Origin of the sequence: Citrobacter sp. Ca225 (assembly GCF_030337175.1) — a bacterium.
GTDB lineage: Bacteria > Pseudomonadota > Gammaproteobacteria > Enterobacterales > Enterobacteriaceae > Citrobacter_A > Citrobacter_A amalonaticus.
In genome coordinates, this window is the sequence record NZ_JAOWCD010000061.1 from 173,014 (window position 1) to 288,356 (window position 115,343).

Here is a 115,343-nt window from a genome sequence, read left to right on the forward strand (position 1 = left end):
CGTTGGGCATTCGCAAAGGTGATAAGGTCGCCCTGCATCTGGATAACTGCCCGGAGTTTTTCTTTTGCTGGTTCGGGCTGGCGAAAATTGGCGCGGTCATGGTGCCGATCAATGCCCGTCTGCTGCGTGAAGAAAGCGCGTGGATCCTGCAAAACAGTGACGTTCAGTTGCTGGTAACCAGCGCCGCTTTTTATCCGATGTATCGGCAGATCCAACAGGCAAAGACGACGCCGCTTAGCCATATCTGCCTGATTGGTGAGGCGTTGCCGATCGCTGATGGCGTAAGCCATTTCACGACGCTGAAGGATCAGCAGCCGACGACATTGCGCTATACCCCACCGTTGTCCACGGACGACATGGCCGAGATCCTGTTTACCTCCGGCACCACTTCCCGCCCTAAAGGCGTGGTGATCACCCATTACAACCTGCGTTTTGCCGGCTACTATTCGTCGTGGCAATGCGCCCTGCGCGAAGACGATGTTTACCTGACGGTCATGCCTGCGTTTCATATCGACTGTCAGTGCACTGCCGCTATGGCCGCCTTCTCGGCGGGCGCAACCTTTGTGCTGATAGAGAAATACAGCGCCCGCGCTTTCTGGGGACAAGTGCGTAAATACCGCGCGACCGTCACGGAATGCATCCCGATGATGATCAGAACGCTGATGGTTCAACCCGTATCACCGCTGGACAGAGAGCACTGTTTACGGGAAGTGATGTATTACCTCAACCTGTCAGTGCAGGAAAAAGATGCATTTGTTGAACGCTTCGGTGTGCGTCTGCTGACCTCTTACGGCATGACGGAAACCATTGTCGGCATCATCGGCGATCGCCCCGGTGATAAGCGACGCTGGCCCTCTATTGGACGTCCCGGCTTTTGTTACGAAGCAGAAATTCGCGATGAGCAAAACCGTGCGCTGCCCGCCGGTGAAATTGGGGAAATCTGTATTAAGGGCGTGCCGGGTAAAACGATTTTCAAAGAGTACTACGGCAGGCCGGATGCCACCGCCAAAGCGCTCGAGCCGAACGGCTGGCTGCATACCGGTGATTCCGGCTATCGCGACGAAGACGGTTTTTTCTATTTTGTCGATCGCCGCTGCAACATGATTAAACGAGGGGGAGAAAACGTCTCCTGCGTGGAGCTGGAAAATATTATTTCGGCACACCCCAAAATTCAGGACATCGTCGTTATTGGAATTAACGATTCAATTCGTGACGAAGCGATAAAAGCCTTTGTAGTTCTCAACGAGGGTGAAACGCTCAGTGAAGAAGAGTTTTTCAGCTTCTGCGAAAAAAATATGGCGAAATTTAAAGTCCCTTCAATTATGGAGATTAGAACCGACCTGCCGCGAAATTGTTCAGGAAAAATAATCAAAAAAAACCTGAAATAACCCTACAGGCAGGAATAACCCCTGCCAGACATCCTATTTTTGGAGATGAACCATGAGTGAATCTTTACATTTAACCCGCAACGGATCGATTCTGGAAATTATATTGGATCGACCAAAAGCAAATGCGATCGATGCCAAAACCAGTTTCCAGATGGGTGAGGTTTTTCTTAATTTTCGCGACGATCCCGAACTGCGCGTGGCGATTGTCACCGGCGCAGGCGAGAAGTTTTTTTCCGCCGGTTGGGATTTAAAAGCCGCGGCGGAAGGTGAAGCACCAGACGCCGATTTTGGCCCTGGTGGATTCGCTGGCCTGACTGAAATCTTCAATCTCGACAAACCGGTGATCGCTGCCGTCAATGGCTATGCATTCGGCGGTGGCTTTGAACTGGCGCTGGCCGCAGACTTTATTGTCTGTGCCGATAACGCCAGCTTTGCCCTCCCTGAAGCCAAACTCGGCATCGTACCGGACAGCGGCGGCGTCCTGCGTCTGCCGAAAATACTGCCCCCGGCCATCGTCAATGAAATGATCATGACCGGCAGACGCATGGATGCAGATGAAGCGCAGCGCTGGGGGATCGTCAATCGCGTGGTCAGCCAGCAGGAACTGATGGACAGCGCGCGTGAACTGGCACAACAGCTGGTGAACAGCGCACCACTGGCCATCGCCGCGCTGAAAGAGATTTACCGCACAACCAGTGAAATGCCGGTGGAAGAGGCTTATCGTTTCATCCGTAGCGGCGTGCTGAAACACTATCCGTCCGTACTGCACTCCGAAGATGCGCTCGAAGGGCCGCAGGCGTTTGCTGAAAAACGCGATCCGGTCTGGAAAGGACGCTAATGCCTTATGGTGCTGCGCTTATCCGGCAAAAAACAATTGAGGAATGCCGATGAGTTTTTACGCCTTTGAAGGCTTAATTCCCGTGGTTCATCCCGAGGCGTATGTGCATCCCAGCGCAGTACTGATTGGCGATGTCATCGTAGGGGCTGGCGTATACGTCGGTCCACTCGCCTCACTGCGCGGGGACTATGGCCGCTTAATCCTTGAAGCGGGCTCCAACCTTCAGGATGGCTGCATCATGCATGGCTACTGCGATACGGACACGGTGGTACGCGAGAATGGACACATCGGACACGGTGCTATCCTGCACGGTTGCGTGATAGGCCGGGACGCACTGGTCGGCATGAACAGCGTGATCATGGACGGTGCGGTGATCGGCGACGAAAGCATTGTCGCCGCCATGAGTTTCGTCAAAGCCGGATTTACTGGCGCCGCACGACAGTTGCTGGTCGGCACGCCAGCCCGCGTTATGCGTGAGGTCAGCGAACAGGAACTGCACTGGAAGCGGCTGAATACGAAGGAATATCAGGATCTCGCCGTACGCTGTCGGGCATCGCTACGGGAAACGTCGCCATTAACGGCGGTTGAAGCAAACCGGCCGCGCCTGAAGGGCACAACGGAGGTGAAGCCTAAATCGGCCATGTAATCATGCCGGATGGCGGCGCAAGGCACCATCCGGCAAAACCGAACTTATCGACGCATACTTTTTGACAACATCATCTGCCATTTTTGCTCGCGGTTTAGTTCTGATGGCGGCACCGCCGACATCCGCGGCGATTTGCTGACCATCTTCACCTGCGCGCTATGCCCAAGGCGGGCATACAGCTGTGGATCAATATGCGTCACTCTGACCAGGCGCTGACACTGACATCCACGACCTTCCAGTTGATTAGGGATAGTCTTAGTCTCGCAATTAATCTCCCCGACCTCAGCGAGAATATAAGAGACGGTATTGATCGCTTTGCAGTGATCCATATTAAAGTGCTTCGCGATCTCTTTCGCACTTACCCAACGCTTTTCTGCCATCACCCAATCGGCAATTAACAGATAAAGCGGCTTTTCAACATATTTTTCACACATAAGCACACCATTTCACAAATTAAAAATCTTGTTATGCCCTGTCCGTAAAAATACAAAACAAGACCCTATTTAAATTGTGGGATTCAATGATAGTAAGCAACTTAGCGGCGCATTAGTGTGAGCCAAATCTTGCTTGTTACAATGAAATTTGTCCTGTTGCGCAATATATCTCCAGGAATGAACTGAGTGCATAAAAAAACGGCTCCGTTTCCGGAGCCGTTTTTAAAACCGGGGCAAATGATGCCGCCGCTTATTTTTTAATTTGCGCGTGCATTTCCTGAACAGAGATGACTTTCTCTGTTGCATCGGCATTCAGCGCCATCGCGGTGGCAAAGCCGCCGTTCAGCGTGGTGTCGTAGTGCACTTTGTACTGTAGTGCGCTACGGCGAATCACCCTGGAGTCTTCAATGGCGCGACGCCCTGCGGTGGTGTTGATGATGTAGGTGTATTCGCCATTCTTGATACGGTCCTGAATGTGCGGACGACCTTCATGCACCTTGTTCACCAGACGTGGGTTGATACCGGCTTCACCCAGCACAATCGCGGTACCGTGGGTGGCGTCCAGTTCAAAGCCCTGCTTCAGCAGTTTCGCCGCCAGGTCAACCACGCGCTCTTTGTCGCCCTCACGTACGGAGAGCAGCGCACGGCCCTGTTTTTTCATGGTAGAACTGCTGCCCAGTTGCGCCTTGGCGAACGCTTCCGCAAAGGTACGCCCCACGCCCATCACTTCCCCGGTGGAGCGCATTTCTGGCCCTAACAGCGGGTCGACGCCCGGGAATTTGTTGAACGGCAGCACCACTTCTTTCACCGAGTAGTACGGCGGGATAATTTCTTTGGTCACGCCCTGTTCGGTCAGCGATTTACCGGCCATCACACGCGCCGCCACTTTCGCCAGCGGTACGCCGGTCGCTTTAGAGACGAACGGTACGGTACGCGCCGCACGTGGATTCACTTCAATCAGGTAGACTTCGTTATCTTTCACCGCAAACTGGACGTTCATCAGACCGCGAACCTGCAGTTCGAAGGCCAGTTTCTGTACCTGCTGGCGCATCACATCCTGAATTTCCTGGCTCAGCGTGTAGGCCGGCAGAGAACAGGCAGAGTCACCCGAGTGGACGCCCGCTTGTTCGATGTGTTCCATGATGCCGCCAATCAGCACCATTTCGCCGTCGCAGATGGCGTCAACGTCCACTTCAACCGCGTCATCCAGGAAGCGGTCGAGCAGAACCGGCGCGTCGTTGGAAACGCTAACGGCGGTCTGGAAGTAGCGGCGCAGGTCAGCTTCGTCGTAGACGATTTCCATCGCCCGGCCGCCCAGCACGTAGGACGGACGCACCACCAGCGGATAGCCAATCTCTTTCGCTTTTTCGACAGCCTGTTCGATGGCCGTCACGGTGGCGTTGGCCGGTTGTTTCAGCTTCAGACGGTCCACCGCATGCTGGAAACGCTCACGGTCTTCTGCGCGGTCAATTGCGTCCGGGCTGGTACCAATAACCGGTACGCCTGCTGCTTCCAGCGCACGCGCCAGTTTCAGCGGAGTCTGGCCGCCGTACTGCACGATCACGCCCTTCGGCTTCTCAATGCGCACGATTTCCAGCACATCTTCCAGCGTGACCGGCTCAAAGTAGAGGCGGTCGGAAGTGTCATAGTCAGTAGAGACCGTTTCCGGGTTACAGTTGACCATGATGGTTTCGTAACCGTCTTCACGCAGCGCCAGAGAGGCATGTACGCAGCAGTAGTCAAATTCGATCCCCTGGCCGATACGGTTTGGACCGCCGCCAAGCACCATGATTTTGTCGCGGTCAACGGACGGGTTCGCCTCGCACTCATCTTCATACGTGGAGTACATGTAGGCGGTATCGGTGGCGAATTCTGCCGCGCAGGTGTCCACACGCTTGTAGACCGGGTGCAGATTGTACTGGTCGCGCAGTTTGCGAACTTCCGCTTCACGGACACCGGCCAGTTTAGCCAGACGCGCATCGGCGAAGCCTTTGCGTTTCAGCTGGCGCAGGAAGTCAGGGGTCAGGCCGTTAATGCCCAGCTCTGCCACTTTCTCTTCCAGACGCACCAGCTCTTCAATTTGAACCAGGAACCAGCGGTCAATGTTGGTCAGGTTGAACACACCGTCAACGGAGAGGCCCGCACGGAAGGCATCAGCGATATACCAGATACGCTCAGCGCCCGCGTCTTTCAGTTCGCGGCGGATTTTCGTCAGCGCTTCCAGGTCATCCAGGCTCACTTTCGGGTCAAAGCCGGTGGCGCCCACTTCCAGACCGCGCAGCGCTTTTTGCAGAGATTCCTGCTGGCTGCGGCCAATCGCCATCACTTCGCCGACCGATTTCATCTGGGTCGTCAGACGGTCGTTAGCACCAACGAATTTTTCGAAGTTAAAGCGTGGGATTTTAGTGACCACGTAGTCGATGGACGGTTCGAACGATGCCGGGGTACGACCGCCAGTGATGTCATTCATCAGCTCATCAAGGGTGTAACCCACCGCCAGTTTCGCCGCCACTTTCGCAATCGGGAAGCCGGTGGCTTTTGACGCCAGCGCGGAGGAACGGGATACGCGCGGGTTCATTTCGATCACAATCAGGCGACCGTTTTTCGGGTTCACCGCGAACTGCACGTTTGAACCGCCGGTTTCTACGCCGATTTCACGCAGTACCGCCATCGAGGCGTTACGCATGATTTGATATTCTTTGTCGGTCAGCGTCTGGGCCGGAGCCACAGTGATGGAGTCACCGGTGTGAATGCCCATGGCGTCGAAGTTCTCAATAGAGCAGACGATGATGCAGTTGTCGTTTTTATCACGCACCACTTCCATCTCGTACTCTTTCCAGCCAATCAGCGATTCATCAATCAGCAGCTCGTTGGTTGGGGAGAGATCCAGACCGCGAGTACAAATTTCTTCAAACTCTTCGCGGTTGTAGGCGATACCGCCGCCAGTGCCGCCCATGGTAAAGGACGGGCGGATGATGCACGGATAGCCGACGTCAGCCGCTACCGCCAGCGCCTCTTCCATCGTATGGGCAATGCCCGAACGCGCGGTGTCGAGACCGATTTTCTTCATCGCGATATCGAAGCGACGACGGTCTTCGGCTTTATCAATCGCATCGGCGGTCGCACCAATCATGGTCACACCGAATTCGGCCAGCACGCCCTGGCGCTCCAGTTCCAGCGCACAGTTCAGCGCCGTCTGACCGCCCATGGTCGGCAGCACCGCGTCCGGGCGCTCTTTCTCAATAATCTTGCGCACGACTTCCCAGTGAATCGGCTCGATGTAGGTCGCATCGGCCATTTCCGGGTCGGTCATGATGGTCGCGGGGTTGGAGTTCACCAGAATGACGCGGTACCCCTCTTCACGCAGCGCTTTACACGCCTGCGCGCCGGAGTAGTCAAACTCACACGCCTGACCGATAACAATCGGACCCGCGCCCAGAATCAGGATACTTTTTATGTCTGTACGTTTTGGCATGGCTCTCTTAACTCCTGATTATTTCGCGGACTGACGGTAAAGCTCAATTAACTCGATAAAGTGGTCGAACAATGGCGCGGCATCGTGAGGACCCGGGCTCGCTTCCGGGTGGCCCTGGAAGCTGAATGCCGGTTTGTCGGTGCGATGAATCCCTTGCAGGGTGCCATCGAACAGCGACTTGTGGGTCACACGCAGATTGGCCGGCATGGACGCTTCATCCACCGCAAAGCCGTGGTTCTGGGCCGTAATCATCACCGTATTGTTGTCGATATCTTTGACCGGATGGTTACCACCGTGGTGACCGAATTTCATCTTCACGGTTTTTGCCCCACTCGCCAGCGCCAGCAGCTGATGGCCTAAGCAAATGCCAAACACCGGAATATCGGTCTCGAGGAATTTCTGAATTGCGTCGATAGCGTAATCGCATGGCGCCGGGTCACCAGGGCCGTTCGACAGGAAGATCCCGTCCGGATTCATCTTCAGCACATCTTCTGCCGACGTTTTTGCCGGGACAACCGTCAGGCGGCAGCCTCTGTCCACCAGCATGCGCAGAATGTTGCGCTTGGCGCCAAAGTCATAGGCGACAACATGGAACGGCAGTTCGTCTTCTTTCTTTGCTTCCGGCAGGTCGCCCGCCAGCGTCCAGCTCCCCTGGGTCCAGCTGTAAGATTCCGTGGTGGTCACTTCTTTGGCAAGATCCATGCCGTTCAGGCCCGGGAAGGCTTTCGCTTTTTCCAGCGCCAGCGCCGCATCCGGGTTATCGCCCGCGATAATGCAACCGTTTTGCGCCCCTTTCTCGCGCAGCAGACGCGTCAGCTTACGGGTATCGATATCGGCAATCGCCACAATGTTATGGCGTTTCAGGTAAGAAGAGAGGTCTTCGGTATTGCGGAAGTTGCTCGCAATCAGCGGCAGGTCACGAATGACAAGGCCTTGCGCATGGACCTGGGAGGATTCTTCATCGGCGGCATTGGTGCCGACATTACCGATATGGGGATAAGTAAGAGTAACGATTTGGCGGGAATAGGAAGGATCAGTGAGGATTTCTTGATAACCGGTCATTGAAGTATTGAAAACGACTTCCCCAACCGCCGAACCTGTTGCCCCTATGGCCCGACCGTGAAACTGGGTTCCGTCTTCCAGAACCAATAGCGCTGACTTAATCAAAACACCCTCCAGAGAATATTCACTCACTTTATTTGCATATTAATGCATTCGCATAGCATGAATCAATGCAAATTTGCTTACCCGTGGATTTCTGGCAAACGGCGGCATTCTGGAGATAAGGCAGGCAAAAGTCAACTTAAAGGCGGTATTTTTTATATTCTTTTGCGACCCAGGATGAAATCAACGGATTTAACAGGCAAAAAGATCAGCTAACCCTGGCAGGAAAACGCTTGCGTGAACAATTATGCGTAGAAAATAGTCTCAGGCTTCGAAAAAGTGGACCACTTGGTCAAAATTTACATTCAGGCAACGTAAAAAAGAGAGAAAAGATAGATTTTTACGCCATTTATAATGAAAGCAATCTGTAACAGGTAAAATAAAAGGGCAATAAAAATATTGCCCATGTAATCAATGCATTGAGATTACAATAACCACATCACGAAAGGTAATAATTAACTATAAATTGTTGAGATCAAGGACATCTCGCATATCAAAAAGACCATTTTTCTTTGCACTAACCCAAAGTGCCGATCTCACCGCACCATTGGCAAAAGTCATACGGCTGGACGCTTTGTGGGTGATTTCGACACGTTCGCCGATATCGGCAAACATGGCGGTATGTTCGCCCACAATGTCCCCGGCGCGGACGGTGGCAAAGCCAATTGTTCCCGGCACGCGTTCGCCGGTGTAGCCTTCGCGACTGTAGACGGCGCATTCTTTTAGATCTTTATCCAGCGCATGGGCAATCGCCTCCCCCATCGCCAGCGCGGTGCCTGATGGCGCGTCAACTTTATGGCGGTGGTGAGCTTCAATGATTTCAATGTCGGTATAGTCGCCCATCACCTTCGCCGCCTTTTCCAGCAGCTTAAGCATCACGTTGACACCGACGCTAAAGTTCGCCGCGAAGACAATGCCAATGTCCTGCGCGGCATCGCGAATCGCCTGTTTTCCCGCATCGTCAAAACCGGTGGTGCCAATGACCATCCCTTTGCCATGCTGACGACAAAACGCCAGATGATTCAGCGTGCCTTCCGGACGGGTAAAATCGATGAACACATCGAAATCATCTTTTACTGCCTCAAGGCGACTTTGCACGGTAACGCCGGTTTTCCCGACACCCGCCAGTTCTCCGGCATCGCTGCCCAGCAGTGACGATCCCTCGCGCTCAAGCGCCGCACCAAGCGCAACGCCATCCATCTGCAGCGCTGCCTGAATTAACTGGCGGCCCATACGGCCACCCGCGCCCGCTATCGCGACACGGACCTGTGCATCATGCATAGTTATTCTCTTACGTTAAAATGATGTAAATCGTTTTCAGATTAACCAGCACGTCGTCATGCCGCTAGCCAAAAACGTCGATAATTAGAATTTAATGATAAACAGCGAGAGATATCAGTAAAAGACATGACGATCAGCGAAAACCACATGATTCTCTGACCACCAGTGCCGGAGGCAGAATAATGCGTTTCGCCGGCTCATCGTTCCCCTGAATACGACTGTAAAGTAACTCTCCCGCCTTACGACCAATCTCTTTTGCCGCGACCGACACGGTGGTCAGCGCAGGCTGAACCAACGCCGCTTCGGTAATATCATCGAACCCGACTAATGCAAAGTCGCGCCCGGGTTCACGCCCCATTTTACGTAGCGCCTGCATTACCCCCAACGCCACAATATCCTGATAACACACCGCGGCAGTAATTTGTGGATGTTGCATCAGCAGAGACTCCGCCACTTTCGCGCCATCAATCTGGCTGGCCTGAGTGGCAACGATCCACTGCGGATTCGGTGAAATGCCATATTCCAGTAGTGTGCTGGTAAATCCGCCAATGCGCTGCGCCCGGCTCCCTGAATTCGGGCTGCCGCCGATGAAGGCGATATTTTTGTGCCCCAGTTTAACTAAATGGGTCGTTGCCATTTGCGTCCCGAGAAAATTATCGGTGCCGACAAAATCAAAGTCCGGATCGCTAAGCGGGCGAACCACCATGATAGCGGGAATATTACGCCGTTTAAGCGCTTCAAAGAACGAGGCCGGTGTTTCCCGCGCCGCGCAGAGCACCATACCGCAGGCGTTATTGCGCATCAGAGAATCAACAAACTTTTGCTGGCGCTCGCCGGACTCTTCGCTGTTCGCCAGAAACAACAGCAGATCGTGCCGCTCCATTTCATGACTGAGCCCCGCCGTCATCTCGCCATAAAATGGGTTAGTAATATCATGCAACAAGAGCCCGACCTGATTGCTGCTGCGATTACGCAAATTCGCTGCGGTCTGGTTATAGACATAGCCAGAATCATCCAGCGCTTTAAGTACGCGTTCACGCGTTGCCTGTGAAATACGCCCCCGATTACGCAGTACCATCGACACGGTCGCCGTGGAGACGCCAGCGCGTTCCGCAACCTGCGCCAGGGTAATGGTTGTCATGACTTCTCCTGTTTCTCGCAAAGGTTAATCGAATAACCTCATTAATGTGCCAGTACGTGTGATTTTCATCACGCTGATGGGCTTTTTACCGCCCTGGTTTCTGATTATGGCGGGTTAATCGCGTTAACCACCCTATGAAAATAAGGTTAATCGATTAATCTTTAATTAGCCAACACGGAGAGAGAAAATGCGTACAACCTATAATAAATTCCCTGAGGTTTATGTTCAGGGCTATGACGACGAGGCCTGGCAAGGCTGGGCGTCGGTCCATTCGGTACTTCGCAGCCGGGTTTCTGAATCGCCTAAAACCGTACTGATTATCGATTGTTATCCGGGCGTGCGACTGGATGAGCTGGAGCAACACCTCTTCGCCGCGCTAAACGCCACCGTAGTGATTAATGTTGAATCCGCGCGACGGGATGAGCAGGCGCTGCATGAGTTGTTGGCGCGTAATCTGACCGATGACCGCGTCTTTGGCGTTCTCTCCTGTCACCATCTTGATGAGTTTTTTGATCCCGACAAGCTCAACCGGATGCGTCAACAGATTGAAGCCATCCCCGAAGGTCTCGTGGTGGTATATGGGCCAGGCGCGGCGCTGGCGCATCCCGGCGATGTGTTGGTGTATGCCGATCTGCCGCGCTGGGAAATTCAACAGCGTATGCGTCATGACGGTCTCGGTAACTGGGGCGCAAAAAACCAGAATGAAGATATTCTTCGTCGCTATAAACGCGCCTTTTTTATTGAATGGCGAGTCTTTGACCGGCACAAAACGCCGCTGCTCAAACGCGCTGATTATTTGCTGGATACGACGGTCGCAGGCGCGCCCGCAATGGTCAGCGGCGAAGCGCTACGCGCCGGGTTGCAACAAACCACCACGCAACCGTTTCGCGTCGCCCCCTTCTTTGACCCTGGCGTCTGGGGCGGGCAGTGGATGAAACAACAATTCGATCTCGATCCCTCAGCGCCCAACTACGCGTGGTGTTTTGATTGCGTGCCCGAGGAAAACAGCCTGTTACTGCGTTTTGGTCATGTGCGGATCGAGATCCCCTCTCAGGACCTGGTGCTGACGTATCCCCGCGCCCTGCTTGGCGAGAAAGTTCATGCTCGTTTTGGCGCGGAATTTCCGATTCGTTTTGACTTTCTCGATACCATTGGCGGTCAGAACCTGAGCTTCCAGGTTCATCCGGTTACTGAATACATCCAACAGCAATTTGGTATGCACTATACCCAGGATGAGAGTTACTACATCCTTGAAGCAGAGCCAGATGCGGTGGTCTACCTGGGCACAAAAACCGGGATCGTACCAGGCGAGATGCTGGACGATTTACGCGCGGCGGGACGAGGCGAGAAAGCCTTTGATGACGAGCGGTTTGTCAATCAATTCCCTGCCCGTAAGCACGATCATTTTCTCATCCCTGCCGGAACCGTCCATTGCTCAGGCGCCGGGACAATGGTCCTGGAGATCAGTGCCACGCCGTATATTTTCACCTTCAAACTGTGGGACTGGGGGCGTCTGGGTCTGGACGGATTGCCGCGTCCTGTCCATCTTGACCACGGTCAACAAGTCATTGACTGGCAGCGCGATACACAATGGGTTCAAGACAATCTGATCAACCGCATTGAGCCCATCGCTGAAGGGGACGGCTGGCGGGAAGAAAGAACCGGGATGCACGAACGTGAGTTTATCGAAACCCGCCGTCACTGGTTTACTGCCCCAGTGACACACCATACTCAGGGTGGTGTGAACGTTCTGAACCTGGTCGAAGGTGCGCAAGCCGTGGTCGATAGTCCGAGCGGCGCATTTGCCCCCTTCATCGTTCACTATGCAGAGACCTTTATCATCCCGGCAGCCGTTGGGGAATACCGAATTTCACCTTCAGGCGACAGCGTTGACCAGCCACTGGCGACGATCAAAGCCTGGGTAAGAGGATAATCCGATGATCCACATTATTGTTGCCAGTCACGGTCCTCTGGCGGAAGCGCTTCTTACCAGCGGACGCATGGTTTACGGCGAATTACCGCATGTTTACGCCGTGACACTAAGCGAACAGGCCGGTATCGAAGGGTTTAAAACGCGCTTTGGCGAAGTGCTGGCACAGGCGGGACAACACGCTGACGGAGTACTGGTGCTCTGCGACATGCAAAGTGGCACGCCGTGGAACGTCGCCTGCCAGCATGCTTTTTCACCACAAACGTTGCCTCCCATCGCCGTTGTGGCAGGAGTGAATCTGCCGATGCTGCTGTTAAGCGAGGAAGTGCTTCCATTCACGGATGTCCATGCCGCAGCCGATACCCTGCTGGCGTTAACTGCCCCCACGTTGACGAAGGCTGCCCCGGTTTTTTCCGTGCAGTCAGATGATTTTTAAAGGAAACCGCTATGAGTATTTCTTTTGTCCGTATCGATGACCGCGTTATTCATGGGCAGCTCGTCACACGTTGGGCCAAAGAGCTGCCCTGCGATGGCATTGTCGCCATTGACGATGCCGTCGCGGCCGATCCCCTGCTCTCCTCGGTGATGAAAGGCGCCGTGCAGGACACCAAAGTCTGGTTGTTTGATACCGCCACCGCGATTGAGAAACTGCCCAAAGTCATCGCCAGTGAGAAACGTTATTTCGTGATTGGCAAATCGCCGGTCACGCTGATGCGCATCGAAGAAGCGGGTATCAGTCTGCACAACGCCAACGGCAAAATTAACGTCGGTCCAATGAGTGCGCGCGCCGACACCACGACAATTGGCCCTAATCAATCAGTCAATGCACAGGAGATCGCCGCCTTTGACTGGCTGACGCAGCGCGGGCATCAGGTTGAATTCCGGCTGGTGCCGGATGCCAGTTGTTACAGCTGGCAGGATGCGCGCCAGAAGCTGAAATAAGGAGCGGACGATGATTATCGAAGCGATGTTGATTGGCATTCTGTGTTATCTCGGCGCCCTCAGCAGCCCCTGGCTGTTGGGACTGACGGGCGGCTGGTATTTAATCACTCGACCGCTGATTTCCGGCACGTTGGTCGGGATTATTCTCGGTGACATGAAAACCGGGATCATGATTGGCGTTGCGGTTCAGGCAGTATATATCGCGATGGTCACGCCCGGCGGCTCAATGCCTGCCGATCTCAACTTTGTGGCTTATCCGGCCATTGCATTGGGGATCCTCTCAGGCAAAGGCCCGGAGGTCGCGGTCGCCTTAGCCGCTACCATCGGGATTGCCGGGACCATCTTATTTAATGCGATGATGGTACTGAACTCTTTCTGGAACCATCGTGCCGATGCGGCACTGGATCGGGGCGATGAGCGGGGAATTTACCTGAACAGCGCCATCTGGCCTCAGGTGACAAACTTTGTCCTGCGTTTTGTGCCCACCTTTATTGCGGTTTACTTTGGCGCACAGTACATCAGCGGTTTTATGGACAGCCTGCCGAAGATGGTGTTGTCGACAATGAACGTACTGGGCGGCATTCTGCCCGCCGTCGGGATTGCAATTCTGCTCAAGCAGATCATCAAAAATTACACCATGTTGATCTACTTCCTCGTCGGTTTCGTCTGCATCGTCTTTTTAAAACTCAACATGGTCGCGCTGGTGATCGTCGGTTCACTGTTGGCGCTGATCCACTATAACTACAAGCCGGAACCGCCGCAGGCTGCAAACGCGACGTCGGTTACCCGCGATGATGAGGATGAATTCTGATGGAAGAACGTACGCTGACCCGTAAAGATCTTCGCCGCTGCTGGCGGGCCTGGATGATGCATAACTTATCGTCGATGAGTTTTGAACGTCTGGAATCTTTTGGATTTTGTCTGAGCATGTTGCCGGTGGCGAAAAAGCTCTATCCCGATGCCGCACAACGAACCGAAATGTTGCGTCGACACGCCTCGTTCTACAATACCGAACCCCAGATTGGCGCCATTGTGAATGGAATGGCGCTGGGGCTGGAAGAGAAAAAAGCGAACGGGGAGCCGATCGACGGAGAGACGATCAACACCCTTAAGGTGGGTTTAATGGGTCCCATTGCCGGGATCGGTGATTCCATGATCCCTGGGATGTTGATCCCCATCCTGCTCAGTATCGGCATGGCGCTGGCGGCAGGCGGCAATATCCTCGGTCCCTTGTTTTATACCGTTGCCTGGCTTGCGATCATCATTCCCGGCTCATGGTTCTTGTTTCTGAAAGGCTACAAAATGGGCTCCGGCTCGGTAGAAATACTGGTGAGCAGCAAGTCCACTCGTCTGCGCGAAGCCTTATCGCTGTTAGGCGTTTTCGTTATGGGGGGCGTCGCAGCCAGCTACGTGAAGCTTGGAACCGGGATGGAGTTTATTACCAAAGATGGTGTGAATATCCATGTTCAGCAGATGCTGGATGGCATTTTCCCGCAATTGCTGCCGCTGGTCGTCGTTCTCGGTACCTGGTATCTGATGGCAAAACGCGGTGTCTCACCGGTAAAAGCGATGGTTTTACTGCTGATACTGGCCGCGCTTGGCGTCGCAACAGGTCTGTTTGCAGGTTAATCGCGAAAAGACGGAACTACCGGGGCAATGCCCCGGTTTTTCATGGATGGAAGTTCTGCCACAGCCCTGCGCATTTATCCGGGCGAGAGATAAACTGAAAGCGCCCCGGGTCGGATATAAATTGCTGATAGATTGGCGCTGAAGTCAGTGAAAACTCCGTATACTGACGAGGCGTGACGGCCTGCAATCGCCCGGCAATATAGCGCGGGTTGTGCTGCCAGATGACGTGGTCACCCTGTAATAACGGATACCACGCCAGCCCTTTATGCGCCCGCACAGCCTCATATTCAAAACCATATTCCCGATCGCACCACGCGCCAAAGGTTAACGGCTCATTCGGATCGGCGGATATCGTCGCATGTCCCCAACCGGGCGGCACCAGCACTTTTTCACCGGGTCCTGCGATCACCGCAAAGCAGCGACCAGGATCGTCCCCAACATATTCCTGCATGTAGATGATCGCTTTCCCCTGCCAGATCTCATACAACTCTGGCGGAGACCACCCGCTGTGCTGACTCACACGATGCACATGTCCCTGACTACGAATCGGTTCTTCACCCAACCGACCCGCGGCATAGGTCACCACACCGAACAACAGCATGCGTTTTTTTAGCTCCTCGCGATCCTGCAGACGCGCCACGTCCATCGCGATAGCGTATACCTCTTCCGGTCCCTCACACTGCGGATCACGCAGCGAAGCACGAATCTGATCGAGTCGGCGAATTTCCGGCATAGGCCCGGTCACGTCATCCCCATAACTGAACCCAAGCGGATGACGATGCACGGTCATATCCAGACCATAAAGAGAGGCAGAGTCAACCATTCTGCACCTCCCTTACTTGAATCTGCTGATTTTCCTCAAAGACCCTGAGGGTGAACCCCTTCGCCAGCGCCGCATAATCATGTCCGGCGATAGCAGGCCAGACAGCAAGCGCGGAGAGCACCTCATTTCCGGTGTTGATTAAGCGGTGTGCGGTAAAACCTGGGATGATATGAATGGATCCGGCGAAAACGTTTTCCAGTCGCGCCTGCCCGTGCTCATTTTGCAGCAGCAAAAGTCCCTTTCCGCGCAGGCCAAAATAGACTTCGCCCTGTTCACGGCGCGCATGGAAATGCCCGCGGGTCATAAAGTATTCACCGCCGACATGTCCGGGATAAAGATGCGTCACGCCCGTATAGAGTTCGCCTTCCGCCGAAGAGGTCGCCAGCATCTCAACGTCATACACCACGTGTTCGCCCGCCAACTGTTGCCGGGCAGGCTCATCGGCAAAAACCTCAATGAGATCCTGAATGCGGGTTGATTTACGTAACAGCGGCCCTTTTGCCAACGCGCCACTCGCCCATTCCACCTGCGGTGGCTGGATAAAAGTAAGATTCATATGTGTCTCCGGCCCGAGGAGAACAACAGAATCAGATTAGCAGATTAATCGATTAACCTACCAGTTCCGTCCACAGAGTGCGGTGCGCATCACACTCCTTACGGTGCCAGTGCCAGAACTTCTGCCACCCACTGCTGGAACCCTGCAACATTAATTTCCAGAGCGACCTGCACGTTTGCTGGTCTGTTCATCCGCCCTTCAATATCCACCACGGTCGTCCCGGCGGTATAATCCCCCCGGGTTTCAACCGCGACAAAGCACGGCTTGACGGTAAACAGATCCGGACGCACCAGCCAGGCAATCGCGCAGAGATCGTGCATTCGCACGCCGGTGCGCATTGTCCCGCTGCGATAGTGGCTGAACAAGGCATGTAACATCTTTCCAGTGCGATTGAGGGTGGGCAGCGAGGCCAGATAATCCGGCGTCAACATCGCCTGGTTTGTGACATCCAGCCCACACATCACAATCTCAATGCCACTTTCGAATACGCGCGCTGCGGCTTCCGGATCGACGGCGATATTGAATTCAGCGTTAGGGGTGAAATTTCCCCGTCCGGCAGAACCGCCCATGATCACCAGACGGCGGATGTTGAAGGTGCACTCCGGATAGTGCATCAGCAGCAGCGCAATATTCGTCAGCGGACCAATCGCCACCAGCGTGATCGGCTCCGGGGCGCTGATCAGCGCGTCACGAAGGGCGATAAACGCCGGTTTCGCCAGCGGTTGTCGGTCATGCTCGACAAAATCATAGCCTTCCATGCCGGATTCGCCGTGAACATAGGCGGCATCGCGTAGCGGACGTAACAGCGGCGTGGCGGCCCCCTGGGCGAGGGGAATGTCGGCATTCCAGAAATGCAGCAGTTGCAGGGCGTTGCGGGTGGTCTTTTCCACGGAAACATTACCGGCGACCGTGGTCATCAATTGCAGATCGAGCTGAGGGGCAAACAGCGCAGCAGCAATCGCCGCAGCATCATCAATGCCCGGATCGGTGTCGAGAATAATGGGCAGACGCATGATTCCTCCATAAAAAAATACCGGGTATCAGACCCGGCATCTTCGCACAGATTAGCGTGAACTAAATCATTCTACTTCACGAACATCCACACGCAGCTCTTTTGGCACTTCGAAGACAATATTCTCTTCGCGGCCTTCCAGCGGAACCGCTTCGCCGCCGCCGAGTTCCTGCAGGCGGGCAATCACGTTTTGCACCAGAATATCCGGCGCTGACGCGCCTGCAGTCACGCCCACGCATTTCGCCTCTTTCACCCAGGCTTCCTGGATATCGGTCGCATCGTCAATCAGAAATGCCGCTTTCCCCATCCGCTGCGCTAGTTCAGCCAGACGGTTGGAGTTCGATGAGTTTTTTGAGCCCACCACCAGCACAACATCCGCCTGCTCCGCCAGCGCGCGCACCGCTTCCTGACGGTTGGTAGTGGCGTAGCAAATGTCATCTTTACGCGGTCCGACGATTTTCGGGAAGCGCTGACGCAGTGCGTCAATCACGTCTGAGGTATCGTCCACGGAGAGCGTGGTCTGGGTCATAAAGGAGAGCTTTCCTTCGTTTTTCACCTTGAGCGAAAAAACATCTTCCGGCGATTCCACCAGGTACATGCCCCCTGCCGGGTTACTGTACTGCCCCATTGTGCCTTCCACTTCAGGGTGTCCGGCGTGACCAATCAGGATCGACTCTTCGCCACGACGACTGGCGCGCGCCACTTCCATATGCACTTTGGTTACCAGCGGACAGGTCGCATCAAAGACAGTGAGGTCACGGCCTTTCGCTTCGTTGCGCACCGCCTGAGAGACGCCGTGCGCGGAGAAGATCAGGATCGCGCCGTCTGGCACTTCGCTGATCTGCTCGATGAAAATCGCCCCGCGTTCGCGCAGGCTGTCGACCACGTAGCGGTTATGTACCACTTCATGACGAACGTAAATCGGCGCGCCGTAGATGGCCAGCGCGTTTTCAACAATGCTGATAGCGCGGTCTACACCAGCGCAAAAACCGCGCGGGTTGGCCAACAGGATCTGCATGTTACGCCTCCAGTGCCGGATCGACTTCCAGCACTTCAATATCAAAATGAACGGTATGCCCGGCCAGCGGATGGTTAAAATCAACGGTGATGGAGTCACCGTTGATTTCGCGGATCACACCAGGCATCTCACTGCCGTCCATTGCGGTAAAGAGCATAATAGCCCCGATTTCAGGTTCGCCGGCGTCCATAAATTCGCGGCGCGAGAAATACTGAATCAGGTCAGGCGTCGTGATGCCAAACGCGGCATCCGGCTCCAGGGAAAAAGTGGTTTTATCGCCGTCTTTCAGTCCGAGAAGATGTTGCTCCAGTCCTTCAGACAGAGAGCCATCCCCCAGGCGAAAAAGCGCGGGCTTGCCGTTATTACGGGTTGACTCTGCGGTGGAGCCATCATCGAGTTTTAAGGTGAAGTGCACCAGCACCGCACTGTTACTCTGTACTGATTTAGACATGCAGGTTGCTCACTTGTTGTGACTCACCAGTTAGCCCGATGGCGCTTGCACTTATCGGGCCTACAAGGATCGCGCTATTTTATAGGCCGGATAAGGCGATTACGCCACCATCCGGCACTGTATTACGCCTGCTTTTTCGGCAGGAATCCTTCCAGGACAATCATTGCGGCGCCGATACAGATCGCACTATCGGCGAGGTTAAACGTAGCAAAATGCCAGTCCCCAACGTAGAAATCGATCATATCGACCACGAAACCATGCCACAGGCGATCGAACAGGTTCCCCAGCGCGCCGCCAATGATTAGCGCATACGCGATGTTATTCAGCTTTTGCGTCGCGCTGGAGCGATACATCATCACCGCCAGAATGACACAGATACCGATCGCGATACCGGCAAAGAACCAGCGCTGCCAGCCGCCGCTATCGGCGAGGAAGCTAAATGCCGCACCATAGTTACGCGCATAATGCAGATTAAGCGACGGGAACAGCGGCACCGTATCCCCCAGAGCAAAATTCTGGAGGATCAGGTACTTGCTGCCCAAATCGATAATCAGCACGACTACCACCAGCCACAGCCAGCGTAGCCCTGTTGAACAAAGAGGCTTACTCATCAGGCAAACTTACGTTTTTCGCCATCACCGGCGATGTTGCTGACACAGCGTCCGCAAATTTCTGCGTGTTCCGCTACCTTGCCGACATCCGTCGTGTAATGCCAGCAACGCGGGCACTTATCACCTTCGGCTTTACTCAGGGCGATTTTCAGCCCTTTGAGCAGTTCGCTCTGCTGCGCATCTGCAGGAGCCCCGGCATAGTCAGCGACTTTCGCCCCGGAGGTCAACAGGACAAATCGTAATTCATCGCCCAGTGCGGTCAGCTTCGCAGCCAGTTCAGGTTCGGCGTACAGGGTGACTGCCGCTTCCAGAGAACCGCCCACTTTCTTATCCGCACGCGCCTGTTCGATCACTTTGTTCACTTCGCCACGCACTTTCAGCAGCTCGTCCCAGAAGCTATCGTTCATCGCTTCGCTGTCCGCCAGACCAAACAAGCCTTCGTACCACTCACCGGTGAAGACATACTGCTCACGAGAACCCGGCAGGTAGCCCCAGATTTCATCTGCGGTGAAGGACATGATCGGCGCCATCCAGCGTACCAGCGCTTCCGCGATATGGTACAGCGCGGTCTGACAGCTGCGACGCGCCCGGCTTTCCGCTTTCGCGGTGTACTGACGGTCTTTGATGATGTCGAGATAGAACGACCCCATTTCGACGGAGCAGAAACGCATCAGGCGCTGTACCACTTCGTGGAAATCGTAGGCTTCGTACGCTTTCAGAATATCTTCCTGCGCCGCTTTCGCGCAGCCCACCGCCCATCTGTCCAGTACCACCATCTCTTCCGGTTTCACCATGTCTTTAGCCGGATCAAACCCGTTCAGGTTCGCCAGCAGGAAGCGCGCGGTGTTACGGATACGGCGATAGCTGTCGGCAGCACGTTTGAGGATCTCATCCGATACCGCCATTTCACCAGTGTAGTCGGTTGATGCCACCCACAGACGCAGAATGTCAGCACCCAGTTTGTTCATCACATCCTGCGGCGAAACGGTGTTACCGATAGACTTGGACATCTTGCGGCCCTGACCATCGACGGTAAAACCGTGCGTCAGTACCTGGCGATACGGCGCTTTGCCTTTCATCGCCGTGGAGATCATCAGAGACGACATGAACCAGCCACGATGCTGGTCGGAGCCTTCCAGATACATATCCGCAGCATGACCGGCGAACTCCGGGCGGACATCCACGACGGAGGAGTGCGTTGAACCAGAGTCAAACCAGACGTCCAGGGTATCCGGCACTTTCACGTACTGATCGGCTTCGTCACCCAGAATGTCTTTCGGGTCGAGATCCCACCAGGCCTGAATACCGTCAACTTCAACGCGTTTTGCCACTTCTTCCATCAGTTCGATGGCGCGCGGGTGCAGCTCTTCAGTGTCCTTGTGAACGAACAGAGACATCGGCACGCCCCAGGTACGCTGACGAGAAATACACCAGTCAGGACGGTTCGCTACCATCGATTCGATACGCGCCTGACCCCAGTCCGGGATCCACTGCACGCCTTTGATCTCTTTCAGAGACTGCTCGCGCAGACCTTTCTGATCCATGCTGATGAACCACTGCGGGGTTGCACGGAAGATGATAGGTGATTTGTGACGCCAGCAGCACGGATAGCTGTGCTGCATTTTCTCAACGTGCAGCAGCGCGCCTTTTTCGGTCAGCAGCGCAACCACAATATCGTTCGCTTTAAAGACGTTCACACCGTCCAGCGTCGGATAAGTACCCGGCAGATAAGCGCCGTCCGGACCTACCGGGTTAGCAACTTCCAGACCGTATTTCTGGCCGATGACATAGTCATCCGGACCATGGCCTGGCGCGGTATGTACCGCGCCAGTACCGGCATCCAGCGTCACGTGATCGCCGAGGATCGCCGGAACGTCGAAACCCATAAACGGATGGGTAAAGCGCAGCAGTTCAAGCTCCGCCCCTTTTACGGTGGCGAGAACGGTATAATCTGTCGCGCCAATGCGCTGCATCACGCTTTCAACCAGATCTTTTGCCAGGATCACCGCCTGACCGTCGATTTGTACCAGCGCGTAGTCAAAGTCCGGCGCCACGGAAATCGCGCGGTTTGCCGGCAGCGTCCACGGTGTGGTGGTCCAGATGACCAACGAGATTGGCCCGTTGACATTCGCCACGCCAAATTTTGCCTTCACCGCGTCCTGATCCGCAGCAACAAAGGCCACGTCGATCGACGGAGAGGTTTTGTCGTAGTATTCCACTTCCGCTTCTGCCAGCGCAGAACGGCAGTCTACGCACCAGTGCACCGGTTTCGCGCCTTTATGCAGATGACCATTACCGATGATTTTGCCCAGCGCGCGGATGATGTTGGCTTCCGTTTTGAAGTCCATCGTCAGATACGGATGCGACCAGTCGCCGAGCACGCCCAGACGGATAAAGTCTTTACGTTGCCCATCAACCTGAGTTGCAGCGTACTCACGGCACTTCGCACGGAACTCCGCCGCGGTGAATTTTTCGCCCGGCTTGCCGAATTCCTGCTCCACTTTCAATTCGATCGGCAGACCGTGACAGTCCCAACCCGGAACGTAAGGCGAGTCATATCCCGCGAGTCCTTTGGACTTCACGATAATGTCTTTCAGAATCTTGTTAACCGAGTGACCAATATGAATGCTGCCATTCGCATAAGGAGGGCCATCATGCAGAATGAAGGTTTTTTTGCCTTTTTTGGCCGCACGAATGATGCCGTACAGGTCATCATCAGTCCAACGCGCCAGCATTCCCGGTTCACGCTTGGCGAGATCGCCGCGCATCGGGAACCCTGTTTCCGGCAAATTCAGGGTTGATTTATAGTCACTCATCAGATTCTCGGTTCCGTATTGATTACCCAGGCCTTTAAGCCGGTTTTGATAGCCCAAAAAAATCACGGGCAGTTAATTCATCTCGCGCAATCTGCGCTTTGAGTTCATCCAGCGAAGCAAATCGCTGTTCATTGCGTATTTTTTTACGCAGCACTACATCTATATGGCGACCATAGAGGTCCATTGCAACATCCAGCAGATGCACTTCCAGTTGCTGGCGCACGCCCGAAACCGTCGGACGGGTCCCGATGTTCGCCACGCCGGGCAATGGCTTCTCGCCAAGCCCCATCACTTCTACCGCATAGACCCCTTTTACCGGGGAAACCTGACGACGCAGCGGTAAGTTTGCCGTCGGGAAACCAATGGTGCGCCCGAGTTCATCACCGTGTACAACACGGCCTGAAATGGTAAATGGATGGCCCAGCAGGCTTTCGGCGAGGGCCAGGTTGTCCTGTGCCAGCGCCTGACGCACGGCGGTACTGCTGATACGCACGCCGCCTTCGCAGAAGGTTTGGGTGCTGGTAATATCGAAACCATATTCCACACCCGCCTTCTGTAATAACAAGAAATCGCCTTCGCGACCAGCGCCAAAGCGGAAATCATCCCCCACCGCGAGAAATTGCACCCCAAGACGATTCACCAGCAGTTCGCTGATAAAGGTCTGTGCCGTCAGGGCGGCGAAACGGCGGTCAAAGCGCACGCACAGCACGTAATCGACGCCGCATTGCGCGAGATAACGCAATTTTTCACGCAGGCGGGTCAGCCGCGCAGGGGCTTTGTCTGTCGCAAACAGTTCGAGCGGCTGCGGCTCAAAAATCATCACCATCACCGGTAAGCCACGCCTGCGCCCTTCTTCCTGCAAACCTTGCAGCAGCGCACGATGACCACGATGCACGCCGTCGAAATTACCAATAGTCAGCACACACCCGTGTGGGGCCTGACTGAGATTATGTATGCCGCGTATCAGCTTCATGTCTGGCTCAAAACAGTGAAAATCGCCAAAGTATACCTTGTACGGCGGTCAAGGTTAACCGGCGATTGATGTGGCGAAACAGAAAGCAGATGGATTTCATTACCCTGAGGCAAATACCGACCACAAACTGACAAAGCAATTCAATTTTTATCGCTGAAAAGCTGTATTCACAGACCGCAAGCTGGTAGAATCCTGCGCCATCACTACGTAACGAGTGCCGCTAGATTAACGGCGCTTATTTGCACAAATCCATTGACAAAAGAAGGCTAAAAGGGCATATTCCTCGGCCTTTGAATTGTCCATATAGAACACATTTGGGAGTTGGACCTTGGCTAATATCAAATCAGCTAAGAAGCGCGCCGTTCAGTCTGAAAAGGCTCGTAAGCACAACGCAAGCCGTCGCTCTATGATGCGTACTTTCATCAAGAAAGTATACGCAGCTATCGAAGCTGGCGACAAAGCTACTGCACTGAAAGCATTTAACGAAATGCAACCAATCGTGGACCGTCAGGCTGCTAAAGGTCTGATCCACAAAAACAAAGCTGCACGTCATAAAGCTAACCTGACTGCACAGATCAACAAACTGGCTTAATCGCCTGTTGATTGTTGCTTTGTGAAAAAACCCGCGCAAGCGGGTTTTTTTATGTCTGGACTATTTGTTCTGGGGCGTAAATAACGCCGAATAGTTCGTATTACAAATACGCTGTACTGCCGGATGCTGAATCATCCTCTCGGCAAAGATGGCATGGTATTCCTCCATCACATTCTCCACGCGACCAATTTCGACCACCGAATCGTCTGCGTAAAAGTCATGCGCATAGAGCGTCGGGGCCACGAAAATCGCGTTGTGCGTTGCGCCAAAGGCTTTCATCAATGCGGCGTCATCGAACTCTCCCAGAATCTCGACCTTCAGCCCCTGGGAATTAATCCAGTTCAGCAACTTGCGTCCTAACATCGAACGCCGGCCGGGGATCAGCAAACGTCGCTCTTCCAGACAGGCCGGGAAGGATTTTTCCGGTAACGGCTGGGTACACCAGAAGCTCACGCTACACTCGCCAATCTTCACCGAAAACAGCCCTTCCTGTTGCGTCGAGTCAATCGGGCAATCCGAGATAATCATATCCAGCTTATGCTGGCTGAGCTGTTCCAGCAGCATTTCGTGGGTTGATTCAAAACAGCGCAGGTGGATCTGTTCCCCTTCAACGACGGCGGCATCCAGTACGTTGCTGACCAGTCGCTTCGACAGCGCATCCGCCACCCCCACATCAAATAACAGATTGGACTCTTTGCGGTAGTTCACGATATCCAGCATCTCCTGGCTGAGAGTAAACATTTTATCCGCATAGCGAAAAACCAGCTCGCCGAGCTCGCTGGGCTCCAGACCGCGCCCCTTACGCTTGAAGAGTTTGCCCTGCAGGCGTTCCTCAAGCGCTTTAATCTGTCCGGTGATAGTTTGCGGCGTTAAATAAAGCGCTTCCGCCGCACCGACCACGGACCCCTCCTTATAGACGTGCCAAAAGTAATAGAGATGGTTGTAATTAATGTGGGACATACACTCTCTCTGATAAATATCACAAAGGGGGAGCCGAACGAGGCTCCCCTGCTAACTCGCCCAATCAGACTGACGGGCGTAAACGTGCGCGCAGCAAGCTGTAGCCAATCACCGCTGACAGCAAGGAGCCAATCAGGATCCCCAGCTTCGCCCAGTTAATCAGCTCCGGATCCACGCTGCCAAAGGCCAGGCTGGCGATAAAGATCGACATCGTAAAACCAATGCCGCACAGGATGCCGACCGCCATGATTTGCGGGAATGAGGTTCCTTCCGGCAGTTGCGCCAGCTTCAGACGCAGCGCCAACCAACAGAACAGGCTGATCCCCAGCGGCTTACCTACCAGCAGGCCCGCAATAATGCCGAGCGGCAGAATGGACGTCAGTCCGTCCATCGTCACGCCCTGCAATGAAACGCCCGCATTGGCAAAAGCAAACAGCGGCAGGATCAGATACGCCACCCACGGATGCAGAACATGTTCCAGACGCTTTGCCGGGGAACGCCCGTGTTTCTCTTTCAATGGAATGAAAAAGCCGACGATCACCCCTGCCAGCGTCGCATGGACGCCGGATTTCAGCACCGCGGTCCACAGTATTGCGCCAATGAGGATGTACACCCCCGTGCGCCGGACGCCGCACAGATTCAGAATCGCCAGCAATGCTATGGCAAACGCCGCAACGCCCAGCGAAACCATCGACAGATCGTTGGTATAAAACAGAGCAATAATGACTATCGCGCCGAGATCGTCGATGATCGCCAGCGCCATCAGGAAAATTTTCAGCGCCAACGGCACCCGACTGCCGAGCAGCGCCAGAACGCCCAGCGCAAACGCAATATCCGTGGCGGCCGGGATCGCCCAGCCTTCGCGAGTGATCGGATCGGCATAGTTGAAGGCCAGGTACAGCAGCGCCGGGACAATCATTCCGCCGATGGCAGCAATCACCGGGAAAGCCGCCTGACGCAGACTCGCCAGTGAGCCCTGCATCAGCTCACGCTTAACCTCAAGGCCAATCAACAGGAAAAACACCGCCATCAGGGCGTCATTGATCCATAACAGCATGTTTTTATTGATCTCGAGCGCACCAACGCGCAGTTGGACAGGCGTCTCGAGAAAGGCGTGGTACCATCCACTGGTTACACCCATGTTGGCCATCAGCATGGCCAGTGCGGCGGCGATGATAAGAATGATGCCCCCAGAGGCATCACTGCTGAAGAAACGATGCAGATGTTTCACTTTTTATTCTCTCTATAAGGTGAATACTTCGTAATTACTATCATACTCCTCACAACTCATCGTTAAAATTAGATTATATATGGTTAAACGATCGATTTTTTCGAGTGAATTGTGTCATGAAGTATGACGGAATCAGCGATCGTACTGTTCGTTGCACAGACGATTGAAGGTGTAGCGGAGGTAGTCCAGCGTGGCGGTGACATTGGCTGGGGACATACGATTAAGCTGCGGTAGAAACGGATGATTATTGATGTATTGAATGAACGCCGTTGCGCCAGCAAGCGTGGCATAGCGCAACATGCTCGTTTTTTTAGTACCGGTGAGATTACATATCGCCAGTGCATAATCCCGGGTAGAAAAGGTGCGCCAGACATTGTTACGAATACCGCCACTCTGAAACATTCGGTACGGAATGTCGTTTTGCCGCGCTGAACACCCTCTTTCTCTCACAAAGGAAATATGGCAACGGCCTTGCTGAACATGCTGCAAATTCGCCATCAGGCATCCACCAAAGATAAAACATTCCTGTTCTATGTAATGTTGAACGTTGAGGGAACGTTCATCCGTCAACGCTTTCACTAACTCAAAATGTCGGTAAGCAGGCAGAACCGGTTTGACCAACATCCCTGGATCGTTTTTATGCAGCGACGCGGGGCCATAGTCCACATCGAATAAGATATTGCGGCGCATGATGATCAGCTCTTTACGCTGGACGAGATGCGTTAATGTGCCGGGTGCTAGGCGCTCTTCATAATAAGATGTGTACCGGTATTCGTCTTCTACAGGCAGCGTTGAATAATTCGTGGTGACGGCAATCACCCTGCCACTGTTCTCCTCTGCCGTGACCAGAACATACAAACAGCCGTCGCCGCCGTTAAACTTTACCCGAAAAGCACGGGTACTCATGATTAAATCCAATTTTTGGAAAATATACGCACGTTCCACCTGATTCGACTGGCGGGATAATTTTTGTAATAGCCGGTTCAGGCCCGTGCTATCGAGCGTTAACGAGGTACGAATATCTGCCAGCGAGTGTCCTTCTTGAATAAGCCTGGCGAGCGCTTCCTGGCGAGGATCGGTTTTATCCCCAACGGGAGAAATAAAAGTTTTATGGCACTGGAGACAATAGAGCCGCGGCGCTCCCTGTGCGGAAAAGCCATATTTCTTTAATGTGGCCCCTCCACAGCCCGGGCAAACTTTAATCAGACCTGACCATAGCTGATTAGCCGATTGGCGAAAAAGGTTCAGTGAACGTTCAGAAATCAGAGGGAACAAAAATCCACACGCACGACACAGGACATATTTCCCCTGCACCGAATAGTCAGGGCTATTCAACACGCCGAGGTTTTTACAGCCTGACGTTTTGCATGCATCGACATTAATACGTGAAAACATATTCACTCCCTGCGAATATCGCCTTCAAGCGAATAACGATTTTATCTCTGAAGGTGAAATACCGTTTTCATAGAGCGCTTTCATTGATTTCATTGCGGGTGCGGTGTGGGCAAAAAAGGCCTGGTAGCCCGCGCACAGGTAGTTTTGTGCAAAAGAACCGAAGTCGGTCGGCAAAAAGCGGTGCTTAGGACAGCCGCCGTGACAGGCAAACTGCCACGGACAGGAATGGCACTCCTGCGCCATGGTTCGACGCTTCTCATCGCCAAACCGCATATTTTGCTCACTGTTATTCATCGCACGCAGTGTCGTGTTCTTAATATTTCCCAACGCGTACTGCGGATAAACAAAGTGATCGCAGTTATAGACATCACCGTTCATTTCCATTGCAAAAGCACTGCCACACGTTGGAGAAAATACGCATACCTGCGGCGGCAACCCACACCAGGCCGCCAGCGTCTGCTCAAATAACTGTATACCGATATCGCCAATATCCTGACGGAGCCAGATATCAAAAATGGCATTAAGAAACTGGCCAAATGCCAGGGATTCAACAGACCATGGCATCACTTCGGCTTGCTTATCCGCAGGCGTCGCCAGCATCGAATTATTACTGGCAGACCTTCGTTCGACCAGTGGAATAAACTGCATATAGCGACTCCCGATACTTTTCAGAAACTGATAGACCAGGAGTGGATGGTGCATATTCGTGCCGTTCACCACCGTGAGCGTATTAAATTCAACATCATGGCGCACCAGACATTGAAGCGCCCGGACAACGTTAGCATGCGTCGATTTGCCGGCACGCGTCACCCGCCATTCATCATGCAATGCAGCATCACCATCAATAGAGATGCCGACCAGAAAATCCTGTTGCCTGAAAAAACGCGCCCATGCATCGTCGATCAAAATGCCGTTCGTCTGAAAGGTATTAATGATTGTTTTTCCGGCCGCATAACGCTGCTGGAGTTCAACGGCCCGCCGATAAAACGCAATCCCCATCAGCGTAGGCTCTCCTCCCTGCCACGCAAAAATAACGTCATCCACATCCTGTGCGGCGATATGCTGTTTGACGAATAATTCAAGCATCTCATCTGACATTCTGTAATGACTTTTTCTATCGGGATAGAGCTTCTCTTTCTCCAGATAAAAACAGTATTTACAGTCCAGATTGCAGACCGATCCTGTTGGTTTCACCATGACCTGACAGCTTTTTCTTTGCATCACCCTTCAGCCCTATTAATAAAAGGACCTGATTCAGCACGATGTACTGAATCAGGCGGGCAGCGCCCTAAGTGGCATACTTACTGTTCTTATTATTCGTCCATTAACTCCAGGTAACCGGTGTCGGTTTATCACCGCGAGCCTTCATTAAAGAATCATTATCAATGTTCTGTTTATATTTCAGGAATTCGCCATACATTCTTTTTTCGATTTCAGGCTGTTTACCCAACTGATTAAGCGTCTCGGAACGATCCTTTTTCAGGTTATAGAGATACTTGGGTTTATTTTCACGATCGATGATCATTTTCCAGTCGCCATCCCGAATCGCCCATTCATCGGTCGGATCATCCTGTAAAGGCATATCAATACCAAAGATCATCGGTTTTTCGCGTTTTAAGGTTTTATGCGCCAGTACGGGAGCCAGGGATTGCCCGTCATAAGTACGATCGGTTGGCAGTTTAAAATTCATCATGCTTGCCAGCGTCGGCAGCCAGTCAAGACCGTAAGCCGGTGTATCCGTGACCATTCCCTGTGGAAGATGATTGCCATACTTAATGATTGCCGGAACACGAATCCCACCTTCCCACAGGTTATCTTTACGGCCACGTAACCCATCCGTCTCACCCGCGAGATTCAGTTCATATATTTTACGCGCCTCACGCGTCACCGGGCCGTTATCGCTGGTAAAAATCACAATGGTGTTCTCTTCTTCACCCATTGCTTTTATCTTATCCAGCACTTTACCGACCTGGGCATCCAGGTAACTGATGTTCGCGTAATATTCTCCCGTGCCGCGCCAGGGTTTATCCGCCCAGTCACCGTAGAACTGCTCCGGATGCTGTTTCTGATAAGCGCTCATATACTGCGAATACATATCGAGGTATTTTTTCGGAGAAGCCAACGGGCTGTGGACCTCCGTAAAGGCGACATACAAGAAAAACGGATTATCATCTTTTTTGTTATCCAGCCAGTTAACCGCTTCTGAACTGACCAGTTCACCGCTGTAAGTTTCCGCTCGACCAATGGGTTTGCCATTACGCAAAAATCCGGTCGGATACACCATGCCGTTACGCGGTCGTTCTTTTGCATTATCTAACGTGGAATCTGTCACGAACCCCGCCGCATTCACCAGACTGTAGTCAAAGCCCATATCTTTTGCCTGCGGCTGATCGGTACGCTCACCTCCCGCATTGAGGTGTAATTTCCCCATCATCGCCGTGTCATAACCCTGCTGCTTTAACAGGTTGGCAATCGTCAGTTCGTTACGGCCCAGTGCGACATTTTTTCCTTCCGGGATCCAGGAGCGGATCCCGGTGCGAAATGGCATTCGTCCGGTTAATAACCCGGCCCGAGAAGGAGAACACAACGGAGCGGGCGCATAGTAGTCGGTGAATTTCACCCCGTCCTGCGCCAGTTTGTCGATATTAGGAGTTTTTACGATTTGATGTCCATAAGTGGCCAAATCACCATAGCCCAGATCATCAGCCATAATAATGACCAGATTAGGCCGTTTATCCAACGCCGCCTGCACGGTTTGCAATGTGCTTCCGGCACATAACGCCAGACCAATCATACTGGCAACGATTGTTCTTTTCATTTCAACTCCTTTGCCTTTTATTAAAATTCATATCCGACCATATAAATCATCTGGTCACCGAAACCGTCGTAACCTAATTTATTTTCGAAATAACGCCAGGTGACCGTCGCCTTCCAGCAGGGATAGAATTTCCATGCCAGCGTCAGACCGCCATTAATGCCATAGTCACCATATTGCTGTTCCGCGTAAGCGTTATTGCGATCGAATTCAATTTCATTCCAGTTTGAGAGAACGAATTTCTCCTCAAGAAGCGTAAAATTATAGGCCGCAGTCCATCCCAGCACATAACCGTTCCAGCCACTGGTTTGCCCGTATTTCTGCGAAACATAATCGCCAGATTGATTATGTAATCCAATATACGGTTTAAAGAACCCCCAATTACCTGTCCAGCCGAGATAGCCCAGGCCATAAAACATATCAAGGTCATCGCCCCAGGTGTTTTCCCACTGACCATAAAGTTTGCCGAAGAAGGTATAGTTGGAATCAAACAGGCGGACATGGGTCATGGCTGATACCGTATGGTTACGCCCGGCAACAGAGTGATTTAAAACATTGCTTTCATAAAATGAATAAAACTCAGCCTCTTTAAAATTGATACCGAAATCTGCTGTCGCTTTCCAGACTTCGCCACGATGAACATTGACAAACCCGCTATTCCAGTCAGCATAACCCGCATTAATTGAACCGAACGCATTTTTATATTCCAGCGCCTGCGCGGAGTGGCTAAAAAGAGAAGGCGCAGCCAGCACCAGACTGGTTAATAATACGTTTTTTATCCGAGGCATTTAATCTATTCCTCATAGCTATATTTTATTCCGCAGTAAAACCCCTTTACCACGGCGACAAATACTAACTGAACAGAATCGAAGAAGAGTGATGTAAATCTCACATCAGAAGATGTTAAAGCCTGCCAAAAACAAGGTGTCAAAAAATGTTGTTTTAGAGATGCTAAGTCCATCACTTTTAATAAAGACTCATCTATTATTTTATTCTGGTGCCGTATACCTGTTTATTCAGCTTGTTATAAAAATCACATTCATTTTTATAAACAAACAGTGGGGTCCAGATAATAAAAAACCGGTATCCCCTCACAGGGAATACCGGTTTTTACTCAATGAGAACGTCGTTAGCCAGTGATTAGCGGGTCAAATCGTCAAAGAACTTTTTCACACCGTCAAAGAAACTCTTGGAGCGCGGGCTGTTATTTTCGCCGGTTGGGCCGCCAAAGCTTTCCTGCAGGTCTTTCAGCAGTTGTTTCTGCTTCTCGTTCAGACCGACCGGTGTTTCGACCACGACGCGGCACAACAAATCGCCCTGCGCGCCACCACGGACTGACTTCACGCCTTTGCCACGCATGCGGAACAGTTTTCCGGTCTGCGTTTCGCTGGGCACTTTCAGCTTCACGCGGCCATCCAGCGTCGGAACTTCAATCTCACCGCCAAGTGCAGCCATCGCAAAGTTAATCGGCACTTCACAGTACAGGTTGTTACCTTCACGTTCGAAGATCGGGTGCTGTTTCACCTGAACCTGAACGTACAGGTCCCCTGCCGGTGCGCCGTGCTCGCCAGCTTCACCTTCGCCTGAAAGACGAATGCGGTCGCCGGTATCCACGCCTGCCGGGATTTTAACCGACAGCGTTTTGCTCTTCTCGACGCGACCATGGCCGTGGCACTTGTTGCACGGATCTTTGATCAGCGTACCGCGTCCCTGACAGTGCGGACAGGTTTGCTGAACCGCGAAGAACCCCTGGCGCATCTGCACCTGACCGGAACCATGACAGGTCGGACAGGTCTGCGGCTGAGTCCCCGCTTTCGCGCCACTGCCGTGGCAAACATCACACTCTTCCAGCGTCGGAATGCGGATCTCTTTGGTCACGCCACGTACGGCTTCTTCCAGGGTGAGATCCATGTTGTAACGTAAATCGGCCCCACGCGCAGCACGTTGACGACCCCGACCACCGCCAAAGATATCGCCAAAAACGTCACCAAAGATATCGCTGAAGTCAGCGCCGCCGCCAAAACCGCCGCCGCCACCCATACCGCCTTGCTCAAACGCAGCATGTCCGTACTGGTCGTAAGCGGCGCGTTTTTGCGAGTCGGTCAGGACTTCATACGCTTCTTTGATCTCTTTAAACTTGGCTTCGGCCTCTTTATCACCCTGATTACGGTCCGGGTGAAATTTCATGGCCAGGCGCTTGTAGGCCTTTTTGATTTCACGCTCTTCCGCTGATTTGGAAACGCCTAAAATCTCGTAATAGTCTTGCTTAGCCATCTCTTTTTATCTGCCCTTAACATGCGTGCACGGGCGGAGAGGAAACCTCTTCGCCCGTGCCAGTAATTACCCGTTCAAAGGGCGATTATTTTTTGTCTTTCACTTCTTCAAACTCAGCGTCGACAACATCATCATCTTTCGCGTTGTTTGTGGAAGCGTCAGCGGAACCTGCCTGCTGCTGTGCGTGCTGCTGTTGAGCGATTTCCATCAGTTTCTGGGAAACCTGCGCCAGCTCCTGCATCTTCGCTTCGATAGCCGCTTTGTCTTCACCTTTCAGCGCCGTTTCCAGTGCGCTCAGTGCAGACTCGATAGCGGTTTTGTCGTCAGCTGGCAGTTGTTCGCCGGCTTCCTCAACCTGCTTGCGAGTGCTGTGCAACAGATGGTCACCCTGGTTGCGGGTCTGAACCAGCTCTTCGAACTTACGGTCAGACTCGGCGTTCGCTTCCGCTTCACGAACCATTTTCTGAATTTCTTCTTCATTCAGGCCAGAAGACGCCTTGATGGTGATCTTCTGCTCTTTACCGCTGTTTTTGTCTTTCGCGGAAACGTGCAGGATACCGTCAGCATCGATATCAAAGGTCACTTCGATCTGCGGCATGCCGCGCGGTGCCGGGTTGATCCCATCCAGGTTGAACTGACCCAGAGATTTGTTATCAGACGCACGTTTACGTTCACCCTGCAGCACATGGATGGTTACCGCAGACTGGTTGTCTTCCGCAGTAGAGAACACCTGGCTGTGCTTGGTCGGGATAGTGGTGTTTTTGGAGATCAGCGCCGTCATCACACCACCCATGGTTTCGATACCCAGAGACAGCGGGGTAACGTCCAGCAGCAGTACGTCTTTCACATCACCGGTCAATACACCACCCTGAACGGCAGCACCGATCGCCACGGCTTCGTCCGGGTTCACGTCTTTACGCGGTTCTTTACCAAAGAACTCAGCTACTTTCTTCTGCACCATTGGCATACGCGTCTGACCACCCACGAGGATAACGTCGTTGATATCAGATACGGACAGGCCAGCGTCCTGCAGAGCGACTTTCAGCGGCTCGATGGAACGGTTCACCAGATCTTCGACCAGGCTTTCCAGTTTCGCGCGAGTCACTTTGATATTCATGTGTTTCGGACCGGTGGCATCTGCAGTGATGTACGGCAGGTTCACGTCGGTCTGCTGCGCAGAAGAAAGCTCGATTTTCGCTTTTTCTGCCGCTTCTTTCAGGCGCTGCATGGCCAGCGGATCGTTACGCAGGTCAATGCCCTGATCTTTCTTAAATTCTTCAACCAGATAGTTGATCATACGGCTGTCGAAGTCTTCACCACCCAGGTGGGTATCACCGTTGGTTGCCAGAACTTCGAAGGTTTTTTCGCCATCAACTTCGTCGATTTCGATAATAGAGATATCGAAAGTACCACCACCGAGGTCGTAAACCGCGATAGTACGGTTACCGACTTCTTTATCCAGACCGTATGCCAGCGCAGCGGCAGTCGGTTCGTTGATGATACGTTTCACTTCCAGACCTGCGATACGACCGGCGTCTTTGGTTGCCTGACGCTGAGCATCGTTAAAGTAAGCAGGTACAGTGATAACCGCTTCCGTTACCGGTTCACCCAGGTAATCTTCAGCCGTTTTCTTCATTTTCTTCAGCACTTCAGCCGAGATCTGCGGCGGTGCCATTTTCTGACCTTTCACATCCAGCCATGCGTCACCGTTGTCGGCGCCAATGATTTTGTACGGCATGATGGAAACATCACGTTGAACTTCTTCGTCCTGGAAGCGGCGGCCAATCAGGCGTTTAATCGCAAACAGGGTGTTTTGCGGGTTTGTCACTGCCTGACGTTTAGCCGGCTGACCAACCAGAGTTTCACCATCCTGGGTATAAGCAATGATAGAAGGCGTGGTGCGATCGCCCTCGGCGTTCTCCAGCACACGTGCAGTAGTGCCGTCCATAATCGCTACACAAGAGTTGGTAGTACCCAGGTCGATACCAATAATTTTACCCATCTAAACGTCTCCACTAAAAATTCGGTCAACATGTGGTTGTGAGTCTGTAATAAGGGCGAAACGTGCGGTTTCAACTACCCTGATTCGTTTTTTTTCAGACTCACCACTGCGGTTGACTACTAAGTGGGGTCGTAACCCACTTCATCAAGGGGGGAATGAAAAAAATTTTTGCTTTTGTTGAAATAAATCGCCTGGATGATGTGTGATGGCGATCACGGCAAAAATTCACTCTTTTCCCCCGATGAGATCATAGACAGCCCCTTATCTCCTGATTATTATGCCGCGCCCCGAACGGCGTCATGTTTTAGCGGGGATAACTATTTCACCATTCAATTAATGATGATCTTGAGGATTTATGGGCAACACTAAGTTGGCTAACCCGGCACCGCTGGGCCTGATGGGCTTCGGCATGACCACCATTCTGCTTAACCTGCATAACGCGGGTTTCTTCGCTCTTGACGGTATTATTCTCGCGATGGGAATTTTCTACGGCGGTATCGCGCAAATTTTTGCCGGCCTGCTGGAATACAAAAAAGGGAATACCTTCGGTTTGACCGCTTTCACCTCTTACGGCTCGTTCTGGCTGACGCTGGTCGCGATCCTGCTGATGCCGAAAATGGGTCTGACAGAAGCGCCAAATGCCCAGTTCCTTGGCGCCTACCTGGGCCTGTGGGGCGTATTCACACTGTTTATGTTCTTCGGTACGCTGACGGGCGCACGCATGCTGCAGTTCGTGTTCCTGAGCCTGACGGTTCTGTTCGCTCTGTTGGCTGTGGGTAACATCGCGGGTAACGAAGCCGTGATCCACTTTGCCGGCTGGGTTGGCTTAGTGTGTGGCGCCAGCGCCATTTACCTGGCGATGGGCGAAGTGCTGAACGAACAGTTTGGCCGTACCATTCTGCCGATTGGTGAAAAACACTGATTCATCAGTATCCCCCCGCTAAGGGGGGATCATTATTACGGCTGTTGTAGCTCAGCCTGCATTTCCGTATCGCGATAATACATGTCCTGTCGCAACCAAATTCCCAGTCCCAATCCCACCAGCGACAACGCCAGCACATACCAGCCTGGAGCCATCGGCGAGACGCTCATCAGCAATGTGACGACAATCGGCGTCAGCCCACCGAAAATGGCATAAGAAACATTGTAGGAAAATGAAATGCCGGTAAAGCGGACTTCCGCAGGAAACGCGCGCACCATCACGTATGGCACTGCGCCCACCACACCCACACATAGACCCACCAGCCCATAAAGCAGGAACAGATATTGCGGATGTGTGCCCGCCAGGTGGTAGAACAACCCGCTCGAACAAGCCAATAACAGGCTGCCAACAATAAAGGTTTTGCTGGCGCCAACGCGGTCGACAATAAAGCCCGCCAACAGGCAACCCATGCAAAGCATAATGGTCGCCACGCTGTTTGCCTGCAACGTCAGGGCTGGGGCTAGTCCGTACTGCTTTTGCAGCCAGACTGGCGACATTAAAATCACCACCACGATCCCTGCGGAGAGCAGCCAGGTCAGAAGCATGGAGATCACCACTGCCTTCTGATGTTTCACGACGACCGACTTCACCGGCAGTTCCTGCGCCAGCGTCTTACGCTGCTGCATCTCCAGAAAGATCGGCGTTTCCTGTAACCAACGGCGTAAATACATCGCCACCAGCCCAAAAATCCCACCCAACAAGAACGGAATTCGCCAGCCATAGTCATGCACGGCCTGTTGCGTTAAAAGGGTATTCACCTGAGTGGCTACTACGGAACCCAGCAGGATCCCCACCGTCAGACCCGCCGTTAGCGTTCCGCAGGCAATGCCGATACGACGTTCGGGAACGTGCTCGGCCACAAACACCCATGCACCCGGAACTTCACCGCCAATCGCCGCCCCCTGCAAAATACGCATCAGCAGCAACAATAGCGGCGCAATAATTCCCATAGAGGCGTACGTTGGCAGCAGACCAATCGCCAGCGTGGGAACCGCCATCAACAAAATGCTCAGGGTGAACATCTTTTTGCGCCCAACCAGATCGCCAAAGTGCGCCATGATGATGCCGCCTAACGGACGCGCCAGATATCCGGCAGCGAAGATGCCAAAGGTTTGAACCTGACGTAGCCATTCGGGAATATCAGCGGGGAAAAACAACTCCCCTACCACTGCAGCGAAAAAGACAAAGATAATAAAATCATAAAACTCAAGCGCGCCGCCAAGGGCGGCCAGCGTCAGCGTTTTGTAATCCTAGCGATTCAGGGGGCGTGTATGTTGTGACATAGCGAACCATAAGTCAGTGGAGCATTGTTATAAACGACACATGTAAAGTAAAACTTACTATATCGTAAACAAATCAACACGCCACTTTCACCGCCGCTTATCTTACAAAAAGACTAATTTCAGGCGTTTATTTCACGTCTTGCGCTTTTCGGGCGAAAAGATGCTACGATTTTCGGCGCGGTTTCCACATACGGCCCATCGAGAAGCTGTATACAATACGGTACACTTGCGAAGATACCCGCCACAACGACATTCCCTTCGGCATCCTTCACGCCTTCCAGAGTCTCTTTAATGGATTTCGGCTGGCCCGGTAAATTGAGGATTAACGCCTGCTTGCGAATCACCCCGACCTGGCGCGACAGGATCGCCGTCGGTACAAAGTGCAGGCTAATCTGCCGCATCTGTTCGCCAAAACCAGGCATCTGGCGATCGGCAACCGCGAGGGTCGCATCCGGCGTCACATCACGACGCGCAGGACCGGTGCCGCCGGTGGTCAGCACCAGATGGCAACTCATCTCGTCCACCAGCTCACACAGCGTTTGTTCGATGATGGCCTGCTCGTCAGGAATCAAGCGTGTCTGCACCTCAAAAGGGGTGGTCAGCGCCGTCGATAGCCACTCTTCCAGCGCCGGAATACCTTTATCCTGATAGACACCGCTGGAGGCGCGGTCAGAAATGGAAACTAAGCCAATACGTAAGGTGTTCATGATTATTCCATTTAAACAGTCTCGTTAAACAGAATGATACACTGCGAAGGGAAGGACAGACAGGGTTGAGAGGAGGTAGCGTGACCGGCGTACCGGTCACGCATCAATGATTACAGCAGGTCGCCGATCATTTTTTCCAGTTTTTCCTGGTCAACAGCAAACTTACGGATACCGTCCGCCAGCTTGTCTACCGCCATGGGATCCTGGTTGTGCTGCCACAGGAACTCAGACTCGGTGATGCGTTCCGGACGCGCTTTCACTTCGCCAGAGAAGGACAGTTTACGCTCGATAGCCCCTTCGCTTTCCGCCAGCTCTTTCAGCAGCGCCGGTGCGATGGTCAGGCGATCGCAGCCCGCCAGCTCAAGAATTTCACCGATGTTACGGAAGCTTGCGCCCATCACTACGGTCTCATAGCCGTGCTGTTTGTAGTATTCGTAGATCTCCGTTACGGAAACCACGCCCGGATCTTCCGCCGGCGCATACTCTTTCTTGTCGGTATTGGATTTATACCAGTCAAGAATACGGCCCACGAACGGAGAGATCAGGAATACGCCCGCTTCAGCACAAGCTCGCGCCTGCGCAAAGGAGAACAGCAGCGTCAGGTTACAGTTGATGCCTTCTTTTTCCAGCTGCTCAGCAGCGCGGATGCCCTGCCAGGTTGAAGCCAGTTTGATCAGAATGCGATCGTTACTGATGCCTGCGTCGTTATACAGCTTGATGATGCGTTTCGCTTTGGCGATAGAGGCATCGGTGTCATAAGACAGGCGAGCATCCACTTCCGTGGAGATACGACCCGGGACCAGTTTCAGGATCTCCAGACCGATGTTTACGGCCAGTTTGTCGGTAGCGTCAACAATCTGCTGCGCGCGGTCATTGCTCTGCTGCTTAGCCCACGTCACGGCGTCATCAATCAGCTTACGGTATTCCGGGATCTGCGCTGCGTTAAGAATGAGAGAAGGGTTGGTTGTGGCATCCTGCGGCTGATACAGCTTCATTGCCGCGATGTCTCCGGTGTCGGCCACCACGGTGGTGAACTGACGAAGGGAGGTCAATTTGTCCGTCATGATAGTGTTTCTCTTTAAACAGCTTGTTAGGGGGATGTAACCGGTCTGCCCTGATGATAACACGACGTTGTGACAGCGCAACCGCAGACAATGCGCTTATCCCCATGAGGGCATCTGCGGACAATTTCTGGTCCGGGCTTGATGTGACGCGCCATTCCGGTACACAACCTCATGTATACTACTCGGCCGCTATCAATTGTCCGGCAGCGTATATACTATTCGACAATTGGTAACGCTTACACAGGGTTGTTACAGCGTACCGGCAGCAACAAGAGGGATGTTAATGCCTGATTTTTTCACGTTCATTAATGATGTGCTCTGGGGATCGGTAATGATCTACCTGCTCTTCGGAGCAGGGTGTTGGTTTACCTGGCGCACAGGCTTCGTCCAGTTTCGCTATATCCGCCAGGTTGGCAGAAGTCTGAAAAACAGCATTAACCCGCAGCCGGGAGGATTAACCTCTTTTCAGTCACTCTGCACCGGCCTTGCCGCCCGTATCGGTAGTGGTAACCTGGCGGGTGTGGCGCTGGCCATTACCGCAGGTGGACCAGGTGCGGTGTTCTGGATGTGGATCGCCGCCATCATTGGGATGGCGACCTCATTTGCTGAATGTGCCCTCGCACAACTCTACAAAGAACGCGATCGCCACGGTCAGTTTCGCGGTGGCCCCGCCTGGTATATGGCACGTGGTTTAGGCATGCGCTGGATGGGCGTGTTATTCGCCATCTTTTTGCTGATCGCCTACGGCCTGGTGTTCAACAGTGTGCAGGCCAACTCCGTATCCCGTGCTCTCAAATTCGCGTTTGATTTCCCTCCGGTTGCCACCGGTATTGTCATGGCGATTGCCGCCCTGTTGGTTATCGTCCGCGGGATCAAAGGCGTGGCGCGGATGATGCAATGGTTTGTCCCTGTGATGGCGTTGATGTGGGTGGTCACCAGCCTGGTGGTTTGTCTGATCAACATCGACCAACTGCCGGACATCATCATTTCTATCGTCAAAAGCGCATTTGGCTGGCAAGAAGCGGCGGGCGGCGTGGCGGGGTATACGCTGAGTCAGGCGATCACCAGCGGTTTTCAACGCAGTATGTTCTCCAATGAAGCCGGAATGGGCTCAACGCCTAACGCTGCTGCCGCAGCAGCATCCTGGCCGCCGCACCCTGCGGCACAGGGGATCGTGCAGATGATCGGCATTTTTATCGATACGCTGATCGTCTGTAGCGCAACGGCAATGTTGGTTTTACTGGCCGGTAACGACGCCACCTATGCGCCGATGGAAGGGATCCAACTGGTGCAGAAAGCGATGAATACACTGGTCGGAGAGTGGGGCGCGGCATTCGTCGCAGTCATTGTGATTCTGTTTGCCTTCAGCTCTATTGTGGTTAACTACATCTATGCGGAAAACAATCTGTACTTTCTGAAGCTGGACAATAAGCGCTTCATCTGGGCTTTACGCATTACCTCCTGTTCAACCGTCGTGGTCGGCACCTTGCTTAGCTTCCCGCTGCTGTGGCAACTGGCGGATATCATCATGGCCTGCATGGCGATCACTAACCTGACGGCAATATTGTTGCTCTCTCCGGTGGTGCGTACCCTGGCCAGCGACTACTTGCGTCAGCGTAAACTCGGCGTTCGCCCGGTCTTTGATCCACTGCGTTACCCGGACATCGGACAGCAACTGGCACCAGATGCCTGGGATGACATACCGCGAGACTAATCGCAACTATCGATCAACTCAGTCGTGTTTTTTGCTACAGTCGCAGTAAATTTCCTGCAAGGACTGGATATGCTGATTCTGATTTCACCTGCAAAAACACTCGACTACCAGAGCCCGCTGGCAACAACGCGCCATACGCTACCTGAATTACTGGATCACTCGCAGCAACTGATTCATGTGGCGCGTAAACTTTCAGCCCCGCAAATCGGCAAGCTGATGAACATCAGCGACAAACTCGCCGATCTAAACGCCACCCGTTTTCATGACTGGCAGCCGGACTTCACGCCAGAAAACGCGCGTCAGGCCATTCTGGCTTTCAAAGGCGATGTCTATACCGGACTACAGGCCGAAAACTTCAGTGAAGCCGATTTCGATTTTGCCCAGCAGCATTTGCGTATGCTCTCAGGTTTATATGGCGTGCTGCGCCCGCTGGATCTGATGCAACCTTATCGTCTGGAAATGGGTATCCGTCTGGAGAACGCCAAAGGGAAGGATCTGTATCAGTTCTGGGGCGATATCATCACGGATAAGCTTAATGAAGCGCTCGCCGCACAGGGCGACCAGGTGGTGATTAACCTGGCATCGGATGAATACTTCCGCGCCGTGAAACCGAAGAAACTGAATGCCGAGCTGATTAAACCTGTCTTCCTCGACGAGAAAAACGGTAAGTTCAAAGTCATCAGTTTCTACGCCAAAAAGGCGCGCGGCCTGATGAGCCGCTACATCATTGAAAACCGCCTGACGGAGCCTGAACAGCTCACCGGCTTTAACAGCGAGGGTTACTTCTTTGATGACGCCGCGTCTGGCAACGGCGAACTGGTGTTTAAGCGTCACGAGCAGTAATGCGCATTTCGCCGGATAGCGGCTACGCCTTATCCGGCTTTCTCATCTCCACCGCCTGACAGGCCCGGTAAGCGATAGCGCCACCGGGCAGACGGTTTAGCGCGTCATCATCAGCTTACGCAGGGCGGCAAAATCCGCCGGCAGATGTTGCGAAAGCAGCGGTAGATCCGCACGTTCTGCCAGTTCTTTCGGCAGATCCAGCGTTTCATTGAGGATCGCTTCCACGCTCTCTTTAAACTTCGCCGGGTGCGCAGTGCCGAGGAACAGACCGTACTCGCCCGGATTGAGCTGATCACGCAGGGCGCGGTAGGCCACGGCGGCATGAGGCTCAGAAGTGTAGCCCTTCGCTTTCAGTTCGCGCATCGTTTCCTGTGTGGTTTCATCATCTACAGCCGCATAACCCAGCTCATTCAGACGCCAGATTTTACGGCGGAACAACTCCTCAACGCGCGGCCAGTTGTTCGGCTGACTCACATCCATCGCGTTAGACAACGTCGCCTGGGTCGCTTTTGGCGCCCACTGCCCGTCCTGCAGGAAGCGTGGCACTGTGTCGTTAACGTTGGTGGCTGCGATAAAACGCTTCACCGGCAGGCCGAGAGATTTCGCCAGCAGGCCCGCCGTCAGGTCGCCAAAGTTACCGCTTGGAACAGAAACCACCAGCTGATTCCGCGCCTCCTGCGGCAATTGGGCAACGGCTTCAAAGTAGTAGCAAATCTGTGCCAGCAGGCGGCTGATGTTGATGGAGTTCGCCGAGTTCAACCCCAGCGCCACTTTCAGTTCTTCATCATCAAACGCCTGTTTGACCAGCGCCTGGCAGGCATCAAAATCACCATCGATGGCGACAGTTTCAATGTTACCGCCCAGCGTGCAGAACAGTTTTTCCTGCAACGGACTGATTTTACCGTTCGGATAGAGGATCACCACGCGCACGTTCGGCAGACCATAAAACGCATGCGCCACGGCCGCGCCGGTATCACCAGAGGTTGCCGTCAGAATGGTCACCGGTTTATCGCCGCTGATGTGGGTTAACATCTGCGCCATAAAACGACCACCGAAATCTTTAAACGCCAGCGTCGGGCCATGGAACAGCTCCAGACAGCCGACATCCCCTTCCACCTGAGCAACCGGCGCCGGGAAAGCAAAGGCTGCGCGCACACGTTCTTCGAGGATCTCCTGCGGGATTTCATCGCCGATGAACGCCGAGAGGATCTTTGTGCTACGGCTGACGAAGTCCTGGTTCAGCATCTCATCCACTTCTGTCAGGTTGAATTCCGGCAGATCGTGCGGGAAAAACAGCCCCTGATTCTTGCCCAGCCCCTGCGTGACGGCCTGTGCAAAACTAACCTGTTCGTTGTGATCTTTAAGATTGTAGAGTTTCATCAATTATCCCAGTACTCGTGCGCCCGCCGTGTCCAGCCGGCAAATATGAACAAAGCCTTCCTGATTTTGCAGGTAGTGACTACCCAGCCAGTCCGCCACACGCTGCGCGGTCTCCGTTTTATCGCAGAGCGCAAACAACGTCGGCCCTGAACCGGAAATACCGCTGGCCAGCGCGCCAATTTCCGCGACGGCCTGACGCGCCTGAGCAAAACCAGGCAACAGACGTTCGCGATACGGTTCGGCAATCACATCCTTCATCAGTTTCGCCGCAAGCCCAGGCTGACGGGAATAGCAGGCGTGAATAAACCCGGCCAGGTGACGCCCGTGGGCAATGCAATCCTGGCGACGATACTGCGCAGGCAGGATCGCCCGCGCTTCTGCCGTGGAGACTTTAATGCCAGGATAGGCCAGTACCCACAGCCACTCATCAAAGCCTGGCACCTGCTGGCTGATAATGCCGTTTTCTTCAATCATCAACTGCATACCACCGAGAAAACATGGCGCGACGTTATCGTAGTGAATGCTGCCGGAGATACGCCCTTCCAGCTCGCCCATTATTGCCAGCAGACGCGTGTCATTGAGCGGCTTGCCACAGTACTCATTCATCGCGACCAGTGCCGCCACCACCGAGCAGGCGCTGGAACCTAATCCGGAGCCGATCGGCATATTCTTTTCCAGGGTCATCGCCACCGGAATTTGCTTACCCAGTTCCTGACAAAAACGCTCCCAGCACTGGTAAACAATATTTTCTCGCGGTTCTGGCGGTAGCTTGTCGGCAAAGCGGCCCAGATTATTCAGGCTGAAACTGTCCGCCGCCTCAACCGACACCACGTCGCCCAGCAGTGAGCCATCAACGGGCGTCACCGCCGCCCCAAGCACATCAAATCCAACGCTCATATTGGCACTGGAAGCCGGGGCATAAACTTTAACCATGTTAGACTCCTAGCTTCCATGAGAGAGTACGCAGCAGGTCAGCAAACACCCCTGCCGCCGTGACGTCGTTACCCGCGCCATAACCGCGCAGAACCAGCGGCAGCGGCTGATAGTAGTGGCTGTAGAACGCCAGCGCGTTTTCGCCGTTTTTCACTTTGTACAACGGATCGTTACCGTCCACTTCAGAAATCTTCACCCGACAGACGCCGTCTTCTTCGATGTTGCCAACATAGCGCAATACTTTGCCCTCATCACGGGCTTTTGCCACCCGAGCGGCAAAGGCATCGTCAAGCTGCGGCAGATTCGCCATAAACGCCTCAACGTCGCCTGAATCATCAAACGCTTTCGGCAGCACCGGTTCAATGACGATGTCTGACAGTTCCAGCTCGCGCCCGGTTTCACGGGCGAGGATCAGCAGCTTACGCGCCACGTCCATCCCCGAAAGATCGTCACGCGGATCGGGTTCGGTGTACCCCATTTCACGCGCGATACGAGTCGCTTCAGAGAGACTCATACCCTCGTCGAGCTTACCGAAAATAAATGACAGCGAACCGGACAGGATGCCGGAGAACTTCAGCAATTCATCGCCCGCATTCAACAGGTTTTGCAGGTTTTCGATCACCGGCAGACCGGCACCCACGTTAGTGTCATAGAGGAATTTGCGCCGTGACTTCGCGGCAGCGAAGCGCAGCTGATGGTAGTAATCCATTGACGAGGTATTCGCCTTTTTGTTCGGCGTGACCACATGGAATCCTTCACGCAGGAAGTCCGCGTATTGATCGGCCACCGCCTGACTGGATGTACAATCCACAATCACCGGGTTCAGCAGGTGATATTCCTTCACCAGACGGATTAAGCGACCAAGATTGAACGGCTCTTTCGCTTCAGCCAGTTCAGCCTGCCAGTTTTCCAGATTCAGGCCATGCACATGGGTCAACAGCGCTCTCGAGTTCGCCACGCCGCACACGCGCAGATCGATATGTTTTTTCTTCAGCCAGGTTTGCTGGCGCTTAAGCTGCTCCAGTAACGCGCCGCCTACCCCGCCAACGCCAATGACAAACACTTCAATTACCTGATCGGTATTGAACAGCATCTGATGGGTGACGCGTACGCCCGTCGTGGCATCGTCGTTATTGACCACGACCGAAATGGAACGCTCGGAAGAGCCCTGCGCGATAGCCACGATATTGATATTCGCGCGCGCCAGTGCGGCAAAGAATTTCGCCGAAATGCCCCGCAGTGTCCGCATGCCATCCCCAACGACGGAGATAATCGCCAGTCGTTCAGTGACCGCCAGCGGTTCCAGCACGCCCTCTTTCAGTTCGAGATAGAATTCATCCTGCAAGGCACGCTGCGCGCGAGCGCAGTCAGCCTGCGGCACGCAGAAGCTGATACTGTACTCAGAGGATGACTGGGTAATCAGTACCACGGAAATGCCTGCACGGGACATCACCGCAAACACGCGCGCCGCCATCCCCACCATCCCTTTCATGCCAGGACCGGAGACGTTGAACATCGCCATATTATTAAGGTTGGAAATCCCCTTCACTGGCAGATCGTCTTCATCGCGGCTGGCGCCGATCAGCGTGCCTGCCGCCTGCGGGTTACCGGTATTTTTGATGAGGCAAGGGATCTGGAACTGCGCGATAGGGGTAATGGTACGAGGGTGAAGCACTTTTGCGCCGAAATAGGAGAGCTCCATCGCTTCCTGATAAGACATCGATTTCAGCAACCTGGCGTCAGGTACCTGGCGCGGGTCACAGGTATATACACCGTCGACATCTGTCCAGATCTCGCAACAGTCGGCGCGTAAGCAGGCCGCCAGAACCGCTGCGGAGTAATCGGAGCCATTGCGCCCCAGCACCACCAGTTCACCCTTCTCATTACCGGCGGTGAACCCGGCCATCAGCACCATGTGATCGGCGGGTATACGCCCGGCGGCGATGCGGCGAGTCGATTCGGCGATATCGACGGTAGATTCGAGGTAGTGCCCCACCGCCAGCAGTTTTTCGACCGGGTCAATAACGGTAACGTGGTGGCCGCGGGCTTCCAGTAACCCCGCCATGATGGCGATCGACATCTTTTCGCCACGGCAGATGAGCGCAGCGTTAATGCTGTCCGGACACTGTCCTAGCAAGCTGATCCCATGCAGCACATGTTTGATTTGGGCAAATTCCTGCTCAACAAACACTTTCAACTGCGCCAGCGGAAAGCCCGGCTGGGCGTCGGCGAGTCCGGTCAGAAGTTCGGCAAAAATACGTTCGGCATCACTGATATTGGGTAATGCGTCCTGACCTCCGATGGTTTTTTCAATCATCGCCACCAGATGGTTGGTAATTTTAGCGGGGGCAGAAAGAACGGTCGCTACCTGCCCCTGCCTGGCATTGCTTTCCAGAATATCGGCAACCCGCAGAAAACGTTCTGCATTTGCCACTGATGTACCGCCGAACTTCAACACTCGCATGGTTGATACCTCGTTACCTTTGGTCGAAAAAAAAGCCCGCACTGTTCAGGTGCGGGCTTTTTTCTGTGTTTCCTGTACGCGTCAGCCCGCACCGTTACCTGTGGTAATGGTGATGGTTGTGGTAATGGTGGTGCTGATGCGTTTCATGGATGTTGTGTACTCTGTCATTATTTACCCTGAATAATTCGTGTTGAAGGAGGACGGCAATTGCGTGAAGCCCCTGGCGCATAGAAAACGATGTGACTAGGGTGAACAAAAGTCGCCAACGCAGATGCAACTCGAAGTATGACGGGTAATCTGTCTGTGCTGTATGTCTATATTGGTTAAAGTATATGGTGAGCTAAGTCAATAAATATTTGATTTACTCACCTGACGAAACTTGTTCATGAGCTGCTGGCGAAAGGTTTATTTTCAACCAAACCTGCAGGAAAACCCCTCTTGAAATCAGCAGTTATCACCATAAATATAACTAAAGTAAAATTATTATTTTGTGACTTTTTTTTCGATATCATGGACCAGGCGGTGCAACATTGCCGTGTCTCGCTGCCCTAAATGCCCCAGACGCTGTTGTAGCCAGTCGACCAGTTTGCTGTCATCTGCAACCTCCAGAGTGGCCAACAGGCTCATGATGCGTGAGCGTAATGCCTGTAACTGAAATTCATCAGATGAATCGACTTCTTTAGCAGGTTGTTGCATTAAATTTGTTAATTGATAGCAGTAAACCATCACCGCCTGCCCCAGATTCAATGAAGGATAATCTGCAACCATTGGCACGCCGGTCAGAACATCCGCCAGTGCCAGTTCATCGTTGGTCAGTCCGGAGTCTTCACGACCAAAAACCAGCGCGGCGTGATTCATCCAGGCCGATTTTTCTTCCAGCAGCGGAACCAGTTCCGCCGGCGTCGCGTAGTAGTGAAATTTTGCCCGACTGCGCGCCGTGGTAGCGACGGTAAAATCAACATCGACAAGCGCGTCCGCAAGCGTCGGAAAAAAAGTAATATTATCAATAATATCGCTGGAGCCATGCGCCACCCAGCGCGTGGCGGGTTCAAGATGCGCCTGACTGTCAACGATACGCAACTGAGTGAATCCCATGGTTTTCATCGCGCGAGCCGCGGCACCAATGTTTTCCGCTCTGGCGGGAGCGACGAGGATAATAGTAATGCGCATTTTTTTACTCTTTATGCCTGTCCGCGGGCAATTGTGTGAACTATGTCAAGATATTACGCGGAGCGAATTTACAAAATTTTAACCAAAATCAGTGGAAAACCGTTTCACCTTTCATAAAAGGCGCTAAACTGTTTCCTTACTTTACTAATGTTTTTTATGTTAACAGAAACAGTATATCCTTCTGTTTATCAGAGATAATTTGATTTAAAATGAATCTCATTCATAGGATTCGCCGTGTTAATTAGTTATCCTGTGCAACTAGTTGGATTATTGCAATTTTGTGATGAAAGCTAGCATTTAGATACGATGATTTCATCAAACTGTTAACGTGCTACAATTGAACTTGATATATGTCAACGAAGCGTAGTTTTATTGGGTGTCCGGTACGTCTTAGCCTGTTATGTTGCTGTTAAAATGGTTAGGATGACAGCCGTTTTTGACACTGTCGGGTCCAGAGGGAAACTACCCACGACCAAGCTAATGATGTTGTTGACGTTGATGGAAAGTGCATCAAGAACGCAATTACGTACTTTAGTCATGTTACGCCGATCATGTTAATTTGCGACATGCATCAGGCAGGTCAGGGACTTTTGTACTTCCTGTTTCGATTTAGTTGGCAATTTAGGTAGCAAACATGCAGACCCCGCACATTCTTATCGTTGAAGACGAGTTGGTAACACGCAACACGTTAAAAAGTATTTTCGAAGCGGAAGGCTATGATGTATTCGAAGCGACTGATGGCGCGGAAATGCATCAAATCCTCTCTGAATATGACATCAACCTGGTGATCATGGATATCAACTTGCCAGGCAAAAACGGTCTTCTGCTGGCGCGTGAACTGCGCGAGCAGGCTAACGTTGCGCTGATGTTCCTGACTGGCCGCGATAACGAAGTCGATAAAATCCTCGGCCTCGAAATCGGTGCAGACGATTACATCACCAAGCCGTTTAACCCGCGCGAACTGACTATCCGTGCCCGCAACCTTCTGTCTCGTACCATGAACCTGGGTACCGTCAGCGAAGAACGTCGTAGCGTTGAAAGCTACAAGTTCAACGGTTGGGAACTGGACATCAACAGCCGTTCTCTGATCGGGCCTGATGGCGAACAGTACAAACTGCCGCGCAGTGAGTTCCGTGCCATGCTTCACTTCTGCGAGAACCCAGGCAAGATCCAGTCCCGTGCTGAGCTGCTGAAGAAAATGACTGGTCGTGAGCTGAAACCCCATGACCGTACCGTTGACGTGACCATCCGCCGCATTCGTAAGCATTTCGAATCCACGCCGGATACGCCGGAAATTATCGCGACTATTCACGGTGAAGGTTACCGTTTTTGTGGCGATCTGCAGGATTAATCGGGTTACCACCGTCAAAAAAACGGCGCTCAATGCGCCGTTTTTCTTATCTGCTTTTTGCTGAATTTACTTCCACACGCGTAGCGCATCGTCCACGGGTGCGGACGGTTTCGGCGCCGTTGGTGTTGGTGTCGGTTTCGCACGCGAGAATGCATACCAGTCAAGATGCCGCGTCAGGAACATCACGCTCCCCAGCGCCAACAGCAGCACACTCGTCCCCAACAGCAGCGCGCTGTCTTCCGAGCGCAACAGTACCCACATCACACCATCCAGCGCTAACAATGCCAGAGTGAAAACCACGCTGCTACGCCAGCCCTGTAGCACTGCCTGGAGATAAACCCCGTTCATCAGCGCGCCCACCAGGCTTGCGACAATCCATGCCAGGGTGAAACCAATATGTTCTGAGAGCGCCAGCAACAGCAAATAAAACATCACCAACGACAGCCCCACCAGCAGATACTGCATCGGGTGTAATTTTTTTCCCGTCAACGTTTCGAACACAAAGAAGGCCATAAATGTCAGTGTAATCAGCAAAATGGCATATTTCGTCGCCCGATCCGTCAGTTGATACTGATCGGCAGGAGTGGCAACCGCGACGCTAAACGACGGCAGGTTATACCACCCGTCTTTTCGCGCATCCACAAACCGATCGCCCAGGTTAGTGGCAAACCAACTGCTTTGCCACTGTGCCTGAAACCCTGACTCGCTGATTTCGCGCTTGTCGGGTAGAAAATCACCGAGGAAGTTGGGATGCGGCCAGTTGCTGGTGAGCGTCATTTGGCTGCTACGTCCTACCGGAACCACCGAGAAAGCGCCGGTTCCGCTTAAATTGAGTGACATCGCCAGGTTCACATCGCGCATCGCCCATTGCGCATCCGGAAGCGGAATGTGGAGCCCTTCTCCGCGGTCTGTTAGCCCCGTCCCCGGTTCGACAGCAAGCGCCATTCCATTCACCTTCGGTGCTTTCACCACGCCAATCCCTCGCGCATCACCCACGCCAACCACGATAAACGGTTTCCCAAGGGTTATGTTGGGCCGGTTCAGTTCACTCAGTCGTGCAACATCAAACTCCGCTTTCAAGGTAACATCGGTATGCCAGACCTGCCCTTCGTAGATGCCCACTTTTCGCGGTTCGACGTTCTGGTTCCCCTCCACCATCAACGACTCCGGCAGCCAGAAGTGGATAAAACTGCGCCTGTGCTGCACTTCTTTCTCGTTTTCCAGCACGGTGTATAACTCAGTCACAGGTACGGCAATGAGCGGGCCGACCACTTTTTGCGGTCCGCTGGTACTCTGCCGAATCGCATCCTCCACCGCATCACGATAATCAGCACGTTCCACAATAATCTGCCGGACCATCATCAGGGGGATCAGCAGCAACACAATCGCGCCACCTAAGGTGACGATTTTCCAGAACAGGGGGGATTTCAACATAGCGTTCTCCTTATGCAATACCCGCAGAGTACGCACGCTATGTGGGGGGAATTTGAAATTATGTGAAGTGACGGTGAAGTGTGAGCGTGGCCTCGACGCCGCCTTCTGGGCGGTTACGTAATTCTGCACTCCCCTTCAGCAGTCGCGCCACTTCGCGAACGAACGCCAGTCCAAGACCGCTGCTTTTGAGGCCATTCTCACGCGGCAGTGAGTAAAAGCGGTCAAATATCCGCGGTAAGGCAAAATCAGGAATGCCTGTACCCGTATCGGTCACCGTCAGCGTCACCGTCTCTGCATGCGCTTGTGCGCTGAGGGTGATCGCTCCGCCTGCCGGGGTGAAATCAATGGCATTGTCCAGCAAGTTGCCCAACGCCTGTTCCAGTAGCGCCGGCTCCGCAGAGACGCTTAACGCCGAGGGGACAATCTCCAGCGATATCGCCTTCGTCGCCAGTTGAATCGCGCGCGCGTCGCTGATTTGCGCAAACAGTTCATCGACCGCAACCGGGGAGAGGGCAATATCCTGACGGTTTTCCAGTCGCGCCTGGCGCAGCAAGGTTTCAACCAGCGCCTGCATTCGCGCATTTTGGCTGAGAATATTGTCGGTAAAGCGCTTAACAATGTCCGGAGGCGGATTTTCCCGCAGAATTTCCGCCGCGCCGCGAATGGCCGCCAACGGACTCTTTAGCTCGTGGGTGAGCGCGTATACGTACTGTTCAATGTAATTCTTGCCTTCCAGCTTCAGACGCATGCTCTCCAGCGCCTGCGCCAGTTTGCGCAACTCACTGCTGCCCAGTTCAGGCAGCGGCATCGGCTGGTTTTCGGTCACGGAATCCGCATAGCGCGTCAGGCGGGCAATGGAACGGTTTATCCACCAGACCATCCCGGTGCCTATCACCAGCGCAATGCCAAGCAGAATCGCGCTGGCCCAAAGGATCCGGCGCTCGCTGCGTTTAATCACCGGTGCCATCGCGGCATTGGGTTTTCCCACGCTGAGCACGCCGATGATCTTTCCGTTGTCGACAACCGGCGCAGCAACATACATGACCGAGCTTTCCGGATCGGCGGGATCCTGCGGCGTACTGCGCGCGCCATACTGTCCACGCAGCGTTAGCCAGACATCGTTCCAGCGAGAGTAATCCTGCCCGACCGCTTTATTGACGGAATCAAACACCACTTTGCCCTGCGCATCCGTCATGTAAACATGGTACTCATTGCGGACTTTATTGATTCCGCTGATGTTGGCGCGAAAAGGACGGTTATGCAGTTGCGTAAACGCCTGCGCCAGTTGGCCATGCGCCGGGTTACCCGACAGGAGATCGTCACGCGCCAGCGCCGCCAGCAGCGTGGCAGTATCGATCAGCGTCCCTTCCGTTGCGCGCCGTACGCCAGGTTTAATCTCCTGTACAAAAATAGAAAGAACAAACCACGCGGCAACAGCGACAATCAGGAAATAGCCCAACAGCAAACGCATGCCAATGCGCATCAGAGGCTCCTCAGGCTGTAGCCCATCCCACGATGCGTGTTGATCGGCGAAAGCGTCGGGTTGATCGCGCGCAGTTTGGCGCGCAGCGTTTTGATGTGCGTATCGACCGTCCGGTCGTATGTATCCTGCGCATCGGCCCAGACGATATCCATCAGTTGCTGGCGCGAATAGACACGCCCTGGAGATAACAGCAGAGTTTTCAGCAGCAAAAATTCATAGCGCGTGAGTGACAGGGGCGTACCAAACCAGGCCACTTCAGCCGCAGGTTCATTCAGCTCAAAATGGCCGGTTTTGACAACAGGCGACGGCGTGGAAAACTTCTTCACCCGACGTAGCAGCGTGCGGACTCTGGCGCAGACTTCCCGCGGTGAAAACGGTTTGGCGACGTAATCGTCGGCACCGATTTCCAGACCCAGCAAGCGATCCACCTCATCGCTGCGCGCCGTCAGAAAGAGGATTGGTAACGCCGGATGGTACTCAAGCAATCGCCGGCACAGCTCAAAACCGCTGATATCCGGCAACCCGACATCGAGAATCGCTACATCCGGACACTGATGACGTGCTTTCTCCAGCGCGGGCAACCCGCGCTCAAAGGCTTCCACGCTAAACCCTTCCTGCTGGAGCATATAAATCAGGGTATCCGCGATACCCTGCTCATCTTCCACCAGCCAGACCGACACCTGCTGCATAATGCTTCCCTGTTATTCGCGCCACGGCATGATAGGTACCGCGCTAATGGCATTTTTCGGCGACCCATCGACCACCTTGTCGGAATAGGCCAGATAAGCCAGCGCGTTGCGTTTGGCATCATAGAAGCGCACGACCTGTAATGATTTGAAGACCAACGAAGTGCGTTTCTTAAAGACCACTTCGCCCTGCGCTTTACCGTTCTTGATTCTGTCGCTCAGTTCTACCGGTCCTACCTGCTGGCAGGAGATGGCGGCATCAGAAGTATCTTCCGCCAGCCCCAACCCGCCTTTAATGCCACCGGTTTTGGCACGGCTGACGTAGCAGGTCACGTTTTTAACATCGGGGTCGTCAAACGCCTCCACGACGATTTTATGATCCGGCCCAAAGATCTTAAACACCGTATCGACGGAACCGATCTGCTCAGCAGATGCCAGCGGCGCCAGCATAAGCAACAGAGTGGACAGAACTAAACTCTTGTATTTCATATTGTTACCATTCTTTAAAATGACGCTGCGCAATTATTCAGCATTGTAAAAGAAACTGTTTACAGATCACAGGATTACAATAATCACGTTTTATTAGATTCAAAAAAAGCATTAATGCGCAAAAAAAACACTGAATGCTAAAACAACAAAAAATGCTATTATCCAATAATCTGATGTCAGGTGTTTGTAGTTGAAAGGATGAGGATATTTTATGGATCAGGCCGGCATTATTCGCGACCTATTAATCTGGCTGGAAGGTCATCTGGATCAGCCGCTGTCGCTTGACAATGTGGCGGCAAAAGCGGGTTATTCCAAGTGGCATCTGCAGAGAATGTTTAAGGACGTGACGGGTCATGCGATTGGCGCGTATATCCGCGCACGCCGCTTATCGAAATCTGCCGTTGCGCTTCGCCTGACGGCTCGCCCGATTCTGGATATTGCCCTGCAGTACCGCTTCGACTCTCAACAAACGTTCACCCGCGCCTTTAAGAAACAGTTTTCCCAGACGCCTGCACTGTATCGTCGTTCACCGGAATGGAGCGCATTCGGTATTCGTCCGCCTCTGCGTCTGGGCGAATTTGCCATGCCTGAGCATAAATTTGTCACTCTGGAAGATATGCAACTGCTGGGTGTCACCCAGAGTTACTCCTGTTCGCTGGAGCAAATTTCCGATTTCCGCCACGAAATGCGCTATCAGTTCTGGCACGATTTCCTCGGCCACGCGCCAACCATTCCGCCTGTACTCTATGGCCTGAACGAAACGCATCCCAGCCATGAAAAAGATGACGAGCAGGAAGTGTTCTACACCACCGCGCTGCCGCAGGATCAGGCCAACGGCTACGTACAGTCGGCACAGCCGGTGCTGTTGCAGGGCGGCGAGTATGTGATGTTTACTTACGAAGGGCTGGGAACGGGCGTTCAGGAGTTCATCCTGACGGTCTATGGTACCTGCATGCCGCTCCTGAACCTGACGCGCCGCAAGGGCCAGGATATCGAGCGGTACTACCCGGCTGAAGATGCCAAAGCCGGTGACCGCCCCATTAACCTGCGCTGCGAATTCCTGATTCCGATTCGCCGTTAGCGCTGTAGCTCATCCAACGCAGGGGCGTCCAGATGCGAGATGTCCCCTGCCGTTTCGACCACCCATCCCGGCGCCAGCCACAGGCTTTCCTGATAATCTACCCGCGAAATCGAGCAGTTACGCAGGCGTAAGCGGCGTTCAGCGTAGGCAGGAAGTCCCAGAATCGTACTGACCAGACAGCCCAGCGCAATGCCATGACTGACCAACACCGGACGACTCCCCTGCGGCAAATCCAGGCACGCAGCGAGCGCGCCATGAACGCGATCGCTTAACTCCTGCATCGACTCCCCTTCGGGAATACGTCCGTCGACGGTGCCGTTGACTAACTGACGACGCCAGTTCTCTTCTTCTTCGGTCAGGGTATCAATATGACGTTTTTCCAGCACGCCCATGTGCAGCTCGCGCAGGCGAGCATCTAAGGTGATATCACAGCCACAGGCCTGGGCGATGATTTCAGCGGTGCGGCGGGTACGTCCCAAATCGCTACTAATGACGTGGGTGATGCCGAGACTTTTCGCGCGGTCACCAACCTGCATAGCTTGTTGCTCACCTTTAGCGGTCAGCGGACTGTCGGACTGGCCTTGAATGCGTCGCTCGGCGTTCCACTGCGTTTCACCGTGGCGAACAAGGTATACCTGTAACATGCTATTTTTCCGTATACTGCAAAGAGTTTTTATAAAATCGAGCTTAATTATGCACCATGTTGTCTCAGCAACCACCAATCCCGCCAAAATTCAGGCAATTCTGCAGGCATTTAACGAGATCTTCGGTGAAGGATCCTGCCATATTGAGTCTGTGGACGTCGATAGCGGCGTACCGGAACAACCCTTCGGAAGTCCTGAAACGCGTGCTGGCGCACGGAATCGGGTCGAAAACGCCCGTCGTGCGCGCCCCGATGCCGACTTCTGGGTAGCCATCGAAGCGGGTATTGATGAAGATGCGACCTTCAGTTGGGTGGTTGTCGAAAACGCCACCCAGCGTGGCGAAGCGCGTTCTGCGACGCTGCCGCTGCCTGCGGTGATCCTTGAAAAAGTGCGCGAGGGTGAAGCGCTGGGTCCGGTAATGTCACACTACACGGGTATTGATAAGATTGGCCGAAAAGAAGGGGCGATTGGCGTGTTTACCGCCGGGAAACTGACGCGCGCCAGCGTTTACCACCAGGCCGTGATTCTGGCGCTCAGCCCGTTTCATAACGCGATTTATCGTTGAGTTCGTAAGCCGGATAAGACGAAATTGTCATCCGGCGATAGTGCGGTTGCAAGCCTGATGGCGCTACGCTTATCAGGCCTACGAAATCACTTTTCAGGCGTTTTTCAACAATATGGTTTCCAGCCACTGCCGCAGTTCGACGGGCGCCGATTTCAGGCTGTTAGAGCCGCGGGTGATCGTCGCAATCCCCGCGCCCAGCTCGTTTTTAAGCTCGCGCTGGCTCATTTCGCCACGTAATAACTCTTCGATAATGCGTACACGCGTCCCCAGCGCTTCGCGCTCATCCGGGGTCAGCATCAGTTGCAACAGCGGTAAGTGCAGATCCTCTGCATAAGACTGGCGGAGCAACTCCACAAAACGAAGCCACTCCTGATTACGTTGTTCGGCCATCGCCGATGAATAAGGGGAATGCTGGGTCATGTTATGCCGCCCTGTTGTACTCATACACGAGTACAAATCATAACATAACCCACCGGATTAATAACGTCTCTGCCACTCAGAATCGCTCATCAGGGTGTCTTTCTGCCCCATGAAATAGCGATAGTAAGCGTCGTAGGCCAGCACGTTCTTCACATAGCCACGCGTTTCCGAGAAGGGAATACTCTCGACAAACGCCACGGCGTCGATCCGTCCCGCGCTGTTGCCAAGCCAGGTGCGCACGCGCCCTGGTCCGGCATTGTAAGCTGCTGACGAGAAGATCCGATTATTGCCAAACTGCTGATAGACGTACTGCAGGTAGCTGGTGCCGATATTGATATTGGTTTCCGGATCCAGTAACTGATTCTGACTGCTGTAACCCGGAATAGAGAACATCTTCACCGTGTGCGTCGCGGTGCCTGGCATAATCTGCATCAGCCCGCTGGCGCCGACCGGCGATTTCACCTTCGGATTCCAGGCGCTCTCCTGACGCGCGATCGCCATCGCATAGCTTTGCGGAATATCTTTGCCACGGGTATAGCGGGTAAAGAGATCCTGATACGCCAGCGGGAAGCGCTCCTCCAGATGATCCCAGAGTTTACCGGCGATCGTCGCCTGCACGCTCAGATCCCACCACTGATTGTTGAAGGCATAACGCGCCAGCTGCGCCTGCTCCGTCTTCGTCCGGCTGGTGACCAGGTTTGCCCACTCGCTGCGGGCGGTGTTATCCATATTCCAGTACATCAGTTCGCGAACGCGGGCCATTTCGGGTCCCTGAGTTAACACGTTATTCACATTATCGGGCGCTTTATCAATTTTCAGTACGTATTCTTCCCCCAGGCGCTGCGCCGCCGCCATCGGGTAGAAACCGCGCTGCTGCATCAGCGCATGCAGGATCTCTTTTGCTTCCGCTTCCCGTCCTCGTTCCAGCAGCAAATCGGCCTGCCAATAGCGCCATTCGTCCTTCTCTTTCGCTTCCATCGGCAGACGCGCCAGCCAGGTATTCAGGCCACGGCGATCGCCGGTCCCGAGCGCCATGCGCACCCGACGCTCCACCAGCGTGGTGGACTGCGAGCGCATAATCGCGTCGTCTCGCCATTTCGCCTGCTCGTCGGTGACGTCGTTGCCCATTAATCGCCAGGCGACGATATCGCGCAGCTCCTGGGTTTGATCCTCATTCAACTGCTGCGCCTGTACCAGTGACGGAATCATCAGACGCGCGTTTTCCGCATCCTGACGAGCGACGCTGGCAAAGGCCACAGCGGCCATCTGACGAGTGAAATCGGTCGCGCCGGTGGTGCGTGCAAAGGTCAGGACGCTGTTCGGGTTGTTCGCCAGTGAGATAATCGCTGACGCGATAGTCTGGTACTCCGCCGGCATCTGCCCGGCCAGTACCGTCACCAGTCCAGTGTTGCCCGCTTTCATCGCCAGGCGAATGCGCTCCAGGTAAGAGAGCGGATCCTGGGTGCCAGACGCGCGCCAGACGCTGAACAGTTTGTCACAGGCATTAGGTTGGCTTTTACCGGTCAACCACAGCTCTTTCGCCCCCTGCCAGGCTTCTTCCGTTTGCCCGGTATTCCACTTCGCGTAATAGTAATTGCACTGCGCCTCGGTGGTTCTCGGCTTCTCCGGGCTAAACGCTAATAATCCGCGCCAGTCTTCACGCCGCGCCAGTTCGTTAACGAAACGCGATTCCAGCGTACGCGCTGGCGGCAGGGTTGGGTTGGCACGTACAAAGTTGGTCACCGTGACGGTCGGCTGATTCATCAGATCATCGGTGATTTGCCGATATTCCAGATAGGGATACAGGGGGTAATTCTTCAGGCCCGGCATCATCTGCTCCACGACATCCATCTGTCGGTTATCCCAGGCCTGCTTAATCTGTGCGTAACGGTTACGCTGCTCGTCCAGTGAATCGGCTCGCGCTGCCTGACTTAACGTCAGCAGGCACACACCGGCGGCAATAAGACGCCAGGTAAATCGTTGGGCTTTGTCCACAAGCTCTTCCTCTAAATATGATACGTCGCTGCAGCCTCATGCCGCCTAATGATTTCATGCTAACCAGTCATTGGCATTTACGCCACGTCGCGGACACTTTTTTACTTTTACTGCGAGTGAGATCTGCTGGCTGGGATTGAGAGGGGAAAAAGGCTACACTTCGCCTTTGAATACATCTATACCCTAAATAATTCGAGTTGCAGGAAGGCGGCAAGGGAGTGAACTCCCCAGGAGCTTACATAAGTAAGTGACTGGGGTGAACGAGTGCAGCAAACGCACATGCAGCTTGAAGTATGACGGGTATATTCATCACGATAAATACAGAGGCGAGTCCAACGTGGCCCAATTCGTTTATACCATGCATCGTGTCGGCAAAGTCGTTCCGCCGAAACGTCATATTCTTAAAAACATCTCGCTGAGCTTCTTCCCTGGCGCAAAAATCGGCGTACTGGGCCTTAACGGTGCCGGTAAGTCCACCCTGCTGCGCATCATGGCGGGCATTGATACAGATATTGAAGGCGAAGCCCGCCCGCAGCCTGGCATCAAAATTGGTTACCTGCCGCAGGAACCTCAGCTTAATCCTGAACACACCGTACGCGAGTCTGTTGAAGAAGCAGTGGCGGAAGTGGTCAACGCACTGAAAGGTCTGGATGAGGTTTACGCGAAATACGCTGAGCCAGATGCCGACTTCGATAAACTGGCCGCGCAACAGGGCAAGTTCGAAGAGATCATTCAGGCGCACGACGGTCATAACCTGAACGTGCAACTGGAGCGTGCGGCCGACGCCCTGCGTCTGCCAGACTGGGACGCCAAAATCGCGACCCTCTCCGGAGGTGAACGTCGCCGTGTCGCACTGTGCCGTCTGCTGTTAGAAAAACCTGACATGCTGCTGCTTGACGAACCGACCAACCACCTGGATGCGGAATCCGTGGCCTGGCTGGAACGCTTCCTGCACGACTTCGAAGGCACCGTGGTGGCGATTACCCACGACCGTTACTTCCTCGACAACGTCGCAGGCTGGATCCTCGAACTTGACCGCGGCGAAGGTATTCCGTGGGAAGGTAACTACTCCTCCTGGCTGGAGCAGAAAGATCAGCGTCTGGCGCAGGAAGCCTCTCAGGAAGCGGCACGCCGTAAATCTATCGAGAAAGAACTGGAGTGGGTTCGTCAGGGCGCGAAAGGCCGTCAGTCTAAGGGTAAAGCCCGTCTGGCACGCTTTGAAGAGCTGAACAGCACGGAATACCAGAAACGTAACGAAACCAACGAACTGTTTATTCCACCTGGACCGCGTCTGGGTGATAAAGTCATTGAAGTCAGCCACCTGCGTAAATCCTACGGCGACCGCGTGCTGATTGACGATCTGAGCTTCTCTGTACCGAAAGGCGCCATCGTCGGCATCATCGGTCCGAACGGCGCGGGTAAATCCACCCTGTTCCGTATGATGTCCGGTCAGGAACAGCCAGACAGCGGCACCATCACGCTGGGTGAAACCGTTAAGCTGGCCTCCGTCGATCAGTTCCGTGACGCCATGGATAACAGCAAAACCGTGTGGGAAGAAGTGTCCGGTGGGCTGGATATCATGAAGATCGGCAACACCGAAATGCCAAGTCGCGCCTATGTTGGCCGCTTTAACTTCAAAGGCACCGACCAGGGCAAACGCGTCGGCGAGCTGTCCGGTGGTGAGCGCGGTCGTCTGCATCTGGCGAAGCTGCTGCAGGTTGGCGGTAACGTTCTTCTGCTCGATGAACCGACCAACGACCTGGATATCGAAACCCTGCGCGCGCTGGAAAACGCCCTGCTGGAGTTCCCGGGTTGCGCAATGGTTATCTCGCACGACCGTTGGTTCCTTGACCGTATCGCCACCCACATTCTGGACTACCAGGATGAAGGGAAAGTGGAGTTCTTCGAAGGTAACTTCACCGAATACGAAGAGTACAAGAAACGCACGCTGGGCGCTGACGCGCTGGAGCCAAAGCGTATCAAGTACAAACGTATCGCGAAGTAATCAACAAAATTGCCGGATGGTGGCGCACATGCCTCATCCGGCCTGGAAGGTTATTGCGCTTTGGCGGTTGCCGCAGATTGTTGACCCGCCGCAGGTTCCAACTGGAACACCACATCGACCTGATCATCAAACTGAATCGCCGCCTGCTCGTACGTTTCCTGCGCTGACACCGGTGCCGCGTCCGCTTTCATCATCCGCACCATCGGGCTTGGCTGATAGTTCGAGACATGGTAGCGCACGCTGTAAACCGGACCCAGTTTGCTGTTAAAACCGGCCGCCAGTTCCTGCGCCTGGTGAATTGCATCATCAATCGCCGCTTTACGCGCTTTGTCTTTATAAGCATCCGGTTGCGCCACACCCAACGAAACGGAACGAATTTCGTTCAGCCCCGCTTTCAGCGCGCCGTCCAGCAGTGGGTTGAGTTTATCTAACTGACGCAGCGTCACTTCGACAGTACGCACCGCACGATACCCTTTCAGAACGCTTTTGCCGTTCTGATAATCGTAATCCGGTTGGGTGCGCAGGTTCGCCGAGCTAATGTCTTTTTTCGCGATCTGATTTTGCTCAAGGAAAGAAAGGTATTGCGCAACGCGCTCATCAGCCTGTTTCTTCGCCGTCGCAGCGTCTTTCGCCGCAACATTAACCTCGATTGCCAGCGTGGCAATATCTGGTGCAGCGTCCACGCTTGCCGTCCCGGAAGTCACGATGTGCGGTCCGTCAGGCAATTCGCCTGCCTGCACCGACATTGCACTGAATCCCACTAATGCCGCCAGGGCCATCACTTTGAACTTCACTGTCGCTCCTCCATGTTACGTGAGTTGCCCCAAATTTCAGGGCGCATGCAGGCAAGCTTAGCGCGAAATAGTGTGTTGTCCATCAGACAACGCTTAGAGCGCTAATGGACTGGCTCTTAATTGAACAAGGCGTGAACATGCGCAACGCCTTCTTTTGCCAGTTGAAAAGCGATGAACCACATCACCAGCCCCACCAACGTATTGATAATCCGCTGCGCTTTTGCGGTACGCAGTCGCGGCGCGAGCCACGCCGCCAGCAGCGCCAGGCCGAAGAACCACAGGAAGGAGGCACTGACGGTGCCGAGCGCGAACCAGCGTTTGGGTTCGACATCCAGTTGTCCGCCCAGACTGCCAAGCACCACGAATGTATCCAGGTAGACGTGCGGATTCAGCCATGTCACCGCCAGCATGGTGGCGATGATCTTCCAGCGTCCCTGCTTCATCACTTCCGCGCTGGCCAGTTCCAGATTGCTACTCATTGCCGTCTTTAAAGCGCCAAAACCGTACCACAGCAAAAAACCCACTCCGCCCCAGGTGACCAGCGCCAACAACCACGGCGACTGCATCAGTAATGCGCTACCGCCAAAAATCCCGGCGCAAATCAGCAACAGATCGCTGATGGCGCACAGGAGCGCAATCATGATGTGATACTGGCGACGTATCCCCTGATTCATCACAAACGCATTCTGTGGGCCGAGCGGAAGTATCATGGCTGCGCCAAGCGCAAGACCTTGAAAATAATACGATATCACGGTAATCATCCTGAGTGTTGTCTCTATAGCGCAGACTATAGCGCGGGATGATTATTAGCGGAAATGGATAATATTAATCGTAGATTAAGGAAATTAATGAAGAGGGGATTTTGCCGGATGCTGCGATGCGCATCCGGCATAGCATTATTCTGCCGTGACTTCTTTCACGCGTTTGAAATTCACGTCCATCTGCGGATACGGGAAGCTGATTCCAGCGGCATCAAATTCACGCTTAATCCGCTCCAGTACGTCCCAGTACACGTTTTGCAGATCGCCGCTGTTGCTCCAGACGCGCACCACAAAGTTAATCGACGACGCGCCCAACTCATTCAGACGAACCGTCATTTCGCGATCTTTCAGAATGCGATCGTCTGATTCGATAATCCCGGTGAGGATCTGTTTCACCTTATCGATATCAGAGTCGTAAGCGACGCTAATAATAAATTCATTACGGCGTACCGGCTCACGGGAAAAGTTGATGATATTGCCGGCAATGATTTTACCGTTCGGGATGACGACAATTTTACCGTCCACGGTGCGCATGGTGGTGGAGAAAATCTGCACATTCAGCACCGTCCCGGCAACGCCGCCCAGATCCACATACTCACCCGCACGGAACGGACGGAACATGACCAGCAGAACGCCTGCGGCAAGGTTAGACAACGATCCCTGCAACGCCAGACCGACCGCTAAACCGGCGGCACCGAGCACCGCAATCACCGACGCCGTCTGTACCCCTACCCGACCCAGTGCGGCAATCAGCGTGAAGGCAATAATTCCGTAGCGCACCAGCGCGGAAAGAAAGTCTGCCACGGTAGCATCGATATGCCGCGCCACCATCAGGCGATTAACCGTATTCGACACCAGACGCGCCACGATCATCCCGACAATCACAATGGCCACTGCCGCCACGATGTTGACGGCATAGCTCAACAGCAATTCCTGGTTGCGGACCAGCCAGCTCCCCGCACCGTTGATGCTGTCGACAACATTCAAATCTTCCATTACATATTCCTTGGTCATAACAAATCAGAGCAAATGAGATCAATCTCACGAAAACACCCCGTTAAAGGTAAACAATAATGGGTGAATATGCCATTTTCGTTATGTTTCAATTCTGGATATCACGGCTATTGCCGTTCTGCAGGACGATCCACCATCCGCAAAAATCCCCCCACCAGCCCATGTTTTTGTTTAAAAATTGCGGCAATTTCGCTGACCACTTTTCCACTTCCGGCATTCTTCCAGGCGATAGAAAGCGGTGACGGCTGGCGAGGATTCACCACCGAACGAGCCACCAGTGCGCCGGATTCTACGTAAGGGCGACACAGACGTTCCGGTAAAAAACCGACGCCCAGGCCACTTAAGTGACAGGCCAGCTTGGTGCTGAGATCCGGAACCTTAATCTCCTTTTGTCCGCTCAGCAGCCAGGCCACGCGACGGGTGAGCGTGCGCGACGTATCTTCAATATTGATGGCGGGGTAGCGACGCAGCATGTCGTCCGATAACACCGTTGCCGGATGGCTGGCCAACGGGTGATTCTGCGCGACCACAAACTGCCAGCTAATGTCCCCCAGTGGCAGCAGTGAAATGTTGTTTGACAACGATTCGGAACCGGTCACGCCAATCGCCAGTTGATAGTCGTCATACAGCAGCGAATCCCACACGCCCATATAGACCTGGCGGGAGATCTGGAAACGGGTGAAGGGAAATTGTTGATGCAGCCACGTCAGTAAATCAGCGGTCGTCTGCGGCTGATAGAGCAAATTATTGATAACAATATTAACCTGACGCTCAACGCCCGCATTAATCTGCTGCAATTCATCAGGCATGGCGTCCAGCCAGTTAAGCCACTGGCGACAATGTTCGAGCAGATGCTGTCCCGCCAACGTCAGGCTGACGGAACGCGTGGTTCGTAAAAAGAGCTGCGTACCCACCTGCTCTTCCAGCGTTTTGATGCGGTAACTGATTGCCGCAGGCGTTTTATGCAGTGAGCTGGCCGCACGGGAAAAACTCTCCGTCTCAGCTACCCGAATAAATGTACGTATTGTTTCCTGATCGAGCATGCTTTCCCCTTGAGTTAGCCATCAGCAACCAGCGTTGCGCCAGCGCAATCCCTAACACCATGTCAGCGCCGGAGGTGTGCCCCACCGTGAGCAGACGACGCAGTGCGTGGCCTGCGTCACGCCCGGTTTGCAAGCTGCGCATCACCCCCAACACCGGCGTCGAAAATTCGCCCACTCTGGCACTATTAAGATAGCTACAGCTTACCGAAGTTGTCAGTTGCGCAAGTTGATCCGCCGGGGGTAAAAAAAGGTGAACCGGTATCCCGGCTGCAATAAAGACCGCCAGCATTCCCGTAAGCATATCATCACCGCTGGGCGTGAGTCCGGGACCTCGTCCAATCAGCCAGCGCCAGTCTGGCGCGATGCCATTCGCCCAACGCTCCAGCCCGGCAACGATCTGCGGGTAACACGCCACGGTATTGAGTGGCTGGTTGAGCGCACCTCCCAGACCGGTTTGCTGAACACAGGAAGACAGGTCGAGCAGTGCGATAGCAGAAGGAGTCAGTTGCAGCCTGAGCTGACGCTGAGGGCGAAGGGTCACCCCCTGCCCGGTCAGCAGATCCCCGGTTTTGCACAAGCGAGAAACCGTCGTCAGGCGGGAGAACTGTGCACGACTCAACAGCACGCCGGTCGGCCCCATGCCTTTACCGTAGCGGTATAACGTCAGTAGTTCGCCGTTAGCATGGCTGAAATTGATCGCCTGTGAGAAGCGACTGTGCAGCGTCCATTCACCCTCTGGAAGTCGATAAAGCCCGGCGCAGGCCAGGGCATTGAGAATGAACATAGGTTACTCCGAAATGCCGGATCGCGGCGCCACCTTATCCGGCCCACGAGTGACACCGATCCGTAGGCCCGGTGAGCGTTAGCGCCACCGGGCATTTCTGTTACGCCGTGATGTGATGCTCTTCCGCCAGCGCTTCCAGCGCTTTTTCAAAGCACAGCAGCGGTGCACGTACGGTCCCCGCACCAACCTGGCCGATTCCGGCTTCGCGGTGAGCGATACCGGTGTTGATCAGCGGCGTAATCCCCGTTTCCACGACACGACGGATATCCAGCCCCAGACACGCCCCTTTGAAATCCCAGGACGGGATCTGGAACAAAGGGTTGTTGGCGAGGTAGATTTCCGCCATCTCCTCGGACGTTTCCAGCGCGGCCCCCATACCGCCCGCACCGACGAAACGCGTCACACCAGGTGCAGCAATCATGGCTGCGCCACCAATGCCCAGCGTCTCGGTAATGGCGCTATCACCGATATCCGGGTTAGCGTCAGCCTGACTGTAGCCGGTAAAGAACAAGCCCTGCGGCGTATTCACTGGCGCGGTAAACCAACGGTCGCCGGTGCCGCTGACACGAATCCCGAACTCACGCCCGTTGCGCGTCATTGCGGTCACCACCGAACCGGCTTTAATCACTGCCGCCGCATCCATCACCGCTTTGCTGTAGGCCATCGCCAGGTTAAGGAAGAACTGATCGGTCACGCTCAGGAACTGCAGCACCTCAATGATTTCGGCTTTCGGATGATCAAGACCGGCGATCACAGGGGATAGCGTGCGCAACAGTAACGACGAGGCCGCGATATTACGCTGATGGAATTCGTCCCCCATCGTAATCGCCTGAGCCATCATCGCCGTCAGATCCACGCCGTTCTCCATGCGCGACAAGGCCTCCTGTAACACCGGTGCCAGCGTATCGCGCATCCAGCGCAGACGCGTCTGCACATCCTCACCGTAGGCGCCGAAACGCATGACTTTGCCGATCCCTTCGTTCAGGTTGCAACAGGACTGATTGCCATGCACCACGTCACGTACGACCAGCACTGGCATGTTTGCAGAGGTGATACCGCCCATCGGGCCGACGGCGCCAACATGGTGGCACGGGATAAATTCCACTTCGCCCTGATTCAGGAGACTGACAGCTTCCTCTTCACTGGCCGCCCACCCCTCAAACAGCGATGCGCCGATACAGGCACCGCGCATAGGCCCCGTCATCTCTTCCCAGGCAATCGGCGGGCCGGCGTGCAGCAATTTACGCCCGGAGGACAATTCAACCACCGCCTCTTTCGCAGGACGGACAGCAACCCAATGTGGGCGGGCGGCTTTGATGCGTTCAATAATGGCGTCGTTGGCCTGTGCAATTGATGAATACATATCGGTACCTCTGAATTAATGTAACTGCTTGAGTAAACTGGCGAGACGCGCATTGCCACCGGCAATCGGCGCCCACTGATAATGCACAACCGGCGTGCCGCTGCTTTGCAGATCCAGCGCGAAGCTGCGCAGTCCGGCATTGATCACCTGTACGCCATCCAGCAAGGGGTTAGGTTCAACGGATGGGCGAGAGTCCTGATGATGTGTCAGGCTGATGGCGAGCAACACGGCCTCTTCCAGGGTTTCCACCACGGCGATGCCTGCATCACGCAGAATGTCGGTTTGTCCACTGCGTCCCTGTGGGTCGGCATCGGTTCCGGTGAGGGTGGCGATGGTGACCAGCGGCGCGTTTCGCGTTGCGCGAACCTGCTCGACAGCCTCAACAACGGCGCCCGCCGGATCAGCACAGGCGCCATAGCCCAGCACCACATCCAGCAGCAGCACGCCCACGTCCGGCATCGCTGCCAGCTTTTCGATTTCAATGCTGCGAGTTGTCGGGTCAATCATCGGGTGTGGTCTGCCCAACGTGTAGCTGTCATCTCCCAGATCGACAATGCGATGGCCCTGCGCGTCGAGCATGACGCCAGCAGCGTGGCTTTCACTCACTGGCACACCCAGCCCGGCCGAAAGCAACATCGCCGCTTCAGCCGCGAGCGTCCCGCCGGCATACAGCCCATAAATGCCTTTGCCAGCCACCTCGGGTTGAATCAGGCGCTGCTGAGCCACTCGCATCAGCAACACGGCCAGTTGGGCGGCATCTGAGAGCGAATTCGCCAGCCAGACATTCCCCTCACAGCGTTGTTCCGGTTTATTCCCGAGAAAGAGCGCGACCACCGGTTTACCGACCTTTTGCATCGCATTGATAATGCGGGTTCTGACCTGCGGCGACGGCGGTTTAGAGACAAACGCGATCACCCGCGTGGCATCATCAGCAGCCAGCATCTCCAACGCCGTTAACGCACTGATGCCTCCCACTTCCGCACTCAGATCGCGTCCCCCCAAACCGATGGCATGGCTGATCCCCTGTTGGTGCAGCGCAATCTGAGAGGTGACCTCCTGAATGCCCGTTCCGGACGCCCCGATTACACCAATTCCACCGTCGGGCAACACGTTCGCGAATGCCAGTGGGCTACCGGCAATCATCGCTGTCCCGCAGTCCGGCCCCATCACAATCAGCCCTTTTTCGCGAGCCAACGTTTTCAGCTCAACTTCCTGCTCAAGCGGTACGTTATCGGAAAACATCATCACGTTTTTACCGGCCAACAGCCCCTCTTTCGCTACGGAGGCCGCATACTCCCCGGCAACCGAAACCAGCAGCAGATTAGCCTGCGGTAATTTCTGGCACGCGCTCTCCCAGCGACGCGCTTTCAGCAGTTGCTGTGAACCGCCCGAGGCGCTGGCAATTGCGCTTAACTCTTTTTCCAACTGTTCGCGGATTAATTCGAGGATCTCCGGTTGCTCGTCATGCGTTCGTACCGCCACACAAATATCGTTCGGTGTGGCCTCGACAAAATCGTCATGCCAGAAGCCCGTAGAATCCAGCATCGCTTTATTCGCTGGCGTTCCCATCATGACGGAAACCTGGTCAACTTCCGGTCGCTCACTTAATTTCCGGGAAATGATCATCAGGCTGACGGAGTCCTGAAAGCTTCCCTTTTTAATAAAAGCGTAAATCATTACCGCTACCTCTTATGTACGTTTTTCTTTCAAAAACAGCATCGCAACCAATCCAATCGCTAACAGAATGGCTGACACATAAAAACTGGATGCCAGGCTGCCCGTAATATCGCGCGCCGCGCCAGCAATAATGGGAGCAAGAATAGAAGAGCTCATGCCGATAAAATTAAATAAGCCAAACGCGGTGCTGTAATTATTTTCATCAACGCTATCGGCAACCAGCGCAACCAGCACGGGATCCAGTGCCAGTTTGCCGACGAGACCGTAAATACACAGGGCGACAATCACGCCAGTCATGTTTGGCATCCAGACAATGGACAGCATGCTGATGATCGCCACCGGGACGAGGAACATAATTAACGGTTTGCGCTTACCTAATTTGTCAGACAGGCTGGAGAATAACAGCGCGCCGGGGATTGAAATCCAGGCGACCAGCGAAGAGATAAATCCAGTTTCGCTACCGGCAATACCACGTTCATTTTGCAGATAATAGGGAAGCCAGGTCAGAATAACGAAGAAACCAAACAGGCTACAGAACACCATGATATAGGTCAGAACGAGGTTGCGGTTTTTCAGAAGATCGCTGAATTTGCCTTTTTTTACCGGCTGCCCGTCGGTATCTACAGTGCGTTTCTTTTCTTTCACAAACAGCCAGATCGCAATCCCCACCAGTACTGAAGGAACCGCCATCGCGTAGAACGGCATCCGCCATGAATGGCCCTGATCGTACACCAGCCAGCTTGAGGTCATCAGTCCCAGCGCAATACCGAAGGCCATGCCGCTATTGATGATTGCGCTGCCGAGCGAGCGATATTTTTTAGGGATTTGCTCGGAAGAAAGGCCGTACTGTGGACCGTAATAGGTCCCTTCTCCCGCGCCCGTGACAACGCGGGCAAACAGCAGCGTGTACCAACTTTTTGCCCAACCGGTAACGGCCGTGAAAACGCCAAAGAGAATAAACCCAGGCACCAGCACTTTTTTCTTACCGATTTTATCACCCAGTATTCCGGCCGGGACCTGTAATAACGCATAAGAAAAATAAAACACAGAATTAAGAATGCCTAATTGCGTTCCACTTAGGCCAAACTCTTTTTCCAGCTCGCCCATCACCGGGTTCAATACCGTCCGGTCGGCGTACATGAAAATCCACCCCAGCCAGAACAGGAAAATGGTCACCCACCAGGCCGGTATTCCTTTTTTCTTCGTGACCTCAGTCACTTCACATGATTCAGACATAAGCAATCTCCCGGTAATATTTACCGTTGAACACCTCATATTATCTGACGATTGATGAGGCTTGATATTTTAACTCTGCTCACCATATCGGGACGCGACATCATTTCGTTTGAGCAAAGTCACACAAAATCCATTGTTATAAATTCCTGGGAACTGACCGCAACATTATTAAAAAAAGTCTAACAATCATTTTTTAAATATTTTAAACAAAGTAATTAAAAACAATCCTAATTAACGCGTTATTTTTATCAGTCAATAAGCTGTCGAATAAGTCACATTATAAAAAAACCGGAACGTTATTTTGACCACGAGATATTTTGCACATTGAGGTCATAATGAAAAAGAAACTGGTCATTGCACTGGGTGGGAATGCATTATTACAGCGCGGAGAGATATTGAGTGCGGAAAACCAACAACGCAGCATTCAGGTTTTTGCGCAACGGGTAGCGACGCTGGCTCGCGATTATCAACTGGTGATTGTTCACGGAAACGGGCCTCAGGTCGGGTTGCTGGCGTTGCAGAACGCGGCCTACACGGAATCACCCGCCTGGCCGCTGGATATACTGGTGGCTGAAAGCCAGGGAATGATTGGCGCCGCCATCGCCCAGGCGCTGACGCAAAATACGGGGGGTTGCCCCGTGACCACGCTGATGACACGGGTAGAAGTAGACCCGCAGGATGAGGCGTTTGCCGCTCCGGGTAAGTACATAGGGCCCGTCTATCAACCGGATCAACAAGCTGAACTGGAACAACGCTATGGCTGGACGATGAAGGCGGATGGACAATACATTCGACGGGTCGTTCCCTCACCGATACCGCAAAACATCCTCGACGGCGAGGCCATCCAGATGCTGATGGAAGCAGGGCATACGGTGATTTGCTGTGGCGGTGGCGGCGTTCCGGTGGTGGCTCAGGGTAACGGATACGTGGGAACTGAAGCGGTGATCGACAAAGATCTGACAGCTGCGGTGTTGGCGAATACCATCAACGCCGATCATCTGCTGATCCTGACCGATGCCGATGCCGTCTATGAACACTGGGGTACTCCACAGGCGCGCGCGTTACGACATGTCACAACCGAAGAGTTGGCGCCGTTTGCGGCACCGGATGGCGCAATGGGACCAAAAGCGGCGGCGGTGATCCAGTTTGTTAAGCAAACCGGGCGTTCGGCGTTTATTGGCGCGCTGAAAGATGCACCACAGATACTCACAGGCGAGAAAGGTACCTGCGTGACGCAGTAACCCCCTGCCGTTTGTCATTGTCGGATGGCGAGATTCTCCGGCAACCACGCAAAAAAGGCTTCCCGAAGGAAGCCTTTTTACAATCAGCAGGCTACATTACAGAACGTCAATTGCGTTCAGTTCTTTGAAAGCCTGTTCCAGACGCGTGATCATGGAAGTCTGGCCAGCACGCAGCCATACGCGCGGATCGTAGTATTTCTTGTTCGGCTGATCTTCGCCTTTCGGGTTGCCCAGCTGACCCTGCAGATACGCTTCATTCGCTTTGTAGTAGTTCAGAACACCTTCCCAGGTCGCCCATTGGGTATCGGTATCGATGTTCATTTTGACTACACCGTAGCTTACGGAGTCTTTGATTTCCTGAGCGGTAGAACCGGAACCACCGTGGAAGACGAAGTTCAGGCTGTTGTGCGGCAGGTTGTGTTTCTTAGAAACATAGTCCTGAGAGTCGCGCAGGATGGTCGGGGTCAGAACCACGTTACCCGGCTTGTAAACGCCGTGTACGTTACCGAAAGAAGCCGCGATAGTGAAACGCGGGCTGATTTTGCTCAGCTCGGTGTACGCGTAATCCACGTCTTCCGGCTGGGTGTACAGGGCAGAAGCGTCCATGTGGCTGTTGTCCACACCATCTTCTTCACCACCGGTGCAACCCAGTTCGATTTCCAGGGTCATGCCCATTTTGGACATGCGCGCCAGGTATTTGGAGCAGATTTCGATATTCTCTTCCAGTGACTCTTCAGACAGGTCGATCATGTGAGAAGAGAACAGCGGTTTACCGGTCGCCGCAAAGTGTTTTTCACCTGCGTCCAGCAGACCGTCGATCCACGGCAGCAGTTTCTTCGCGCAGTGGTCAGTGTGCAGGATAACCGGAACACCGTAGTGCTCAGCCATCTGATGTACGTGGTGCGCACCAGAGATCGCGCCCAGGATTGCCGCACCCTGAGGAACGTCAGTTTTCACGCCTTTACCCGCGATGAACGCAGCGCCACCGTTGGAGAACTGTACGATAACCGGCGCTTTAACTTTTGCAGCGGTTTCCAGAACGGCGTTGATAGAGTCGGTACCGACGCAGTTAACTGCTGGCAGAGCGAAGTTGTTTTCTTTTGCTACCTGGAAAACTTTCTGTACGTCATCACCGGTGATAACGCCAGGTTTTACGAAATCAAAAATTTTAGACATGTTACGAGTCCTGTATCTTCGGCCTTGGAAAGGGGTGCGTGCCACTTAAGCGCGCTGAAAATTGGGCAGGTTTCCCTGCCCATGAGTGTCTTACTTCTTAGCGCGCTCTTCGAGCATCGCTACTGCAGGCAGAACTTTACCTTCCACGAATTCGAGGAATGCGCCGCCGCCAGTGGAGATGTAGGAGATTTTGTCAGCAATACCGAACAGGTCAATAGCCGCCAGCGTGTCACCGCCGCCTGCAATAGAGAACGCGTCGCTGTCAGCAATTGCGTTAGCTACGATTTCAGTTCCTTTACGGAAGTTCGGGAATTCAAACACGCCAACCGGGCCGTTCCACAGAATGGTTTTTGCATTCTTCAGGATTTCAGCCAGCTGCTGTGCAGAAGCGTCGCCGATATCCAGGATCTGCTCGTCTTCTTTCACGTCGTTGACGGATTTCAGCGTGGCGGCAGCGCTTTCAGAGAACTCGGTCGCGACGCGAACGTCAGTCGGAACCGGGATATCGCACGTGGTCAGCAGACGTTTGGCTTCGTCAACCAGATCTGCTTCGTACAGGGATTTGCCCACATTGTGGCCCTGAGCGGCAACGAAGGTGTTCGCGATGCCGCCGCCAACGATCAGCTGATCAGCGATTTTGGACAGGGAATCCAGAACGGTCAGTTTGGTGGAAACTTTAGAACCGCCCACGATAGCGACCATCGGACGAGCCGGCTCTTTCAGCGCTTTACCCAGCGCATCCAGTTCTGCAGCCAGCAGCGGACCGGCACATGCGACGTCAGCAAATTTGCCGATACCGTGAGTGGAAGCCTGTGCACGGTGAGCCGTACCAAATGCGTCCATCACGAACACATCACACAGCGCAGCGTATTTTTTGGACAACGCTTCGTCGTCTTTCTTCTCGCCTTTGTTGAAGCGAACGTTTTCCAGCACCACCAGCTCACCGGCAGCGACTTCAACGCCGTCGAGGTAATCTTTTACCAGGCGAACCGGGTTAGACAGTTTGTCTTTCAGGTAATTAACAACCGGCAGCAGAGAGAATTCTTCGTTGTACTCGCCTTCGGTAGGACGACCCAGGTGGGAAGTCACCATCACTTTAGCGCCTTGTTTCAGGGCCAGTTCGATGGTCGGCAGAGAAGCACGGATACGCGCATCGCTGGTCACTTTCCCTTCTTTAACTGGTACGTTCAGATCCGCACGGATAAAAACACGTTTACCAGCAAGATCCAAATCGGTCATCTTGATTACAGACATGGTGAATCCTCTCGTTGATTCTTGATAAAGTTTTGCAGACGCCCTTGCGCCCTACCTGAAACCTTTTGCAGCCATCGCTAACGTGGTGTCGAGCATTCTGTTAGCAAAGCCCCATTCATTGTCACACCAGACCAGTGTCTTAATAAGGTGCGCGCCACTGACCCGCGTTTGTGTACCATCAACAATGGCGCTATGCGGGTCGTGATTAAAATCGACGGAGACCAACGGTAATTCCGTATAGTCAACTATATCATGAAATGCACCTTGTGCCGCTTTTTGCAGCAACTGGTTGACTTCATTGGCTTTTACGGGCTTCATCACCGTAACGCTTAAGTCGATTGCCGTGACGTTTATCGTCGGTACCCGCACCGCAATCGCTTCAAAACGATCGTTAAACTGCGGGAAAATTCGGGTGATACCTGCCGCCAGTTTGGTATCGACCGGAATGATCGACTGACTCGCCGCGCGCGTCCGACGCAGGTCAGAATGGTACGCATCAATCACCTGCTGGTCGTGCATCGCGGAGTGAATGGTCGTCACCGTACCGGACTCTATGCCATAGGCATCATCCAATAATTTGATAATGGGAATAATACAATTCGTGGTACACGAAGCATTGGAGACGATGCGGTGGTCCGCGCGCAGTTGATCCTGATTGACGCCAAATACCACTGTGGCGTCGAGATCGTTGCTGCCAGGATGTGAAAAGAGCACTTTCTTCGCGCCAGCGGCGATATGCGCCTCGCCGTGTTCGCGGTTCCCGTAGACGCCCGTACAGTCCAGCACGATATCAACGCCGAGCTCGCGCCACGGAAGCGCCTCAAGCGAAGACTCATGCAGAATGCGAATCGCGTCGTCGCCAACTATGAGCTGCTCGCGCTCCTGGCGAACGTCCCATGCAAAACGTCCATGGCTGGTGTCATATTTCAACAAATGCGCCATGCCTGAAGCATCCGCCAGTTCATTGATTGCCACCACGGTGATTTCCGCCCGACGTCCGGATTCATATAAAGCACGAACCACATTACGTCCGATGCGACCGAAGCCATTAATCGCTACGCGTACGGTCATAGATCTCCTGCAAGGCTATCCCGATTCAGATGTGGCTGACAGAGTAATCCAGCGCATCGTTCAGGGGAACCTTACCTGTCGCAAACTGCGACTGATTGATTATTTGTCGAACATTTAATCGACTGAAACGCTTCAGCTAGAATAAGCGAAACGGGGAATAAAAGGAACGATTGTCCAGACGATTAAGCCAGCTATATGACCTGCATCACATTTTACCCGCTGCAAACGGGGGTAATTATTCCAGTAAGGCGTAATAATCATCACGTCTTAGCTGGAATAATTTATCATCAGGCAAGACGGTATTCCCCAGTGGCATTCATCTCCAGTAGCAGACTGGCAGGACGACTTTCGCGCAGCACTCGCTCAACATTCGGTCCGTCTGTGCGTTCGTAAAACGCCTCGGCATCGGCTGGCGATAATCCTCCAGCCAGCTTGCGCCCCACCAGTCGCGCACGCAGGGCCTCCGCTGGCGCGCGAATAAACAGGGAAAAATCGCAGAACGCCGCCAGCGCCCGCCATCTCTCGTCATCCCGCAGCAGCCAGTTCCCTTCCACAATGACAATTGGCGCGCTTACGACAATCGCGTCTTCGACCGGATCGTGCTTTTGCCGATCATATTGCGGCCAGGTCCCTTCGCCTTCTCTAATCTGTCGCAGATTCTGCGCCAGTTTTTCAACGTCAAACGTCTCTGGTGCCCCTTTGTACGCACGCAGATGGTGCGTGTCCAGCCAGTCATTGTAATGATGGAAACCATCCATCGGGAGCGTCTGGATCGCCGGCAAAGAGGGCTCCTGACGCGAAAGCCACTCCCAGAACGTGGTCAGTGTGGATTTTCCGGTCCCGGGCGGCGCACTCAGAAACACAACGGTGCGTCGTCTGGCGTTCGCGGAATGGACGTTCGCCAGGTGCTGTAATAACGGCTTATGAACGTCCTCTATCTCATCATCATGATAATGGGCTTCAACCCGCAACCCGTTAACCATCAGTCCGATTTTCACGGTGTTAATTCCTTTAAAATTGACGTTACCGCCAGCGTCATTGCCGTCTTGACCATTCCGGAAAAGCGCACCTCAGACCACGCCGCAAAGTCGGCAAATTTCATCGACTCCAGCGCGCTATATAAGGTCGTATTTCGGGTAATACTGTTGACGTTGCTGATAAAATCCCAGGTGATGTCGTCGGCAAATCCCGGGATCTCATCCCGTTCGCTGACGTACTGATAAAACTGCGAAAAATGCGTAATATCGGCATAAAGCCATTTATCCATTTTTCCCAGCGCATAAATCAGGCGCAGCGCAACGTCAATATCATCAAGCGGCCCACTCTGGGCAAGTAACGGCTTCACTGCATATTCCACAATCTCTTCATCGTTATCGACAAATAGCGACGGCAGAAAGCGCTTAATGCCCTGTAGCAAAATGGAATGTGCCGTCGTCATAAACGAAAGTAAGTTATTTTGAGCATCCAGTTGCTCCAGCACATCGTCTTCTGTCAGCGTCGTCATTTGTTTCCCGATCAATCACCATGAATGCAGAGAGTCTATTATATTACACGTTCGATCCGCGCCGCCGATCAGTAAAGTTTGCGTACGCACCCCCTTTGCAACCTGTTGGATCCCATTCACAAGATCGCCGCCGGTCACTCCGGTCGCGCTGAAGAGAACGTCATGTCCCGCTACCAGTTCATCGAGCGTATAGATCCGATTGACCTCGACGCCCATTTCCGCGCAGCGCTGGCGCTCCTGGGCAGAGATAACACGATGCTCTTCGGTGTCGCCTTTCGCTTCACAAAAATCGATCAGCTCGGCCTGCATATCCCCCCCCAACGCTTTCACCGCACAGGCGGAAATCACGCCTTCTGGCGCACCGCCAATGGTATACATCAGGTCATAAGGGTTATCCTGCAAACAGGCCAGAACACTGGCGGCCACATCACCATCAGACAGGGCAAAGACTTTCACCCCCAACTGCGTGGCTTCGGCAATGGCTGGCTGAAGTCGCGGTTTATCCAGCGTGGCCATGCGCAGTCGATCCAGCGGTTTGCCCAGCGCTTTCGCCACCTGACGCAGATTATCCGCCAGGGGCCGCGCCAGGTTAATCACCCCTTTCGCCTGCCGGTTAACAACCAGCTTTTTCATGTACATATCAGGGGCATGTAACAAGCTTCCCCGCGGCGCAAACGCCATCACCGCCAGCGCATTGCTCTGCCCCATCGCAACCATCCGGGTGCCTTCAATAGGATCGACCGCGATATCAACCTCTGGCCCGCTGCCGCTGCCAACCTCTTCGCCAATCCACAGCATCGGCGCGTGATCAATCTCGCCCTCACCAATGACGATGCGCCCGCGAATAGCGATGTCATTCAAGGCCGTGCGCATCGCACTCACTGCCAGTCCATCTATTTTGTTCTTATCGCCGCAGCCGGTTTGCGGCCAGGCAGCCAGCGCTGCCTGCTCCGTGATGCGAAACAGCGGCCATGCCAACGACTTCATGCCGCCGCCTCCCCGATATCCACGCCAAACTGCGCCAGCAGATACTTTTCTGCTTTCTCATTCCAGATTCCGTGTGTCTCCTCCACAAGACGCGCCAGTTCTCTGAATAACGGATCGGTTTTGCCTTTCTCAGCGAAATCAGCAATTGCCGTCAGCGGCATCGTCACACCGTTATAGATAAGCTTCTTGCCGCCTGGAATATCCGGCAAATTCAGAACGGTATCGGGCACTGCATCGAGACCACCAATATGGGTCACCATAAACGATGGCTGAAGCTGGCCCGTCGCGCTCAGTGCAATCGCCTCTTTCATGTCCTCAGTGGAACCGCCAGAGGTTCCGACTACGTGAGTGCTATTGTAATGCACGTTGTAGAAATTAAACGGCACCTTGAAACGGCTATCCGTCGGACCGGCAAAGAAGTTCAGACAGCCATCTTCTGCCAGAAGATCGTCAGCCATCTCCACGACGGCTGGCACGGCGGCATAGACAAAAACGTCATCGAACCCGGCGCCGCCCGTTAATTCGCGCAGTTGCGTCGCGGGGTCGGCCATACCGGACGAATTCACATAGGTGAGTGCGATTCCCTTGCGTGCGGCCAGTTCGACCGGCAGGAGTTTTTTAGCCTGCTCCAGACGCGTTTCATCAATATCCACCACCACCACGCGTGCCGGTTGGATCCCGCCGTTAATAGCATAATCAATCGCACCGATCCCCATTGGCCCTGCGCAGGCTAAAAGCGCAATATTGCCGCCGGGCTTAATCCCCATTCGGTGCTTATACACATAAGGCGTCGTATGATAATTCGCTTTATAGGCACCAATGATGCAACACATCGGTTCCGCCAGCGAGGCAGCCGCAAAATAAGAACCGTGGTATGGCAATACGCAACCCAGATTTATCGCAATTTCAGGGATAATCATATACGTGGCATTACCACCGAAATATTCGTAGCTGTATCCTGCGGAATAACCGCTGGGCAATCCCATTGCGGGTTGTAAAACAAAACGTTGCCCTTTTTTATATTTCCCGGTTAGGTTTTTACCTACTTCAACAATGATCCCGGCACATTCGTGACCGGTAATCACCGGATGATTTTCCAGATCATCAGGAACACGTTTATGTTCACTGGCTAATGTCGCAGCCTTCCAGGTGGATAAGCATACGCTGTCGGAAATCACACTGACTAACAGTTCATTATCCGTAATTTCAGGTAATTCAAACTCACGGATACGGACATCCTGTTTGCCATATATTGCAGCCACTTTCGTTTTCATATTAACTCCAGGAACCAGAAATGCTAATTCGACGTTAAGTGATTAAATAAATCGTCAAGCAGCGGGTCGCCAATATAATTTTTAATCAACACCAGAGGCTTATGACTGACTCGTTTAACGCGGCCCTCAAGACTGGCGTGCGTCACGATAATATCGGCATCGTCAGGGACATTTTCGATGGCGTAATGTTTGACATCGATAGACAACCCGGCTTTTTCCAGGCGCTTACGAAACGTCGTTGCCCCCATCGCACTGGACCCCATTCCCGCATCACACACAAAGGCGATACGTTTGACATGGCGATATGAAAAACTGCCTTCCTGCTTCATGGCTTTGACAGCTTTGGCGGAATCACTGAACGTCTCTTCACTCTCGGCCAGACCATTTCTTTCCATTTTCAGGATCAATGAGGTGATGATAAAGGTCACCACGGTTCCCGCCGTGACGCCCGCAATCGTGGCAAGGAAAGAGCCTTTTGGCGTCAATGCCAGGTAAGCGAAAATCGACCCTGGGCTCGGACCCGCAACCAGGCCACCGCCTAACAGGTTAAACACCCATGTTCCGCTCATTCCCCCGGCAATCATGCCCACCAGGGTCAGTGGCTTCATCAGCACGTACGGGAAGTAGAGTTCGTGAATGCCGCCCAGAAAATGGATAATCATGGCGCCGGGTGCAGATTTCTTCGCCATCCCTTTACCAAAGAAGGTAAACGCCAGCAGTAAACCTAAACCGGGGCCAGGGTTTGAGGCCACCATGAAAAAGATGGATTTTCCTGTCTCCGAGGCTTGCTGCATTCCCAGCGGATAATAGACCCCCTGATCGATGGCATTATTCAGAAAGAGGATTTTCGCGGGTTCATTAATTAGTGAAAGCAGCGGTAGATAACCTGCATGTACCAGTGATTCAATACACTCTTTCACAAAGTTATTGGCAATGAGGACCGCCGGGCCAATGACTTCAAACCCCAGCAGGCACAACATCATTCCGGCAATGCCTAATGAGAAGTTATTAATCACCATCTCAAAGCCTGCGGGAATACGCTGGTCCAGCAGTCGGTCAATGTATTTAATCACCAGACCACCCAGTGGCCCCATAATCATGGAACCGAGGAACATCGGGATATCTGCGCCAATAATCACGCCGATGGTACCGATCCCCCCCATCACCGCCCCGCGCTTCCCACCCACCAGATGTCCACCGGTGGAGCCAATCATAACGGGTAATAAATAGGTAATCATCGGACCGACTATTTTGGCGAAATGCTCATTGGGCATCCACCCTGTCGGAATAAATAATGCAGTAATAAAACCCCAGGCAATAAAAGCACCGATATTAGGGATGACCATTGCAGTCAAAAATCCCCCAAAAGCCTGGACCTTTGCACGAGCAGACTTGTGTTCCATGATAATATCCTGTCGAGGAGAAAATGATTATGCGCGGACGATAATATCCGCCAGCTGTTTTTCTGATTTAGCAGCAAATAATGCTGCGAGGTTTTCCTCTTCACATAATAGTTCGCTTAAAGCCTGGATAGCGCCGATATGTGAATCGGCATTTGCCGCTGATAACCCAATAAGTAATTTTACGGGTTCGTCATCGTCGGCAAATTGTACTTCCTGTTTAAGTAGCGTTAATGACATGCCTGTTTTTAGCGCGCCGCATTCCGGACGAGCATGAGGCATCGCCACACCGGGAGCCAGAATATAATAAGGACCATTGTTGATCGTCGAATCTTTTATAGCCTGGATATAATTGGCATTCACATAATGATTTGCCAGCAACGATGCCATGGAAAAATCAATAGCTTCCTGCCAGTTCTTTGCCACCGCTTTTATTGAAATAGAAGCTTCAGGAAAATAGTCAATCAACCGCATAAATTGTCCTTATTTTATTTTTAGGGTACAGCGTCTCGCTAAAAACAAAATACGCGTGCGGCAAAATGAAAGCAATCGAGGGGAAAACAGAGACAGGGAAAAGGGGGAATAATTTAAATCATTAAAAAACAACCAATTACAAATAAAAATAAAAATAGCAAGAGTAATTATGTGACTCACATTACAATTTTGGTAATACACAAAATGTCAGTTTTGTGAAGCGGATCGACAATAACCCCTTGCCTGAGTGAAAATAAATACCGTCCCAGATGATAACGGGCCGCCGAAGCGACCCGTTAGAGACTGTTGTAATGATGATTACAGCAGTGCTTTTGCTTTCGCGACAACGTTGTCGACGGTGAAGCCGAACTCTTCGAACAGCAGCTCTGCCGGAGCAGATTCACCGAAGGTGGTCATCCCGACGATCGCGCCGTTCAGACCCACGTACTTGAACCAGTAGTCAGCGATACCGGCTTCCACTGCCACGCGAGCGGTAACCGCTTTCGGCAGTACGGATTCACGGTAAGCAGCATCCTGCTTGTCGAACGCGTCAGTAGATGGCATGGAGACCACGCGCGCTTTCACGCCTTCTGCGGTCAGTTTGTCCCATGCGGCAACCGCCAGCTCAACTTCAGAACCGGTCGCGATGAAGATAAGCTCAGGCTGGCCTGCACAATCTTTCAATACGTAGCCACCGCGCGCGATGTTCGCCAGTTGCTCTTCAGTACGTTCCTGCTGTGCCAGGTTCTGACGGGAGAGGATCAGCGCGGTCGGGCCGTCCTGACGCTCAACGCCGTACTTCCACGCCACGGCGGATTCAACCTGGTCACATGGACGCCAGGTGCTCATGTTCGGCGTGACGCGCAGAGAAGCCACCTGCTCTACCGGCTGGTGAGTCGGGCCATCTTCGCCCAGACCGATGGAGTCGTGGGTGTAAACCATCACCTGACGCTGTTTCATCAGCGCAGCCATGCGTACCGCGTTACGGGCATATTCCACGAACATCAGGAAGGTGGAGGTGTACGGCAGGAAACCACCGTGCAGGGAGATACCGTTGGCAATCGCGGTCATACCGAATTCGCGTACGCCGTAATGGATATAGTTACCGGCAGCATCTTCATTGATCGCTTTAGAACCCGACCACAGCGTCAGGTTAGACGGCGCCAGGTCAGCAGAGCCGCCGAGGAATTCTGGCAGCAACGGACCAAACGCTTCGATCGCATTCTGAGACGCTTTACGGCTGGCGATTTTCGCCGGATTAGCCTGCAGCTTAGCAATAAACTCGTTCGCTTTTGCGTCGAAATCAGACGGCATTTCACCTTTCATACGACGGGTGAACTCAGCTGCTTCCTGCGGGAAGGCTTTCGCGTAGGCGGCAAATTTCTCGTTCCAGGCAGACTCTTTCGCCTGACCGGCTTCTTTCGCATCCCACTGAGCGTAGATTTCAGACGGGATTTCGAACGGCGCGTATTTCCAGCCCAACTGTTCGCGGGTCAGTGCGATTTCTGCGTCGCCCAGCGGCGCGCCGTGGGAGTCGTGGGTACCCGCTTTGTTCGGGGAACCGAAACCGATGATGGTTTTGCACATCAGCAGGGACGGTTTGTCAGTGACGGCACGTGCTTCTTCGACTGCACGTTTGATCGCGTCAGCATCGTGACCATCTACGCCGCGCACAACGTGCCAGCCATAGGCTTCAAAACGTTTAGCGGTGTCGTCAGTGAACCAGCCTTCAACGTGACCGTCGATAGAGATACCGTTGTCATCGTAGAACGCAACCAGTTTGCCCAGCTTCAGCGTACCGGCCAGAGAGCATACCTCGTGAGAGATACCTTCCATCATGCAGCCGTCGCCCATGAACGCATAGGTGTAGTGGTCAACGATGTCATGGCCCGGACGGTTAAACTGTGCAGCCAGTGTTTTTTCAGCGATAGCCATACCGACCGCGTTCGCAATACCCTGACCCAGCGGACCGGTAGTGGTTTCCACACCGGCGGTGTAACCCACTTCCGGGTGGCCCGGAGTTTTGGAATGCAGCTGACGGAAGTTCTGCAGCTCAGACATCGGCAGATCGTAACCGGTGAGGTGCAGCAGGCTGTAAATCAACATGGAGCCGTGGCCGTTAGACAGTACGAAACGGTCACGATCGGCCCAGGACGGGTTGCTCGGGTTGTGGTTCAGGAAATCACGCCACAGGACTTCGGCAATGTCAGCCATACCCATCGGGGCACCCGGATGACCGGATTTGGCTTTCTGTACTGCGTCCATGCTCAGCGCACGAATAGCATTGGCAAGCTCTTTACGTGAGGACATTTTGACTCCAGATCGGATGATGAAGGCCATACCCGCAACGACTTGACGACAGCGCGTTTTGGGCTACGCCGGAAAAAAGTGCCAACAATGTAACCCAAGCCGCGTGTCATGTACATGGAGCATCCTTTTGCCGCTTCAGAAATCTCCGGATCACACTCGCATGTTGCGCAATCTGCTCGCCCGCTTGTTGTTCTTTTCTTTATACTTAGCGAGAGCGCGGATTCATCTGTAAATCGCGCACTTTTAGAACAATCCTCATTTCGTGTGGAAGAAAAAACATGAAGATTCGCGCGTTACTGCTTGCTATGGGCATGGCGACGGTGTTGACCGGCTGCCAGAATATGAATTCCAATGGACTGCTCTCCTCAGGGGCCGAGGCTTTTCAGGCCTACAGTCTGAGCGACACGCAGGTTATCGCGTTAAGCAACCAGGCCTGTACGGAAATGGATGGTAAAGCGACTATCGCGCCAGCCGGCAGCGAGTACGCGAAGCGCCTGAACAAAATCGCCACGGCGCTCGGCGATAACATCAACGGACAAGCGGTCAACTACAAGGTCTACATGGCGAAAGACGTGAATGCCTTCGCGATGGCGAACGGCTGTATTCGTGTCTATAGCGGCCTGATGGACATGATGACGGACAACGAAGTCGAAGCAGTGATTGGCCATGAAATGGGTCACGTTGCGCTCGGACACGTGAAGAAAGGTATGCAGGTGGCGCTGGGCACTAACGCCGTTCGTGCAGCCGCAGCCTCAGCGGGTGGGATCGTCGGCAGCCTGTCGCAATCACAGCTCGGCGATCTGGGGGAAAAACTGGTGAACTCGCAGTTCTCCCAGCGTCAGGAAGCGGAAGCGGACGACTACTCGTACGATTTGTTGCGCAAACGCGGTATCAGCCCGGCGGGTCTTGCCACCAGCTTCGAAAAACTGGCGAAACTGGAAGAAGGTCGTCAAAGCTCAATGTTTGACGATCACCCGGCCTCCGCAGAACGTGCGCAACATATTCGCGATCGTATGAAAGCAGACGGGATTAAGTAACATTCAAGCGTGCCGGATGATGGCGTAAGCGCCTTATCCGGCCTACAGAACTACAGAACTACAAATTTAGTCCGGTGATCGGGCGTTATTGGCGAAGCCAGTTTGAGCCTGGACAGCGCACAGCCACCGGAGCGTACACGGAGTACGTGAGGATGGCGAGCACTGCCCGGGTTCAAAATGGCGAGTAAAATAGCCCGAAACCCGTTACTCGCCTTTCTTCGCTGCCTGAATGTACAGCATCTCCAGCGCCAGCGTTGCCGCCGCCAGGGCGGTAATTTCTGACTGATCGTAAGCCGGCGCCACTTCCACCACGTCCATCCCTACGATGTTCAGATCTTTCAGGCCGCGCACCAGCTTGATGGCGCGATCGGAAGTCAGACCGCCAATCACTGGCGTACCGGTCCCCGGCGCGAATGCCGGATCCAGGCAGTCGATATCAAAGGTCAGATAGACCGGCATATCGCCGACAATCTGTTTCACCTGAGCGATGATGTCATCAACGCCGCGATCGTTCACCTGACAGGCGTCCAGCACGGTAAAGCCGTTGTCTTTGTCGAATTCTGTACGAATGCCGATCTGCACGGAGTGATTCGGATCGATCAACCCTTCGTTCGGCGCAGTGTAGAACATGGTGCCATGGTCGAACTCACAGCCATTCGCATAGGTGTCGGTGTGGGCATCGAAATGGACCAGCGCCATTTTGCCAAAGTGTTTCGCGTGCGCGCGCAGCAGCGGCAGCGTCACAAAGTGGTCGCCGCCAAAAGAGAGCATACGCTTACCGGCAGCCAGCAGTTTCTCTGCATGCGCCTGCAGTTTTTCACTCATTTCACGCGCATCGCCAAAGGCATAAACCAGATCGCCGCAGTCCACCACGTTCAGGCGCTCACGCATATCGAAATTCCACGGGAAGCGGTTGTGTTCCCACGCCAGATTCGTTGACACCTGACGGATCGCCGCCGGGCCGTGACGCCCACCCGCGCGACCGGACGTCGCCATGTCAAACGGCACGCCAGTGATCACCCAGTCGGCATCGCTGTCATACGGCTGGAAATTCAGCGGCAGACGCAGGAAGCCAAAGGCGTTAGAAACCAGGGAGTTATCGTACTGATGACCTAAGGTGCTCATGGCAAAAACCTCATATTCGTCAATATAAAAAAACCCTCCCGCGTCGTTAGGCCCGACGAGAAAGGGTTTGATTCGTAAACACAGTAATTGAGTAAATTATCGCTGCTTAATTGCCCAGGTTCAAGTCGCCCGGGCATCAGCCATTATTCATCTTCAAGATACGTATAGCCGTACAGACCCGCTTCGAACTCTTCGAGGAACTGCTGCTGCAGCGCATCGTCCAGGCCGGTTTGTTTCACCTGATCGCGGAAGTGTGTCAGCAGCGTTTTCGGATCCAACTGCACATATTGCAGCATGTCCGCCACGGTATCCCCTTCATCCGACAGCTCAACTTCTACACTACCGTCCGGGAAGACAAACACGTCCACCGCTTCGGTATCGCCAAACAGGTTGTGCATGTTGCCGAGGATCTCCTGATATGCGCCGACCATAAAGAAACCGAGCATCGGCGGGTTATCCGGATCGTACTCTGGCATCGGCATGGTGGTCGCAATGCCATCGCCGTCGATGTAGTGATCGATAGCGCCGTCGGAATCACAAGTGATGTCCAACAGAACCGCACGACGTTCAGGTACCTGATCCAGTCCTTCCAGCGGCAGGACCGGGAACAGCTGATCGATCCCCCACGCATCCGGCATTGACTGGAACAGCGAGAAGTTGACGTACATTTTGTCCGCCATACGCTCTTGCAGTTCATCAATGATCGGACGATGCGCGCGGTTTTGCGGATCCAGCTGTTTCTGCACTTCGTGACACATGCTCAGATAAAGCTGTTCCGCCCACGCACGTTCCTGCAGGCTGAAAGTGCCGGAGGAGTATCCGATGTGGATATCGTGCAAATCCATCTGGCTGTCGTGCAGCCATTCGCGCAGCGAGCGACGGGTGCCCGGCTCGTGCATCTCCTGCCAGGTTTCCCACATGCTTTGCAGCGCGCGCGGCGCGTCGTCAGCCGGAGCAACAGGCACGGTATATTCGTTACGCTCAACGCCGATGATGTTGGACACCAGCACCGTGTGGTGCGCGGTCACCGCACGACCGGACTCGGTGATCACCGTCGGATGCGGCAGACCATTTTCTTCGCAGGCATCGCCAATCGCCCAGATAATGTTGTTGGCGTATTCGTTCAGGCCGTAGTTCACCGAGCAGTCAGACTGCGAGCGGGTTCCTTCGTAGTCAACACCCAAGCCGCCGCCCACATCGAAGCACTGAATGTTGACGCCGAGCTTATGCAGCTCAACATAGAAACGGGCAGACTCACGCACACCGGTGGCGATATCACGGATATTCGCCATCTGCGAACCAAGGTGGAAATGCAGCAGTTGCAAACTATCGAGACGCCCGGCTTCACGCAGCGTTTCCACCAGTTGCAGAACCTGCGTTGCCGCCAGGCCAAATTTGGATTTTTCGCCGCCGGAGGACTGCCATTTGCCAGACCCCTGCGAAGCCAGACGCGCACGCACGCCCAAACGCGGAATGACGTTCAGACGTTCGGCTTCATCCAGCACAATGGCGATTTCCGACATCTTCTCGATGACCAGATAGACTTTATGGCCCATCTTCTCGCCAATCAGCGCCAGGCGAATGTACTCACGGTCTTTATAGCCGTTACACACAATTACCGAACGGGTCATCCCGGCATGCGCCAGGACCGCCATCAGTTCCGCTTTGGAACCGGCTTCCAGACCCAGCGGTTCGCCAGAATGGATTAAGGATTCGATGACGCGACGATGCTGGTTAACCTTGATGGGGTAAACCAGGAAATAGTCACCGTTATAACCGTACGACTCACGCGCGCGTTTGAACGCCGCGTTAATAGAGCGCAGGCGGTGTTGCAGGATCTGCGGGAAGCAAAACAGCGCCGGCAGGCGTTGCCCTTGCGCTTCACGTGCTTTCACCAGCTTAGCGAGATCGACGCGCGCTTCGGGGACGTCAGGGTCCGGGCACACGCTAATGTGACCCAACTCATTGACGTCATAGTAGTTATTGCCCCACCAGGCAATATTGTAAGTACGCAGCATCTTGCTGGCTTCCTGGGAGCTCATTGCAACCTCCTGCATGGAGCGTAGTACACCCTGTTCGCCTGCTGACGAAGGCGAACCCAAAGACATGTCGTCAGACATAGCGAACCTCAAATTTTATTAACAAGTGTAAAACAGTTGACTACTATCGCAATCCGAAGAGGCGATAACAACCCATAAACAGTCGGATTTTCCAGCAGAAAGTGCTGGTACTCCGCCTGCGCGACCGGTTTCTTTTTCATATCATTGTAAAACACGTAACCGAACTTACGTATGACGGTTCGGCGAAACCACGAGAAAACTCTTGTTTCCACAAGAGCGCCCTTGTTCAGTCCTTAGTGCCAGTTACCGGCTCTGGAGTCCTGAGAAGCGCCGAGATGGGTATAACATCGGCAGGTATGCAAAGCAGAGATGCAAATTGTGGAGGACATACGCACACCAGAACGGTGCGACAGATTCAGCAAAATACAACGGTTCATTATCTCTTATCACCTCCATGGTCGCTCCATCAGGAACGCACCCACAAGCCAAAGCTAACGTTTTAACCCGGCTGGAAGTGGCGACACGAAGAAAACGTCGTGTGCTTTTTGTATGAGCCGCGCGCCGCGTTTTATACCGACAACAGAATGAAAAAGCAAAACATAAATGCGCAGATTGTCAGCAGTGTTTGTAAAAATTTCCCCTCATGTTTTCAACATAGTGAGAGCTGATTCAAAAAACAGTGGAAATCGGGTGAAGAAGTGACCTAAAATAGCCATCCAGATGTTAATCCATCCATACCGATTAACACTCAGACTGCCAGTGTCACTAACCTGCAGGCCTTGGTAGAATCTTCTGCTTTGGCTTTTCCGCACAACAGTTTGAGCTAACCAAATTCTCCTTAGGTGAAATAAAACATGGCAAAACACCTTTTTACGTCCGAGTCCGTATCAGAAGGGCATCCTGACAAAATCGCAGACCAAATCTCTGATGCCGTGCTCGATGCTATCCTGGAACAGGATCCGAAAGCGCGCGTCGCGTGTGAGACCTACGTGAAAACCGGCATGGTTTTAGTTGGCGGTGAAATCACCACCAGCGCATGGGTCGATATCGAAGAGATCACACGTAATACCGTGCGCGAGATTGGCTATGTGCATTCCGACATGGGCTTTGATGCCAACTCGTGTGCTGTCCTGAGCGCCATTGGTAAACAGTCTCCGGATATCAACCAGGGCGTTGACCGTGCCGATCCGCTGGAACAGGGCGCTGGCGACCAGGGCCTGATGTTTGGCTATGCCACCAACGAAACCGACGTGCTGATGCCTGCGCCGATCACCTACGCGCACCGTCTGGTGCAGCGTCAGGCTGAAGTGCGTAAAAATGGTACCCTGCCGTGGCTGCGCCCGGATGCGAAAAGCCAGGTGACCTTCCAGTACGACGACGGCAAAATTGTCGGCATCGACGCTGTGGTGCTCTCCACCCAGCATGCGGAAGAGATCGATCAGACGACGCTGAAAGAAGCGGTGATGGAAGAGATCATCAAGCCGGTTCTGCCGACCGAATGGCTGAACTCTGCCACCAAATTCTTCATCAACCCGACCGGCCGTTTTGTTATCGGCGGCCCAATGGGTGACTGCGGTCTGACCGGTCGTAAGATCATCGTTGATACCTACGGCGGCATGGCGCGTCACGGTGGCGGCGCATTCTCCGGTAAAGATCCATCGAAAGTGGACCGTTCTGCAGCTTACGCAGGACGTTATGTCGCGAAAAACATCGTTGCCGCAGGCCTGGCTGACCGTTGTGAAATTCAGGTTTCCTACGCGATCGGCGTGGCTGAACCGACTTCCATCATGGTGGAAACCTTCGGTACCGAGAAAGTGTCTGCTGAGCAGTTGACGCTGCTGGTTCGCGAGTTCTTCGATCTGCGTCCGTACGGTCTGATTCAGATGCTGGATCTGCTGCACCCGATCTACAAAGAGACCGCTGCGTACGGTCACTTTGGTCGCGAACATTTCCCGTGGGAAAAAACCGACAAAGCCGCTCTGCTGCGCGACGCTGCCGGTCTGAAGTAAGCGACCGACATCCATGACGTAAGGCCAGCCTCGCGCTGGCCTTTTTTCTTTACGCCCCGCCAGAAATTCCTCCGCACGCCATTAATTGAAACCGCTTACACCATGGGGTGAAAGTACTCGTTTCAGAATAATCACTTTGCATGTTCTGGCTTTCTCTGCTGTTACATTTTATTTCAGCTAAGTCTTAAATCTACGCAAACGTGATACACCTCAGTTTAATTAATCTATAATTTTCAACTTATTAATGTAAATGACGATAAACGGGTAGTGTAACCGATTACACTTACGTGATAACAATCACATATTTTTGCGGTGTACTCACCTACCCTAATTATCAACAAAACTGATAACCCAAACGGAGGGCATAATGCCTGACAATAAAAAACAGGGGCGTTCCAATAAGGCGATGACATTTTTTGTCTGCTTCCTTGCAGCCCTGGCAGGATTACTTTTTGGCCTGGATATCGGCGTTATTGCTGGCGCATTACCGTTTATCACCGATGAATTTCAGATCTCCGCACATACTCAGGAGTGGGTCGTCAGCTCTATGATGTTCGGTGCAGCAGTCGGTGCGGTCGGCAGCGGCTGGCTCTCTTTCAAACTCGGGCGCAAGAAAAGCCTGATGATCGGCGCGATCCTGTTTGTCGCCGGTTCGCTGTTCTCCGCGGCAGCGCCGAACGTTGAAGTGCTGATCCTGTCCCGCGTCCTGCTGGGTCTGGCCGTTGGCGTGGCGTCTTACACCGCCCCGCTGTACCTGTCTGAGATCGCGCCGGAAAAAATTCGCGGCAGCATGATCTCTATGTACCAGTTGATGATCACCATCGGGATCCTCGGCGCCTATCTGTCGGATACCGCCTTCAGCTACAGCGGCGCATGGCGCTGGATGCTGGGCGTGATTATCATCCCGGCGATTCTGTTGCTGATCGGCGTCTTCTTCCTGCCGGACAGCCCGCGCTGGTTTGCAGCAAAACGGCGCTTTGTCGATGCTGAACGCGTATTGCTACGCCTGCGTGATACCAGCGCAGAAGCCAAACGCGAGCTGGATGAAATCCGCGAAAGCCTACAGGTGAAACAGAGCGGTTGGGCGTTGTTCAAAGAGAACAGCAACTTCCGTCGCGCAGTGTTCCTCGGCGTGCTGTTGCAGGTGATGCAGCAGTTCACCGGGATGAATGTCATCATGTACTACGCGCCAAAAATCTTTGAAATGGCGGGTTACACCAACACCTCAGAGCAGATGTGGGGCACCGTGATTGTCGGTCTGACCAACGTGCTGGCCACCTTTATCGCTATCGGTCTGGTTGACCGCTGGGGTCGTAAACCGACACTGACGCTGGGATTCCTGGTGATGGCGGCCGGAATGGGGATCCTCGGAACGATGATGCATGTTGGCATCCACTCCCCGTCCGCGCAGTACTTCGCTATCGCGATGCTGCTGATGTTCATCATTGGTTTTGCGATGAGCGCCGGTCCGCTGATTTGGGTGCTGTGTTCTGAAATCCAGCCGCTGAAGGGCCGTGATTTTGGTATCACCTGCTCGACGGCAACCAACTGGATTGCCAACATGATCGTCGGCGCGACGTTCCTGACCATGCTGCAAAACCTCGGTAATGCGAATACCTTCTGGGTTTACGCTGGTCTGAATGTGCTGTTTATCCTGTTGACGCTGTGGCTGGTGCCGGAAACCAAACACGTCTCGCTGGAGCACATTGAACGTAACCTGATGAAAGGTCGTAAACTGCGCGAAATCGGCGCACACGATTAATCTGCCCTTTGCGTCCTCCCACACGGGAGGACGCCTTCCTCTTGCAGTCCCATCCCTGTCGCACTATTCTCTGCCGTTATGAAAACCGCCCGTCTCCCTATTGCTGTCCAGCAAGCCGTCATGCGTAGTCTGCGCGATAACCTCGCTCAGGCTAACCTGAAGCTCGGCTGCAGCTATCCCGAACCCACGTTGGTGTATCAACAACGTGGCACCTCTGCCGGCACCGCCTGGCTGGAAAGTTACGAAATTCGCCTAAATCCGGTGCTGCTGATGGAAAACGTCGAAGCGTTTATCAACGAAGTGGTGCCGCACGAACTGGCGCATTTACTGGTGTGGAAGCGATTTGGTCGGGTTGCGCCGCACGGTAAAGAGTGGAAGTGGATGATGGAAAGCGTGCTCGGTGTCCCCGCACGCCGCACGCATCAGTTCGAACTGCAATCGATACGCCGCAACACTTTCCCATACCGCTGCCAGTGTCAGGAGCATCAACTGACCATCCGCCGCCATAATCGCGTGGTGCGCGGCGAAGCCACCTACCGCTGCGTCCACTGCGGCGAACCCTTAGTGCCGCTTAAATAACCAGAACTATCAGGAACTTTCCTGATCTGACTGATTGCATCACACATCAACTTTCGTTACGTTGCGGGCTCGCTTTGATACGGAGTTCATGATGTACCGTCCTCTTTTTTTGGCTACCGCCTTTTTTACGGTAGCCCTTTCGGGCCAGACGTTGGCCGCTGGCATTAACAGTTTCTCACAGGCAAAGACCGCAGGCGTCAAGATTAACGCCGATGTCCCTGGCGACTTCTATTGCGGATGTAAAATCAACTGGCAGGGCAAGAAGGGGGTCGTCGATCTCAACTCCTGCGGCTACAAAGTGCGAAAGAACGAGAATCGCGCCAGCCGAATCGAATGGGAACACGTCGTTCCGGCATGGCAGTTTGGCCACCAACGCCAGTGCTGGCAGGAAGGTGGACGGAAAAACTGCGCCAAAGATCCGGTCTATCGCAAAATGGAAAGCGACATGCATAACCTGCAACCCGCCGTCGGTGAGGTGAATGGCGATCGCGGTAACTTCATGTACAGCCAGTGGAACGGCGGCGAAGGTCAATATGGGCAGTGCGCCATGAAAGTCGATTTCAAAGAAAAGATCGCCGAACCACCCGCGCGCGCGCGCGGTGCGATTGCGCGGACCTACTTTTATATGCGCGACCAGTACAACCTGACGCTATCCCGCCAGCAAACCCAGCTTTTCAATGCCTGGAACAGGCTGTATCCAGTTACCGACTGGGAGTGTGAGCGCGACGAACGGATCGCGAAGATTCAGGGAAACCATAACCCTTACGTGCAACGCGCTTGCCAGGCGCAAAAGAGCTAACCTACACTAGCGGGATATTTGATTAACCCCATACCCCGCGCGGCGAGACTGCGTGGGGGAGATGACGCGGATTTATAACTATGCGCATTCCCCGCATTTATCACCCAGAACCCATCACCGCCGGCAGCCAGATTTCCCTGTGCGAAGATGCTGCCAACCATATCGGACGCGTTTTGCGGATGGGGCCAGGTCAGGAACTGCAGCTGTTTGATGGCAGCAATCAGGTTTTCGCCGCTGAAATCACCCGCGCCAGCAAAAAAAGCGTCGACGTAAAGGTGCTACATGGCGAGATTGACGATCGTGAATCGCCGCTGCACATCCATCTTGGCCAGGTCATGTCGCGCGGCGAGAAGATGGAGTTCACCATTCAGAAATCGATCGAACTGGGTGTAAGCCTCATTACGCCACTTTTTTCTGAACGCTGCGGCGTTAAACTGGACAATGAACGTCTGAACAAGAAGCTCCAGCAGTGGCAGAAAATCGCCATTGCCGCCTGCGAACAGTGTGGTCGCAACCGGGTGCCGGAAATTCGCCCGGCGATGGATCTGGAAGCCTGGTGTGCAGAACAGGACGAGGGGTTGAAACTGAACCTCCATCCCCGCGCCAGCGACAGTATCAACACATTGCCGCTTCCGGTTGAGCGCGTTCGTTTGCTGATTGGCCCGGAAGGTGGGCTGTCAGCAGAGGAAATTGCCATGACCGCACGCTATCAGTTTACTGATATTCTGTTAGGACCTCGCGTTCTGCGTACTGAGACAACTGCGCTCACCGCCATTACCGCGCTTCAGGTGCGATTTGGCGATCTGGGCTAACGGAGAAGAATAATGATCAAGCTCGGCATCGTGATGGACCCCATCGCAAGCATCAATATCAAGAAAGATTCCAGCTTTGCTATGCTGCTGGAAGCGCAACGTCGTGGTTACGAACTTCATTATATGGAGATGGCCGATCTTTATCTGATTAACGGTGAAGCCCGCGCCCGCACGCGTACCCTGAGCGTCGAGCAGAACTATGATAAATGGTATGAGTTTACCGGCGAGCAGGATCTGCCGCTGGACGCCCTCGACGTCATTCTGATGCGTAAAGATCCGCCGTTTGATACCGAGTTCATCTACGCCACCTATATTCTGGAACGCGCGGAAGAAAAAGGGACGCTGATCGTCAACAAGCCGCAGAGCCTGCGTGACTGTAACGAAAAGCTGTTCACCGCCTGGTTCTCTGACCTGACGCCGGAAACGCTGGTCACTCGCAACAAAGCGCAACTGAAGGCGTTCTGGCAGAAGCACAGCGATATTATTCTCAAGCCGCTTGACGGCATGGGCGGCGCGTCGATCTTCCGTGTTAAAGAAGGCGATCCGAACCTCGGCGTGATTGCGGAAACCCTGACCGAACATGGTACCCGCTACTGCATGGCGCAGAACTATTTGCCAGCCATTAAAGATGGCGACAAACGCGTGCTGGTCGTTGATGGAGAACCGGTTCCGTACTGCCTGGCGCGCATTCCGCAGGGCGGCGAGACCCGTGGCAACCTGGCCGCAGGCGGTCGCGGTGAACCACGTCCGTTAACCGAGAGCGACTGGGAAATCGCGCGCCGTATCGGGCCGACGCTGAAAGCCAAAGGACTGATTTTTGTCGGTCTGGATATCATTGGCGATCGTCTGACCGAGATTAACGTCACCAGCCCGACCTGTATCCGCGAGATTGAAGCCGAATTCCCGATCTCCATCACCGGGATGCTGATGGACGCCATCGAAGCACGTTTGCAAAATAATCAGCCATGAACCAGTGCTGTAGGCCTGATAAGCGTAGCGCCATCAGGCATTAAGACACCGATGCCGGAGGGCGACACAGGCGTCTTATCCGGCCTACAGTAGTGACATCCGTGCGCTTTACCCACATACTGACCCCTGTTGCTTTTTTGAACCAGGAAACAGAACCTCTGACAATGAATTTACAGCATCACTTTCTTATTGCCATGCCTGCTCTCCAGGATCCGATTTTCCGCCGTTCAGTGGTGTACATTTGCGAACATAACGAAGATGGCGCAATGGGGATTATTGTGAATAAGCCTCTGGAAAATCTCCAGATTGAAGGGATTCTGGAAAAACTAAAAATCGCGCCAGAACCGCGCGATCCGGCGATCCGTCTGGATAAAGCAGTGATGCTTGGCGGCCCGTTAGCGGAAGATCGCGGGTTTATCCTGCACACGCCGCCGTCGCGTTTTGCCTCCAGTATCCGCATCTCGGATAACACCGTCATCACCACGTCTCGCGACGTGCTTGAAACCTTAGGCACGAATGAGCAACCTGCCGATGTGCTGGTCGCGCTCGGTTACTCCTCCTGGGAGAAAGGCCAGCTTGAACAAGAGCTGCTGGACAACGCCTGGCTGACTGCCCCTGCCGATCTCAATATCCTGTTTAAAACACCGATTGCCGATCGCTGGCGTGAAGCCGCCCGACTGATCGGTATCGACATCCTGACGATGCCCGGCGTGGCGGGGCATGCCTGATGAGTGAAACATTACTGGCCTTTGATTTTGGCACCAAAAGTATCGGCGTGGCGATTGGTCAGCGGGTAACCGGCACAGCGCGCGCCCTGCCCGCGATTAAAGCGCAGGACGGTACGCCGGACTGGAACCTGATCGAACGCCTGCTCAAAGAGTGGCAACCGGATGAGATCATCGTTGGCCTACCGCTGAATATGGACGGCACCGAGCAACCGCTCACTGCGCGCGCGCGCAAGTTCGCCAACCGCATTCACGGGCGTTTCGGCGTTACGGTCACCTTACACGATGAGCGACTCAGCACCGTCGAGGCACGCTCCGGCCTGTTTGAGCAGGGTGGCTATCGCGCGCTGAATAAAGGTAAGATCGATTCCGCCTCCGCCGTTATCATTCTCGAAAGTTACTTCGAGCAGGGCTACTGATCCCATACGTTGCTCAAAGCCGTCCTTGTGCCTGTCGCTGTTGCAGGCTCTGGGCAAAGGTCATCATCCCCATCTGCTGCCCGGTCTGAATGACATGGGGTAACTGATGGGACTTCCCTTCCCGAATCAAATTCCCCGCTGCCGGCGTGTTGATCAGCAGTTCATACAGCGCAACGCGCCCCTCCTGCTTGTCGGGTTCCAGTTTCTGCGACAGTACGGCGCGCAGACTGCCTGCCAGTTGGCTGCGCACCGGGTCTTTTTCCTGCGCCGGAAAAGAATCAATCAGTCGCTCGATCGCCTGCGCGGCACCGCGCGTATGCAGCGTCGCCAGCACCAGATGCCCCGTTTCCGCCGCCGTTAGCGCCAGACGAATGGTCTCGCTGTCGCGTAGCTCTCCCAGCAGAATCACATCCGGATCTTCACGCAGCGCCGCGCGTAATCCGGTGGCAAATGAGGCGCAGTGCAGTCCTGCTTCACGCTGCTGAATCAGGCAGCGCTGGCTGGTGTAGATATACTCGATGGGATCTTCCAGCGTCAGAATATGTCCATCGATATGCTGATTCAGCCACGTGACCATCGCCGCCAGGGTAGTTGATTTTCCGCTGCCTGTCGCCCCAGTCACCAGAATCAAACCATTCTCGCTGCGGAGCAGTTCGGGCAGCACAGAAGGCGTCCCCAGCGTTTCCAGCGTCGGGCACTGCGTCGGCAGCAGCCGTAGCGCCAGCGACGTCCCCTGCCGCTGGTGAAAGGCGCTGGCCCGCAGGCGCTGGTTATCCGCGAGCGAAACCGCGAAATCCAGTTGCCCATTTTGTCGTAACGCCGCCTGCTGCCCCTCATCCAGCCAGTCCGCCAGCTGTCCGGTAATGTCGGTTGCGGTAAAGGGTGCACGCTCCATGCGTCCCCGTTTTCGCCAGCGTGCAGGCCACGCATTGCTTAGGTGTAGATCCGAGACGTTATGCTTTACACTAAGGGCCACAATTTCTTCCATATTCATAGACAGATCCTCGGAAAATGAACGATATCGCGCATAACCTGGCACAGGTCCGGGACAAAATCTCAGCCGCCGCATCGCGTTGCGGGCGCGCTTCAGAAGAAGTTACGTTACTTGCAGTGAGTAAAACCAAACCTGCGAGCGCCATCGAAGAAGCCATCGCCGCTGGTCAGTTGGCCTTTGGTGAAAATTACGTGCAGGAAGGGGTGGAGAAAATTCGCCACTTTCGCGAGAAAGGCATTGCCGGCCTGCAATGGCACTTTATCGGCCCGTTACAATCCAACAAAAGCCGTCTGGTGGCCGAGCACTTTGACTGGTGCCATACCCTCGACCGCCTGCGCATTGCTACCCGGCTGAACGAACAGCGTCCGGCAGAACTGGGACCGCTGAACGTGCTGATTCAAATCAACATTAGCGATGAAAACAGCAAGTCCGGTATTCCACTGGAGGAACTGGACGCACTTGCCGCTGAGGTCGTCGAATTACCGAATCTTCGTCTGCGCGGTCTGATGGCGATCCCTGCCCCTGAGTCAGATTATGTAAGGCAGTTTGAAGTTGCCCGCCAAATGGCTGTAGCATTTGCCGGGCTGAAGACGCGCTATCCTGACGTCGATACCCTGTCGCTGGGTATGTCGGATGATATGGAAGCCGCCATTGCGGCGGGTAGCACGATGGTACGTATCGGCACCGCCATTTTTGGTGCACGTGATTACACAAAAAATTAAGGAAATCTGAGGAACGCCATGAATACGTTGACCTTCTTGCTCTCAACGGTAATTGAGCTGTACACCATGGTGCTGTTATTGCGCGTGTGGATGCAATGGGCTCGCTGTGACTTTTATAACCCTTTCTCCCAGTTTGTGGTGAAAGTGACGCAACCGATTATTGGGCCGCTGCGCCGCATTATTCCCCCGATGGGACCGGTCGACAGCGCATCGCTGCTGGTTGCGTTTATCCTCAGCTTTATCAAAGCGATAGTGCTATTTAAAGTGGTGACGTTCCTGCCGATCGTCTGGATCGCCGCTGTGCTGATCGTGCTCAAAACCATCGGCCTGTTGATCTTCTGGGTGCTGCTGGTGATGGCTATCATGAGCTGGGTAAGCCAGGGCCGTAGCCCGATTGAGTATGTGCTGATTCAACTGGCCGATCCGCTGCTGCGCCCTATTCGTCGCATTCTCCCGGGTATGGGCGGCATCGATTTCTCGCCAATGATTCTCGTCCTGCTGTTGTACGTGATCAACATGGGGATTGGCGAGGTTCTGCAGGCAACCGGTAATATGCTGCTGCCGGGGCTGTGGATGGCGCTATGAGTGCCGTAACCCGCTGCGATGACGGACTGGTTTTACGGCTCTATATTCAGCCGAAAGCCAGCCGCGACAGCATTGTCGGTTTACATGGCGACGAACTGAAAGTCGCCATTACCGCCCCGCCGGTGGATGGCCAGGCGAACAGTCATCTGGTGAAGTTTCTCGGTAAGCAGTTCCGCGTGGCAAAGAGCCAGGTTGTCATTGAAAAGGGCGAACTTGGCCGCCATAAACAGGTTAAAATCATTCATCCGCAACAGATCCCGCCAGAAGTCGCGGCATTAACTGATTAGGTATCCTATGCAAAAAGTAGTCCTCGCAACCGGCAATGCCGGTAAAGTGCGTGAGCTCGCGTCGCTGCTCAGCGATTTCGGGCTTGATGTGGTAGCGCAAACGGATCTCGGCGTCGATTCTGCCGAAGAGACCGGGCTAACCTTTATTGAAAACGCGATCCTGAAAGCGCGCCATGCCGCACAAATCACCGGTTTACCGGCGATTGCCGACGACTCCGGTCTGGCTGTTGACGTGCTGGGCGGCGCGCCGGGCATCTACTCCGCGCGCTATGCCGGTGAAGACGCGAGCGATCAACAGAACCTGGAAAAGCTGCTGCATACCCTGAAGGATGTGCCGGACGAACAGCGTCAGGCGCGCTTCCACTGCGTGCTGGTCTATCTGCGTCATGCTGACGATCCTACACCGCTGGTGTGTCACGGCAGTTGGCCGGGCGTGATTGCGCGTACGGCATCAGGCAACGGCGGCTTTGGCTATGACCCAATCTTCTTCGTGCCTTCGGCAGGTAAAACCGCTGCCGAACTGACGCGTGAAGAGAAAAGCGCGATTTCCCACCGTGGACAGGCGCTGAAGCTACTGCTGGAAGCCTTACGTAATGGTTAAGTTGCCGCCGCTGAGTCTTTACATTCACATCCCGTGGTGCGTGCAGAAATGCCCGTACTGCGATTTCAACTCGCATGCATTAAAAGGTGAAGTCCCGCACGATGATTACGTCCAGCATCTGCTGAGCGATCTCGACGCGGACGTCACGTATGCGCAGGGCCGCGAAGTGAAGACGATTTTCATCGGTGGCGGTACGCCGAGCCTGCTTTCCGGCCCGGCGATGCAAACGCTGCTCGATGGCGTGCGTGCGCGCCTGAATCTGTCAGCGGATGCGGAAATTACGATGGAAGCGAATCCGGGTACGGTCGAAGCCGATCGCTTTGTCGATTATCAGCATGCCGGGGTAAACCGTATTTCTATCGGCGTGCAGAGCTTTAGCGAAGCAAAACTGAAGCGTCTGGGACGCATTCACGGCCCGCAGGAGGCCTGCCGCGCGGCGAATCTCGCCAGCGGTTTAGGCCTGCGCAGCTTTAATCTCGATTTAATGCACGGCCTGCCGGACCAGTCACTGGACGACGCCCTGGATGACCTGCGCCAGGCAATTGCGCTGAATCCGCCGCATCTCTCGTGGTATCAACTGACGATTGAACCAAATACGCTGTTTGGTTCCCGCCCGCCGGTGTTACCGGACGATGATGCACTGTGGGACATCTTCGAACAGGGCCACCAGTTGTTAACCGCCGCAGGTTATCAGCAGTATGAAACCTCAGCCTATGCCAGACCGGGCTACCAGTGTCAGCACAACCTGAATTACTGGCGCTTTGGCGATTATCTCGGCATCGGCTGCGGCGCACACGGTAAAGTCACGTTCCCCGATGGCCGCATTCTGCGCACCACCAAAACGCGCCATCCGCGTGGCTATATGCAGGGACGTTATCTGGAAAGTCAGCGCGATGTGGAGCAGGTCGATAAACCGTTTGAATTTTTCATGAACCGATTCCGTCTGCTGGAAGCCGCCCCCCGCGCTGAATTTACGCAGTATACGGGACTGAGTGAAGAGGTAATTCGTCAGCAGATCGATGACGCCATAGCCCAGGGGTATCTGACCGAATCCGCTACGCACTGGCAGATCACCCGGCACGGAAAACTGTTTTTAAATTCGCTGCTTGAGCTGTTTCTCCCCGAATGATTCTGGATGCGCCGGTGGCGCATCCCTCCCATTACCGGAGAACTCCGTGGCGTCGTAATTCATCGGTCTCTTTTTTCCAGCGATCATAGCCTTCATTGATATCGTCAATCTTGATATGCAGATCCGTCTGCTGCATACGAAGTTTAGAGGCAGCTATGTTCAGCGGATACTGTCCTTTTTCATACGCGATCCAGTCAGCTAGCGCTTTTCGGCTGAGTTCTTGCGATTTCAGAAAGACCTGCCGTCTTTGCTCTTGTATATCGAAATCTCTCTTTTGCTGAATGGGCGTTTCATAACAATTGTCACTCTTTTTATGACATGCGTCTAACGCTGGCTGATACACTTCTTTTGCATATTTCTCGGCAAACGCACTGCTGTCGTTCGCTTTGACAAAGTCATCGCGCACTTTAAACATCTTGTGGAATGCCTCTTCCCGGGTCAGTTTTTTACCATCAGACGCTTTACCCCAATAGTCATCGGCCTTTTGTTGAGCAACAGCTATTTGTTTATCCAGCGTTTTTATTTGTTCTTCGAGGTGGGCGATCGACTTTTTCTGCGCGATATATGAAGCATCAATTTGGCTGAATCGGTAGTTAAAATCATCTCCGTTTACGATGAGATATTTATCGTTGGTTTTAATATCAGTAATAACCCGCCCTTCATTGCTGGCTGCCGCTTGAAAGGAATAGAAATTCACCCTCCAGCCGGAAGCAGGTGTCCCTGTACTGGTTAACATCGCGGAAAATTTAACCGGTCGATCTTTTATCCAGGTACGTTCCACAAAGTAATAATCCGCAGCCATACCGATACCGGTATAAAGATCATCACTGGAAGAGACGTCGCCCTCCGCAGACCAGGTGGCCTGATTACCAGTGGAATCAAGATTTTTTAAGGTGACAGAATTCAGTTTAAGCACGCCGTGGTACTGCTTACTAAACGCATCTTTCAAGACGCAATCGCCAGGTTGAGCGACTTCTGCCCAGCTATAACCTGAAACCAGCGTAAAAAACGCCGCACCTGCTATCCATTGTCGAAACATTTGCGGACCTCCCGTCCAGAATAATGCTAACCGCCACCATCATAATTAAAATGATCGTTAGCAGATTAATGATTCACTGGTCAGAGAGATATTTCAGAAAACTGCCCCAGCCGCTTGACTGGGGCATCAGCGATTAATACTGATTAAACATCGTCTGGATCTGTTTCGGATCTTTAGTCTGAGTCAGCGCCAGTTGCAGCAGTACGCGTGCCTTCTGTGGGTTCCGAGAACCAGAGGCAACGAAACCGTACTTCGCATCATCGATTTCAGCATCCTGCGTGGTTGAACCAGTCGGTACGCGGGAAGAACGCACTACAACAGTTCCTTTATGCGCTGCGGTTGCCAGCGTATCGAAGACCGTTTTGTACAGGTTGCCGTTACCCACACCAGCGCTCACAATCCCATCATAACCGGCATCCACCAGCGCTTTTGCCGGCAGATCGGAAGCATTCGCGTAGTTATAGACGATACCGACCTTCGGCAGTTCATTCAGCTTAGAAACGTCGAACGGCGTGGAGGTGGTGTGCTTACGCGCAGGCGTACGCTGGTAGTCGATTTTACCGTTATGAATGTAGCCCAGCGGTCCGTAGTTAACGGATTTGAAGGTCGCCACATCGGTGGTGTTGGTTTTGGTCACGTCGCGCCCGTCAAGCACGGTGTCATTCATCACGACCAGCACGCCACGGTTGGCAGAGGCTTTATCCGCCGCTGTCACTACCGCGTTATAGAGGTTGAACGGACCGTCCGCGCTCATTCCGGTAGACGGACGCATTGCGCCAACCAGCACTACCGGCTTGTTGCATTTCACGGTCAGATCGAGGAAGTAAGCGGTCTCTTCCATGGTGTCAGTACCGTGGGTAATCACGAAGCCGTCGGTGCTGTCACACTCGTTATTGATCTTTTTCGCCAGGGTTAACCAGACGTCGTCGTTCATATCCTGCGAACCGATATTGACAACCTGCTCACCCTTAACGTTAGCGATATCCTTAAGTTGAGGAACGGCTTTGACCAGATTCTCTACGCCAACTTTGCCCGCCGTATAGTTAGATTTGGTTGCGGAGTCACCGCCACCGGCAATCGTCCCGCCGGTCGCTAAAATGGTAACGTTCGGTAAGGCGAGTGCTGCACCGCTGAAACCCATTACCAGTGCTGCCAGTGCCGTTTTCCTGAAAAACTCCATGTTATTTCTCCAGTTACGTGAATTTGCCGCATTATCCCAATGCCAGAGCTGAATAATGTGATTTCATCCAATTAACCAGACAAATGTATCTATCAGATTGTTAAATTTAGAGGTGGATATCAAAACGAAGCGGAAAGGCAAAAGAAAATGGCACAGAGGCGATCTGTGCCATTGTTTTATATGAAAAGTTTATTTAAGCGTGCTGACCAGCGCCTTGCGGTTATCTTCCAGCGTCACCACGCGGCTGCAGACATCTTTACCGAACTGCTGGAAATCTTTTTCCTGATTCTTCCATTCGGTCTGGATCGCGGATTGTAATCCGCCGAGACTGCCCAGCACGCCCTGCAGTGGATTTCCACCGCCTTTCAGAACGGCTTTCGCCCCCATCTCGTTGATGCTGTCCTGCAAAATGCCGCCCATCGCCTGATTCACCAGTTGCTGACCGTCGGCACGCACCTGATCGATAGCTTTATAGTGGAAGGTCAGACCGTCGGTACGATGCTCGATAATCCGGTTCATCTGCTCTTTCAACTGGGCATCTAGTTTCGTCAGACGCCCCCGCATGTTACTGCTCTCGCCCACTTCTTTGGCGATAATTTTATCCAGCGCCACGCGCCCTTTTTCGACACGGTTTCTGGCACCTTCATCAATCCACGGCAGCGCGCTGCGCAGTTCGGCCTGGTAATCTTTCGCCTGCTCGCGCTGTGCGGCGCTCAGCGTGTACTGCTTACCGTTGTACATCACATTGCCGTCCGGCGTGATCACCAGGTTGCCGTTTTCACCCTTCACCTGCACCGTTTGCGGGCTCAGAATCACATCGTCACGCGGCGTGACGCTGCACTGGTAGTCTGCATGAGCGGTCATCGCCGTTACAGAAAGGGCTGCCGCCAGCAGCGTTTTGCGCATCATAACTTTCCCTCAAGACAAATCGGGCCAGCAAATGCTGGCCCCGTATGCGTAGTTAGTCCCACCAAACGTCGAAAAGTTCGCTGGTACGCACTTCTTCAAGTTTGTGTTCTTCCAGCCACTTACGCACAATCGACTGATGTTCTTCAGTGCATTTGCCGATTTCCTGCATGCAGATCAGACCTTCCCAGGCCAGATAACCGCTGCCGTCAAAAGCCAGTTTGTTCGGTTCAATAACGTCATTGATAAAGTCATCAACGGTTTTATCAACCTGCTCTTCAGATGTACCTTCCGGGAAACGCCATGCTACCGAAAATCCTAATTCCTGGAATTCGTCGATATGCATTTTTTTACGCAGACGACGGCTACGGTTCTTTGCCATTATTTCACCCTCTCGAACATTAAGTCCCATACGCCATGACCAAGACGATGGCCACGTTGTTCAAATTTGGTTACCGGGCGCGATGGTGGGCGCGGTACGTAATCGTGACTCTCTGACAGGTTTTTATATCCGTCAATGGAGGACATCACTTCAAGCATGTGCTCGGCATAGGCTTCCCAGTCAGTCGCCATGTGGAACACGCCGCCCAGCTTCAGTTTGCTTTTGACCAGCTCGGCAAACGGTACCTGAACGATACGGCGTTTATTATGACGTGCTTTGTGCCACGGGTCAGGGAAAAAGAGCTGAACCATCGTTAAAGAATTGTCAGGAATCATTTTATGCAGCACTTCGACTGCGTCATGGCACATCACACGCAGGTTCTCAACGCCCTCGTCATGGGCCGACGCCAGACATGCGCCCACACCAGGCGAGTGAACTTCAATACCGAGGAAATTTTGCTCCGGACGCGCTTTCGCCATTGCCACCAGTGAGGCGCCCATACCGAAGCCAATCTCCAGCGTAACCGGCGCTTCACGGCCAAACAACGTCGCGAAATCCACCGGCTCTTCGCTGAATTCAACGCCCATCACCGGCCAGTAGTTTTCCAGCGCGTGCTCCTGCCCTTTAGTCAGCCGCCCCTGGCGACGAACAAAACTACGAATCCGGCGCAGTGGACGGCCGTTTTCATCAAATTCCGGTGAGATGACGTCGTTTTTCATAAAAGTTAAGTCTGCTTGTGATTAAGGTCTGAAAACGGGCATTATCCAAAGTTAGTTGCCGGATGCAAGTAAAGGAAGCGCTCACGCTGCGGAAAGTTCCGGTTTACACCCTGTTGCCTCTGTGCTGCAATCTTGCCCCCAACAATAATGAATTCGGTGACCATGCAAGCGTCTCAATTTTCAGCCCAGGTTCTGGACTGGTACGATAAATACGGGCGAAAAACCCTGCCCTGGCAAATTGATAAGACGCCTTACAAAGTATGGCTCTCAGAAGTGATGCTGCAACAGACCCAGGTGACGACGGTCATTCCTTACTTTGAACGGTTTATGGCCCATTTCCCGACGGTGACCGATCTCGCCAACGCGCCGCTGGACGAAGTGCTTCACCTGTGGACGGGGCTCGGTTACTACGCCCGGGCTCGCAATCTGCACAAGGCGGCGCAACAGGTAGCCACGCTGCATAACGGCGTATTCCCTGAAACCTTTGAAGACGTGGCGGCGCTCCCCGGCGTCGGGCGTTCAACCGCCGGCGCCGTGCTGTCACTCTCGTTGGGTCAACCTTTTCCGATTCTTGACGGCAACGTTAAACGTGTGCTGGCGCGCTGCTATGCTGTTAGCGGCTGGCCGGGTAAAAAAGAGGTTGAGAAAAAACTCTGGGATCTTAGCGAGCACGTTACCCCGGTGAAAGGTGTGGAGCGTTTTAACCAGGCGATGATGGATTTAGGCGCGATGGTGTGTACGCGCTCAAAACCGAAATGCTCGCTGTGCCCGTTGCAGAACAGTTGTGTCGCCTGTGCGAATGACAGCTGGTCACTTTACCCTGGCAAGAAACCGAAACAGACGCTGCCTGAGCGGACAGGCTATTTTCTGCTGCTGCAACATCAGGACGAGGTCTTACTGGCACAACGCCCGCCAAGCGGATTGTGGGGTGGGTTATTCTGTTTTCCGCAGTTTACCAGTGAAGAGGAATTACGGGAATGGCTGGCGCAACGGCATGTGAACGCTGATAATTTGACCCAACTTAACGCGTTTCGCCATACCTTCAGCCATTTCCATCTGGATATTGTGCCTATGTGGCTTACTGTGTCTTCATGCGGTTCATGCATGGATGAAGGCAACGCGCTCTGGTATAACTTAGCGCAACCGCCATCTGTTGGCCTGGCGGCTCCAGTGGAGCGTTTATTACAGCAGTTACGTACCGGTGCCCCCGTTTAACGCACCGGACGATGAAGAGGATAAGTTATGAGCAGAACGATTTTTTGCACTTTCCTGCAGCGTGAAGCAGAAGGACAGGATTTCCAGCTGTACCCGGGCGAACTGGGAAAACGCATTTATAACGAGATTTCAAAAGAAGCGTGGGCGCAATGGCAGCACAAGCAGACTATGCTTATCAATGAAAAGAAACTCAATATGATGAACGTCGAGCATCGCAAGCTGCTGGAACAGGAGATGATCAACTTCCTGTTTGAAGGCAAAGACGTGCATATCGAAGGTTATACGCCGGAAGATAAAAAATAAGCACGTTGCCGGATGGCTCAACGCTGTCCGGCAACACCGCACAACGACAAACACAACACGCACTCCCGGAATGATGAAAAAATTTCTCGCGCTTGCCGTTATTGCGCCGTTGCTTATCTCCTGTTCCAGTTCGACCAAAAAAGGCGATTCTTATAATGAAGCCTGGATCAAGGATACCAACGGTTTTGACATTCTGATGGGGCAGTTTGCCCACAACATTGAAAATCTGTGGGGCTATCAAGAAGTGCTGATCGCCGGTCCAAAGGACTACGTGAAGTACACCGATCAGTACCAGACCCGCAGCCATATTAACTTTGACGACGGGACCATTACCGTTGAGACCATCGCCGGGACTGAACCTGCGGCACATTTGCGTCGCGCCATCATTAAAACCTTGCTGATGGGTGATGATCCCACCTCCGTCGACCTCTACTCTGATGTCGATGACATTCAGATCTCCAGAGAGCCGTTCCTGTACGGCCAGGTGCTCGATAACACAGGTCAGCCGATCCGCTGGGAAGGCCGGGCGACGAAATTCGCCGATTACCTGCTGCAAACGCGGATGAAAAGCCGCAGCAACGGGATCCGCATGATTTTCAGCGTGACAATTAACCTGGTGCCGAATCACCTGGATAAACGTGCGCATAAATACCTCGGCATGGTGCGCAAGGCATCCCATAAATATGGCATTGATGAGTCGCTGATTCTGGCGATTATGCAGACGGAGTCATCCTTCAACCCATACGCAGTAAGCCGTTCCGATGCGCTGGGGCTGATGCAGGTGGTTCAGCATACCGCCGGAAAAGACGTTTATCGTTCCCAGGGCCGCTCCGGTATCCCGAGTCGCAGTGAACTGTTCGATCCAGCCAGCAACATAGATACCGGCACCGCCTATCTGGCGATGCTCAACAATGTCTATCTGGGCGGCATCGATAACCCAACGTCACGACGCTATGCGGTGATCACCGCTTACAATGGCGGGGCGGGCAGCGTACTGCGCGTCTTCTCCAGTGATAAAGTGCAGGCCGCGAATATCATCAACAGCATGACGCCAGGGGATGTGTACCAGACGTTAACCACGCGTCACCCCTCTTATGAATCGCGCCGTTATCTGTATAAAGTCAATTCCGCGCAAAAAACCTATCGGCGGAACTGATGCTTCTCTTCCCCGCTCCCGGTAAAACGGCGAGCGGGCGACACAAAAACGTGACAAAAGTCACTTTTTCGCATTGCAAAAAGGTATTGTTTTGCAATTATTTGTCACAGGTAACAAAAAATCACCCATCGTCGTTGATAGAATCACATCATACAGTCACGGCATTTGTGCCAATCGAAACATTCATTCGCCTTCCTGTGTGAGGAAATTAACATGAATCTTAAGCTGCAGCTGAAAATACTCTCCTTTCTGCAGTTCTGCCTGTGGGGAAGTTGGCTGACCACCCTCGGCTCCTATATGTTTGTCACCCTCAAATTTGACGGTGCTTCTATTGGTGCTGTCTATAGCTCGCTGGGGATCGCGGCGGTTCTGATGCCGACCCTGTTGGGGATCGTGGCGGACAAATGGCTCAGTGCAAAGTGGGTTTACGCCATCTGTCACGTGGTGGGTGCAGTGACGCTGTTCATCGCCGCTGAAGTCACGACGCCGGGTGCGATGTTCTTTGTGATCCTGCTTAACTCACTGGCATATATGCCAACGCTTGGGCTTATCAACACCATTTCCTATTACCGCTTGCAGAACGCAGGCATGGACATCGTTACTGACTTCCCGCCGATTCGTATCTGGGGCACCATCGGTTTCATCGCCGCCATGTGGGCCGTGAGCTTCTCCGGTTTCGAACTGAGCCATATGCAGCTGTATATTGGCGCGGCGCTCTCTGTGATGCTGGTGCTGTTTACGTTGACCCTGCCGCACATTCCGGTGGCGAATCAGCAGAAGAATCAAAGCTGGACTTCTATGCTGGGTCTGGATGCCTTCGCGCTGTTTAAAAACAAGCGTATGGCTATCTTCTTCATCTTCTCAATGATGCTCGGCGCAGAACTGCAAATTACCAACATGTTCGGGAACACCTTCCTGCACAGCTTCGACAACAACCCGCTGTTCTCCGGAAGCTTTATCGTTGAGCACGCGTCGGTGATGATGTCGATCTCGCAGATCTCCGAAACCCTGTTCATCCTGACCATTCCGTTCTTCCTCAGCCGTTACGGGATCAAGAACGTCATGCTGATCAGTATCGTGGCGTGGATGTTGCGCTTCGGCTTGTTCGCCTACGGCGACCCGAGCCCGTTTGGTACCGTGCTGCTGGTTCTGTCGATGATTGTTTACGGCTGCGCCTTCGACTTCTTCAACATCTCCGGTTCGGTGTTCGTTGAGAAAGAAGTTCGTCCGGAAATCCGCGCCAGTGCGCAGGGCATGTTCCTGATGATGACCAACGGCTTCGGCTGTATCCTCGGCGGCGTGGTAAGCGGGAAAGTGGTAGAGCATTACACCCTGAACGGCATTACCGACTGGCAGACCGTGTGGCTGATTTTTGCCGGCTACTCACTGGTTCTGGCCTTTGCCTTCGTGGCGCTGTTTAAGTACAAGCACGTTCGCGTCCCGACCGGCACGCAGACCGTCGCACATTAATCTCTCTGCCGGATAAGACGCTTTCGCGTCTTATCCGGCCTACTCCGATACACCTGGCCGGATAAGCGCAAGCGCCATCCGGCATTCTCTTTCGATTATTTCAACACATATCCGTATAACCGTTTAATGCCATCGGCATCGGTTTCACTATAAACGCCCTGCAACTCCGGCGAGAACCCAGGCAGCATATTCACCCCCTCTTCCAGCGCCAGGAAATAACGCTGTACCGCACCGCCCCAGACTTCGCCCGGCACTACGCACAGCACGCCCGGAGGATACGGCAGCGCCCCTTCCGCCGCGATACGGCCTTCAGCATCACGAATGCGCACCAGTTCAACATCACCACGAATAAAGGCGCTGTGGGCATCCTGTGGGTTCAGCGCCACCGTCGGGAAACTCTCCTGACGGAACATCGCTTTTTGCAGATCCTTCACGTCAAAACTGACATACAGATCGTGCATCTCTTGACACAGTTCGCGCAGGGTGTAGTCGCGATAGCGCACCGGATATTTATTGAAGATAGTCGGAAGCACCTGTGCAAGCGGCGTGTCGTCTTCGATATGCTGTTCAAACTGTGCCAGCATCGCCGTTAAATGCGCCATTTTTTCCGGACTCTCGGCGGGCGTCAGCAGGAACAGAATCGAGTTGAGATCGCACTTCTCCGGCACAATACCGTTTTCACGCAGGTAATGGGCCAGAATGGTGGCCGGAATACCAAAATCAGTATAACGTCCGGTCTGCGCATCAATACCCGGCGTGGTGAGCAGCAGCTTGCACGGATCGACAAAATACTGATCGTCGGCATACCCTTCGAAGCCGTGCCATTTTGCGCCCGGCGCAAAGCTGAAGAAACGCCGCTCGCGGGCAATCACCTCGGTGGGATACGACTGCCACGCCTTACCCTCCACAACCGGCGGAATGAACGGCACAAGCAGCTTACAATGGGTCAGGATAGCCTTACGCGCCTCAATCCCCAGCGTCACGCACTCTGCCCACAGACGTCGACCACTCTCCCCTTCGTGGATTTTGGCATTGACATCCAGCGCGGCAAACAGCGGGTAGAACGGACTGGTTGAAGCGTGCAGCATGAACGCATTGTTCAGCCGCTTATGCGGACAGAAACGCGCCTGGCCACGAATGTGATTATCTTTCTTGTGGATCTGCGAGGTCTGTGAGAACCCGGCCTGCTGTTTATGCACCGACTGGGTGACGAAAATACCCGGATCGTTTTCATTCAGCTCCAGCAGCAGCGGCGAGCCGTCGGCCATCATCGGGATAAACTGCTCATAGCCGACCCAGGCAGAGTCAAACAGAATGTAGTCACAAAGATGACCGATTTTGTCGATCACCTGACGGGCATTGTAGATCGTGCCGTCGTAGGTTCCCAACTGGATGATTGCAAGCCTGAAGGGACGCGGCAACTCTGCCTTTTCTGCGGCTATGTCGCGGATCTGTTCGCGCAGATACGCTTCATCAAAGCAGTGTTCATCGATCCCGCCGATAAAACCAAACGGGTTACGAGCAGCCTCCAGATATACCGGAGTCGCCCCCGCCTGAATCAGCGCACCGTGGTGATTCGATTTGTGGTTGTTGCGATCGAACAGCACCAGATCGCCCCGCGTCAGCAGCGCATTGGTGACCACTTTATTCGCCGCTGACGTGCCGTTCAGGACAAAATAGGTTTTATCGGCGTGGAAGACTTTGGCGGCAAACTTTTGCGCATCTTTGGCTGACCCCTCGTGAATCAGCAAATCCCCCAATTTCACGTCGGCATTGCACATGTCGGCACGAAAAACATTTTCACCAAAGAAGTCATAGAAATGACGCCCGGCTGGGTGCTTTTTAAAGAATGCGCCGTGCTGATGTCCCGGACAGGCGAACGTGCTGTTTTTCATTTCCACATACTGCGTCAGCGTGTCGTAAAACGGCGGCAGAAGGTCTTCCTCATACAGGCTGGCGGCAGATTCCAGCTCCAGCCACTCCTGCGCAGTACCGCGAATAACGGCGGTCGCGCCTGCGGGTAGAGCTATGTTCTCTTCGGTGAGAATAAAGACCGGCAGATGAAAGCCCGTGCGTTTGAGTAACGCAAGAATGCCGCTACGGCTATCGGTAACGGTCATGACGACGGCAGCGACATCGGTAAAGTCGGTACTGTCCAGCGCCACAACGCCGCGATGAGTAGATAAACGAGAAACCAGTTCACTACTGGCGGCAATGTTCATTGATTTCATAAGCGCAAAAACCCGTTTCGGGAGAATAAGAGTCCCGGACAAGGCTCATTGCCCTGCCCCACGAGATGTTTAGGTCAAACTGGTCACCAGCTCCGACCGCCAGACATCAGTAAAAGCAGACCGTTTCTGATTTTACTGTTGTCTTGCAGTGAGCATACGTTGCCCTCACCGCATGGTGAGTAAAAGGGAAGGAATAACGAGAAGGGGCAGCCATCGCGCTAACCGGCGATGCGAAAGGCGATGTGAAGGTGTTGCGTTCATCCCATGCGGCCCCGAACAGACTGGAGAAAATTCGCGCAATCATGGCACCTTTAACCAGGAGGGGCAAGATTTAATTCTTATGCACACTTGTTGCGGTTAAACAACACTGTAAATGAGAACCAGGTCATAATAATGCACTTTGACAACATAATGAGCAGGAGCTTACGTGGTAATTGGACCTTTTATTAACGCCAGCGCCGTTTTGGTGGGTGGTGTTATTGGCGCCCTTCTTAGCCAACGTTTGCCGGAACGGATTCGTGTCTCCATGACCTCTATTTTCGGTCTCGCGTCACTTGGCATTGGTATCTTACTGGTGGTCAAATGCGCCAATCTTCCGGTTATGGTGCTGGCAACGCTGGTCGGCGCGCTAATTGGTGAGTTTTGTTATCTGGAAAAGGGGATCAACACCGCCGTCGCCAAAGCGCAGACACTCTTTATGCGGTCGGGTAAAAAGCAGCCCCATGAATCGTTTATCCAGAATTATGTCGCCATCATTGTCCTTTTCTGCGCCAGCGGGACGGGGATTTTTGGGGCTATGCGCGAAGGAATGACCGGTGATCCGAGCATCCTGATTGCTAAATCCTTCCTCGATTTCTTTACCGCCATGATCTTCGCCTGCTCTCTGGGTATCGCCGTGTCGGCTATCGCGGCTCCGATGCTGCTCATCCAGTTTTCACTGGCAACCTGCGCGGCGCTGATATTGCCGCTCACCACCCCCGCAATGATGGCCGATTTCAGTTCGGTCGGGGGATTATTGCTGGTCGCCACTGGTTTACGCATCTGCGGGATTAAGATGTTTGCCGTGGTCAATATGCTCCCGGCGCTGCTCCTCGCCATGCCGCTTTCCGCCGCCTGGACCGCGTATTTCGCTTGAGAATGCGTGCAATAACAGCAAAGTGGTGATAGATTGTGCAGTCTGCGTTGAATTGAAGAAATTTCGTTGACGAAACGAGGCGGATCGGTTTTAATGCGCCCCGTTGCCCGGATAGCTCAGTCGGTAGAGCAGGGGATTGAAAATCCCCGTGTCCTTGGTTCGATTCCGAGTCCGGGCACCACCTTTCCTTTTTTATGCTTCCCTATGAATTCCCATATGTATGTAATTCAATAAGTTAGCGTAAAAATCTTTCCAGATGCGTTTTGATTTATCCCTACGTATCCGGAAAATTAGGGGTCAGATTGAGGGTTCATTCAGTTCGATGAACGGAGAGACCCTCATGTTGACTGACAGCAAGATCCGCGCCGCGAAACCCCTCGCAAAATCCTATAAGCTCACTGATGCACAAGGTCTGTACCTGACGGTATCCACCAGTGGCTCTAAGCTATGGTATTTCCGCTACCGTTTTGAAGGTAAGGAAAACCGTCTGGCCTTTGGCCCCTATCCGCAGGTTACGCTGGCAGAAGCCCGCGAAAAGCGCGATGCGGCGCGTAAGCTGCTGGTATCAGGCATTTGCCCTTCCCTGCCCCGCAAGGCGGAAAAAGCCGCCGTTGACGGCACTCACACCTTTCAGTACATCGCCACTGCATGGCACACCAGTTGCCTGAAACTCTGGTCGGCTGACCACGCCGATAAAATCCTCACCTGCCTGAAGCGCTACGTCTTTCCTGATATTGGCGCAATGGACATTGCAGAGGTTGAAACCCGCCATCTGGCGCAACTGGTTAAGACTATCGATGATAAAGGCGTGCATGACGTTGCCGGGCGGGTGCGCCAGCATCTGACCAAAATCATGCGTCACGCCGTACAGCAGGGAACGATTAAATATAATCCGGCTTACGATCTGGATGGCGTCGTGACCCCGGTTGTGACCCAACATCACCCCGCCCTGCCCCTGAAACGCCTGCCGGAGTTGCTGGACAAGATTAATGGCTACAAGGGGCGGGAACTGACCCGTCTGGCGCTGGAGCTGAATCTGCACGTTTTCCTGCGCTCCAGTGAGCTGCGCCTCGCCCGCTGGGATGAGTTCAACCTGAAAGCCCATATCTGGACGGTGCCTGCACAGCGGGAAGCGGTTAAGGGCGTGAGATTTTCATCGCGTGGCGCAAAGATGAAGGATGAGCATCTGGTGCCGTTATCCGCGCAGGCTGTCGCCCTGCTGGAGCAGATAAAGGAAATTACCGGAGATTCCGTTTTCGTGTTTGCAGGTGCGCACTCGATGAACAAGCCGATGAGTGAAAACACCATCAACAAGGCGCTGCGCGTGATTGGCTATGACACTAAAACCGAAGTGTGCGGTCATGGTTTCAGAACGATGGCCTGTAGCGCGCTGAACGAGTCCGCGCTGTGGTCGAAGGATGCCATCGAACGCCAGATGAGCCACAAGGAGCGCAACGGCGTGCGGGCGGCGTATGTGCATAAGGCGGAGCATCTGGAAGCGCGTATGGAGATGATGCAGTGGTGGTCGGATTATCTGGACGTGAGCCGCGAGGGCTACGTTGCGCCGTATATTTATGCGCGGCGGCACAAGGCGGCCTGACCCAGCGACAATATAATTTGTTTATAATGAAAAAGCAGATCCTGATTGAATCCGGATCTGCTTTTTGTATCGAAAGATTTTGTCTGCACCAGTTCAGTGTCATCGTTTACCTGCACCAGTCCGCCGTCGCCTGCCTGTGTCAGGACTGCGCCAGATATTATCGGATAAGCATCAAACTGCGCCAGTGTTAAGGCCCTTTTAGCCCTTTGGCCTTTTCCGGTCTGGCGCTGTTACCCTTAACCCCCCTTTACCTTTATCTAGCCTTTTTCCTTTTGCTGGCGCAATCATCAGAAAAATACCGTAATGCTGCACCAGAAGCCTATTAATAGGCTACACCGTTCGTAAGCACCGTTATTAAGAGGAAACCGTACAAAAAATTTCTACGTAGAAATTTTTTCGGTGGATAACGATGAATAAAGGATATTTTATAATGTGATGCCTATCAAAAATCGACCGCCAAAGCATAACCAATTGATTTATCATGAACAGTCATAAATTTAATAGTTAATAATTATTGTTCCTGTCAGTATTGATAGGAAAGCGTACAAAAAATTTTGGCCCCAAAATTTTTTGTACGAAAACCGATTAATACCCCAGAGATTAATAGGAAATCACCCCAAATTATTTGGGGGCAAATAATTTTGCACGAAAACCGATGAATAACTCGATCTTTTCAAGGTAGCGGCTATCAGTCAGTATCCCTTCGCCCGTAAACCTGCGCCACATACCGCCCGCGCCCGTCGCCGTGGCCCAAATCTATCGCCGTCATCGCCAGCGCTTCTTTATCACAAAATCCCTGCGCCAGATAATGACGGATCGCATCCTGCGCCCACGCATAGCGCAACGAGTGCGGGGAATATGTGCCAGTTAATCCGAAACGTGACGCCTGACTGTGCCAGTATTTCATCGCGCTTTTCAGGTCCGGCTTATCTATCAGCCTGCCGTGGCGATCTTCTGCCACGGCCAGCGCATTATCCAGCGCTTTCCTGACAGCGACAGCATCAAGAATAATCGTCTCACGGGGTCGCCCGCCTTTGCGGTTAAGCGAGTGTCACCACGATCCAGCGCCTGCTGCCACGTTTTCAGCGACTGTACACTCTGCACCGCCTCCTGCGAACGTAATCCCATCAGCCTTGAGAGTTCCAGCGCTGCCGCCAGCCACGGATCTTTTACGCGGGCCGTCTCCAGCACGTCACGATAGTGCTCCGACGTGATAGCCAGCTTCGTACCGTTGCGGGATGCGCCAGACAGACCAAGAGAACGGTTGTTCAGCCGCTCACTCTGCGCCAGCCTGTCACGCCCCGCCTGTTTCAGAATGCAGCGCACCGCTGCCATCTCATTTTGCAGGGAACGCTTTGTAATGCCCTGCGCCAGCCGTTCACGGATATAACCTTCTATATGTCGCGCCTTAAGCTGCTCCAACCGGCGGATCTGCACATTCTGCGCCAGTACCAGACGTTCACAGAACCGCTGCGCCAGCTTAATGCGATCGTGAACGGTCTTGTGGCTACCGCCTGCCTGCTGCGCAAGCCGTTTCATTTCCTGCTCCAGTATTCCCATACATTCCCCTTTTCATGAATGCCGCAAACTCATTCCCCAAAAATCCAACACTGATACAGCTTTCCCCGGCGCACTGGCCGATAGCCCCTGTTTTTTTGTCGGGGCTGCGAACGATACCTGAGCGCCGGGGCGGCAGCCGTTGAGGTGTGGTGGGGCTTCGGTTGTGCTCTCAGAGCAGCCGCCCGCTTGCGCGGGTTATCCCCCGGATCGTCCAGATCCGCCTCCGGTATTGGTTCATGTTCTCCTTATGCGTAAAATGGCCTGAAAAGGCGGAGTCAGAATCCAGCCATAAGCTGGCGCAGTTGAGTTGTCTGGTGCAGGTCGAAAGGGCTGCGTGCGTCACTTTCCCGCTCTGCGCGGTTAAAGTGACGCACGGGTCTGGTGCAACGTCTGAAAATTTATCGTCTGGTGCAGTTTTACGGTCACACGGCAGCAAAGCCTGTCGGCAATGCAGGCCGCAGGCCGTGAAGCAAAAGGCGCTGAGGGTGTCAGCAGATACAGGTTAGCCGGGAAAATTCCGGCGCGGTACAGATTCAGACCAGCAGACTGGCGCAGTAAAGGATGTATCGTGTTAAAACTCAGGCCTCCGTCGCGATGCTCTGCGACCCGGTGTTTGCAGAGGTCTGCACCGGTAAACGGCTCAACCGTCCTGATAACAGGCGCTTCTTTCAGGTTGCGAAGCGTTGGACGCTGTCAACGACAGCATGGAGCAGGAGGGAGACTATGCCAGTACCGATGGTGCAGAAAGGAAAAACTGTTTTTGCGTTAAAAAGGATTTTTGCGAGTCTGGACTGCCGCGCTTCGCTTGTCATCTCCCGATCTTCTGACAGCAAAGCCATCAGAAGATCGGGAGAGACGATTTAGCCATTTTCAGGCTTGCGGTAGCGGGAAGGCCAGATTTGCTCTGGTGCAATATCTAACGCTTCGGCGATCAATCTCTCACCTTTGGGCCACTGCCTTATCAGCGCGTTTGCCAGCGTGGAGGACGCCAGCCCGGCCTGACGGGACAGCGCCGCCAGCGAAGTGCCCCGTTTTCTCAGCCCGGCGATAATGTCGGCGGAGTACCAGTCCTGCTGCATCATGCTGTCACCTCCTCGATAAACTTCACGCCATCGGTGGTACGTATCCAGCGCGGAGCCTTAAGTTCAGCGGCAAAGCACCAGACCAGCTCACACAATAATCCTGTCAGCGTCTGTTCCATTTTCGGCAGTAACGCCCGCCCCGTCAGAAGCTGCGCCAGCGTGAGTGAGTAGTCACAAAGTAATTCGGAACCGGGTTCAAAGCAGGTGGAGCTGGCGGGAAGGGTATCGGTGGTCAGGCTTTCTATCAAGTGGGGCGGAATGGGCTCGTTCAGCGTGGGACGCAGCAGCGCAAGACAGGCGGCAAGCCGTCCGTAAAGCGCCAGCCGTAGCGCCGGATCATCGCTTTCAATGAGGGTGTCGGCGAAGTTTTCGCAGTGGCTGGCCAGTACGGTGAAATCCGTGGCGGCGTTGAAGGGAACGGAAAGTAACGGGTGTGTTTGAGTGGGGATCGTAGCCATAGTGGCAGCCTCCTGTAACGTTTTATATTTCCGCCACCGGAGAGGTCAATCTCACGGGTGGCAGAACCGGACGGGGTTGACCTTACCGGCGTTACAGGGAACCGGCGCGTCTTGCGACGCCCCCGCCCGGCCCGCCATAGAGGTGTAGCCGTGCGCACGACATAAAAAAAGACGCGGGCGCGTCGTATGTCGCCTGTAACAGTTTTCAGGAGGTCAAGCCCGGCACCTGAATTTGCAGGTACGGATAAAAGATACCGCGATTAGCGGTTAACAGCAAGCGAGGTTATGGAAGACAGATCGCAAATAGAAAAAACTGTCTTTAAATTGTACGGCCATCTCAAAATAGATAATTATCAATAAATTAGCGTGGCATCAAATTATGCTTCTCAATTCGTTATTAACATAAACCGCCTTTGCATGTTAATAATCCCGGAGTAAATGATGTCTGTAGAAAACCGTTCGAAGCTGCTTCGTATGACCATCCGCAACATTGGATGTATAGGAAATGAAGGTATCGATATTGCGCTTGATAATATTGTTTGTCTGGTAGGAAAAAACAATGCCGGTAAGTCTACTGTTCTCAGAGCCTATGAGTTAGCCAAAGGAAGCGTGCCATTTGATCCCGCGCATGATCGACACCAACACGCTCAACCGGATCAGCCTTCTGAAGTACTTCTCGAAGTACATATTCCTCGAGGCATTGGCAACGTTGATGAAAAATGGAAACAGGAAAGAGATGGACTTCTTGTTGTAAAAAGCCGCTGGCAATGGTGCGCACCTGATTTTCAGAAAGTCCGTACTACCTGGGCTCCGAACGGAGACGATGGACAGGGCTGCTGGGCGGAGGATGGCAAAGCAGGCGGTGCCGATCCGGTATTTGGTTCCCGGCTTCCCAGACCGCTACGGATTGGTTCACTTGAAGATGCAGCGAAAACAGAAGAACTGTTACTTAAACTTGCTCTGTCACCTCTGTTCACAGAACTGGAAAAAGCCCGGAGTAATCCAAAATCCGATCTGGCAAAAGCGATTGAGAGTGTTTCCTCCAGTATGAATGCTCTCAGCGAGCAGCATCAGGAACATTTCAATGGTATTGCGGGTAAGATCTCGACGGGATTCAAAAGTATTTTTCCCCGACTGGATGTTAGCCTTAACGTGTGTGCGGCACCGCTTGTTCCAAAAGTTGACGAACTTATTAAAAATGGTTCGAGTTTAAGAATTTCGGATGGAAGAGCTGATACCGATTTGGTTCAGCAGGGAACAGGGGCTCGCAGAGCGTTATTCTGGGCAATGCTTCAGGTCCATAATGAGCTTAATCGCGATAAAGAGGTACGCGGCGACTATCGCAAACGCCTTGAAAAAGATATTACCGAGCTTTCGAAAAAAGTAGCGAAACCCACCAAAAAAGATGATCCGGAACAGCTGGCAGAGTATTTAGCACAGGCCAAAGCGTTACTGGATGCCCACGACAGTGGCGCACCAATCCCGGACAGCCCGGAAGATCCTGCCTTTCCCGGCTACCTGCTATTAATCGATGAACCAGAAAATGCTTTACACCCTATGGCTGCCCGAGCAGCTCAGCGTCATTTATACCAACTGGCAAAAAACCCGGACTGGCAGGTCATTCTGACTACCCATTCGCCTTATTTTATCAATCCGTTTGAAGACCACACCACTATTGTGCGTTTAGACCGGGAAAGAGATGATGACCAGTCCCCGGTAACGCCGAGAACCTATCGCTCAGATCTGATTGAATTTGAAGGCGATGATAAACAAAGGCTTCAAGCGTTACAGCATATCGATCCCAGCTTTTCTGAGGTCTTTTTTGGTTCACACCCTGTAC

The 115,343-nt window shown here is 53.6% G+C and carries 106 protein-coding genes, 1 tRNA gene, 2 pseudogenes and 1 other annotated feature (2 of these 110 only partly in view); of the genes and pseudogenes, 39 read left to right on the forward strand and 70 right to left on the reverse strand.

Annotation, left to right across the window (positions count from 1 at the left end; all coding sequences use genetic code 11):
• The 3 genes in view from caiC to caiE are tightly spaced (at most 52 nt apart) and all read left to right on the forward strand, a layout consistent with a single transcriptional unit that may run on beyond the window.
• On the forward strand, window positions 1-1,388 hold the 3' portion of the coding sequence (gene caiC, locus OGW13_RS07545; protein ID WP_042997984.1) for a crotonobetaine/carnitine-CoA ligase. It extends 166 nt beyond the left edge of the window; the window shows 1,388 of its 1,554 coding nt (coding positions 167-1,554); its start codon lies beyond the left edge, outside the window; its stop codon occupies window positions 1,386-1,388.
• Window positions 1,389-1,440: 52 nt separating this feature from the next.
• The gene (gene caiD / locus OGW13_RS07550) at window positions 1,441-2,226 is read left to right on the forward strand and encodes a crotonobetainyl-CoA hydratase (RefSeq protein ID WP_042997985.1); all 786 of its coding nucleotides are present in this window, start codon (window positions 1,441-1,443) and stop codon (window positions 2,224-2,226) included.
• A 49-nt stretch (window positions 2,227-2,275) separates the two neighbouring features.
• Entirely contained in the window at window positions 2,276-2,872 is a 597-nt protein-coding gene (gene caiE / locus OGW13_RS07555) for a carnitine operon protein CaiE (protein ID WP_042997986.1), read from the forward strand.
• Window positions 2,873-2,916: 44 nt separating this feature from the next.
• Here caiE and caiF read toward each other — a convergent pair whose 3' ends face one another.
• The 5 genes from caiF to OGW13_RS07580 all read right to left on the reverse strand — a co-directional run bounded on the left by caiF (window position 2,917) and on the right by OGW13_RS07580 (window position 10,367).
• Window positions 2,917-3,306: a carnitine metabolism transcriptional regulator CaiF gene (caiF, locus tag OGW13_RS07560; RefSeq protein WP_042997987.1), complete on the reverse strand. Its 390-nt coding sequence runs from the start codon at window positions 3,304-3,306 to the stop codon at window positions 2,917-2,919.
• A gap of 250 nt (window positions 3,307-3,556) precedes the next feature.
• A complete protein-coding gene (gene carB / locus OGW13_RS07565) occupies window positions 3,557-6,781 on the reverse strand; it encodes a carbamoyl-phosphate synthase large subunit (RefSeq protein WP_287115851.1) in 3,225 nt (1,074 codons plus the stop codon).
• Between the two features lie 18 nt (window positions 6,782-6,799).
• Window positions 6,800-7,948, reverse strand: a complete 1,149-nt coding sequence (gene carA / locus OGW13_RS07570; RefSeq protein ID WP_044255590.1) for a glutamine-hydrolyzing carbamoyl-phosphate synthase small subunit — start codon at window positions 7,946-7,948, stop codon at window positions 6,800-6,802.
• Window positions 7,949-8,404: 456 nt separating this feature from the next.
• On the reverse strand, window positions 8,405-9,226 hold the full coding sequence (gene dapB / locus OGW13_RS07575) for a 4-hydroxy-tetrahydrodipicolinate reductase (protein ID WP_042997990.1): 822 nt from the start codon (window positions 9,224-9,226) through the stop codon (window positions 8,405-8,407).
• A gap of 133 nt (window positions 9,227-9,359) precedes the next feature.
• A complete protein-coding gene (locus tag OGW13_RS07580; protein ID WP_156595624.1) occupies window positions 9,360-10,367 on the reverse strand; it encodes a LacI family DNA-binding transcriptional regulator in 1,008 nt (335 codons plus the stop codon).
• 187 nt (window positions 10,368-10,554) lie between these two features.
• On the opposite strand from OGW13_RS07580, the gene OGW13_RS07585 reads away from it, so the two are divergent.
• The 5 genes from OGW13_RS07585 to OGW13_RS07605 are packed head-to-tail and all read left to right on the forward strand — an operon-like array spanning window position 10,555 to window position 14,868.
• Window positions 10,555-12,300, forward strand: a complete 1,746-nt coding sequence (locus tag OGW13_RS07585; RefSeq protein WP_044255596.1) for a class I mannose-6-phosphate isomerase — start codon at window positions 10,555-10,557, stop codon at window positions 12,298-12,300.
• 4 nt (window positions 12,301-12,304) lie between these two features.
• Window positions 12,305-12,733 (forward strand): PTS sugar transporter subunit IIA, encoded by a 429-nt coding sequence (locus OGW13_RS07590; RefSeq protein ID WP_058587617.1) that lies wholly within the window; start codon window positions 12,305-12,307, stop codon window positions 12,731-12,733.
• A gap of 11 nt (window positions 12,734-12,744) precedes the next feature.
• A complete protein-coding gene (locus OGW13_RS07595; protein WP_042997994.1) occupies window positions 12,745-13,239 on the forward strand; it encodes a PTS sugar transporter subunit IIB in 495 nt (164 codons plus the stop codon).
• Window positions 13,240-13,249: 10 nt separating this feature from the next.
• A complete protein-coding gene (locus tag OGW13_RS07600) occupies window positions 13,250-14,050 on the forward strand; it encodes a PTS mannose/fructose/sorbose/N-acetylgalactosamine transporter subunit IIC (protein ID WP_042997995.1) in 801 nt (266 codons plus the stop codon).
• On the forward strand, window positions 14,050-14,868 hold the full coding sequence (locus OGW13_RS07605) for a PTS system mannose/fructose/sorbose family transporter subunit IID (protein ID WP_042997996.1): 819 nt from the start codon (window positions 14,050-14,052) through the stop codon (window positions 14,866-14,868). Before OGW13_RS07600 ends, OGW13_RS07605 begins: the two co-directional genes overlap by 1 nt.
• Window positions 14,869-14,908: 40 nt before the next feature.
• Here OGW13_RS07605 and OGW13_RS07610 read toward each other — a convergent pair whose 3' ends face one another.
• The 9 genes and pseudogenes from OGW13_RS07610 to OGW13_RS07650 form a co-directional block, all read right to left on the reverse strand.
• Window positions 14,909-15,691, reverse strand: a complete 783-nt coding sequence (locus OGW13_RS07610) for a glucose-6-phosphate isomerase family protein (protein WP_042997997.1) — start codon at window positions 15,689-15,691, stop codon at window positions 14,909-14,911.
• On the reverse strand, window positions 15,684-16,247 hold the full coding sequence (locus tag OGW13_RS07615; protein WP_042997998.1) for a glucose-6-phosphate isomerase family protein: 564 nt from the start codon (window positions 16,245-16,247) through the stop codon (window positions 15,684-15,686). The genes OGW13_RS07610 and OGW13_RS07615 overlap by 8 nt, the downstream gene beginning before the upstream one ends.
• A 98-nt stretch (window positions 16,248-16,345) precedes the next feature.
• A complete protein-coding gene (gene rihC, locus OGW13_RS07620) occupies window positions 16,346-17,260 on the reverse strand; it encodes a ribonucleoside hydrolase RihC (protein WP_042997999.1) in 915 nt (304 codons plus the stop codon).
• A gap of 66 nt (window positions 17,261-17,326) precedes the next feature.
• On the reverse strand, window positions 17,327-18,277 hold the full coding sequence (ispH, locus tag OGW13_RS07625) for a 4-hydroxy-3-methylbut-2-enyl diphosphate reductase (RefSeq protein ID WP_042998000.1): 951 nt from the start codon (window positions 18,275-18,277) through the stop codon (window positions 17,327-17,329).
• 1 nt (window position 18,278) lies between these two features.
• Window positions 18,279-18,728, reverse strand: a complete 450-nt coding sequence (fkpB, locus tag OGW13_RS07630) for an FKBP-type peptidyl-prolyl cis-trans isomerase (RefSeq protein ID WP_042998001.1) — start codon at window positions 18,726-18,728, stop codon at window positions 18,279-18,281.
• Between the two features lie 122 nt (window positions 18,729-18,850).
• A complete protein-coding gene (gene lspA / locus OGW13_RS07635; RefSeq protein ID WP_042998002.1) occupies window positions 18,851-19,339 on the reverse strand; it encodes a signal peptidase II in 489 nt (162 codons plus the stop codon).
• Entirely contained in the window at window positions 19,339-22,155 is a 2,817-nt protein-coding gene (gene ileS / locus OGW13_RS07640; protein WP_043001723.1) for an isoleucine--tRNA ligase, read from the reverse strand. Before ileS ends, lspA begins: the two co-directional genes overlap by 1 nt.
• 34 nt (window positions 22,156-22,189) lie before the next feature.
• Window positions 22,190-23,128, reverse strand: coding sequence for a bifunctional riboflavin kinase/FAD synthetase (gene ribF, locus OGW13_RS07645; protein WP_042998003.1), 939 nt, complete (start codon window positions 23,126-23,128; stop codon window positions 22,190-22,192).
• A 7-nt stretch (window positions 23,129-23,135) separates the two neighbouring features.
• Window positions 23,136-23,348, reverse strand: a pseudogene (locus OGW13_RS07650) (DUF2575 domain-containing protein); the annotation flags it as partial.
• 108 nt (window positions 23,349-23,456) lie between these two features.
• On the opposite strand from OGW13_RS07650, the gene rpsT reads away from it, so the two are divergent.
• On the forward strand, window positions 23,457-23,720 hold the full coding sequence (rpsT, locus tag OGW13_RS07655; protein ID WP_003018940.1) for a 30S ribosomal protein S20: 264 nt from the start codon (window positions 23,457-23,459) through the stop codon (window positions 23,718-23,720).
• Between the two features lie 60 nt (window positions 23,721-23,780).
• Here the strand turns inward: rpsT and nhaR are convergent, their stop codons facing one another.
• The 8 genes from nhaR to dnaK all read right to left on the reverse strand — a co-directional run bounded on the left by nhaR (window position 23,781) and on the right by dnaK (window position 34,397).
• Window positions 23,781-24,680: a transcriptional activator NhaR gene (gene nhaR / locus OGW13_RS07660; protein ID WP_042998004.1), complete on the reverse strand. Its 900-nt coding sequence runs from the start codon at window positions 24,678-24,680 to the stop codon at window positions 23,781-23,783.
• A 64-nt stretch (window positions 24,681-24,744) separates the two neighbouring features.
• Window positions 24,745-25,911: a Na+/H+ antiporter NhaA gene (gene nhaA / locus OGW13_RS07665; protein ID WP_042998005.1), complete on the reverse strand. Its 1,167-nt coding sequence runs from the start codon at window positions 25,909-25,911 to the stop codon at window positions 24,745-24,747.
• A gap of 132 nt (window positions 25,912-26,043) precedes the next feature.
• Window positions 26,044-27,306 (reverse strand): transposase-like zinc-binding domain-containing protein, encoded by a 1,263-nt coding sequence (locus OGW13_RS07670; RefSeq protein WP_054176432.1) that lies wholly within the window; start codon window positions 27,304-27,306, stop codon window positions 26,044-26,046.
• 24 nt (window positions 27,307-27,330) lie between these two features.
• Window positions 27,331-28,530, reverse strand: coding sequence for an anaerobic sulfatase maturase (locus tag OGW13_RS07675; protein WP_130097871.1), 1,200 nt, complete (start codon window positions 28,528-28,530; stop codon window positions 27,331-27,333).
• 100 nt (window positions 28,531-28,630) lie between these two features.
• Window positions 28,631-30,124, reverse strand: a complete 1,494-nt coding sequence (locus tag OGW13_RS07680; protein WP_287115852.1) for a sulfatase family protein — start codon at window positions 30,122-30,124, stop codon at window positions 28,631-28,633.
• Window positions 30,125-30,144: 20 nt separating this feature from the next.
• Complete coding sequence (locus tag OGW13_RS07685) at window positions 30,145-30,909, reverse strand: outer membrane protein OmpK (protein WP_042998008.1); 765 nt, start codon at window positions 30,907-30,909, stop codon at window positions 30,145-30,147.
• 352 nt (window positions 30,910-31,261) lie between these two features.
• Window positions 31,262-32,395 (reverse strand): molecular chaperone DnaJ, encoded by a 1,134-nt coding sequence (dnaJ, locus tag OGW13_RS07690; RefSeq protein WP_042998009.1) that lies wholly within the window; start codon window positions 32,393-32,395, stop codon window positions 31,262-31,264.
• An 85-nt stretch (window positions 32,396-32,480) separates the two neighbouring features.
• Window positions 32,481-34,397 (reverse strand): molecular chaperone DnaK, encoded by a 1,917-nt coding sequence (gene dnaK / locus OGW13_RS07695; protein WP_042998010.1) that lies wholly within the window; start codon window positions 34,395-34,397, stop codon window positions 32,481-32,483.
• 355 nt (window positions 34,398-34,752) lie between these two features.
• Here dnaK and satP point away from each other — a divergent pair, with 355 nt between their 5' ends.
• Complete coding sequence (gene satP, locus OGW13_RS07700; RefSeq protein WP_042998011.1) at window positions 34,753-35,319, forward strand: acetate uptake transporter; 567 nt, start codon at window positions 34,753-34,755, stop codon at window positions 35,317-35,319.
• Between the two features lie 35 nt (window positions 35,320-35,354).
• Here satP and OGW13_RS07705 read toward each other — a convergent pair whose 3' ends face one another.
• The 3 genes from OGW13_RS07705 to tal all read right to left on the reverse strand — a co-directional run bounded on the left by OGW13_RS07705 (window position 35,355) and on the right by tal (window position 38,433).
• The gene (locus OGW13_RS07705; RefSeq protein ID WP_287115865.1) at window positions 35,355-36,617 is read right to left on the reverse strand and encodes an MFS transporter; all 1,263 of its coding nucleotides are present in this window, start codon (window positions 36,615-36,617) and stop codon (window positions 35,355-35,357) included.
• 164 nt (window positions 36,618-36,781) lie between these two features.
• The gene (gene mog / locus OGW13_RS07710; RefSeq protein ID WP_099433614.1) at window positions 36,782-37,369 is read right to left on the reverse strand and encodes a molybdopterin adenylyltransferase; all 588 of its coding nucleotides are present in this window, start codon (window positions 37,367-37,369) and stop codon (window positions 36,782-36,784) included.
• Between the two features lie 110 nt (window positions 37,370-37,479).
• Window positions 37,480-38,433: a transaldolase gene (gene tal / locus OGW13_RS07715; protein WP_042998014.1), complete on the reverse strand. Its 954-nt coding sequence runs from the start codon at window positions 38,431-38,433 to the stop codon at window positions 37,480-37,482.
• Between the two features lie 283 nt (window positions 38,434-38,716).
• Here tal and OGW13_RS07720 point away from each other — a divergent pair, with 283 nt between their 5' ends.
• Entirely contained in the window at window positions 38,717-40,147 is a 1,431-nt protein-coding gene (locus tag OGW13_RS07720) for an alanine/glycine:cation symporter family protein (protein ID WP_042998015.1), read from the forward strand.
• 69 nt (window positions 40,148-40,216) lie between these two features.
• Window positions 40,217-40,990, forward strand: a complete 774-nt coding sequence (yaaA, locus tag OGW13_RS07725) for a peroxide stress protein YaaA (protein WP_042998016.1) — start codon at window positions 40,217-40,219, stop codon at window positions 40,988-40,990.
• 96 nt (window positions 40,991-41,086) lie between these two features.
• Here the strand turns inward: yaaA and thrC are convergent, their stop codons facing one another.
• The 6 genes from thrC to yjjY all read right to left on the reverse strand — a co-directional run bounded on the left by thrC (window position 41,087) and on the right by yjjY (window position 47,476).
• Complete coding sequence (gene thrC, locus OGW13_RS07730) at window positions 41,087-42,370, reverse strand: threonine synthase (RefSeq protein WP_042998017.1); 1,284 nt, start codon at window positions 42,368-42,370, stop codon at window positions 41,087-41,089.
• Between the two features lie 3 nt (window positions 42,371-42,373).
• Window positions 42,374-43,303 (reverse strand): homoserine kinase, encoded by a 930-nt coding sequence (gene thrB, locus OGW13_RS07735; protein WP_042998018.1) that lies wholly within the window; start codon window positions 43,301-43,303, stop codon window positions 42,374-42,376.
• Between the two features lies 1 nt (window position 43,304).
• Window positions 43,305-45,767: a bifunctional aspartate kinase/homoserine dehydrogenase I gene (gene thrA / locus OGW13_RS07740; RefSeq protein WP_042998019.1), complete on the reverse strand. Its 2,463-nt coding sequence runs from the start codon at window positions 45,765-45,767 to the stop codon at window positions 43,305-43,307.
• 25 nt (window positions 45,768-45,792) lie between these two features.
• Window positions 45,793-45,913 (reverse strand) — a sequence feature (Thr leader region).
• Complete coding sequence (thrL, locus tag OGW13_RS07745; protein ID WP_001386572.1) at window positions 45,849-45,914, reverse strand: thr operon leader peptide; 66 nt, start codon at window positions 45,912-45,914, stop codon at window positions 45,849-45,851. It overlaps the preceding feature by 65 nt.
• Before the next feature lie 336 nt (window positions 45,915-46,250).
• Window positions 46,251-46,937, reverse strand: a complete 687-nt coding sequence (locus OGW13_RS07750; protein ID WP_287115853.1) for a tRNA/rRNA methyltransferase — start codon at window positions 46,935-46,937, stop codon at window positions 46,251-46,253.
• A 398-nt stretch (window positions 46,938-47,335) separates the two neighbouring features.
• Window positions 47,336-47,476, reverse strand: coding sequence for a YjjY family protein (gene yjjY, locus OGW13_RS07755; protein WP_042998021.1), 141 nt, complete (start codon window positions 47,474-47,476; stop codon window positions 47,336-47,338).
• Between the two features lie 95 nt (window positions 47,477-47,571).
• On the opposite strand from yjjY, the gene arcA reads away from it, so the two are divergent.
• A complete protein-coding gene (gene arcA, locus OGW13_RS07760; RefSeq protein ID WP_001194359.1) occupies window positions 47,572-48,288 on the forward strand; it encodes a two-component system response regulator ArcA in 717 nt (238 codons plus the stop codon).
• 66 nt (window positions 48,289-48,354) lie between these two features.
• Here the strand turns inward: arcA and creD are convergent, their stop codons facing one another.
• From creD to creA, 4 genes are read right to left on the reverse strand one after another with little or no spacing between them, the layout of a single operon-like run.
• The gene (gene creD / locus OGW13_RS07765; RefSeq protein ID WP_044264842.1) at window positions 48,355-49,722 is read right to left on the reverse strand and encodes a cell envelope integrity protein CreD; all 1,368 of its coding nucleotides are present in this window, start codon (window positions 49,720-49,722) and stop codon (window positions 48,355-48,357) included.
• Between the two features lie 58 nt (window positions 49,723-49,780).
• Window positions 49,781-51,205 (reverse strand): two-component system sensor histidine kinase CreC, encoded by a 1,425-nt coding sequence (gene creC, locus OGW13_RS07770; RefSeq protein WP_287115854.1) that lies wholly within the window; start codon window positions 51,203-51,205, stop codon window positions 49,781-49,783.
• Entirely contained in the window at window positions 51,205-51,894 is a 690-nt protein-coding gene (gene creB / locus OGW13_RS07775; RefSeq protein WP_042998024.1) for a two-component system response regulator CreB, read from the reverse strand. Before creB ends, creC begins: the two co-directional genes overlap by 1 nt.
• Before the next feature lie 12 nt (window positions 51,895-51,906).
• A complete protein-coding gene (gene creA / locus OGW13_RS07780; protein ID WP_042998025.1) occupies window positions 51,907-52,380 on the reverse strand; it encodes a protein CreA in 474 nt (157 codons plus the stop codon).
• A 211-nt stretch (window positions 52,381-52,591) separates the two neighbouring features.
• On the opposite strand from creA, the gene robA reads away from it, so the two are divergent.
• Window positions 52,592-53,461 carry an MDR efflux pump AcrAB transcriptional activator RobA gene (gene robA / locus OGW13_RS07785; protein ID WP_044255635.1) on the forward strand — a complete coding sequence of 290 codons (870 nt, stop codon included), beginning with the start codon at window positions 52,592-52,594 and terminating at the stop codon, window positions 53,459-53,461.
• Here the strand turns inward: robA and gpmB are convergent.
• Entirely contained in the window at window positions 53,458-54,105 is a 648-nt protein-coding gene (gene gpmB / locus OGW13_RS07790; RefSeq protein WP_287115855.1) for a 2,3-diphosphoglycerate-dependent phosphoglycerate mutase GpmB, read from the reverse strand. The two genes, robA and gpmB, sit on opposite strands and share 4 nt — an antisense overlap.
• 49 nt (window positions 54,106-54,154) lie before the next feature.
• Between gpmB and yjjX the strand changes: the two genes are divergently transcribed.
• A complete protein-coding gene (gene yjjX, locus OGW13_RS07795) occupies window positions 54,155-54,670 on the forward strand; it encodes an inosine/xanthosine triphosphatase (RefSeq protein WP_042998028.1) in 516 nt (171 codons plus the stop codon).
• Window positions 54,671-54,763: 93 nt separating this feature from the next.
• On the opposite strand, the gene trpR is transcribed toward yjjX, so the two are convergent.
• Window positions 54,764-55,090: a trp operon repressor gene (trpR, locus tag OGW13_RS07800; protein ID WP_042998029.1), complete on the reverse strand. Its 327-nt coding sequence runs from the start codon at window positions 55,088-55,090 to the stop codon at window positions 54,764-54,766.
• A 57-nt stretch (window positions 55,091-55,147) separates the two neighbouring features.
• A complete protein-coding gene (sltY, locus tag OGW13_RS07805) occupies window positions 55,148-57,085 on the reverse strand; it encodes a murein transglycosylase (protein ID WP_287115856.1) in 1,938 nt (645 codons plus the stop codon).
• 337 nt (window positions 57,086-57,422) lie between these two features.
• On the opposite strand from sltY, the gene ettA reads away from it, so the two are divergent.
• Window positions 57,423-59,090: an energy-dependent translational throttle protein EttA gene (ettA, locus tag OGW13_RS07810; protein ID WP_044255637.1), complete on the forward strand. Its 1,668-nt coding sequence runs from the start codon at window positions 57,423-57,425 to the stop codon at window positions 59,088-59,090.
• A 50-nt stretch (window positions 59,091-59,140) separates the two neighbouring features.
• On the opposite strand, the gene OGW13_RS07815 is transcribed toward ettA, so the two are convergent.
• The 8 genes from OGW13_RS07815 to OGW13_RS07850 all read right to left on the reverse strand — a co-directional run bounded on the left by OGW13_RS07815 (window position 59,141) and on the right by OGW13_RS07850 (window position 67,762).
• Entirely contained in the window at window positions 59,141-59,884 is a 744-nt protein-coding gene (locus tag OGW13_RS07815; protein ID WP_042998032.1) for an oxidative stress defense protein, read from the reverse strand.
• A 116-nt stretch (window positions 59,885-60,000) separates the two neighbouring features.
• Complete coding sequence (argO, locus tag OGW13_RS07820; RefSeq protein WP_090049175.1) at window positions 60,001-60,636, reverse strand: arginine exporter ArgO; 636 nt, start codon at window positions 60,634-60,636, stop codon at window positions 60,001-60,003.
• Window positions 60,637-60,780: 144 nt separating this feature from the next.
• Window positions 60,781-61,641 carry a small-conductance mechanosensitive channel MscS gene (locus OGW13_RS07825; protein ID WP_042998033.1) on the reverse strand — a complete coding sequence of 287 codons (861 nt, stop codon included), beginning with the start codon at window positions 61,639-61,641 and terminating at the stop codon, window positions 60,781-60,783.
• A gap of 125 nt (window positions 61,642-61,766) precedes the next feature.
• Window positions 61,767-62,702, reverse strand: coding sequence for an HTH-type transcriptional activator AllS (allS, locus tag OGW13_RS07830; protein WP_042998034.1), 936 nt, complete (start codon window positions 62,700-62,702; stop codon window positions 61,767-61,769).
• On the reverse strand, window positions 62,659-63,486 hold the full coding sequence (locus OGW13_RS07835) for an oxamate carbamoyltransferase subunit AllH family protein (protein ID WP_090049069.1): 828 nt from the start codon (window positions 63,484-63,486) through the stop codon (window positions 62,659-62,661). The genes allS and OGW13_RS07835 overlap by 44 nt, the downstream gene beginning before the upstream one ends.
• 100 nt (window positions 63,487-63,586) lie before the next feature.
• Window positions 63,587-64,849, reverse strand: coding sequence for a YlbE family protein (locus OGW13_RS07840; RefSeq protein ID WP_287115857.1), 1,263 nt, complete (start codon window positions 64,847-64,849; stop codon window positions 63,587-63,589).
• A gap of 15 nt (window positions 64,850-64,864) precedes the next feature.
• A complete protein-coding gene (locus OGW13_RS07845) occupies window positions 64,865-66,526 on the reverse strand; it encodes an acyl-CoA synthetase FdrA (protein WP_042998037.1) in 1,662 nt (553 codons plus the stop codon).
• Window positions 66,527-66,538: 12 nt separating this feature from the next.
• A complete protein-coding gene (locus OGW13_RS07850) occupies window positions 66,539-67,762 on the reverse strand; it encodes an MFS transporter (RefSeq protein WP_042998038.1) in 1,224 nt (407 codons plus the stop codon).
• A gap of 335 nt (window positions 67,763-68,097) precedes the next feature.
• Here OGW13_RS07850 and OGW13_RS07855 point away from each other — a divergent pair, with 335 nt between their 5' ends.
• A complete protein-coding gene (locus OGW13_RS07855) occupies window positions 68,098-69,003 on the forward strand; it encodes a carbamate kinase (RefSeq protein ID WP_042998039.1) in 906 nt (301 codons plus the stop codon).
• A gap of 96 nt (window positions 69,004-69,099) precedes the next feature.
• Here OGW13_RS07855 and fbaA read toward each other — a convergent pair whose 3' ends face one another.
• The 10 genes from fbaA to tkt all read right to left on the reverse strand — a co-directional run bounded on the left by fbaA (window position 69,100) and on the right by tkt (window position 80,453).
• On the reverse strand, window positions 69,100-70,179 hold the full coding sequence (fbaA, locus tag OGW13_RS07860) for a class II fructose-bisphosphate aldolase (RefSeq protein ID WP_042998040.1): 1,080 nt from the start codon (window positions 70,177-70,179) through the stop codon (window positions 69,100-69,102).
• Between the two features lie 90 nt (window positions 70,180-70,269).
• A complete protein-coding gene (gene pgk / locus OGW13_RS07865; RefSeq protein ID WP_042324055.1) occupies window positions 70,270-71,433 on the reverse strand; it encodes a phosphoglycerate kinase in 1,164 nt (387 codons plus the stop codon).
• 51 nt (window positions 71,434-71,484) lie between these two features.
• The gene (epd, locus tag OGW13_RS07870; protein WP_042998041.1) at window positions 71,485-72,504 is read right to left on the reverse strand and encodes an erythrose-4-phosphate dehydrogenase; all 1,020 of its coding nucleotides are present in this window, start codon (window positions 72,502-72,504) and stop codon (window positions 71,485-71,487) included.
• Window positions 72,505-72,791: 287 nt separating this feature from the next.
• Window positions 72,792-73,502, reverse strand: coding sequence for a nucleoside/nucleotide kinase family protein (locus tag OGW13_RS07875; protein ID WP_044327896.1), 711 nt, complete (start codon window positions 73,500-73,502; stop codon window positions 72,792-72,794).
• Entirely contained in the window at window positions 73,499-74,008 is a 510-nt protein-coding gene (locus OGW13_RS07880) for an MltR family transcriptional regulator (RefSeq protein ID WP_042998043.1), read from the reverse strand. The genes OGW13_RS07875 and OGW13_RS07880 overlap by 4 nt, the downstream gene beginning before the upstream one ends.
• 15 nt (window positions 74,009-74,023) lie before the next feature.
• Window positions 74,024-74,995, reverse strand: coding sequence for a class II fructose-bisphosphatase (glpX, locus tag OGW13_RS07885; protein WP_130097878.1), 972 nt, complete (start codon window positions 74,993-74,995; stop codon window positions 74,024-74,026).
• Entirely contained in the window at window positions 74,992-76,269 is a 1,278-nt protein-coding gene (locus OGW13_RS07890; protein WP_042998045.1) for a zinc-binding dehydrogenase, read from the reverse strand. The genes glpX and OGW13_RS07890 overlap by 4 nt, the downstream gene beginning before the upstream one ends.
• A 23-nt stretch (window positions 76,270-76,292) precedes the next feature.
• Complete coding sequence (locus OGW13_RS07895) at window positions 76,293-77,672, reverse strand: PTS mannitol transporter subunit IIBC (RefSeq protein WP_042998046.1); 1,380 nt, start codon at window positions 77,670-77,672, stop codon at window positions 76,293-76,295.
• 27 nt (window positions 77,673-77,699) lie between these two features.
• Window positions 77,700-78,143, reverse strand: coding sequence for a PTS mannitol transporter subunit IIA (cmtB, locus tag OGW13_RS07900; protein ID WP_287115858.1), 444 nt, complete (start codon window positions 78,141-78,143; stop codon window positions 77,700-77,702).
• A 318-nt stretch (window positions 78,144-78,461) separates the two neighbouring features.
• Window positions 78,462-80,453, reverse strand: a complete 1,992-nt coding sequence (gene tkt / locus OGW13_RS07905) for a transketolase (RefSeq protein WP_042998048.1) — start codon at window positions 80,451-80,453, stop codon at window positions 78,462-78,464.
• Between the two features lie 278 nt (window positions 80,454-80,731).
• On the opposite strand from tkt, the gene loiP reads away from it, so the two are divergent.
• Window positions 80,732-81,490: a metalloprotease LoiP gene (loiP, locus tag OGW13_RS07910; RefSeq protein ID WP_042998049.1), complete on the forward strand. Its 759-nt coding sequence runs from the start codon at window positions 80,732-80,734 to the stop codon at window positions 81,488-81,490.
• Between the two features lie 204 nt (window positions 81,491-81,694).
• Here the strand turns inward: loiP and speB are convergent, their stop codons facing one another.
• The 4 genes from speB to yqgG form a co-directional block, all read right to left on the reverse strand.
• Window positions 81,695-82,615, reverse strand: coding sequence for an agmatinase (gene speB / locus OGW13_RS07915; protein ID WP_042998050.1), 921 nt, complete (start codon window positions 82,613-82,615; stop codon window positions 81,695-81,697).
• A 143-nt stretch (window positions 82,616-82,758) separates the two neighbouring features.
• On the reverse strand, window positions 82,759-84,735 hold the full coding sequence (gene speA, locus OGW13_RS07920; RefSeq protein WP_042998051.1) for a biosynthetic arginine decarboxylase: 1,977 nt from the start codon (window positions 84,733-84,735) through the stop codon (window positions 82,759-82,761).
• A gap of 8 nt (window positions 84,736-84,743) precedes the next feature.
• Complete coding sequence (gene yqgB, locus OGW13_RS07925; protein WP_043001726.1) at window positions 84,744-84,875, reverse strand: acid stress response protein YqgB; 132 nt, start codon at window positions 84,873-84,875, stop codon at window positions 84,744-84,746.
• Window positions 84,876-84,968: 93 nt separating this feature from the next.
• Window positions 84,969-85,112, reverse strand: coding sequence for a small protein YqgG (gene yqgG, locus OGW13_RS07930; RefSeq protein WP_269460499.1), 144 nt, complete (start codon window positions 85,110-85,112; stop codon window positions 84,969-84,971).
• A gap of 417 nt (window positions 85,113-85,529) precedes the next feature.
• On the opposite strand from yqgG, the gene metK reads away from it, so the two are divergent.
• From metK to ruvX, 8 genes are all read left to right on the forward strand, one after another.
• Complete coding sequence (metK, locus tag OGW13_RS07935; protein WP_042998052.1) at window positions 85,530-86,684, forward strand: methionine adenosyltransferase; 1,155 nt, start codon at window positions 85,530-85,532, stop codon at window positions 86,682-86,684.
• A 367-nt stretch (window positions 86,685-87,051) separates the two neighbouring features.
• Window positions 87,052-88,446 (forward strand): galactose/proton symporter, encoded by a 1,395-nt coding sequence (gene galP, locus OGW13_RS07940; RefSeq protein WP_042324088.1) that lies wholly within the window; start codon window positions 87,052-87,054, stop codon window positions 88,444-88,446.
• A 78-nt stretch (window positions 88,447-88,524) separates the two neighbouring features.
• Window positions 88,525-89,025 (forward strand): SprT family zinc-dependent metalloprotease, encoded by a 501-nt coding sequence (locus OGW13_RS07945; protein WP_042998053.1) that lies wholly within the window; start codon window positions 88,525-88,527, stop codon window positions 89,023-89,025.
• Window positions 89,026-89,116: 91 nt separating this feature from the next.
• On the forward strand, window positions 89,117-89,824 hold the full coding sequence (gene endA / locus OGW13_RS07950; protein WP_054176418.1) for a deoxyribonuclease I: 708 nt from the start codon (window positions 89,117-89,119) through the stop codon (window positions 89,822-89,824).
• Window positions 89,825-89,904: 80 nt separating this feature from the next.
• A complete protein-coding gene (rsmE, locus tag OGW13_RS07955; RefSeq protein ID WP_042998055.1) occupies window positions 89,905-90,636 on the forward strand; it encodes a 16S rRNA (uracil(1498)-N(3))-methyltransferase in 732 nt (243 codons plus the stop codon).
• Between the two features lie 12 nt (window positions 90,637-90,648).
• Entirely contained in the window at window positions 90,649-91,605 is a 957-nt protein-coding gene (gene gshB / locus OGW13_RS07960; RefSeq protein ID WP_287115859.1) for a glutathione synthase, read from the forward strand.
• 164 nt (window positions 91,606-91,769) lie between these two features.
• Entirely contained in the window at window positions 91,770-92,333 is a 564-nt protein-coding gene (locus OGW13_RS07965) for a YqgE/AlgH family protein (protein WP_042998057.1), read from the forward strand.
• Window positions 92,333-92,749 carry a Holliday junction resolvase RuvX gene (gene ruvX / locus OGW13_RS07970; protein ID WP_042998058.1) on the forward strand — a complete coding sequence of 139 codons (417 nt, stop codon included), beginning with the start codon at window positions 92,333-92,335 and terminating at the stop codon, window positions 92,747-92,749. The genes OGW13_RS07965 and ruvX overlap by 1 nt, the downstream gene beginning before the upstream one ends.
• Before the next feature lie 13 nt (window positions 92,750-92,762).
• Here ruvX and OGW13_RS07975 read toward each other — a convergent pair whose 3' ends face one another.
• The gene (locus OGW13_RS07975) at window positions 92,763-93,743 is read right to left on the reverse strand and encodes a type IV pilus twitching motility protein PilT (protein WP_044255660.1); all 981 of its coding nucleotides are present in this window, start codon (window positions 93,741-93,743) and stop codon (window positions 92,763-92,765) included.
• Between the two features lie 17 nt (window positions 93,744-93,760).
• Between OGW13_RS07975 and OGW13_RS07980 the strand changes: the two genes are divergently transcribed.
• Genes OGW13_RS07980 through hemW form a run of 5 tightly spaced genes read left to right on the forward strand, consistent with a single transcriptional unit; the run spans window position 93,761 to window position 97,067 of the window.
• Window positions 93,761-94,465: a YggS family pyridoxal phosphate-dependent enzyme gene (locus OGW13_RS07980; RefSeq protein WP_044263978.1), complete on the forward strand. Its 705-nt coding sequence runs from the start codon at window positions 93,761-93,763 to the stop codon at window positions 94,463-94,465.
• Between the two features lie 18 nt (window positions 94,466-94,483).
• Entirely contained in the window at window positions 94,484-95,050 is a 567-nt protein-coding gene (locus OGW13_RS07985; protein ID WP_042998061.1) for a YggT family protein, read from the forward strand.
• Window positions 95,047-95,337: a DUF167 family protein YggU gene (yggU, locus tag OGW13_RS07990; protein ID WP_044255664.1), complete on the forward strand. Its 291-nt coding sequence runs from the start codon at window positions 95,047-95,049 to the stop codon at window positions 95,335-95,337. Before OGW13_RS07985 ends, yggU begins: the two co-directional genes overlap by 4 nt.
• Window positions 95,338-95,344: 7 nt before the next feature.
• Window positions 95,345-95,938 (forward strand): XTP/dITP diphosphatase, encoded by a 594-nt coding sequence (locus OGW13_RS07995; protein WP_042998063.1) that lies wholly within the window; start codon window positions 95,345-95,347, stop codon window positions 95,936-95,938.
• Complete coding sequence (hemW, locus tag OGW13_RS08000) at window positions 95,931-97,067, forward strand: radical SAM family heme chaperone HemW (RefSeq protein ID WP_042998064.1); 1,137 nt, start codon at window positions 95,931-95,933, stop codon at window positions 97,065-97,067. The genes OGW13_RS07995 and hemW overlap by 8 nt, the downstream gene beginning before the upstream one ends.
• Window positions 97,068-97,098: 31 nt before the next feature.
• On the opposite strand, the gene OGW13_RS08005 is transcribed toward hemW, so the two are convergent.
• The 5 genes from OGW13_RS08005 to trmB all read right to left on the reverse strand — a co-directional run bounded on the left by OGW13_RS08005 (window position 97,099) and on the right by trmB (window position 101,293).
• Complete coding sequence (locus tag OGW13_RS08005; RefSeq protein ID WP_109739853.1) at window positions 97,099-98,106, reverse strand: DUF1202 family protein; 1,008 nt, start codon at window positions 98,104-98,106, stop codon at window positions 97,099-97,101.
• Between the two features lie 133 nt (window positions 98,107-98,239).
• Window positions 98,240-99,286, reverse strand: a complete 1,047-nt coding sequence (gene ansB, locus OGW13_RS08010; protein WP_287115860.1) for an L-asparaginase 2 — start codon at window positions 99,284-99,286, stop codon at window positions 98,240-98,242.
• 189 nt (window positions 99,287-99,475) lie between these two features.
• The gene (locus tag OGW13_RS08015; RefSeq protein WP_042998067.1) at window positions 99,476-100,195 is read right to left on the reverse strand and encodes a YggN family protein; all 720 of its coding nucleotides are present in this window, start codon (window positions 100,193-100,195) and stop codon (window positions 99,476-99,478) included.
• Between the two features lie 52 nt (window positions 100,196-100,247).
• Entirely contained in the window at window positions 100,248-100,574 is a 327-nt protein-coding gene (locus OGW13_RS08020; protein WP_044255669.1) for a YggL family protein, read from the reverse strand.
• Window positions 100,574-101,293 (reverse strand): tRNA (guanosine(46)-N7)-methyltransferase TrmB, encoded by a 720-nt coding sequence (trmB, locus tag OGW13_RS08025; RefSeq protein WP_042998069.1) that lies wholly within the window; start codon window positions 101,291-101,293, stop codon window positions 100,574-100,576. Before trmB ends, OGW13_RS08020 begins: the two co-directional genes overlap by 1 nt.
• Window positions 101,294-101,455: 162 nt before the next feature.
• Here trmB and mutY point away from each other — a divergent pair, with 162 nt between their 5' ends.
• From mutY to OGW13_RS08045, 4 genes are all read left to right on the forward strand, one after another.
• Window positions 101,456-102,508 (forward strand): A/G-specific adenine glycosylase, encoded by a 1,053-nt coding sequence (gene mutY / locus OGW13_RS08030; RefSeq protein ID WP_287115861.1) that lies wholly within the window; start codon window positions 101,456-101,458, stop codon window positions 102,506-102,508.
• Between the two features lie 27 nt (window positions 102,509-102,535).
• A complete protein-coding gene (locus OGW13_RS08035; protein WP_042998071.1) occupies window positions 102,536-102,811 on the forward strand; it encodes an oxidative damage protection protein in 276 nt (91 codons plus the stop codon).
• A 73-nt stretch (window positions 102,812-102,884) separates the two neighbouring features.
• Window positions 102,885-103,967, forward strand: a complete 1,083-nt coding sequence (gene mltC, locus OGW13_RS08040; RefSeq protein WP_287115866.1) for a membrane-bound lytic murein transglycosylase MltC — start codon at window positions 102,885-102,887, stop codon at window positions 103,965-103,967.
• 213 nt (window positions 103,968-104,180) lie between these two features.
• A complete protein-coding gene (locus tag OGW13_RS08045; protein ID WP_044255678.1) occupies window positions 104,181-105,437 on the forward strand; it encodes a nucleoside permease in 1,257 nt (418 codons plus the stop codon).
• Window positions 105,438-105,532: 95 nt separating this feature from the next.
• Here the strand turns inward: OGW13_RS08045 and OGW13_RS08050 are convergent, their stop codons facing one another.
• Window positions 105,533-107,668, reverse strand: coding sequence for an ornithine decarboxylase (locus tag OGW13_RS08050; protein WP_044255681.1), 2,136 nt, complete (start codon window positions 107,666-107,668; stop codon window positions 105,533-105,535).
• Window positions 107,669-108,095: 427 nt separating this feature from the next.
• Here OGW13_RS08050 and OGW13_RS08055 point away from each other — a divergent pair, with 427 nt between their 5' ends.
• From OGW13_RS08055 to OGW13_RS08065, 3 genes are all read left to right on the forward strand, one after another.
• The gene (locus OGW13_RS08055) at window positions 108,096-108,803 is read left to right on the forward strand and encodes a DUF554 domain-containing protein (protein WP_042998075.1); all 708 of its coding nucleotides are present in this window, start codon (window positions 108,096-108,098) and stop codon (window positions 108,801-108,803) included.
• Between the two features lie 105 nt (window positions 108,804-108,908).
• Window positions 108,909-108,984, forward strand: a tRNA-Phe gene (locus OGW13_RS08060).
• Window positions 108,985-109,143: 159 nt separating this feature from the next.
• The gene (locus OGW13_RS08065) at window positions 109,144-110,403 is read left to right on the forward strand and encodes a tyrosine-type recombinase/integrase (protein WP_109739836.1); all 1,260 of its coding nucleotides are present in this window, start codon (window positions 109,144-109,146) and stop codon (window positions 110,401-110,403) included.
• A 688-nt stretch (window positions 110,404-111,091) separates the two neighbouring features.
• Here the strand turns inward: OGW13_RS08065 and OGW13_RS08070 are convergent.
• The 3 genes and pseudogenes from OGW13_RS08070 to OGW13_RS08080 form a co-directional block, all read right to left on the reverse strand.
• Window positions 111,092-111,963, reverse strand: a pseudogene (locus OGW13_RS08070) (integrase domain-containing protein).
• Window positions 111,964-112,823: 860 nt separating this feature from the next.
• Window positions 112,824-113,045 (reverse strand): helix-turn-helix domain-containing protein, encoded by a 222-nt coding sequence (locus OGW13_RS08075; protein ID WP_109739834.1) that lies wholly within the window; start codon window positions 113,043-113,045, stop codon window positions 112,824-112,826.
• A complete protein-coding gene (locus tag OGW13_RS08080) occupies window positions 113,042-113,503 on the reverse strand; it encodes a hypothetical protein (protein ID WP_104445699.1) in 462 nt (153 codons plus the stop codon). The genes OGW13_RS08075 and OGW13_RS08080 overlap by 4 nt, the downstream gene beginning before the upstream one ends.
• A 438-nt stretch (window positions 113,504-113,941) precedes the next feature.
• On the opposite strand from OGW13_RS08080, the gene OGW13_RS08085 reads away from it, so the two are divergent.
• Window positions 113,942-115,343: the 5' portion of an ATP-dependent nuclease gene (locus OGW13_RS08085; protein ID WP_231912846.1), read on the forward strand. 572 nt of this gene lie beyond the right edge of the window; the window shows 1,402 of its 1,974 coding nt (coding positions 1-1,402); its start codon is at window positions 113,942-113,944; the stop codon falls past the right edge of the window.

What these genes read in the sequence shown, in the direction of transcription:
- caiD (WP_042997985.1), top strand. Translation starts at nt 1,441, where the DNA reads ATGAGTGAATCTTTACATTTAACCCGCAACGGATCGATTCTGGAAATT.
- caiE (WP_042997986.1), top strand. Translation starts at nt 2,276, where the DNA reads ATGAGTTTTTACGCCTTTGAAGGCTTAATTCCCGTGGTTCATCCCGAG.
- caiF (WP_042997987.1), bottom strand. Translation starts at nt 3,306, where the DNA reads ATGTGTGAAAAATATGTTGAAAAGCCGCTTTATCTGTTAATTGCCGAT.
- carB (WP_287115851.1), bottom strand. Translation starts at nt 6,781, where the DNA reads ATGCCAAAACGTACAGACATAAAAAGTATCCTGATTCTGGGCGCGGGT.
- dapB (WP_042997990.1), bottom strand. Translation starts at nt 9,226, where the DNA reads ATGCATGATGCACAGGTCCGTGTCGCGATAGCGGGCGCGGGTGGCCGT.
- OGW13_RS07580 (WP_156595624.1), bottom strand. Translation starts at nt 10,367, where the DNA reads ATGACAACCATTACCCTGGCGCAGGTTGCGGAACGCGCTGGCGTCTCC.
- OGW13_RS07585 (WP_044255596.1), top strand. Translation starts at nt 10,555, where the DNA reads ATGCGTACAACCTATAATAAATTCCCTGAGGTTTATGTTCAGGGCTAT.
- OGW13_RS07590 (WP_058587617.1), top strand. Translation starts at nt 12,305, where the DNA reads ATGATCCACATTATTGTTGCCAGTCACGGTCCTCTGGCGGAAGCGCTT.
- OGW13_RS07595 (WP_042997994.1), top strand. Translation starts at nt 12,745, where the DNA reads ATGAGTATTTCTTTTGTCCGTATCGATGACCGCGTTATTCATGGGCAG.
- OGW13_RS07600 (WP_042997995.1), top strand. Translation starts at nt 13,250, where the DNA reads ATGATTATCGAAGCGATGTTGATTGGCATTCTGTGTTATCTCGGCGCC.
- OGW13_RS07605 (WP_042997996.1), top strand. Translation starts at nt 14,050, where the DNA reads ATGGAAGAACGTACGCTGACCCGTAAAGATCTTCGCCGCTGCTGGCGG.
- OGW13_RS07610 (WP_042997997.1), bottom strand. Translation starts at nt 15,691, where the DNA reads ATGGTTGACTCTGCCTCTCTTTATGGTCTGGATATGACCGTGCATCGT.
- OGW13_RS07615 (WP_042997998.1), bottom strand. Translation starts at nt 16,247, where the DNA reads ATGAATCTTACTTTTATCCAGCCACCGCAGGTGGAATGGGCGAGTGGC.
- rihC (WP_042997999.1), bottom strand. Translation starts at nt 17,260, where the DNA reads ATGCGTCTGCCCATTATTCTCGACACCGATCCGGGCATTGATGATGCT.
- ispH (WP_042998000.1), bottom strand. Translation starts at nt 18,277, where the DNA reads ATGCAGATCCTGTTGGCCAACCCGCGCGGTTTTTGCGCTGGTGTAGAC.
- fkpB (WP_042998001.1), bottom strand. Translation starts at nt 18,728, where the DNA reads ATGTCTAAATCAGTACAGAGTAACAGTGCGGTGCTGGTGCACTTCACC.
- lspA (WP_042998002.1), bottom strand. Translation starts at nt 19,339, where the DNA reads ATGAGTAAGCCTCTTTGTTCAACAGGGCTACGCTGGCTGTGGCTGGTG.
- ileS (WP_043001723.1), bottom strand. Translation starts at nt 22,155, where the DNA reads ATGAGTGACTATAAATCAACCCTGAATTTGCCGGAAACAGGGTTCCCG.
- ribF (WP_042998003.1), bottom strand. Translation starts at nt 23,128, where the DNA reads ATGAAGCTGATACGCGGCATACATAATCTCAGTCAGGCCCCACACGGG.
- nhaR (WP_042998004.1), bottom strand. Translation starts at nt 24,680, where the DNA reads ATGTCCCACATTAATTACAACCATCTCTATTACTTTTGGCACGTCTAT.
- OGW13_RS07670 (WP_054176432.1), bottom strand. Translation starts at nt 27,306, where the DNA reads ATGTTTTCACGTATTAATGTCGATGCATGCAAAACGTCAGGCTGTAAA.
- OGW13_RS07680 (WP_287115852.1), bottom strand. Translation starts at nt 30,124, where the DNA reads ATGAAAAGAACAATCGTTGCCAGTATGATTGGTCTGGCGTTATGTGCC.
- OGW13_RS07685 (WP_042998008.1), bottom strand. Translation starts at nt 30,909, where the DNA reads ATGCCTCGGATAAAAAACGTATTATTAACCAGTCTGGTGCTGGCTGCG.
- dnaJ (WP_042998009.1), bottom strand. Translation starts at nt 32,395, where the DNA reads ATGGCTAAGCAAGACTATTACGAGATTTTAGGCGTTTCCAAATCAGCG.
- dnaK (WP_042998010.1), bottom strand. Translation starts at nt 34,397, where the DNA reads ATGGGTAAAATTATTGGTATCGACCTGGGTACTACCAACTCTTGTGTA.
- satP (WP_042998011.1), top strand. Translation starts at nt 34,753, where the DNA reads ATGGGCAACACTAAGTTGGCTAACCCGGCACCGCTGGGCCTGATGGGC.
- mog (WP_099433614.1), bottom strand. Translation starts at nt 37,369, where the DNA reads ATGAACACCTTACGTATTGGCTTAGTTTCCATTTCTGACCGCGCCTCC.
- tal (WP_042998014.1), bottom strand. Translation starts at nt 38,433, where the DNA reads ATGACGGACAAATTGACCTCCCTTCGTCAGTTCACCACCGTGGTGGCC.
- OGW13_RS07720 (WP_042998015.1), top strand. Translation starts at nt 38,717, where the DNA reads ATGCCTGATTTTTTCACGTTCATTAATGATGTGCTCTGGGGATCGGTA.
- yaaA (WP_042998016.1), top strand. Translation starts at nt 40,217, where the DNA reads ATGCTGATTCTGATTTCACCTGCAAAAACACTCGACTACCAGAGCCCG.
- thrC (WP_042998017.1), bottom strand. Translation starts at nt 42,370, where the DNA reads ATGAAACTCTACAATCTTAAAGATCACAACGAACAGGTTAGTTTTGCA.
- thrB (WP_042998018.1), bottom strand. Translation starts at nt 43,303, where the DNA reads ATGGTTAAAGTTTATGCCCCGGCTTCCAGTGCCAATATGAGCGTTGGA.
- thrA (WP_042998019.1), bottom strand. Translation starts at nt 45,767, where the DNA reads ATGCGAGTGTTGAAGTTCGGCGGTACATCAGTGGCAAATGCAGAACGT.
- OGW13_RS07750 (WP_287115853.1), bottom strand. Translation starts at nt 46,937, where the DNA reads ATGCGCATTACTATTATCCTCGTCGCTCCCGCCAGAGCGGAAAACATT.
- yjjY (WP_042998021.1), bottom strand. Translation starts at nt 47,476, where the DNA reads ATGACTAAAGTACGTAATTGCGTTCTTGATGCACTTTCCATCAACGTC.
- arcA (WP_001194359.1), top strand. Translation starts at nt 47,572, where the DNA reads ATGCAGACCCCGCACATTCTTATCGTTGAAGACGAGTTGGTAACACGC.
- creD (WP_044264842.1), bottom strand. Translation starts at nt 49,722, where the DNA reads ATGTTGAAATCCCCCCTGTTCTGGAAAATCGTCACCTTAGGTGGCGCG.
- creC (WP_287115854.1), bottom strand. Translation starts at nt 51,205, where the DNA reads ATGCGCATTGGCATGCGTTTGCTGTTGGGCTATTTCCTGATTGTCGCT.
- creB (WP_042998024.1), bottom strand. Translation starts at nt 51,894, where the DNA reads ATGCAGCAGGTGTCGGTCTGGCTGGTGGAAGATGAGCAGGGTATCGCG.
- creA (WP_042998025.1), bottom strand. Translation starts at nt 52,380, where the DNA reads ATGAAATACAAGAGTTTAGTTCTGTCCACTCTGTTGCTTATGCTGGCG.
- robA (WP_044255635.1), top strand. Translation starts at nt 52,592, where the DNA reads ATGGATCAGGCCGGCATTATTCGCGACCTATTAATCTGGCTGGAAGGT.
- gpmB (WP_287115855.1), bottom strand. Translation starts at nt 54,105, where the DNA reads ATGTTACAGGTATACCTTGTTCGCCACGGTGAAACGCAGTGGAACGCC.
- yjjX (WP_042998028.1), top strand. Translation starts at nt 54,155, where the DNA reads ATGCACCATGTTGTCTCAGCAACCACCAATCCCGCCAAAATTCAGGCA.
- trpR (WP_042998029.1), bottom strand. Translation starts at nt 55,090, where the DNA reads ATGACCCAGCATTCCCCTTATTCATCGGCGATGGCCGAACAACGTAAT.
- OGW13_RS07825 (WP_042998033.1), bottom strand. Translation starts at nt 61,641, where the DNA reads ATGGAAGATTTGAATGTTGTCGACAGCATCAACGGTGCGGGGAGCTGG.
- allS (WP_042998034.1), bottom strand. Translation starts at nt 62,702, where the DNA reads ATGCTCGATCAGGAAACAATACGTACATTTATTCGGGTAGCTGAGACG.
- OGW13_RS07835 (WP_090049069.1), bottom strand. Translation starts at nt 63,486, where the DNA reads ATGTTCATTCTCAATGCCCTGGCCTGCGCCGGGCTTTATCGACTTCCA.
- OGW13_RS07840 (WP_287115857.1), bottom strand. Translation starts at nt 64,849, where the DNA reads ATGTATTCATCAATTGCACAGGCCAACGACGCCATTATTGAACGCATC.
- OGW13_RS07845 (WP_042998037.1), bottom strand. Translation starts at nt 66,526, where the DNA reads ATGATTTACGCTTTTATTAAAAAGGGAAGCTTTCAGGACTCCGTCAGC.
- OGW13_RS07850 (WP_042998038.1), bottom strand. Translation starts at nt 67,762, where the DNA reads ATGTCTGAATCATGTGAAGTGACTGAGGTCACGAAGAAAAAAGGAATA.
- OGW13_RS07855 (WP_042998039.1), top strand. Translation starts at nt 68,098, where the DNA reads ATGAAAAAGAAACTGGTCATTGCACTGGGTGGGAATGCATTATTACAG.
- fbaA (WP_042998040.1), bottom strand. Translation starts at nt 70,179, where the DNA reads ATGTCTAAAATTTTTGATTTCGTAAAACCTGGCGTTATCACCGGTGAT.
- pgk (WP_042324055.1), bottom strand. Translation starts at nt 71,433, where the DNA reads ATGTCTGTAATCAAGATGACCGATTTGGATCTTGCTGGTAAACGTGTT.
- epd (WP_042998041.1), bottom strand. Translation starts at nt 72,504, where the DNA reads ATGACCGTACGCGTAGCGATTAATGGCTTCGGTCGCATCGGACGTAAT.
- OGW13_RS07880 (WP_042998043.1), bottom strand. Translation starts at nt 74,008, where the DNA reads ATGACGACGCTGACAGAAGACGATGTGCTGGAGCAACTGGATGCTCAA.
- glpX (WP_130097878.1), bottom strand. Translation starts at nt 74,995, where the DNA reads ATGAAGTCGTTGGCATGGCCGCTGTTTCGCATCACGGAGCAGGCAGCG.
- OGW13_RS07890 (WP_042998045.1), bottom strand. Translation starts at nt 76,269, where the DNA reads ATGAAAACGAAAGTGGCTGCAATATATGGCAAACAGGATGTCCGTATC.
- OGW13_RS07895 (WP_042998046.1), bottom strand. Translation starts at nt 77,672, where the DNA reads ATGGAACACAAGTCTGCTCGTGCAAAGGTCCAGGCTTTTGGGGGATTT.
- cmtB (WP_287115858.1), bottom strand. Translation starts at nt 78,143, where the DNA reads ATGCGGTTGATTGACTATTTTCCTGAAGCTTCTATTTCAATAAAAGCG.
- tkt (WP_042998048.1), bottom strand. Translation starts at nt 80,453, where the DNA reads ATGTCCTCACGTAAAGAGCTTGCCAATGCTATTCGTGCGCTGAGCATG.
- loiP (WP_042998049.1), top strand. Translation starts at nt 80,732, where the DNA reads ATGAAGATTCGCGCGTTACTGCTTGCTATGGGCATGGCGACGGTGTTG.
- speB (WP_042998050.1), bottom strand. Translation starts at nt 82,615, where the DNA reads ATGAGCACCTTAGGTCATCAGTACGATAACTCCCTGGTTTCTAACGCC.
- speA (WP_042998051.1), bottom strand. Translation starts at nt 84,735, where the DNA reads ATGTCTGACGACATGTCTTTGGGTTCGCCTTCGTCAGCAGGCGAACAG.
- yqgB (WP_043001726.1), bottom strand. Translation starts at nt 84,875, where the DNA reads ATGAAAAAGAAACCGGTCGCGCAGGCGGAGTACCAGCACTTTCTGCTG.
- yqgG (WP_269460499.1), bottom strand. Translation starts at nt 85,112, where the DNA reads ATGAACCGTTGTATTTTGCTGAATCTGTCGCACCGTTCTGGTGTGCGT.
- metK (WP_042998052.1), top strand. Translation starts at nt 85,530, where the DNA reads ATGGCAAAACACCTTTTTACGTCCGAGTCCGTATCAGAAGGGCATCCT.
- galP (WP_042324088.1), top strand. Translation starts at nt 87,052, where the DNA reads ATGCCTGACAATAAAAAACAGGGGCGTTCCAATAAGGCGATGACATTT.
- OGW13_RS07945 (WP_042998053.1), top strand. Translation starts at nt 88,525, where the DNA reads ATGAAAACCGCCCGTCTCCCTATTGCTGTCCAGCAAGCCGTCATGCGT.
- endA (WP_054176418.1), top strand. Translation starts at nt 89,117, where the DNA reads ATGTACCGTCCTCTTTTTTTGGCTACCGCCTTTTTTACGGTAGCCCTT.
- rsmE (WP_042998055.1), top strand. Translation starts at nt 89,905, where the DNA reads ATGCGCATTCCCCGCATTTATCACCCAGAACCCATCACCGCCGGCAGC.
- gshB (WP_287115859.1), top strand. Translation starts at nt 90,649, where the DNA reads ATGATCAAGCTCGGCATCGTGATGGACCCCATCGCAAGCATCAATATC.
- OGW13_RS07965 (WP_042998057.1), top strand. Translation starts at nt 91,770, where the DNA reads ATGAATTTACAGCATCACTTTCTTATTGCCATGCCTGCTCTCCAGGAT.
- ruvX (WP_042998058.1), top strand. Translation starts at nt 92,333, where the DNA reads ATGAGTGAAACATTACTGGCCTTTGATTTTGGCACCAAAAGTATCGGC.
- OGW13_RS07975 (WP_044255660.1), bottom strand. Translation starts at nt 93,743, where the DNA reads ATGAATATGGAAGAAATTGTGGCCCTTAGTGTAAAGCATAACGTCTCG.
- OGW13_RS07980 (WP_044263978.1), top strand. Translation starts at nt 93,761, where the DNA reads ATGAACGATATCGCGCATAACCTGGCACAGGTCCGGGACAAAATCTCA.
- OGW13_RS07985 (WP_042998061.1), top strand. Translation starts at nt 94,484, where the DNA reads ATGAATACGTTGACCTTCTTGCTCTCAACGGTAATTGAGCTGTACACC.
- yggU (WP_044255664.1), top strand. Translation starts at nt 95,047, where the DNA reads ATGAGTGCCGTAACCCGCTGCGATGACGGACTGGTTTTACGGCTCTAT.
- OGW13_RS07995 (WP_042998063.1), top strand. Translation starts at nt 95,345, where the DNA reads ATGCAAAAAGTAGTCCTCGCAACCGGCAATGCCGGTAAAGTGCGTGAG.
- hemW (WP_042998064.1), top strand. Translation starts at nt 95,931, where the DNA reads ATGGTTAAGTTGCCGCCGCTGAGTCTTTACATTCACATCCCGTGGTGC.
- OGW13_RS08005 (WP_109739853.1), bottom strand. Translation starts at nt 98,106, where the DNA reads ATGTTTCGACAATGGATAGCAGGTGCGGCGTTTTTTACGCTGGTTTCA.
- ansB (WP_287115860.1), bottom strand. Translation starts at nt 99,286, where the DNA reads ATGGAGTTTTTCAGGAAAACGGCACTGGCAGCACTGGTAATGGGTTTC.
- OGW13_RS08015 (WP_042998067.1), bottom strand. Translation starts at nt 100,195, where the DNA reads ATGATGCGCAAAACGCTGCTGGCGGCAGCCCTTTCTGTAACGGCGATG.
- OGW13_RS08020 (WP_044255669.1), bottom strand. Translation starts at nt 100,574, where the DNA reads ATGGCAAAGAACCGTAGCCGTCGTCTGCGTAAAAAAATGCATATCGAC.
- trmB (WP_042998069.1), bottom strand. Translation starts at nt 101,293, where the DNA reads ATGAAAAACGACGTCATCTCACCGGAATTTGATGAAAACGGCCGTCCA.
- mutY (WP_287115861.1), top strand. Translation starts at nt 101,456, where the DNA reads ATGCAAGCGTCTCAATTTTCAGCCCAGGTTCTGGACTGGTACGATAAA.
- OGW13_RS08035 (WP_042998071.1), top strand. Translation starts at nt 102,536, where the DNA reads ATGAGCAGAACGATTTTTTGCACTTTCCTGCAGCGTGAAGCAGAAGGA.
- mltC (WP_287115866.1), top strand. Translation starts at nt 102,885, where the DNA reads ATGAAAAAATTTCTCGCGCTTGCCGTTATTGCGCCGTTGCTTATCTCC.
- OGW13_RS08045 (WP_044255678.1), top strand. Translation starts at nt 104,181, where the DNA reads ATGAATCTTAAGCTGCAGCTGAAAATACTCTCCTTTCTGCAGTTCTGC.
- OGW13_RS08050 (WP_044255681.1), bottom strand. Translation starts at nt 107,668, where the DNA reads ATGAAATCAATGAACATTGCCGCCAGTAGTGAACTGGTTTCTCGTTTA.
- OGW13_RS08065 (WP_109739836.1), top strand. Translation starts at nt 109,144, where the DNA reads ATGTTGACTGACAGCAAGATCCGCGCCGCGAAACCCCTCGCAAAATCC.
- OGW13_RS08075 (WP_109739834.1), bottom strand. Translation starts at nt 113,045, where the DNA reads ATGATGCAGCAGGACTGGTACTCCGCCGACATTATCGCCGGGCTGAGA.
- OGW13_RS08080 (WP_104445699.1), bottom strand. Translation starts at nt 113,503, where the DNA reads ATGGCTACGATCCCCACTCAAACACACCCGTTACTTTCCGTTCCCTTC.